This is a genomic window from Mycobacterium sp. IS-1496 (assembly GCF_001499995.1).
Lineage (GTDB): Bacteria > Actinomycetota > Actinomycetes > Mycobacteriales > Mycobacteriaceae > Mycobacterium.
This window is the reverse complement of the sequence record NZ_LQIU01000056.1, coordinates 55,830-166,777: the sequence shown is the minus strand read 5'-3', so window position 1 is coordinate 166,777 and position 110,948 is coordinate 55,830. Positions and strand designations below refer to the sequence as shown.

General features: G+C 69.8%; 119 protein-coding genes, 4 tRNA genes and 2 pseudogenes (2 of these 125 cut by a window edge). 61 read left to right on the top strand and 64 right to left on the bottom strand.

Features of this window, described 5'->3' with window-relative positions; translation table 11 throughout:
• Both secD and yajC read right to left on the bottom strand, forming a co-directional pair.
• A protein-coding gene (gene secD, locus AU195_RS22405; protein WP_059161208.1) for a protein translocase subunit SecD crosses the window boundary here: on the bottom strand, positions 1 to 1,072 show its 5' portion. The gene continues 752 nt to the left of window position 1, outside the view; 1,072 of the gene's 1,824 nt are visible here — the first part of the coding sequence; its start codon is at positions 1,070 to 1,072; its stop codon lies beyond the left edge, outside the window.
• An 88-nt stretch (positions 1,073 to 1,160) separates the two neighbouring features.
• On the bottom strand, positions 1,161 to 1,514 hold the full coding sequence (gene yajC / locus AU195_RS22400) for a preprotein translocase subunit YajC (protein WP_059161207.1): 354 nt from the start codon (positions 1,512 to 1,514) through the stop codon (positions 1,161 to 1,163).
• A 301-nt stretch (positions 1,515 to 1,815) separates the two neighbouring features.
• Between yajC and gabT the strand changes: the two genes are divergently transcribed.
• Complete coding sequence (gene gabT / locus AU195_RS22395) at positions 1,816 to 3,156, top strand: 4-aminobutyrate--2-oxoglutarate transaminase (protein ID WP_059161206.1); 1,341 nt, start codon at positions 1,816 to 1,818, stop codon at positions 3,154 to 3,156.
• 17 nt (positions 3,157 to 3,173) lie between these two features.
• Positions 3,174 to 4,607: a gamma-aminobutyraldehyde dehydrogenase gene (locus AU195_RS22390; protein ID WP_059161205.1), complete on the top strand. Its 1,434-nt coding sequence runs from the start codon at positions 3,174 to 3,176 to the stop codon at positions 4,605 to 4,607.
• Between the two features lie 65 nt (positions 4,608 to 4,672).
• Here AU195_RS22390 and AU195_RS22385 read toward each other — a convergent pair whose 3' ends face one another.
• The 7 genes from AU195_RS22385 to AU195_RS26295 form a co-directional block, all read right to left on the bottom strand.
• Positions 4,673 to 5,455: a hypothetical protein gene (locus AU195_RS22385; RefSeq protein WP_059161204.1), complete on the bottom strand. Its 783-nt coding sequence runs from the start codon at positions 5,453 to 5,455 to the stop codon at positions 4,673 to 4,675.
• A 128-nt stretch (positions 5,456 to 5,583) separates the two neighbouring features.
• Positions 5,584 to 6,222, bottom strand: coding sequence for a hypothetical protein (locus tag AU195_RS22380; protein ID WP_059161203.1), 639 nt, complete (start codon positions 6,220 to 6,222; stop codon positions 5,584 to 5,586).
• 13 nt (positions 6,223 to 6,235) lie between these two features.
• Positions 6,236 to 7,309, bottom strand: coding sequence for a Holliday junction branch migration DNA helicase RuvB (gene ruvB / locus AU195_RS22375; protein WP_059161202.1), 1,074 nt, complete (start codon positions 7,307 to 7,309; stop codon positions 6,236 to 6,238).
• A 37-nt stretch (positions 7,310 to 7,346) separates the two neighbouring features.
• A complete protein-coding gene (gene ruvA, locus AU195_RS22370) occupies positions 7,347 to 7,940 on the bottom strand; it encodes a Holliday junction branch migration protein RuvA (protein ID WP_059161201.1) in 594 nt (197 codons plus the stop codon).
• Positions 7,937 to 8,491, bottom strand: a complete 555-nt coding sequence (ruvC, locus tag AU195_RS22365) for a crossover junction endodeoxyribonuclease RuvC (protein WP_157531223.1) — start codon at positions 8,489 to 8,491, stop codon at positions 7,937 to 7,939. Before ruvC ends, ruvA begins: the two co-directional genes overlap by 4 nt.
• 75 nt (positions 8,492 to 8,566) lie before the next feature.
• Positions 8,567 to 8,917: a hypothetical protein gene (locus AU195_RS26300; RefSeq protein ID WP_286149452.1), complete on the bottom strand. Its 351-nt coding sequence runs from the start codon at positions 8,915 to 8,917 to the stop codon at positions 8,567 to 8,569.
• Positions 8,918 to 8,919: 2 nt separating this feature from the next.
• Entirely contained in the window at positions 8,920 to 9,225 is a 306-nt protein-coding gene (locus AU195_RS26295) for a hypothetical protein (RefSeq protein ID WP_286149451.1), read from the bottom strand.
• A 127-nt stretch (positions 9,226 to 9,352) separates the two neighbouring features.
• Between AU195_RS26295 and AU195_RS22355 the strand changes: the two genes are divergently transcribed.
• Positions 9,353 to 10,543: a mechanosensitive ion channel family protein gene (locus tag AU195_RS22355; RefSeq protein WP_059161246.1), complete on the top strand. Its 1,191-nt coding sequence runs from the start codon at positions 9,353 to 9,355 to the stop codon at positions 10,541 to 10,543.
• 3 nt (positions 10,544 to 10,546) lie between these two features.
• On the opposite strand, the pseudogene AU195_RS22350 reads toward AU195_RS22355, so the two are convergent.
• Positions 10,547 to 11,215: pseudogene (locus AU195_RS22350) on the bottom strand (acetamidase/formamidase family protein); the annotation flags it as partial.
• 340 nt (positions 11,216 to 11,555) lie between these two features.
• Between AU195_RS22350 and AU195_RS22345 the strand changes: the two are divergent.
• Positions 11,556 to 12,656 (top strand): polyprenyl synthetase family protein, encoded by a 1,101-nt coding sequence (locus AU195_RS22345; RefSeq protein WP_286149450.1) that lies wholly within the window; start codon positions 11,556 to 11,558, stop codon positions 12,654 to 12,656.
• Between the two features lie 13 nt (positions 12,657 to 12,669).
• Here the strand turns inward: AU195_RS22345 and AU195_RS22340 are convergent, their stop codons facing one another.
• The 12 genes from AU195_RS22340 to AU195_RS22285 form a co-directional block, all read right to left on the bottom strand.
• Positions 12,670 to 13,422, bottom strand: coding sequence for a YebC/PmpR family DNA-binding transcriptional regulator (locus AU195_RS22340; protein ID WP_059161199.1), 753 nt, complete (start codon positions 13,420 to 13,422; stop codon positions 12,670 to 12,672).
• An 86-nt stretch (positions 13,423 to 13,508) separates the two neighbouring features.
• Complete coding sequence (pdxT, locus tag AU195_RS22335; RefSeq protein ID WP_059161198.1) at positions 13,509 to 14,132, bottom strand: pyridoxal 5'-phosphate synthase glutaminase subunit PdxT; 624 nt, start codon at positions 14,130 to 14,132, stop codon at positions 13,509 to 13,511.
• Positions 14,129 to 14,974: an acyl-CoA thioesterase II gene (gene tesB / locus AU195_RS22330; protein ID WP_059161197.1), complete on the bottom strand. Its 846-nt coding sequence runs from the start codon at positions 14,972 to 14,974 to the stop codon at positions 14,129 to 14,131. The genes pdxT and tesB overlap by 4 nt, the downstream gene beginning before the upstream one ends.
• A 10-nt stretch (positions 14,975 to 14,984) precedes the next feature.
• On the bottom strand, positions 14,985 to 15,938 hold the full coding sequence (pdxS, locus tag AU195_RS22325) for a pyridoxal 5'-phosphate synthase lyase subunit PdxS (protein WP_059161196.1): 954 nt from the start codon (positions 15,936 to 15,938) through the stop codon (positions 14,985 to 14,987).
• 60 nt (positions 15,939 to 15,998) lie between these two features.
• Positions 15,999 to 17,012, bottom strand: a complete 1,014-nt coding sequence (locus tag AU195_RS22320) for an NUDIX hydrolase (protein WP_059161195.1) — start codon at positions 17,010 to 17,012, stop codon at positions 15,999 to 16,001.
• Positions 17,009 to 18,133: a glycosyltransferase family 4 protein gene (locus tag AU195_RS22315; RefSeq protein ID WP_059161194.1), complete on the bottom strand. Its 1,125-nt coding sequence runs from the start codon at positions 18,131 to 18,133 to the stop codon at positions 17,009 to 17,011. Before AU195_RS22315 ends, AU195_RS22320 begins: the two co-directional genes overlap by 4 nt.
• Before the next feature lie 2 nt (positions 18,134 to 18,135).
• Complete coding sequence (locus AU195_RS22310) at positions 18,136 to 19,059, bottom strand: phosphatidylinositol mannoside acyltransferase (RefSeq protein WP_059161193.1); 924 nt, start codon at positions 19,057 to 19,059, stop codon at positions 18,136 to 18,138.
• Complete coding sequence (gene pgsA, locus AU195_RS22305) at positions 19,056 to 19,724, bottom strand: phosphatidylinositol phosphate synthase (protein WP_059161192.1); 669 nt, start codon at positions 19,722 to 19,724, stop codon at positions 19,056 to 19,058. Before pgsA ends, AU195_RS22310 begins: the two co-directional genes overlap by 4 nt.
• Positions 19,721 to 20,317, bottom strand: a complete 597-nt coding sequence (locus AU195_RS22300; protein ID WP_059161245.1) for an ATP adenylyltransferase — start codon at positions 20,315 to 20,317, stop codon at positions 19,721 to 19,723. Before AU195_RS22300 ends, pgsA begins: the two co-directional genes overlap by 4 nt.
• Positions 20,318 to 20,382: 65 nt before the next feature.
• Entirely contained in the window at positions 20,383 to 22,437 is a 2,055-nt protein-coding gene (gene thrS, locus AU195_RS22295) for a threonine--tRNA ligase (RefSeq protein ID WP_059161191.1), read from the bottom strand.
• Positions 22,438 to 22,514: 77 nt separating this feature from the next.
• Entirely contained in the window at positions 22,515 to 22,970 is a 456-nt protein-coding gene (locus AU195_RS22290; protein WP_082703165.1) for a TIGR02611 family protein, read from the bottom strand.
• A complete protein-coding gene (locus AU195_RS22285) occupies positions 22,967 to 23,593 on the bottom strand; it encodes a PaaI family thioesterase (RefSeq protein ID WP_059161190.1) in 627 nt (208 codons plus the stop codon). The genes AU195_RS22290 and AU195_RS22285 overlap by 4 nt, the downstream gene beginning before the upstream one ends.
• A 42-nt stretch (positions 23,594 to 23,635) precedes the next feature.
• Here AU195_RS22285 and AU195_RS22280 point away from each other — a divergent pair, with 42 nt between their 5' ends.
• Positions 23,636 to 24,133 (top strand): DUF1990 domain-containing protein, encoded by a 498-nt coding sequence (locus AU195_RS22280; RefSeq protein WP_059161189.1) that lies wholly within the window; start codon positions 23,636 to 23,638, stop codon positions 24,131 to 24,133.
• On the opposite strand, the gene AU195_RS22275 is transcribed toward AU195_RS22280, so the two are convergent.
• Complete coding sequence (locus AU195_RS22275; protein WP_059161188.1) at positions 24,086 to 25,189, bottom strand: hypothetical protein; 1,104 nt, start codon at positions 25,187 to 25,189, stop codon at positions 24,086 to 24,088. The genes AU195_RS22280 and AU195_RS22275 overlap by 48 nt on opposite strands.
• 62 nt (positions 25,190 to 25,251) lie before the next feature.
• Between AU195_RS22275 and AU195_RS22270 the strand changes: the two genes are divergently transcribed.
• The 4 genes from AU195_RS22270 (at position 25,252) to AU195_RS22255 (ending at position 28,767) form a co-directional block, all read left to right on the top strand.
• Positions 25,252 to 25,965 (top strand): GAF and ANTAR domain-containing protein, encoded by a 714-nt coding sequence (locus AU195_RS22270; RefSeq protein WP_172800681.1) that lies wholly within the window; start codon positions 25,252 to 25,254, stop codon positions 25,963 to 25,965.
• Between the two features lie 73 nt (positions 25,966 to 26,038).
• On the top strand, positions 26,039 to 26,440 hold the full coding sequence (locus AU195_RS22265) for a phage holin family protein (RefSeq protein WP_059161186.1): 402 nt from the start codon (positions 26,039 to 26,041) through the stop codon (positions 26,438 to 26,440).
• Positions 26,437 to 26,766 carry a DUF3618 domain-containing protein gene (locus tag AU195_RS22260; protein WP_059161185.1) on the top strand — a complete coding sequence of 110 codons (330 nt, stop codon included), beginning with the start codon at positions 26,437 to 26,439 and terminating at the stop codon, positions 26,764 to 26,766. Before AU195_RS22265 ends, AU195_RS22260 begins: the two co-directional genes overlap by 4 nt.
• Before the next feature lie 270 nt (positions 26,767 to 27,036).
• Complete coding sequence (locus AU195_RS22255) at positions 27,037 to 28,767, top strand: ICP22 family protein (protein ID WP_286149449.1); 1,731 nt, start codon at positions 27,037 to 27,039, stop codon at positions 28,765 to 28,767.
• A gap of 38 nt (positions 28,768 to 28,805) precedes the next feature.
• On the opposite strand, the gene AU195_RS22250 is transcribed toward AU195_RS22255, so the two are convergent.
• Positions 28,806 to 30,059, bottom strand: coding sequence for a glycosyltransferase family 87 protein (locus AU195_RS22250; RefSeq protein ID WP_059161183.1), 1,254 nt, complete (start codon positions 30,057 to 30,059; stop codon positions 28,806 to 28,808).
• Between the two features lie 70 nt (positions 30,060 to 30,129).
• Positions 30,130 to 30,204: transfer RNA gene (locus AU195_RS22245), tRNA-Val, on the bottom strand.
• 252 nt (positions 30,205 to 30,456) lie between these two features.
• Here AU195_RS22245 and AU195_RS22240 point away from each other — a divergent pair.
• The 4 genes from AU195_RS22240 (at position 30,457) to AU195_RS22225 (ending at position 31,157) form a co-directional block, all read left to right on the top strand.
• A tRNA-Gly gene (locus AU195_RS22240) sits at positions 30,457 to 30,529 on the top strand.
• Positions 30,530 to 30,555: 26 nt separating this feature from the next.
• Positions 30,556 to 30,626, top strand: a tRNA-Cys gene (locus AU195_RS22235).
• Between the two features lie 16 nt (positions 30,627 to 30,642).
• Positions 30,643 to 30,717: transfer RNA gene (locus tag AU195_RS22230), tRNA-Val, on the top strand.
• Positions 30,718 to 30,848: 131 nt separating this feature from the next.
• Positions 30,849 to 31,157, top strand: coding sequence for a hypothetical protein (locus AU195_RS22225; protein ID WP_059161182.1), 309 nt, complete (start codon positions 30,849 to 30,851; stop codon positions 31,155 to 31,157).
• Between the two features lie 402 nt (positions 31,158 to 31,559).
• Here AU195_RS22225 and AU195_RS25435 read toward each other — a convergent pair whose 3' ends face one another.
• Positions 31,560 to 31,811 carry a ribosome modulation factor gene (locus tag AU195_RS25435; protein ID WP_082703167.1) on the bottom strand — a complete coding sequence of 84 codons (252 nt, stop codon included), beginning with the start codon at positions 31,809 to 31,811 and terminating at the stop codon, positions 31,560 to 31,562.
• 198 nt (positions 31,812 to 32,009) lie between these two features.
• Between AU195_RS25435 and AU195_RS25815 the strand changes: the two genes are divergently transcribed.
• Positions 32,010 to 32,156, top strand: coding sequence for a hypothetical protein (locus tag AU195_RS25815; RefSeq protein WP_157531222.1), 147 nt, complete (start codon positions 32,010 to 32,012; stop codon positions 32,154 to 32,156).
• Between the two features lie 60 nt (positions 32,157 to 32,216).
• On the opposite strand, the gene AU195_RS22220 is transcribed toward AU195_RS25815, so the two are convergent.
• Entirely contained in the window at positions 32,217 to 32,594 is a 378-nt protein-coding gene (locus AU195_RS22220; RefSeq protein WP_059161181.1) for a hypothetical protein, read from the bottom strand.
• A 229-nt stretch (positions 32,595 to 32,823) separates the two neighbouring features.
• Positions 32,824 to 33,219 (bottom strand): helix-turn-helix transcriptional regulator, encoded by a 396-nt coding sequence (locus AU195_RS22215; protein ID WP_059161180.1) that lies wholly within the window; start codon positions 33,217 to 33,219, stop codon positions 32,824 to 32,826.
• Between the two features lie 74 nt (positions 33,220 to 33,293).
• On the opposite strand from AU195_RS22215, the gene AU195_RS22210 reads away from it, so the two are divergent.
• From AU195_RS22210 to AU195_RS22185, 6 genes are all read left to right on the top strand, one after another.
• On the top strand, positions 33,294 to 33,770 hold the full coding sequence (locus AU195_RS22210) for an SRPBCC family protein (protein WP_059161179.1): 477 nt from the start codon (positions 33,294 to 33,296) through the stop codon (positions 33,768 to 33,770).
• Positions 33,771 to 33,828: 58 nt separating this feature from the next.
• On the top strand, positions 33,829 to 34,545 hold the full coding sequence (locus tag AU195_RS22205) for a Clp protease N-terminal domain-containing protein (protein ID WP_059161178.1): 717 nt from the start codon (positions 33,829 to 33,831) through the stop codon (positions 34,543 to 34,545).
• 41 nt (positions 34,546 to 34,586) lie between these two features.
• The gene (locus tag AU195_RS22200; protein WP_059161177.1) at positions 34,587 to 35,063 is read left to right on the top strand and encodes an RNA polymerase sigma factor; all 477 of its coding nucleotides are present in this window, start codon (positions 34,587 to 34,589) and stop codon (positions 35,061 to 35,063) included.
• Complete coding sequence (locus AU195_RS22195) at positions 35,060 to 35,650, top strand: methylated-DNA--[protein]-cysteine S-methyltransferase (RefSeq protein WP_059161176.1); 591 nt, start codon at positions 35,060 to 35,062, stop codon at positions 35,648 to 35,650. Before AU195_RS22200 ends, AU195_RS22195 begins: the two co-directional genes overlap by 4 nt.
• 67 nt (positions 35,651 to 35,717) lie before the next feature.
• Complete coding sequence (locus tag AU195_RS22190; RefSeq protein ID WP_059161175.1) at positions 35,718 to 36,206, top strand: hypothetical protein; 489 nt, start codon at positions 35,718 to 35,720, stop codon at positions 36,204 to 36,206.
• Positions 36,194 to 36,742: a GNAT family N-acetyltransferase gene (locus AU195_RS22185; protein WP_059161174.1), complete on the top strand. Its 549-nt coding sequence runs from the start codon at positions 36,194 to 36,196 to the stop codon at positions 36,740 to 36,742. Before AU195_RS22190 ends, AU195_RS22185 begins: the two co-directional genes overlap by 13 nt.
• A gap of 13 nt (positions 36,743 to 36,755) precedes the next feature.
• Here the strand turns inward: AU195_RS22185 and zapE are convergent.
• A pseudogene (gene zapE, locus AU195_RS22180) lies at positions 36,756 to 37,839 on the bottom strand (cell division protein ZapE).
• Between zapE and AU195_RS22175 the strand changes: the two are divergent.
• The 4 genes from AU195_RS22175 to msrB are packed head-to-tail and all read left to right on the top strand — an operon-like array spanning position 37,838 to position 41,957.
• Positions 37,838 to 38,611 (top strand): pyrimidine reductase family protein, encoded by a 774-nt coding sequence (locus AU195_RS22175; RefSeq protein WP_059161172.1) that lies wholly within the window; start codon positions 37,838 to 37,840, stop codon positions 38,609 to 38,611. The pseudogene zapE and the gene AU195_RS22175 overlap by 2 nt on opposite strands.
• A 22-nt stretch (positions 38,612 to 38,633) precedes the next feature.
• On the top strand, positions 38,634 to 40,196 hold the full coding sequence (locus tag AU195_RS22170; RefSeq protein WP_059161243.1) for an alpha/beta hydrolase: 1,563 nt from the start codon (positions 38,634 to 38,636) through the stop codon (positions 40,194 to 40,196).
• Positions 40,197 to 40,217: 21 nt separating this feature from the next.
• Positions 40,218 to 41,534 (top strand): arabinofuranan 3-O-arabinosyltransferase, encoded by a 1,317-nt coding sequence (aftC, locus tag AU195_RS22165; protein WP_059161171.1) that lies wholly within the window; start codon positions 40,218 to 40,220, stop codon positions 41,532 to 41,534.
• 12 nt (positions 41,535 to 41,546) lie between these two features.
• Entirely contained in the window at positions 41,547 to 41,957 is a 411-nt protein-coding gene (gene msrB, locus AU195_RS22160) for a peptide-methionine (R)-S-oxide reductase MsrB (RefSeq protein WP_059161170.1), read from the top strand.
• On the opposite strand, the gene AU195_RS22155 is transcribed toward msrB, so the two are convergent.
• The 4 genes from AU195_RS22155 to hemE all read right to left on the bottom strand — a co-directional run bounded on the left by AU195_RS22155 (position 41,917) and on the right by hemE (position 47,515).
• Positions 41,917 to 44,247: a putative bifunctional diguanylate cyclase/phosphodiesterase gene (locus AU195_RS22155; protein ID WP_059161169.1), complete on the bottom strand. Its 2,331-nt coding sequence runs from the start codon at positions 44,245 to 44,247 to the stop codon at positions 41,917 to 41,919. The two genes, msrB and AU195_RS22155, sit on opposite strands and share 41 nt — an antisense overlap.
• A 141-nt stretch (positions 44,248 to 44,388) precedes the next feature.
• A complete protein-coding gene (hemQ, locus tag AU195_RS22150) occupies positions 44,389 to 45,093 on the bottom strand; it encodes a hydrogen peroxide-dependent heme synthase (protein WP_059097187.1) in 705 nt (234 codons plus the stop codon).
• A gap of 5 nt (positions 45,094 to 45,098) precedes the next feature.
• The gene (locus tag AU195_RS22145) at positions 45,099 to 46,454 is read right to left on the bottom strand and encodes a protoporphyrinogen oxidase (RefSeq protein WP_059161168.1); all 1,356 of its coding nucleotides are present in this window, start codon (positions 46,452 to 46,454) and stop codon (positions 45,099 to 45,101) included.
• Positions 46,451 to 47,515, bottom strand: coding sequence for a uroporphyrinogen decarboxylase (hemE, locus tag AU195_RS22140; protein ID WP_059161167.1), 1,065 nt, complete (start codon positions 47,513 to 47,515; stop codon positions 46,451 to 46,453). Before hemE ends, AU195_RS22145 begins: the two co-directional genes overlap by 4 nt.
• A 73-nt stretch (positions 47,516 to 47,588) precedes the next feature.
• On the opposite strand from hemE, the gene AU195_RS22135 reads away from it, so the two are divergent.
• Genes AU195_RS22135 through AU195_RS22125 form a run of 3 tightly spaced genes read left to right on the top strand, consistent with a single transcriptional unit; the run spans position 47,589 to position 51,242 of the window.
• Positions 47,589 to 48,209, top strand: a complete 621-nt coding sequence (locus AU195_RS22135) for a DUF3000 domain-containing protein (RefSeq protein ID WP_172800685.1) — start codon at positions 47,589 to 47,591, stop codon at positions 48,207 to 48,209.
• Position 48,210: 1 nt separating this feature from the next.
• Positions 48,211 to 49,488 (top strand): HRDC domain-containing protein, encoded by a 1,278-nt coding sequence (locus AU195_RS22130; protein WP_059161166.1) that lies wholly within the window; start codon positions 48,211 to 48,213, stop codon positions 49,486 to 49,488.
• A gap of 44 nt (positions 49,489 to 49,532) precedes the next feature.
• Positions 49,533 to 51,242 carry an alkaline phosphatase D family protein gene (locus AU195_RS22125; RefSeq protein WP_059161165.1) on the top strand — a complete coding sequence of 570 codons (1,710 nt, stop codon included), beginning with the start codon at positions 49,533 to 49,535 and terminating at the stop codon, positions 51,240 to 51,242.
• On the opposite strand, the gene dxs is transcribed toward AU195_RS22125, so the two are convergent.
• Entirely contained in the window at positions 51,223 to 53,136 is a 1,914-nt protein-coding gene (gene dxs, locus AU195_RS22120) for a 1-deoxy-D-xylulose-5-phosphate synthase (RefSeq protein ID WP_059161164.1), read from the bottom strand. The two genes, AU195_RS22125 and dxs, sit on opposite strands and share 20 nt — an antisense overlap.
• 28 nt (positions 53,137 to 53,164) lie before the next feature.
• On the bottom strand, positions 53,165 to 54,490 hold the full coding sequence (nhaA, locus tag AU195_RS22115) for a Na+/H+ antiporter NhaA (RefSeq protein ID WP_059161163.1): 1,326 nt from the start codon (positions 54,488 to 54,490) through the stop codon (positions 53,165 to 53,167).
• Between the two features lie 217 nt (positions 54,491 to 54,707).
• Between nhaA and AU195_RS22110 the strand changes: the two genes are divergently transcribed.
• Positions 54,708 to 55,952, top strand: coding sequence for a polysaccharide pyruvyl transferase family protein (locus tag AU195_RS22110; protein WP_059161162.1), 1,245 nt, complete (start codon positions 54,708 to 54,710; stop codon positions 55,950 to 55,952).
• 37 nt (positions 55,953 to 55,989) lie between these two features.
• On the opposite strand, the gene AU195_RS22105 is transcribed toward AU195_RS22110, so the two are convergent.
• Genes AU195_RS22105 through AU195_RS22095 form a run of 3 tightly spaced genes read right to left on the bottom strand, consistent with a single transcriptional unit; the run spans position 55,990 to position 59,752 of the window.
• Positions 55,990 to 56,547: a hypothetical protein gene (locus AU195_RS22105; RefSeq protein ID WP_059161161.1), complete on the bottom strand. Its 558-nt coding sequence runs from the start codon at positions 56,545 to 56,547 to the stop codon at positions 55,990 to 55,992.
• On the bottom strand, positions 56,544 to 57,758 hold the full coding sequence (locus AU195_RS22100; protein ID WP_059161160.1) for a class I SAM-dependent RNA methyltransferase: 1,215 nt from the start codon (positions 57,756 to 57,758) through the stop codon (positions 56,544 to 56,546). Before AU195_RS22100 ends, AU195_RS22105 begins: the two co-directional genes overlap by 4 nt.
• Positions 57,755 to 59,752: an APC family permease gene (locus tag AU195_RS22095; RefSeq protein ID WP_059161242.1), complete on the bottom strand. Its 1,998-nt coding sequence runs from the start codon at positions 59,750 to 59,752 to the stop codon at positions 57,755 to 57,757. The genes AU195_RS22100 and AU195_RS22095 overlap by 4 nt, the downstream gene beginning before the upstream one ends.
• Positions 59,753 to 59,849: 97 nt before the next feature.
• On the opposite strand from AU195_RS22095, the gene AU195_RS22090 reads away from it, so the two are divergent.
• Positions 59,850 to 60,518 (top strand): potassium channel family protein, encoded by a 669-nt coding sequence (locus AU195_RS22090; RefSeq protein ID WP_172800679.1) that lies wholly within the window; start codon positions 59,850 to 59,852, stop codon positions 60,516 to 60,518.
• Complete coding sequence (locus AU195_RS22085) at positions 60,515 to 61,183, top strand: potassium channel family protein (RefSeq protein WP_059161159.1); 669 nt, start codon at positions 60,515 to 60,517, stop codon at positions 61,181 to 61,183. The genes AU195_RS22090 and AU195_RS22085 overlap by 4 nt, the downstream gene beginning before the upstream one ends.
• A 3-nt stretch (positions 61,184 to 61,186) precedes the next feature.
• Here the strand turns inward: AU195_RS22085 and AU195_RS22080 are convergent, their stop codons facing one another.
• Entirely contained in the window at positions 61,187 to 61,879 is a 693-nt protein-coding gene (locus AU195_RS22080; protein WP_059161158.1) for a DUF3159 domain-containing protein, read from the bottom strand.
• Positions 61,876 to 62,247: an OB-fold nucleic acid binding domain-containing protein gene (locus AU195_RS22075; RefSeq protein ID WP_059097201.1), complete on the bottom strand. Its 372-nt coding sequence runs from the start codon at positions 62,245 to 62,247 to the stop codon at positions 61,876 to 61,878. The genes AU195_RS22080 and AU195_RS22075 overlap by 4 nt, the downstream gene beginning before the upstream one ends.
• Before the next feature lie 148 nt (positions 62,248 to 62,395).
• Between AU195_RS22075 and AU195_RS22070 the strand changes: the two genes are divergently transcribed.
• Entirely contained in the window at positions 62,396 to 63,106 is a 711-nt protein-coding gene (locus AU195_RS22070; protein ID WP_059161157.1) for an alpha/beta fold hydrolase, read from the top strand.
• 10 nt (positions 63,107 to 63,116) lie between these two features.
• Here the strand turns inward: AU195_RS22070 and AU195_RS22065 are convergent, their stop codons facing one another.
• From AU195_RS22065 to dut, 4 genes are read right to left on the bottom strand one after another with little or no spacing between them, the layout of a single operon-like run.
• Positions 63,117 to 63,626 carry a putative immunity protein gene (locus AU195_RS22065; RefSeq protein WP_059161156.1) on the bottom strand — a complete coding sequence of 170 codons (510 nt, stop codon included), beginning with the start codon at positions 63,624 to 63,626 and terminating at the stop codon, positions 63,117 to 63,119.
• Positions 63,623 to 64,153 (bottom strand): putative immunity protein, encoded by a 531-nt coding sequence (locus AU195_RS22060; protein WP_059161240.1) that lies wholly within the window; start codon positions 64,151 to 64,153, stop codon positions 63,623 to 63,625. Before AU195_RS22060 ends, AU195_RS22065 begins: the two co-directional genes overlap by 4 nt.
• Positions 64,154 to 64,183: 30 nt before the next feature.
• Positions 64,184 to 64,936 (bottom strand): DUF3710 domain-containing protein, encoded by a 753-nt coding sequence (locus AU195_RS22055; RefSeq protein WP_059161155.1) that lies wholly within the window; start codon positions 64,934 to 64,936, stop codon positions 64,184 to 64,186.
• Entirely contained in the window at positions 64,936 to 65,400 is a 465-nt protein-coding gene (gene dut, locus AU195_RS22050; protein ID WP_059161154.1) for a dUTP diphosphatase, read from the bottom strand. The genes AU195_RS22055 and dut overlap by 1 nt, the downstream gene beginning before the upstream one ends.
• A gap of 25 nt (positions 65,401 to 65,425) precedes the next feature.
• On the opposite strand from dut, the gene AU195_RS22045 reads away from it, so the two are divergent.
• Positions 65,426 to 65,905 (top strand): DUF3093 domain-containing protein, encoded by a 480-nt coding sequence (locus tag AU195_RS22045; protein WP_059161153.1) that lies wholly within the window; start codon positions 65,426 to 65,428, stop codon positions 65,903 to 65,905.
• Positions 65,906 to 65,909: 4 nt separating this feature from the next.
• Here the strand turns inward: AU195_RS22045 and AU195_RS22040 are convergent, their stop codons facing one another.
• Entirely contained in the window at positions 65,910 to 66,212 is a 303-nt protein-coding gene (locus AU195_RS22040; RefSeq protein WP_059092940.1) for a DUF4193 domain-containing protein, read from the bottom strand.
• 176 nt (positions 66,213 to 66,388) lie between these two features.
• On the opposite strand from AU195_RS22040, the gene cei reads away from it, so the two are divergent.
• Positions 66,389 to 67,045 carry an envelope integrity protein Cei gene (gene cei, locus AU195_RS22035; protein ID WP_059161152.1) on the top strand — a complete coding sequence of 219 codons (657 nt, stop codon included), beginning with the start codon at positions 66,389 to 66,391 and terminating at the stop codon, positions 67,043 to 67,045.
• A gap of 4 nt (positions 67,046 to 67,049) precedes the next feature.
• On the opposite strand, the gene AU195_RS22030 is transcribed toward cei, so the two are convergent.
• Positions 67,050 to 67,895 (bottom strand): inositol monophosphatase family protein, encoded by an 846-nt coding sequence (locus AU195_RS22030; RefSeq protein WP_059161151.1) that lies wholly within the window; start codon positions 67,893 to 67,895, stop codon positions 67,050 to 67,052.
• A gap of 126 nt (positions 67,896 to 68,021) precedes the next feature.
• Between AU195_RS22030 and ppgK the strand changes: the two genes are divergently transcribed.
• From ppgK to AU195_RS22010, 4 genes are all read left to right on the top strand, one after another.
• Positions 68,022 to 68,831, top strand: coding sequence for a polyphosphate--glucose phosphotransferase (ppgK, locus tag AU195_RS22025; protein WP_059161150.1), 810 nt, complete (start codon positions 68,022 to 68,024; stop codon positions 68,829 to 68,831).
• Positions 68,832 to 69,056: 225 nt separating this feature from the next.
• Positions 69,057 to 70,556: an RNA polymerase sigma factor gene (locus AU195_RS22020; RefSeq protein WP_059161239.1), complete on the top strand. Its 1,500-nt coding sequence runs from the start codon at positions 69,057 to 69,059 to the stop codon at positions 70,554 to 70,556.
• Positions 70,557 to 70,558: 2 nt separating this feature from the next.
• On the top strand, positions 70,559 to 71,650 hold the full coding sequence (locus tag AU195_RS22015) for a methyltransferase (RefSeq protein WP_059161149.1): 1,092 nt from the start codon (positions 70,559 to 70,561) through the stop codon (positions 71,648 to 71,650).
• Positions 71,650 to 72,018, top strand: a complete 369-nt coding sequence (locus AU195_RS22010; RefSeq protein WP_059161148.1) for a RidA family protein — start codon at positions 71,650 to 71,652, stop codon at positions 72,016 to 72,018. Before AU195_RS22015 ends, AU195_RS22010 begins: the two co-directional genes overlap by 1 nt.
• Here the strand turns inward: AU195_RS22010 and AU195_RS22005 are convergent.
• The gene (locus tag AU195_RS22005; RefSeq protein WP_059161147.1) at positions 72,006 to 72,383 is read right to left on the bottom strand and encodes a DUF952 domain-containing protein; all 378 of its coding nucleotides are present in this window, start codon (positions 72,381 to 72,383) and stop codon (positions 72,006 to 72,008) included. The genes AU195_RS22010 and AU195_RS22005 overlap by 13 nt on opposite strands.
• A gap of 154 nt (positions 72,384 to 72,537) precedes the next feature.
• Between AU195_RS22005 and AU195_RS25430 the strand changes: the two genes are divergently transcribed.
• Together AU195_RS25430 and AU195_RS21995 are read left to right on the top strand one after the other, a co-directional pair.
• Positions 72,538 to 72,729: a DUF7455 domain-containing protein gene (locus AU195_RS25430; RefSeq protein ID WP_011559579.1), complete on the top strand. Its 192-nt coding sequence runs from the start codon at positions 72,538 to 72,540 to the stop codon at positions 72,727 to 72,729.
• Positions 72,730 to 72,806: 77 nt separating this feature from the next.
• On the top strand, positions 72,807 to 73,781 hold the full coding sequence (locus AU195_RS21995) for a YihY/virulence factor BrkB family protein (RefSeq protein ID WP_059161146.1): 975 nt from the start codon (positions 72,807 to 72,809) through the stop codon (positions 73,779 to 73,781).
• Here AU195_RS21995 and AU195_RS21990 read toward each other — a convergent pair.
• Positions 73,771 to 74,007, bottom strand: a complete 237-nt coding sequence (locus tag AU195_RS21990) for a DUF3039 domain-containing protein (protein WP_059097213.1) — start codon at positions 74,005 to 74,007, stop codon at positions 73,771 to 73,773. The two genes, AU195_RS21995 and AU195_RS21990, sit on opposite strands and share 11 nt — an antisense overlap.
• Positions 74,008 to 74,066: 59 nt before the next feature.
• On the opposite strand from AU195_RS21990, the gene AU195_RS21985 reads away from it, so the two are divergent.
• The 3 genes from AU195_RS21985 (at position 74,067) to AU195_RS21975 (ending at position 76,444) form a co-directional block, all read left to right on the top strand.
• Positions 74,067 to 74,483 carry a DUF3099 domain-containing protein gene (locus tag AU195_RS21985; RefSeq protein ID WP_059161237.1) on the top strand — a complete coding sequence of 139 codons (417 nt, stop codon included), beginning with the start codon at positions 74,067 to 74,069 and terminating at the stop codon, positions 74,481 to 74,483.
• A gap of 117 nt (positions 74,484 to 74,600) precedes the next feature.
• Positions 74,601 to 75,590 carry a sigma-70 family RNA polymerase sigma factor gene (locus tag AU195_RS21980; RefSeq protein ID WP_286149448.1) on the top strand — a complete coding sequence of 330 codons (990 nt, stop codon included), beginning with the start codon at positions 74,601 to 74,603 and terminating at the stop codon, positions 75,588 to 75,590.
• Between the two features lie 161 nt (positions 75,591 to 75,751).
• Positions 75,752 to 76,444 carry an iron-dependent transcriptional repressor DtxR gene (locus tag AU195_RS21975; RefSeq protein ID WP_059161144.1) on the top strand — a complete coding sequence of 231 codons (693 nt, stop codon included), beginning with the start codon at positions 75,752 to 75,754 and terminating at the stop codon, positions 76,442 to 76,444.
• On the opposite strand, the gene AU195_RS21970 is transcribed toward AU195_RS21975, so the two are convergent.
• Together AU195_RS21970 and AU195_RS21965 are read right to left on the bottom strand one after the other, a co-directional pair.
• Positions 76,441 to 77,487, bottom strand: a complete 1,047-nt coding sequence (locus AU195_RS21970; protein WP_059161143.1) for a DUF4192 domain-containing protein — start codon at positions 77,485 to 77,487, stop codon at positions 76,441 to 76,443. The genes AU195_RS21975 and AU195_RS21970 overlap by 4 nt on opposite strands.
• A gap of 96 nt (positions 77,488 to 77,583) precedes the next feature.
• Positions 77,584 to 78,279 carry a DUF5642 family protein gene (locus AU195_RS21965; RefSeq protein WP_059161142.1) on the bottom strand — a complete coding sequence of 232 codons (696 nt, stop codon included), beginning with the start codon at positions 78,277 to 78,279 and terminating at the stop codon, positions 77,584 to 77,586.
• A 295-nt stretch (positions 78,280 to 78,574) separates the two neighbouring features.
• Here AU195_RS21965 and AU195_RS21960 point away from each other — a divergent pair, with 295 nt between their 5' ends.
• From AU195_RS21960 to AU195_RS21950, 3 genes are read left to right on the top strand one after another with little or no spacing between them, the layout of a single operon-like run.
• A complete protein-coding gene (locus AU195_RS21960; RefSeq protein ID WP_059161141.1) occupies positions 78,575 to 79,579 on the top strand; it encodes a proteasome assembly chaperone family protein in 1,005 nt (334 codons plus the stop codon).
• Between the two features lie 48 nt (positions 79,580 to 79,627).
• Positions 79,628 to 80,650 carry an alpha/beta fold hydrolase gene (locus AU195_RS21955; protein ID WP_059161140.1) on the top strand — a complete coding sequence of 341 codons (1,023 nt, stop codon included), beginning with the start codon at positions 79,628 to 79,630 and terminating at the stop codon, positions 80,648 to 80,650.
• Between the two features lie 34 nt (positions 80,651 to 80,684).
• Positions 80,685 to 81,371: a PhzF family phenazine biosynthesis protein gene (locus AU195_RS21950; RefSeq protein WP_059161139.1), complete on the top strand. Its 687-nt coding sequence runs from the start codon at positions 80,685 to 80,687 to the stop codon at positions 81,369 to 81,371.
• 7 nt (positions 81,372 to 81,378) lie between these two features.
• Here the strand turns inward: AU195_RS21950 and nrdR are convergent, their stop codons facing one another.
• Both nrdR and AU195_RS21940 read right to left on the bottom strand, forming a co-directional pair.
• The gene (nrdR, locus tag AU195_RS21945; protein WP_011559568.1) at positions 81,379 to 81,843 is read right to left on the bottom strand and encodes a transcriptional regulator NrdR; all 465 of its coding nucleotides are present in this window, start codon (positions 81,841 to 81,843) and stop codon (positions 81,379 to 81,381) included.
• Positions 81,844 to 82,004: 161 nt separating this feature from the next.
• Complete coding sequence (locus AU195_RS21940) at positions 82,005 to 82,451, bottom strand: LysM peptidoglycan-binding domain-containing protein (protein ID WP_059161138.1); 447 nt, start codon at positions 82,449 to 82,451, stop codon at positions 82,005 to 82,007.
• Positions 82,452 to 82,798: 347 nt separating this feature from the next.
• On the opposite strand from AU195_RS21940, the gene AU195_RS21935 reads away from it, so the two are divergent.
• Together AU195_RS21935 and lexA are read left to right on the top strand one after the other, a co-directional pair.
• Positions 82,799 to 84,208, top strand: coding sequence for an IS110 family RNA-guided transposase (locus AU195_RS21935; RefSeq protein WP_286149447.1), 1,410 nt, complete (start codon positions 82,799 to 82,801; stop codon positions 84,206 to 84,208).
• Between the two features lie 122 nt (positions 84,209 to 84,330).
• A complete protein-coding gene (gene lexA / locus AU195_RS21930) occupies positions 84,331 to 85,023 on the top strand; it encodes a transcriptional repressor LexA (RefSeq protein ID WP_059161137.1) in 693 nt (230 codons plus the stop codon).
• A 7-nt stretch (positions 85,024 to 85,030) separates the two neighbouring features.
• On the opposite strand, the gene AU195_RS21925 is transcribed toward lexA, so the two are convergent.
• Positions 85,031 to 87,136 (bottom strand): LGFP repeat-containing protein, encoded by a 2,106-nt coding sequence (locus tag AU195_RS21925; RefSeq protein WP_059161136.1) that lies wholly within the window; start codon positions 87,134 to 87,136, stop codon positions 85,031 to 85,033.
• Between the two features lie 139 nt (positions 87,137 to 87,275).
• Here AU195_RS21925 and AU195_RS21920 point away from each other — a divergent pair, with 139 nt between their 5' ends.
• Complete coding sequence (locus tag AU195_RS21920; RefSeq protein ID WP_059161135.1) at positions 87,276 to 89,564, top strand: molybdopterin-dependent oxidoreductase; 2,289 nt, start codon at positions 87,276 to 87,278, stop codon at positions 89,562 to 89,564.
• Between the two features lie 37 nt (positions 89,565 to 89,601).
• Here AU195_RS21920 and AU195_RS21915 read toward each other — a convergent pair whose 3' ends face one another.
• The 6 genes from AU195_RS21915 to AU195_RS21890 all read right to left on the bottom strand — a co-directional run bounded on the left by AU195_RS21915 (position 89,602) and on the right by AU195_RS21890 (position 95,981).
• Entirely contained in the window at positions 89,602 to 90,930 is a 1,329-nt protein-coding gene (locus tag AU195_RS21915; RefSeq protein WP_059161134.1) for a DEAD/DEAH box helicase, read from the bottom strand.
• A gap of 203 nt (positions 90,931 to 91,133) precedes the next feature.
• Entirely contained in the window at positions 91,134 to 92,561 is a 1,428-nt protein-coding gene (gene hflX, locus AU195_RS21910) for a GTPase HflX (protein WP_059161133.1), read from the bottom strand.
• 45 nt (positions 92,562 to 92,606) lie between these two features.
• Entirely contained in the window at positions 92,607 to 93,488 is an 882-nt protein-coding gene (gene dapF, locus AU195_RS21905) for a diaminopimelate epimerase (protein ID WP_059161132.1), read from the bottom strand.
• A 4-nt stretch (positions 93,489 to 93,492) separates the two neighbouring features.
• The gene (gene miaA, locus AU195_RS21900) at positions 93,493 to 94,410 is read right to left on the bottom strand and encodes a tRNA (adenosine(37)-N6)-dimethylallyltransferase MiaA (protein WP_059161131.1); all 918 of its coding nucleotides are present in this window, start codon (positions 94,408 to 94,410) and stop codon (positions 93,493 to 93,495) included.
• Positions 94,407 to 95,093, bottom strand: a complete 687-nt coding sequence (locus AU195_RS21895; protein ID WP_059161130.1) for a class III extradiol ring-cleavage dioxygenase family protein — start codon at positions 95,091 to 95,093, stop codon at positions 94,407 to 94,409. The genes miaA and AU195_RS21895 overlap by 4 nt, the downstream gene beginning before the upstream one ends.
• A 9-nt stretch (positions 95,094 to 95,102) precedes the next feature.
• Positions 95,103 to 95,981: a DMT family transporter gene (locus tag AU195_RS21890; protein WP_059161129.1), complete on the bottom strand. Its 879-nt coding sequence runs from the start codon at positions 95,979 to 95,981 to the stop codon at positions 95,103 to 95,105.
• A gap of 207 nt (positions 95,982 to 96,188) precedes the next feature.
• On the opposite strand from AU195_RS21890, the gene AU195_RS21885 reads away from it, so the two are divergent.
• On the top strand, positions 96,189 to 97,562 hold the full coding sequence (locus AU195_RS21885; protein ID WP_059161128.1) for a DUF349 domain-containing protein: 1,374 nt from the start codon (positions 96,189 to 96,191) through the stop codon (positions 97,560 to 97,562).
• Between the two features lie 16 nt (positions 97,563 to 97,578).
• Here AU195_RS21885 and AU195_RS21880 read toward each other — a convergent pair whose 3' ends face one another.
• Both AU195_RS21880 and miaB read right to left on the bottom strand, forming a co-directional pair.
• The gene (locus AU195_RS21880; protein ID WP_059161127.1) at positions 97,579 to 98,205 is read right to left on the bottom strand and encodes an Rv2732c family membrane protein; all 627 of its coding nucleotides are present in this window, start codon (positions 98,203 to 98,205) and stop codon (positions 97,579 to 97,581) included.
• Positions 98,193 to 99,758, bottom strand: a complete 1,566-nt coding sequence (gene miaB / locus AU195_RS21875) for a tRNA (N6-isopentenyl adenosine(37)-C2)-methylthiotransferase MiaB (RefSeq protein WP_059161126.1) — start codon at positions 99,756 to 99,758, stop codon at positions 98,193 to 98,195. Before miaB ends, AU195_RS21880 begins: the two co-directional genes overlap by 13 nt.
• 133 nt (positions 99,759 to 99,891) lie before the next feature.
• Here miaB and AU195_RS21870 point away from each other — a divergent pair, with 133 nt between their 5' ends.
• From AU195_RS21870 to AU195_RS21845, 6 genes are all read left to right on the top strand, one after another.
• A complete protein-coding gene (locus tag AU195_RS21870; RefSeq protein ID WP_059161236.1) occupies positions 99,892 to 100,620 on the top strand; it encodes an amino acid ABC transporter ATP-binding protein in 729 nt (242 codons plus the stop codon).
• Positions 100,621 to 100,645: 25 nt separating this feature from the next.
• Complete coding sequence (locus AU195_RS21865; protein WP_059161125.1) at positions 100,646 to 101,476, top strand: glutamate ABC transporter substrate-binding protein; 831 nt, start codon at positions 100,646 to 100,648, stop codon at positions 101,474 to 101,476.
• A 21-nt stretch (positions 101,477 to 101,497) separates the two neighbouring features.
• Positions 101,498 to 102,178 (top strand): amino acid ABC transporter permease, encoded by a 681-nt coding sequence (locus AU195_RS21860; protein ID WP_059161124.1) that lies wholly within the window; start codon positions 101,498 to 101,500, stop codon positions 102,176 to 102,178.
• Between the two features lie 19 nt (positions 102,179 to 102,197).
• Positions 102,198 to 103,076, top strand: coding sequence for an amino acid ABC transporter permease (locus AU195_RS21855; protein ID WP_059161123.1), 879 nt, complete (start codon positions 102,198 to 102,200; stop codon positions 103,074 to 103,076).
• Between the two features lie 77 nt (positions 103,077 to 103,153).
• On the top strand, positions 103,154 to 103,564 hold the full coding sequence (locus AU195_RS21850; RefSeq protein ID WP_059161122.1) for a DUF1622 domain-containing protein: 411 nt from the start codon (positions 103,154 to 103,156) through the stop codon (positions 103,562 to 103,564).
• On the top strand, positions 103,561 to 103,821 hold the full coding sequence (locus tag AU195_RS21845) for a hypothetical protein (RefSeq protein ID WP_059161121.1): 261 nt from the start codon (positions 103,561 to 103,563) through the stop codon (positions 103,819 to 103,821). The genes AU195_RS21850 and AU195_RS21845 overlap by 4 nt, the downstream gene beginning before the upstream one ends.
• A gap of 5 nt (positions 103,822 to 103,826) precedes the next feature.
• Here the strand turns inward: AU195_RS21845 and AU195_RS21840 are convergent, their stop codons facing one another.
• A complete protein-coding gene (locus AU195_RS21840; protein ID WP_059161120.1) occupies positions 103,827 to 104,444 on the bottom strand; it encodes a TIGR03086 family metal-binding protein in 618 nt (205 codons plus the stop codon).
• A gap of 51 nt (positions 104,445 to 104,495) precedes the next feature.
• Between AU195_RS21840 and AU195_RS21835 the strand changes: the two genes are divergently transcribed.
• Positions 104,496 to 104,921: a MarR family winged helix-turn-helix transcriptional regulator gene (locus tag AU195_RS21835; protein WP_059161119.1), complete on the top strand. Its 426-nt coding sequence runs from the start codon at positions 104,496 to 104,498 to the stop codon at positions 104,919 to 104,921.
• 3 nt (positions 104,922 to 104,924) lie between these two features.
• On the opposite strand, the gene recX is transcribed toward AU195_RS21835, so the two are convergent.
• Both recX and recA read right to left on the bottom strand, forming a co-directional pair.
• Positions 104,925 to 105,485, bottom strand: a complete 561-nt coding sequence (recX, locus tag AU195_RS21830) for a recombination regulator RecX (RefSeq protein ID WP_059161118.1) — start codon at positions 105,483 to 105,485, stop codon at positions 104,925 to 104,927.
• On the bottom strand, positions 105,454 to 106,497 hold the full coding sequence (recA, locus tag AU195_RS21825) for a recombinase RecA (protein WP_059097384.1): 1,044 nt from the start codon (positions 106,495 to 106,497) through the stop codon (positions 105,454 to 105,456). The genes recX and recA overlap by 32 nt, the downstream gene beginning before the upstream one ends.
• A gap of 260 nt (positions 106,498 to 106,757) precedes the next feature.
• Here recA and AU195_RS21820 point away from each other — a divergent pair, with 260 nt between their 5' ends.
• The 5 genes from AU195_RS21820 to AU195_RS21800 all read left to right on the top strand — a co-directional run.
• On the top strand, positions 106,758 to 107,087 hold the full coding sequence (locus AU195_RS21820) for a hydrogenase maturation nickel metallochaperone HypA/HybF (protein WP_059161235.1): 330 nt from the start codon (positions 106,758 to 106,760) through the stop codon (positions 107,085 to 107,087).
• A 2-nt stretch (positions 107,088 to 107,089) separates the two neighbouring features.
• The gene (gene hypB / locus AU195_RS21815) at positions 107,090 to 107,866 is read left to right on the top strand and encodes a hydrogenase nickel incorporation protein HypB (protein ID WP_059161117.1); all 777 of its coding nucleotides are present in this window, start codon (positions 107,090 to 107,092) and stop codon (positions 107,864 to 107,866) included.
• 119 nt (positions 107,867 to 107,985) lie between these two features.
• Positions 107,986 to 109,041: an NADH-quinone oxidoreductase subunit B family protein gene (locus tag AU195_RS21810; protein ID WP_059097386.1), complete on the top strand. Its 1,056-nt coding sequence runs from the start codon at positions 107,986 to 107,988 to the stop codon at positions 109,039 to 109,041.
• A gap of 82 nt (positions 109,042 to 109,123) precedes the next feature.
• The gene (locus AU195_RS21805; RefSeq protein ID WP_059161116.1) at positions 109,124 to 110,920 is read left to right on the top strand and encodes a nickel-dependent hydrogenase large subunit; all 1,797 of its coding nucleotides are present in this window, start codon (positions 109,124 to 109,126) and stop codon (positions 110,918 to 110,920) included.
• A gap of 3 nt (positions 110,921 to 110,923) precedes the next feature.
• A protein-coding gene (locus tag AU195_RS21800) for a NifU family protein (RefSeq protein ID WP_059161115.1) crosses the window boundary here: on the top strand, positions 110,924 to 110,948 show its beginning. The gene runs 857 nt beyond the window's last position; only the first 25 of its 882 coding nucleotides appear in the window; the start codon lies at positions 110,924 to 110,926; its stop codon lies beyond the right edge, outside the window.

The window sequence follows — 110,948 nt, the reverse complement described above, 5'->3', positions numbered from 1 at the left end:
TGACCACGCGGGAGTCCAGCGTGAACGCGGTCTGGGTGCCGACGTTGGCGGCGGTGAAATCCGCCCAGACCTTGGCCGCGTCGTCCTTGAACTCCAGGTCGACGACGTATTCGCCGCGCTGGTTGTCCAGCCCCGATGACGCGTTGGCGATCTGCTCACCGTTGATGATGGATTTGTTCAGCAGGTAGACCGTCTGCCCGTCGGTCGAGCAGGTGATCAGCGGCAGGTTGGGGTCGTCGTTGCCGGCGAGCACGTCGTCCTCACCGCACCGGGTCGCCTGGAACTGCAGCGCGAGCAACTGGATGGACGGGTCGGTGCTCTGCCGCAACTGCTTCTCGTCGGCGATGCGCTGGGCGAGGTCGGCGCGCTCGTCGGGGACACCCGGCGCCTGGGACGGCGCGGGTGCGGCCGGCCCCCCCGGTGCGGGCGGCGCCGGGGCCGGCGCCGGGGTGGGTTCGGTGGGCGACGGGGCCGGCTGCTGCGGGTAGGGCCGGGGCTGCGGCGCCGGTGGCGTGTTGGCGGGCGGGGCTTCGCCTGCCGGCGCCGGAGCCGGAGGCGGCGCCTGGCCGGGCTGCGGGGCGAGGCCGGGCAGGCCCGGGAGACCGGGCGCCGCCGGCGGCGCCGGTTGCGGCTGGCCGGGCTGGGCGGGTTGCTCGCCGCCCTGCTGGCCGCCCCGGGCCGCGGCCGGCTGCGCCTGCATCGCGTGCACGACCGGCCGGATGTAGAGCCGTGCCGTCTGACCCAGGTTGCGGGCCTCGTTGCCGTCGTTGCCGGGAACGGTGATGACCAGGTTGTCGCCGTCGACGACGACCTCCGAGCCCGACACCCCCAGCCCGTCGACGCGCGCGCTGATGATCTGCTGTGCCTGGGCCAGCGATTCCCGGGTCGGCGGGGAGCCGTCGGGAGTCCGGGCGGTCAGGGTGACGCGGGTACCGCCCTGCAGGTCGATTCCCAGCTTCGGGTCCGCCTTCTTGTCACCGGTCAGGAAGACCAGGAGGAAGGCACCGACCAGAAGTACCAGGAAGAGCGACAGGTAGCGGGCAGGATGTACCGGCGCCGAAGACGATGCCACGTTGCTTGGGTCCCCTCGGAGTTCAGTTCGTCAGCACCGCAAAGGGTACGTGCGGCCGCTGAGGGCTTGGCTGTCAGTCTCCCCGTGATCAGTCGCGCTTGGACCGGTCGGGATCGGACGCCGCGTCGGCGACGGGGCTGTCGAACACCTCGGTGGCCGCCGAATCGTCGGTGTCGAGTTCGTCGGCGGGGTCGATGCGGTCCCGGACCGCGAGCTTCATCCAGGTGGTGACGACGCCGGGCGCGATCTCCAGGTGGACGTCGTCGTCGGTGATGCCGGTGATGGTGCCCTGCAGACCGGAGGTGGTGTGGATACGGTCGCCGACCTGGAGTGAATTGTGCAGGTCGATGGTCGCCTGCATGGCCTTCTTCTGGCGGCGTGAGGCGAAGAACATGAACGCGCCCATGATGATGAGCAGGGGTAGGAATACGACCAGATCCATGGCAGCAGGCGTCTTTCGTTTCGAGGTATTCGCGGTCACGGCGCCCTTGATCCCCCCCCGGAAAACAGGCGCCTCGTAGTTGACCAGTGTGCCATTGTCCGGCCCGGAACCCGGATGCCCGGTCGCGTGCGACCACTTCCACGGGCCCGATTCCACGGAAATCGCACAAATGGCGCGCGCTTGCTGCGTAATCCATAGTCCGGCCCTTCCGTGACGGTCGTTTCCCGCCGCACACCACCGCGTCGCCGACTAGGCTCGGGCGTGCCCGGATCGCCGCCCGATGTGACGCAGGAGTCTTGACGTGAGCACCCTCGAGCAGAGCCGCCACCTCGCCACGGCCATCCCCGGCCCGAAGTCGCAGCAGCTCATCGACCGCAAGGCCGCCGCCGTCTCGCGCGGTGTCGGCACCACGATGCCGGTGTACGCGGCGCGTGCGCAGGGCGGGATCGTCGAGGACGTCGACGGCAACCGGCTGATCGATCTGGGCTCGGGCATCGCGGTCACCACGGTCGGCAACGCGGCGCCCCGGGTCGTCGAGGCGGTCGCCGCGCAGGCCGGACACTTCACCCACACCTGTTTCATGGTCACGCCGTACGAGGGTTACGTCGCCGTCGCCGAGGCGCTCAACCGGCTCACCCCCGGTGACGGCGAGAAACGCTCGGCGCTGTTCAACTCCGGGTCGGAGGCCGTCGAGAACGCGGTCAAGATCGCGCGGTCGTACACGCACAAGTCGGCCGTGGTGTCCTTCGACCACGCCTATCACGGCCGCACCAACCTGACGATGGCGCTGACCGCTAAGGTGATGCCCTACAAGCACGGGTTCGGACCGTTCGCCCCCGAGATCTACCGCGCTCCGCTGTCGTATCCGTTCCGCGACGCCGAATTCGGCAAGGAGTTGGCCACCGACGGCGAACTGGCCGCCCGCCGGGCGATCGACGTGATCGACAAGCAGGTCGGCGCAGGCAACCTGGCCGCGGTGATCATCGAACCGATCCAGGGCGAGGGCGGCTTCATCGTCCCCGCCGAGGGGTTCCTGCCGACGCTGCTCGACTGGTGCCGGCGCAATGACGTGGTGTTCATCGCCGACGAGGTGCAGACAGGATTCGCCCGCACCGGCCGCATGTTCGCCTGCGAGCACGAAGGCATCGAGCCCGACCTGATCGTCACGGCCAAGGGCATCGCCGACGGCATGCCGTTGTCGGCGGTGACGGGCCGAGCCGAGATCATGGACTCCCCGCACGTCTCGGGCCTCGGCGGCACCTACGGCGGCAACCCGGTCGCGTGCGCGGCGGCGCTGGCCACCATCGAGACCATCGAATCGGAGAACCTCGTCGACCGCGCGGCGGCGATCGAGGTGCTGATGAAGGACCGGTTGGGCCGGCTGCAGGCCGAGGACGACCGCATCGGCGACGTCCGCGGACGCGGCGCCATGATCGCGGTCGAACTGGTCGAGCCCGGCACCACCGCACCGGACGCCGCGCTGGCCAAGGCGCTGGCGGCCGGTGCGCACGCCGCCGGAGTGATCGTGCTGACGTGCGGCACCTACGGAAACGTGCTGCGCTTCCTCCCGCCGCTGGCCATCAGCGACGAACTGCTCGTCGAGGGGCTCGACGTCGTGGCCCTCCTCCTCCGCGACCTCTGACAGACAAGGAGAACTGCATGACCACGGTCAAGAACTTCATCGACGGCCAACTGGTCGACTCCGTCTCCGGCGCCACGATGCCGCTGGTGGACCCGTCGAGCGGCGAGGAGTACGGCACCGCACCGGTGTCCAACGAACAGGACATCGACAACGCCTACGCCGCGGCGTCGAAGGCGTTCAAGGACTGGAAGCGGACCACACCGGCCCAGCGGCAGAAGGCGCTGCTCGACTTCGCCGACGAGGTGGAGAAGGCCGCCGACGATCTTGTCGCCGCCGAGGGCCGCAACACCGGTAAGCCCAACCACGTCACCATGGCCGAGGAGATCCCGCCCATGGTCGACCAGATCCGGTTCTTCGCCGGCGCGGCGCGCGTGCTGGAGGGTAAGTCCGCGGGCGAGTACATGGAGAACCACACGTCGTGGATCCGCCGCGAACCGGTCGGTGTCATCGGGCAGGTGGCCCCGTGGAACTACCCGATGATGATGGCGATCTGGAAGATCTGCCCAGCGATCGCCGCGGGCAACACCGTCGTCATCAAACCCAGTGACACCACCCCGGTGACCACGGTGATGCTGGCCGAACTGGCGGCCAGGCATCTGCCGCCCGGGGTGCTCAACGTCGTCACCGGTGACCGCGTGACCGGCGCCGGCCTGGTCGCCCACCCGACGCCGGAGATGGTGGCGATCACCGGCTCGGTCGCCGCGGGCCGGGCTGTCGCGGTCAGCGCCGGCGGGCACCTCAAGCGCACCCACCTCGAACTCGGGGGCAAGGCGCCGGTGATCGTGTTCGACGACGCCGACATCGCCGCGGCCGCCGAGGGCATCGCGACGGCGGGTTACTTCAACGCCGGACAGGACTGCACGGCTGCCACCCGGGTGCTCGCACCGGCGCGGATCGCCTCCGACCTCACCGACGCGCTGGCCGAGCAGGCGAAGGCGGCGACGACGACGTTCGGCAAGCCGGCCGACGACGAGGACGCCTGGGTGCCGCCGGTGAACAACGTCAACCAGCTCGACCGGGTGCTGGGCTTCTTCGACGACGTGCCGTCGCACGCGAAGGTCGCCGTCGGCGGAAACCGCCAGGGCGACAAGGGTTTCTACATCGAACCCACGGTGGTGGGCGGACTGCTGCAGGACGACCGGATGATCCAGCAGGAGATCTTCGGCCCGGTCATCACCGTGCAGAGCTTCTCCGACGAGGACGAGGCGATCGCCTGGGCCAACGGCGTCGAGTACGGGCTGGCCTCGTCGGTGTGGACGAAGGACGTGTCACGGGCACTGCGGGTGTCGGCGGCGCTGGACTTCGGATGCGTGTGGATCAACACCCACATCCCGCTGGTCGCGGAGATGCCGCACGGCGGCTTCAAATCGTCCGGACACGGTAAGGACCTGTCGATGTACGGGCTGGAGGACTACACCCGCGTCAAGCACGTGATGGCCTACATCGGCTGAGCAGCAGAGATCCCGGTCGTCACCCCTCGGGTCTCCCGACGACCGGGACCTCTCATCGACTGCTGCTAGTGGTGGGCCATCGGCCGGTTCCGCCCGCCGCGGATCCGATCGAGCAGTCCGCGCTTGCGCTGGCCGGTAGCAGGTCCGGCCGCCCCGGCGGGCGCAGCGCCCGCAGGTGCGGCCATCGGTTGCGGCCCGGTCTGCGTCACCGGCTGGGGACCGGTCTGCGCCACCGGCTGCGGACCGGTGTGTGCGACCGGAGCGCCGGCCACCGGTTGGGGCCCGGTGTGGGTCGCAGTGGTGCGGTCGTGGTCCGCCAGGGTGCGGTCACGGTCGGTGAGGGGGCGCTGCGCGTACTCCACGTCGCGGACGCTGCGGACCGACAGCCGTCCGAGCGCGAGCGCACCGAGGAAGACGATCAGGGCGCCGAGGCCGTAGAAGTAGGTGAGTTCGAGCCACACCCGCTTGGTGTCGGTCCCGGCCACCGGAGTGCCGGCGCTGCCGAGGCCCAGCGGCCCGGCCAGCGCACGCCCGACGACGAACCACGCGCCGGCGGCGACGGCGAGCCACGCTCCGAGCGACGCGGTCGCGCGGTTGCGCGACGTCAACATGAGCAGGCCGCCCACCACGGTCACGGCACCGGGCAGCACTTCCAGCCACCCTCTGGCATTCGTCCACGTCCACGGCTGATCCGGGGTGAACGCGAAATCGAAGTTCGGCCCGACGAACGGAATGAGCGCACCCCACAGGCCGAGCAGGATGAGCAGGAATCCACTGATAGCGCCGCGGCTACGGGGAATCCTCATGCGGCCGCCGCGCGGCTTGTCCGGACGCTCGGATCCGATCATTGTTGCCTCCTCTGTCGTGCGCACCGGGTACCCGAGGGCGGCCCCGCGTAATCGCGGCCGCGCTCGCACGTGGCGGCTGCGGTGATCGTCACGTACGCCACCGACCTGCAGCTGCTGGGCTGCTCGGGTCAGGCGACCACGCTCTCCACGCGGACGACCGGCGGGATGGCGAGCATGAGCAGGCCGGTCAGGCCGATCCAGGCGACCATGCTGTAGGCGCCCGGCAGCCCGACCCAGGTGTGCAGCAGCGGGAGGATTCCGAGCACGGCCAGCCCCGCCGACCACCTGGGCAGGACGCCGGTGCGCCACACGACATAGGCGGTCGCGAAAACCAGTGCGGCCGAACCGATGTGACTGTAGTGGTAGAGCCACACCGCCAGCGTCAGGAACGGTGGCGCGTGGTCGATCAGCGTGACGTCGGACGACCGGGCGATCGCCGCCGGGACGGCCACCTCGGCCGCCAGCCCGGCGGCGGTCAGCGCGATGAACATCGTGCCGCCGACGACCGCCGTGTACACCGCGCCGGTCGGGCCGGCCGCCGACCGCAACAGCGACAGCAGCACCCCGAGGAACGCCAGGCCGAACAGCAGGTGCAGCAGCGGCACGGTGCCGTTGGCTGTGACGAAGGACGCCGCGTCGGCGAAGTAGGCGCTCGCCTGGTCAGGGGTCCTCGGCCGCTCCGGCGAGCCGGCGAGGTAGGCGGGAATCGCGGCGCCTGCGCTGATCAGACCGCACACGCCGCCGATCCGGATGGTGCCGCTGCCCATGTCTGGTCCCCTCTCAGTCGAACAGTCCGGCCTGGCCCAGTCCGGTGACGCCGCTGGGCGGGGTCAGGCCGAGGTGCGTCCAGGCCGACGCGGTGGCGACGCGGCCACGCGGGGTGCGCGCGATCATCCCCGCACGCACCAGGAACGGTTCGCACACCTCCTCGACCGTGGTGGCCTCCTCCCCGACCGCGACCGCCAGCGTCGAGACACCGACCGGTCCGCCGCCGAAGCTGCGGGTCAACGCCGACAGCACCGCACGGTCGAGCCGGTCGAGCCCCAGTTCGTCGACGTCGTAGACCTCCAGTGCGGCCTTGGCGATGTCGCGGGTGATGACGCCGTCGGCCCGCACCTCGGCGTAGTCGCGCACCCGGCGCAGCAGCCGGTTGGCGATGCGGGGCGTGCCACGCGAGCGCCGGGCGATCTCCGCGCCCGCCTCGGCACCGAGGTGGATCCCGAGGATGCCCGCCGACCGGGCCAGCACCCGTTCGAGTTCGGCCGGCTCGTAGAAGTCCATGTGCGCGGTGAAGCCGAACCGGTCGCGCAGCGGGCCGGTCAGCGCACCCGACCGGGTGGTGGCGCCCACCAGGGTGAAGGGCGCGACCTCGAGCGGGATCGACGTGGCGCCAGGACCTTTGCCGACGACGACGTCGACCCGGAAGTCCTCCATCGCGAGGTAGAGCATCTCCTCGGCGGGCCGGGCGATCCGGTGGATCTCGTCGATGAACAGCACGTCACCCTCGACGAGGTTCGACAGCATCGCCGCCAGATCCCCGGCGCGTTCGAGCGCCGGACCCGAGGTCACCCGCAGCGACGACGAGAGTTCGGCGGCGATGATCATCGCCAGCGACGTCTTACCCAGACCCGGCGGACCGGACAGCAGGATGTGGTCGGGGGTGCCGCCGCGGTTCTTGGCGCCCTCGAGCACCAGCTGCAGCTGTTCACGCACGCGTGGCTGGCCGATGAATTCCCCCAGCGACCGGGGCCGCAGGCTGGCGTCGATGTCGCCCTCGCCGACGGTCAGTGCGGGTGAGACGTCACGGTCGTCGGCTTCGGGTTCTTCGGCGCCGGACTCGTCGAATCTGCCCATATCAGGTCTGCTCTTCGCGCAAGCGGCTCATCGCTGGCTACTTCTTCCCGAGCATCGACAGCGCCGCGCGCAGCGCACTCGACGTGGTGGCGTCCGGATCGGCGGCGAGCACCTTGTCGCACGCCTCCTCGGCCTGTTTGGCCGGGAACCCGAGGCCGACGAGGGCTTCGACGACCGGGCCGCGCACGGCGTGGCCGCCGACCGCGCTCGCCACCGCGCCGGTGCCCGTCACCGGGCCGATCTTGTCGCGCAGTTCGAGCACCATCCGCTCGGCGCCGCGCTTGCCGATGCCGGGCACACGGGTCAACGCGGTGATGTCGCCGTCGGCCAGCGCCTGGCGCAGGGCCGGGGCGTCGTAGACGGCCAGCGTCGCCAACGCGATCTTCGGGCCCACACCGGACACCCCCAGCAGTGTGCCGAACAGGTCGCGGGACTCGCCGTCGGCGAACCCGTACAGCGTCATCGAGTCCTCGCGCACGATCATCGCGGTGACGAGGCGCGACTCCGCGCCGCGGCGCAGCGTGGCCAGCGTCGACGGGGTGGCCATCACCTTGTAGCCGACACCGGCGGCCTCGATCACCGCGTGGTCGAGCGCGATGTCGATGACCTCACCGCGCACCGAGGCGATCATCTCGCCGCCTTGAGCTTGGCCCGGTACGTGCGGCGCTGTTCGGCGGCCAGCTTCTCCGCGGCGGCCATCCGGGCGATCATGGGGGCGCGCCAGCAGTGGCAGATCGCCAGCGCCAATGCGTCGGCGGCGTCCGCCGGCGTGGGCTTCGCCTGCAGCGCAAGGATTCTCGTCACCATTTCGGTCACCTGAGCTTTGTCGGCGCGACCGTTGCCGGTGACCGCGGCCTTCACCTCGCTGGGCGTGTGGAAGTGCACGTCGATCTCACGTCTGGCGGCGGCCAGCGCGATCACCCCACCGGCCTGCGCCGTACCCATCGCGGTGGAGGCGTTGTGGTTGGAGAACACCCGCTCGATCGCGATGACGTCGGGCCGGTGGGTGTCCATCCAGTGCTCGACCGTGTCGCTGATGAGGAGCAGCCTGCGGTGCAGTTGCTCGTCGGAGGGGGTCCGCACCACGTCGACGTCGAGCGCGATGACCTGGCGACCGCGCCCGCTCTCGATGACCGAGAGCCCGCAACGCGTCAACCCGGGATCGACTCCCATCACCCGCACGGCAAGCCCCTTCGTGAGAACACGTGTTCGACAACCCTAGCGGGCCTCCCGCGCGGGCACCGGCAGACACACCGCTCAGGTGTACGGACGCAGATCTTGCGGCGGTGCGCCCGGCGCGGGCACCACCCCGGCGACGCGGATGCCGTCGACGATCTCGGCGATCCGCCGCCCCGAGGCGCGCCACCCCTTGATCCTCTCCTCCGCGACGTCCTCGCCCTCACGGGTGACCACGACCTTCCACGGCACCCCGCACAGCTTTCCCAGCGCCCAGAACGGCCACGCCAGCACCAACGGCAGCGCGATCACGAACAGCAGCAGGCCGAACCAGTCGTTGCCCCAGTTGAGCATGTCCAGGCGGTCGAGCAGCGGCATCCAGCGTCGGCGCACGCGCCACCGCGCCCCGTTCGCGTCCTTGAGTTCCGGCACGGTCAGATCACGAACCGTCCGGACCGGGCGCCCTGTGAGATCTCCCACGCCAGTTCGGCGATGCGCCCTCCGGACCGCCGCCACCCGCGGACGAGTTCGCGACTCGCCTCCTCGCCGTCGCGTTCGACGATGATCGTCCACCGCGCGCCCAGCCACTTGGTCGCGAGCCAGAACGGCCAGAGCACCAGGAATGGCAGTGCCAGCAGGAGTCCGAACAGATCGAGGGTGAGATCGAACACGCCGGGGAACGGCCACCACTGTCGGTGCACCGACCACGCCGTCCCGTTCGGATCCGTGACCGCAGCCATGGCGTCATCTTGTCCGATCCGAGTCGATCCGTGCGACATATGAGTGCGCGGTCATATGACGCGTCGCGCCGACGCCGCTACCGTCGGGACGGTCCGTCGAACCCGAGCTGTGGAGCAGATGCCCCCGATGCCCGAAGAGACCGAACTCCGATCCGCCACCGATCTCGCCGTCACCCTCAGCTGGGTGGCCGGCGCCGTCGTCGCCGCCTACCTGCTGGGCATCGTGCTCACCTGGGTGTTGTCGCGGGTGGCACGCCGAAGCCACATCGTCAAGGACGTCGAGGTGTGCACGCGGCTGCCGATCCGGGCCATCCTGATGGTGGTGGCGGCGACGATCGCGGTGCAGCGCACCGCCGATCCGGCGACGGCCTGGCGCGGCTGGGTGGACCACGCCCTGGTCATCGCGCTCATCGCGACGGTCACGTGGCTGGTGACCGGGCTGGTGAATGTCGCCGAGCGCCAGGTCATCTCACGCTTCGGCGGCGGTGACGCCGGGTTGACCGACGCCGACCGGCACCGCAGGAGGGTGCGCACCCAGGTGACGGTGCTGCGACGGCTGGCGGTCGCGATCGTCGTCGTCCTCGGGTCCGCCGCGATCCTCATGACGTTCCCGGCGTTCAGCGACATCGGCACCACGCTGTTCGCCTCGGCCGGTGTGTTGTCGGTGGTCGCGGGCCTGGCCGCGCAGACCTCGCTGGGATCGGTGTTCGCCGGGCTGCAGATCGCGTTCTCCGACGCCATCCGCGTCGGCGACGTGGTGGTGCTCGAAGAGGAGTGGGGGCGTATCGAGGAGATCACCCTGACCTACGTGGTGGTCCGGGTCTGGGATGAACGCCGCCTGGTCCTGCCGTGCACCTACTTCACCACCACCCCGTTCCAGAACTGGACGCGCAGCGCCACCGAGATCATGGGCACCGTCGAGTTGGACGTCGACTTCTCCGTGCCCTTCGACGACATGCGCGCCGAGTTGGACCGCCTGCTGGCACAAAGCGACCAGTGGGACGGCCGCAGCGGCGTCCTGCAGGTCACCGATGCGGTCGGCGGGTTCGTGCGGGTGCGGGTCCTGGTCAGCGCCCCCGACGCGAGCGCGCTGTGGGATCTGCAGTGCGCGGTGCGCGAGGGGCTGGTCGACTGGATCCGGCGCACCCACGGCACCGCGCCGCGGTACCGGCTGGAGACCAGCCGGCCGGCGCCGCGGCGCGACGACACCACCGGTGGCGAGACCCGACGGGTGGGCTCGGCGGTGTTCTCCGGCAGCCCGGAGGCCGACGCCCGCGCCCGCGACTTCGCGGAGTCCAACGGGCACGGCCGCGACTGAACGTCAGAACGACGAGTGCGGCGCCCCGATCCCCGGGTCGATCTTCACCGGCCCCGCCGCCGACGGCGTCACCGGGAAGTCGAAGATGGCTGTCGGGATGTACACCGTCGCACAGGCATTCGGGATGTCGACCACACCGGACAGCCGGCCCTCGATCGGTGCGGCGCCCAGCAGCAGGTAGGCCTGCTCGGGGCTGTAACCGAACTTGGTGAGGTAGTCGATCGCGTGCAGGCAGGCCCGCTGGTAGGCCAGATGCGAGTCCAGGTAACGCTGTTCGCCGTCGAGGGTGACCGACGTGCCCGAGAACGCCAGCCACTCCGAGTACTGCGGATCGGTGTTGCCGGGCATGAAGATCGCGTTCTCGCTGACGCCGTAGGTCTCCATACCGCCGGGGATCACGTCGACGCGCAGATCGATGAACCCGCCCATCTCGATGGCGCCGCAGAAGGTGATCTCACCGTCGCCCTGGGAGAAGTGAAGGTCGCCGACCGACAGGTTCGCACCGTCGACGAACACCGGGTAGAAGATGCGGCTGCCCTTGGTGAGGTTCTTGATGTCCTGGTTGCCGCCGTTCTCGCGCGGCGGCGCGGTGCGCGCCGCCTCGGCGGCGGCGTCGGTGAATGCGTCGCCGGTGAGGCTGCCGAGGATCGCGTCCCGGGGCTCCGGCGACAGTCCGTAGATCCCGTACATCGCCACGATCGGCGAGATGAACGCGAACGCGAATGCGAACGCCGACCACAGTGAGAACTCGCGCCTCAATTCGGTTGGCGCCGAGCCTGTTTGCGCACTGGACGTCATCTGGTCGCCCTTTCGCTGCCCGAAGGACACGCAAGTATGGGCATGACGCGGGCGGCCCGGCATGCCGGACGGCGAAGTGTGGTTTGGGCGCACAGTCACCGGGCATGTGACTGTAGGTGTCTACAGGGTTGCCCGGTCACCCGTCGCCGGCGCCGCCGGCGCCGGACGCCGCCCATAGACTCGCGGCGCCGCCTTATCAGGAAATGAGGATGTCGTGCCCGACACCGACCAGACCGAGTTCCTCGCGGCCCTCGAGGACTGCCTGCACACCGTCGTCCGCGACAGGGTCGCCGAACCGCTGCAGGCGATCGACGAGGGTCTGAGCTCCGTCGCGACACTCTGCGGGTCCGCGGTGCAGTCCGGCGGCAAACGCCTGCGCCCCCGGTTCGCCTACTGGGCGTGGCGGGTGGGCGCCCCGGCCGACGCGGCGCCGCAACCGCTGGTGCTGCTCGCCACCGCGCTGGAGCTGCTGCACGCGGCGATCCTGGTCCACGACGACGTGATCGACGCCTCCGAGGTGCGCCGCGGACAGCCGTCGGTGCGCGCGGCGCTGGCCGACCGGCACTGCACCGATGGGGGGTCGGGTGACGCCAAGGCGTTCGGTGACCACATGGCCCTGCTGATCGGGGATCTGCTGTGGTCGGCGGCCCACGACACGTTCGACGACGCCGTGGCGGGTCTGCCCGAGCGCGCCGCGCGCCGCACGACGCGGGCGTTCCGGACGATGCGGGTGGAGGTGCTGGCCGGTCAGTTGCTGGAGCTTCGGGCACAGGCCGCACGCGACTACCACGCCGACACGGCGGAGAAGATCCTGCGCTACAAGACCAGCGCGTACACCGTCGAGCGCCCGGTCGAACTCGGCCTGGAGCTGGCCGGATCAGCCTCGCCGGGCACGGCCGAGATGCTGCGCGAGTACGCCGGCGCCGTCGGCCAGGCGTTCCAGCTGCGCGACGATCTCGCCGACTTGTTCGGCACGTCCGAGACGCTCGGCAAGCAGACCGGGGACGACATCCGGGCGGGCAAACCCACCGAACTGCTCGGCGCCGCGCTCGAACTGGCGACCGGGCCGCAGGTGGACGCGCTGACCGAGATCGTCGGCGACCCGAGCGCCGATCAGGCCAGGATCGCCGAGGTGCAGCGGATCGTGCTGCGGTGCGGGGCGGCGGACCGGGTGCGACGGCGGATCGCCGATCTGGTCACCACCGCGCACCGCACGATCGCCGATCTGTCGGCCTCGGCGGACGTGACGGCGCTCGCCGGGTTGTCCGAGATGCTCGCCGAATGCACCGAGCTGTCGTTCCTGCCGACGGCCTGAGCGTCGAGGCGGCCTACCCCTCGAGCTGGGCGAGGATCTCGTCGGGGATGTCGGCGTTGGTGTACACGTCCTGCACGTCGTCGCTGTCCTCGAGCGCGTCGACGAGCTTCATCACCTTGCGGGCGCCCTCGGCGTCGAGCGGCACGGTGACCGACGGCTGGAAGCTGGCGTCGGCGGAGTCGTAGTCGATACCGGCGTCCTGCAGCGCGGTGCGCACGGCGACGAGGTCGGTCGGTTCGGAGATGACCTCGAAGCTGTCGCCGAGGTCGTTGACCTCCTCGGCGCCCGCCTCGAGCACCGCCATCAGCACGTCGTCCTCGGAGAGCCCGTTCTTGTCCAGCGTCACCACACCCTTGCGGGAGAACAGGTAGGACACCGAACCGGGGTCGGCCATGTTGCCGCCGTTGCGGGTCATGGCGACGCGCACCTCACCCGCGGCGCGGTTGCGATTGTCGGTGAGGCATTCGATAAGCACGGCGACCCCGTTGGGCCCGTAGCCCTCGTAGGTGATGGTCTGCCAGTCGGCGCCACCGGCCTCTTCGCCGGCACCACGCTTGCGGGCCCGCTCGATGTTGTCGTTGGGGACCGAGCTCTTCTTGGCCTTCTGGATGGCGTCGTACAGCGTCGGGTTACCGCCCGGATCACCGCCGCCGGTACGGGCCGCCACCTCGATGTTCTTGATCAGCTTGGCGAAGTTCTTACCCCTGCGGGCATCGATGATCGCCTTCTTGTGCTTCGTGGTCGCCCACTTGGAATGGCCGCTCATCAGGTGTGAACCTCTCTCCAGTCACGATCTCGCCTGACGAGTCTACGTGGACCGTTGAGCCGACCCGCCGCAGACGTGAGGCGCACTCACTCCCCGGTGACCATGTCGACGAACAGCTTGTGCACGCGCCGGTCCCCCGTCACCTCCGGGTGGAAGGACGTCGCGAGCATGCGGCCCTGCCGGACGGCGACGATGTGCCCGTCGGCACGGCCCAGCACCTCGACATCGGCGCCGATGCGCTCCACCCACGGCGCCCGGATGAACACGGCGTGCACCGGAGAGTCCAGCCCCTCGAACGGGATGTCCCCCTCGAAGGAGTCGACCTGACGCCCGAAAGCGTTGCGCCGCACCGACATGTCGATACCCTTCAACGGGGTGGCCTCCCGCCCGGCGGCCCCGGCGTCGAGGATCTCACTGGCCAGCAGGATCATCCCGGCGCACGAACCGTAGGCCGGCATCCCCTCGGCGAGCCGGGCCCGCAGCGGTTCGAGCAGTTCGAATTCGCGCAGCAGGTGACTCATCGCCGTCGACTCCCCACCGGGGATCACCAGCGCGTCGACGGCCTCGAGTTCGGCCAGCCGGCGCACGGTGACCGCCTCGGCGCCCGCCTCGGTCAGCGCGGCGAGGTGCTCACGGGTGTCGCCCTGCAAAGCGAGCACCCCGACGACGGAGCGAGGCTTGCCCGAGCGAGCATCCGGCACAGGTGTCATGCCCGGCCCGGCGTGAAGTCACGCGGGTAGCGGGTCAACCCTTCCTGCATGACGGCCGCGACCATCTCGCCGTACTGGTTGAACAGCTTGCCCTGGGTCAGTGCCCGCCCGCCGCAGGCCGACGGCGACGACTGGTCGTAGAGCAGCCATTCGTCGGCGCGGAACGGGCGCATGAACCACATCGCGTGGTCGAGCGAGGCGATGTTGAGGTACTTGCGCTCGTCGGGGTGGTTGACCTGGGCCGACCCCAGCAGCGTCAGGTCCGACAGGTAGGCCAGCGCGCAGATGTGCAGCACCGGATCGTCGGGCAGCGGGTCGTGGTGGCGGAACCACACCTGCTGCTGGGACGCCTTACCGGGGATCTGGGGCACCTGGTCGCGGGGCACGATGCGGACGTCCCACTCCGCGAACTGCGCGAAACCGGCGTCGTCGAACGCCTTTCCGGACCGGAACCCGGGCAGGTCGTCGGGCGGTGGCGCCGCGGGCATCGCGTCCTGGTGCTCGATGCCGCTCTGGTCGGTCTGGAACGACGCGGACATCGAGAAGATCGTCTCGCCGTGCTGGATGGCGCTCACCCGGCGGGTGCAGAACGAGCCGCCGTCCCGGATGCGCTCGACGATGTAGACCGACGGTGCGCGGGCATCTCCCGGCCGCAGGAAATAGCCGTGCAGCGAGTGCACCTGGAACTTCGGGTCGACCGTGCGCACTGCGGACACCAGCGACTGGCCGGCCACGTGACCGCCGAACGTGCGCTGCAGGAAGCCCGACTCCGGGCTGAAGACCGCACCGCGGTAGATGTTGATCTCGAGTTGTTCGAGGTCGAGGATCTGCTCGATCGCCATTGTGTCGCTATTACCAGCCGCGCTCGGCGAGCCGGTGCGGCTGGGCGATGTCCTCCACGTTGATGCCGACCATGGCTTCACCCAACCCGCGCGACACCTTGGCCAGCACGTCGGGGTCGTCGTAGAACGTCGTCGCCTTGACGATCGCCGCGGCCCGCTCGGCGGGGTTGCCGGACTTGAAGATTCCCGATCCGACGAACACGCCCTCGGCGCCGAGCTGCATCATCATCGCCGCGTCGGCGGGAGTCGCGATGCCACCGGCGGTGAACAGCGTCACCGGCAGCTTGCCGGCCCGGGCCACCTCGGCGACCAGGTCGTACGGCGCCTGCAGTTCCTTGGCCGCGACGTACAGCTCGTCTTCGGACAGCGAGGTCAGCCGGCGGATCTCGCCGCCGATCTTGCGCATGTGGGTGGTGGCGTTCGACACGTCACCGGTGCCGGCCTCACCCTTGGAGCGGATCATCGCCGCACCCTCGGTGATGCGGCGCAGCGCCTCGCCCAGGTTGGTCGCACCGCACACGAACGGGACGGTGAACTTCCACTTGTCGATGTGGTGGGTGTAGTCGGCGGGGGTCAGCACCTCGGATTCGTCGACGTAGTCCACGCCGAGGCTCTGCAGGATCTGGGCCTCGACGAAGTGTCCGATGCGCGCCTTGGCCATCACGGGAATCGTGACCGCGTCGATGATGCCCTCGATCATGTCGGGGTCGCTCATCCGCGACACCCCGCCCTGGGCGCGGATGTCGGCGGGCACCCGCTCGAGCGCCATCACCGCGACGGCGCCCGCACCTTCGGCGATGCGCGCCTGCTCGGGGGTGACGACGTCCATGATCACGCCGCCCTTGAGCATCTCGGCCATACCGCGCTTCACCCGGGCGGTGCCCGTCTGATGAGCCGAGCCGTTCTGCGTGGCGGCGCCGTTGCTCCGGTCGTCACGCTGCTGCCCTTCGAAACCCACTGTCATCTCCTCCGAATCGCTACTGATCCAGTGTAGTAGCGGCATCAAATCCATTGGATCCGCAATTCAGCGGATCGTCTCCACAGGTCCCGGCGGCGTCGGCCCGTCGGCCAGCTCGTTGGCCCGGACCAGCAGCGCACCCAACTGCTGCGGGTAAACGGTCTCTCCGTCGGCGACCAATTCGTCGATCATTGTCGCATCACACCAGCGGTGCCCGTGAATCGTGCGTCGCTCCAGGGCCGTATGACCACCGAGGGACGGCTCGAACCGTCGGGTGCGGCACACGAAGAACATCTCCTGGCTGCGCAGCACCGATCCGTCGAACTCGAAGACCGCGTCCCGGCGCCACACCGGGCCGATCAGCCGGTCCTGGTCCACCCGCAGACCGGTCTCCTCGGCGACCTCCCGCGCGGCGGCCTGCGCGAGCGTCTCCCCCGCCTCCACCGCCCCGCCGACCGTGAACCACCACCGCGGGGCGTCGGCCAGCGAGGGATCCGACCCGCAGAACAGCAGCACCGCCCCCGACTCGTCGAGCAGCACGACCCGGGCCGAGACACGGCGGCTCAGCGGTTCGATGTCGCGCGAGGAGACCTCGGCGATCTCGAAGTAGGTCGGCAACGCCGCGGTGCCGCCCAGCCGCAGCAGCCGCACCGGTGTGCGTTCGCGCAGCGCGAGGGTGTCGCGCACCGCGTCGTTGTGGAACCGGCGGGCCAGCAGCACCCTGGCCTCGGCGTCGGCGAGTTCGGCCACCAGCGCGACCGGCAGCGATGCCGGATCGACCAGCGCCAACGCCGCCGACAGCTCGTTCTCGGCGGCCTCCCGGGCACTGCGCGGCGCCCGTTCGGCGACGTCGGCGAGTGCGGCCAGCCGTTTACCCTGCGGCCCCCCGGCGTAGGCGTCGACGGCGACCGCGCGGGCCACCACCGCCCGCCGGGCCAGTGCGCCGTCGAGTGCCTGCCAGCTCAGGTCGTAGCGCACGTGCAGCCGGTCGAGCCGGTGCGCGGTCTGGTAAGCCCACGCGCCGACGAGCAGGACGATCACCAGCAGGATCGCCAGCGCGACGATCACGACCCACGTCACGGCGCGACCTGCACCTTCACTCCCGCCCCGGCGACGGTCTCGTAGACCCGCATGATCTGGGCGGCCACCACCGACCAGTCGTAGCGGCCGACAGCTTCGGATGCGGCGGCGACGTAGCGCCCGCGCGCCTCGTCGTCCCCGAGCACCTCGATGAGCCCGGCGGCCAGCGCCTCGGCGTCGTCGACGGTGACCAGCCGGCCCGCCGTGCCGTCGCGCAGCACCCGCCGGAACGCGTCGAGATCGCTGGCCACGACCGCGGTTCCGGCGGCCATCGCCTCCACGAGCACGATGCCGAAACTCTCCCCGCCGGTGTTGGGCGCGCAGTACACGTCGGCGCTGCGCATCGCCGACGCCTTGACCGCGTCGTCGACCTGTCCCATGAAGCACAGGTGTGACGCCAGCGGGCCGGCCTGCTGCCGCAGCTCGTCCTCGTCCCCGCGGCCGACGATGAGGATCTCCACGTCCGGGTACCGCGCCACCACGGCGGGCAGCGCCCCCAGCAGTACGGCCATCCCCTTGCGCGGCTCGTCGTACCGGCCCAGGAACAGCACCGTGCGCCCCGGCCGCGGATAACCGTCGAGGCGGGGCGCGTCGGCGAAGAACGCGACGTCGACGCCGTTGGGGATCTCGACCGCGTCGGAACCCAGCGCCTCCATCTGCCAACGCCGCGCCAGGTCCGACACGGCGATGCGACCGACGATCTTCTCGTGGTACGGGCGCAGGATGCCCTGAAACACCGACAGCGTCAGCGATTTCGTGGTCGAGGTGTGGAAGGTCGCGACGATCGGACCCTGCGCGGCCTGCAACGCCAGCATCGACAGGCTCGGCGCGTTCGGCTCGTGCAGATGCAGCACGTCGAATTCGCCCTGCGCGAGCCACTTCTTGACCAGGCGGTGCGTGGCGGGGCCGAACCGCAGCCGGGCCACCGACCCGTTGTAGGGAATGGGCACCGCGCGCCCGCCCGAGACCACGTAGTCGGGCAGGTCGACGTGCGGTGAGGACGGCGCCAGCACGCTCACCTCGTGGCCGCGTTCGCGCATCACCTCCGCCAACTGCAGCACATGGGACTGCACCCCGCCCGGCACGTCGAACGAGTACGGGCACACCATGCCGATGCGCATCGTCAACCGGCCCCGGCCAGCCGGGCGCGGCGCGCGTCGGAGAGGTCGGCGATCCACTGCGGCTGCATCATGTGCCAGTCCTCGGGATGTTCGGCGATGTTGACCGCGAACCGGTCGGCCAGCGCCTGCGTGACCACCCCGACGTCCCCACTCGCGGTGTCCAGCGGTGCGAAGACCCGCATCCCCCAGCCGTCGCCGTCGAACCAGCAGTGCACCGGCAGCAGCGCCGCACCCGTCTCGCAGGCCAGCTTGGCCGGGCCGGCGGGCATGCGGGTCGGTTCGCCGAAGAAGTCGACCCCCACTCCCTGGCGGGTCAGATCGCGCTCGGCCATCAGGCACACCACCCGGTTGGCGCGCAACCGCTCCCGCAGCAGCTCGTAGGGCGGGCGCTCACCGCCGGACAGCGGGATGACCTCGAAGCCGAGGCTCTCGCGGTAGGCGACGAACCGATTGAACAGCGACTCCGGGCGCAACCGTTCGGCCACCGTGGTGAACGTGCCGTGGTTCTGGACCAGCCAGACCCCGGCCATGTCCCAGTTTCCGCTGTGCGGCAGCGCGATCACGGCGCCGCGGCCCGCGTCGAGAGCGTCCCAGACGTGGCCGATACCGTCGACGGACAGTTCGCGTCCCAGTCTGCGGTGGTCCATCGTCGGCAGCCGGAACGCTTCGCGCCAGTAGCGGGCGTAGGAGGCCAGCGACGCGCGCATCAGCTCGTCGGGCACGTCGGCCGGTGCGGCGCCGATGACCCGGGCGAGGTTCTTACGCAGCTGCCCGGGGCCGCCGTTGCGGGCCGAGTACCACGCTCCGGCGTCGAATGCGTTGCGCGCCACGACTTCCGGCACGGCCCGCACCACCCGCCAGCCGGCGGCGTACCCCCAGTCCGTCAGGTGGTCGGTGCCGGGCAACCAGCCGCCGAGTGCGGTCACTGGTCGTCCGCCGCCGGCTTCTCTTCACCCTTGGGCTCGAGCTTGTCCATCGCGCCCGGTGAGGTGCGCACGGTGTGCAGCCGCTGCAGCACCGTGACCACGCTGGCCACGGCCAGGATCCACATGGCCACGTGGATGAGCCACGGGATGTGCAGGAACCACACCCCGGACAGGCCGGTGCCGGTCAGCACGATCACCAGCCGTTCGGGGCGTTCGATGAAGCCGCCGTCGCCGCGCAGCCCGCTGGCCTCCGCCCGGGCCTTGATGTAGGAGATGACCTGCGAGGTGATCAGGCAGATCAGCGTGGCCACCACCAGCGCCGGACTGTCCATGCCGAAGGCCGCCCACCACAGCAGACCCGCGAAGATCGCGCCGTCGGCGATCCGGTCGCAGGCCGCGTCGAGGACGGCTCCGAACCTCGTGCCCCCGCCCCGTTCGCGGGCCATGGTGCCGTCGAGCATGTCCGCCAGCACGAACACGGCCACCGCGAAGGCGCCCCACCACAGCTGCCCGATCGGGAACAGCGTCAGCGCGGCCAACACCGTGCCCGCGGTGCCCAGGATCGTGATGCTGTCGGGGGTGAAGCCCACCCGCAGGGCCGCTCTGGCCACGGGGCGCGCCAGTTTGGCGTAGGCGGCCCGGGTCATCAGGTAGACGTTGCTCACTGTTCCAAACCCCCGTCGCTGCGCTCCTGTTTCGCCCACTCGGTGGCGAGCAGTTCGCGCGTCTCACGCAACAGCTGCGGGATCACCTTGGACCCGCCGATGATCGTGATGAAGTTGGCGTCCCCGCCCCACCGCGGCACGACGTGCATGTGCAGATGTTCGGCGAGCGAGCCGCCGGCCGAATGCCCGAGGTTGAGCCCGACGTTGAAGCCGTGCGGACGCGACACCGCCTTGATGACGCGGATCGCCTGCTGTGTGTAGGACATCAGCTCGGCGCTCTCGGCGACGGTGAGGTCCTCGAGTTCCGATACCCGCCGGTACGGCACGACCATCAGGTGACCGGGATTGTAGGGGTACAGGTTGAGCACCGCGTAGACCTGCTCACCGCGGGCCACGACCAGTCCGTCCTCGTCGGCCATGTTGGGGATGTCGGTGAACGGCTGCGACGACTGCGACGAGTCCGAACCCTTCTTCATGGGCGACTCGGCGATGTAGCTCATGCGGTGTGGCGTCCACAGCCGCTGCAGGTTGTCGGGGTCGCCCACACCGTGATCGATGATCGTCCGCTCTTCGCGCAAGCGCTCATCGCCGATCGTCCGCTCTTCGCGCAAGCGCTCATCGCCGATCGTCCGGTCGTCCGGTTCGGTCACGTCGCCGTTCACGTTCCGGCGCCCGCCTTCACCAGTTCGGCGGTGGGGACGGCGTTGCGCCGCTCGGCGATCCAGCTCACGATCGCCTCGACCGCCTCGTCGCGCGGCACCCCGTTGATCTGGGTGCGGTCACCGAAGCGGAAGCTCACCGCGCCCGCGTCGACGTCCTTGTCGCCGGCGAGGAGCATGAACGGCACCCGCTGGTTGGTGTGGTTGACGATCTTCTTGGCCATCCGGTCGTCGCTGCTGTCGACCTCGATGCGCACACCGCGCGAACGCAGTTGCGCGGCAACCTCTTCCAGGTACGGAACGTGTGCGTCGGCGACCGGGATGCCGACCGCCTGCACCGGCGCCAGCCACGCCGGGAACGCCCCGGCGTAATGCTCGGTGAGCACGCCGAAGAACCGCTCGATCGACCCGAACAGCGCGCGGTGGATGAGCACCGGCCGCTGCCGGCTGCCGTCGGCGGCGGTGTACTCCAGCTCGAACCGCTCCGGCATGTTGAAGTCCAGCTGGATCGTCGACATCTGCCAGTTGCGTCCCAGCGCGTCCTTGACCTGCACGGAGATCTTCGGCCCGTAGAACGCGGCGCCGCCCGGATCGGGCACCAGGTCCAGTCCGGAGGACTCGGCCACCTCGCGCAGCGTCTCGGTGGCCTCGTCCCAGATCTCGTCGGAGCCGACGTACTTGTCCGGATCCTTGGTCGACAGTTCCAGGTAGTACTCGTCGAGGCCGTAGTCGGCCAGCAGGTCGAGCACGAACTGCAGCAGCGAGGTCAGCTCGTCGCGCATCTGCTCGCGGGTGGCGTAGATGTGCGCGTCGTCCTGCGTCATACCGCGCACCCGGGTCAGACCGTGCACCACACCGGACTTCTCGTAGCGGTACACCGACCCGAACTCGAAGAGCCGCAACGGGAGTTCGCGGTACGAGCGTCCCCGCGAGCGGTAGATCAGGTGGTGCATCGGGCAGTTCATCGGCTTGAGGTAGTAGTTCTGCCCGGGTTTGCGCACCGCGCCGTCCGCGTCGAACTCCGCGTCGATGTGCATCGCCGGGAACATCCCGTCGGCGTACCACTCGAGGTGCCCGGAGGTGACGTAGAGCTGCTCCTTGGTGATGTGCGGGGTGTTGACGAACTCGTAACCGGCCTCGAGGTGCTTGGCTCGCGAATAGTCCTCGAGTTCCTTGCGGACGATGCCGCCCTTGGGGTGGAAGACCGGCAGACCGGACCCGAGTTCGTCCGGAAAGCTGAACAGGTCGAGTTCGACACCGAGCTTGCGGTGGTCGCGGCGCTGCGCCTCCTCGATGAGCTCGAGGTGACGGTCGAGCGCCTCCTGCGACTCCCAGGCCGTCCCGTAGATGCGCTGCAGGCTGGCGTTGGCCTGATCGCCGCGCCAGTAGGCCGCCGAACTGCGGGTCAGCTTGAACGCCGGGATGTATTTGGTCGTCGGGATGTGGGGGCCGCGGCACAGGTCACCCCAGACCCGTTCGCGCGTGCGGGGATTGAGGTTGTCGTACGCGGTCAGCTCGTCACCGCCGACCTCCATCACCTCCGGGTCGCCCGACTTGTCGTCGACCAGTTCGAGTTTGTACGGCTCGCCGGAGAGCTCCTCGCGCGCGACGTCCTTGGACTCGTAGACCCGCCGGGAGAACAGCTGGCCGTCCTTGACGATCTGGCGCATCTTCTTCTCGAGCGCCTCGAGGTCCTCGGGCGTGAACGCCTGCGGGACGTCGAAGTCGTAGTAGAAGCCGTCGGTGATCGGCGGACCGATGCCCAGTTTCGCCTCGGGGAAGAGGTTCTGCACCGCCTGCGCCAGGACGTGCGCCGCGGAATGGCGGATCACACTGCGGCCGTCCTCGGTGTCGGCGGCGACCGGGACGACCTCGACGTCGGTGTCGGGCGCCCACGCCAGGTCGCGCAGCCTGCCCTCGGCGTCGCGCACCACCACGATCGCGTCGGGCGCACCGCGGCCCGGCAGCCCCGCGTCACGCACCGCCGCCCCGGCGGTCGTCCCGGCAGCGACCCGGATCGGGGCTGCGGGGGCTGGGCTGGCGGCGGCGCTCATCGGTGACTCTTTCCGGTGGGTCGGGGACGGTCGATCGCGACCATGCTATCGGTGCGACCGGCAGTTCCTTGAGCGTGCTACGACGATCCGGAGCCCAACCCGAACGGACTGTTCAGCCACTCGTGCTCGATGCCGAAGATCCGGGCGACCCAGTCCACGGCGCCGAGCAGCCACAGCGTCGTGAACACGACGAGCGCGGTGAGCAGGCCGCCGAGGACCTGGATGATCGCGTGCTGGCCGTGGAACCAGTCCATCACCCGGTCGTAACGTTCCCGGGCATAGCCCAGTAGGCGTTTGGCCCAGTCGAACTCGGTGGCCAGGATGCCCAGGCCGATGAACACGATCGCCCAGCCCGGTCCCGGGTAGGGAATCGCCAGGACGCCGAGCCCCAGCACCACGAGGCCGATCACGCCGACGGCGACGCGGTAGAAGAACTCGACCCGCGGCCGGCGGCGCAGCCCGTCACGCCAGCTCTTCCAGCTGTCCTTGATCCGCGACCAGCGCGACGGGTCCTCGGTGTCGTTCTCGGTCACGGCTGCCCCGGGTTGAGTCGGACGAACAATGCCTCGGCGTCGGCGAGCAAGGTGTCGCCGTCGAGAAGCCGGCCTTCGACGAAGATCTTGCGCCCCTCGATCCGGTCGATGCCGGCTTCGACGCGCAACGTCTTCTCCACCGGCGCGATGGTGCGGTAGTTCACGTGCAGGAAGGCGGTGCGTTGGAACCGGCTCTGGGTGAGTTTGTAGGTGGTGTAGCCGAGCACCGAGTCGAACAGCAGGGCCACCGCGCCGCCGTGCGCGGCCCCGTTGCGGCCCAGGTGGTAGCGGCGGAAGGTGGCCTCCCCGGCGATCCGGCCGTCGTCGGTCTTGGCCAGGAACATCGGCACCTGCAGGATGTTGCCGCGGTTGGGCAGGTCCAGCCGCCGCCCAGAGGGCGACGTCCACTCGTCGGCGCGGTACGGCTCGAGAAGACCGGTGACCTTCTCGATCAGCCCGGCCGCCTCGGTGACCACCTCATCGGGTGCGTCGGCCGCGCGGGCGAGGTCCTGCAGCTCCCGGACCGCCTCGACGAACCTGCCGTAGTCGGGTCCGCCGCGGGTGGTCGGTTCCGGAGGGTTGAATCCGCCCCCGTTTCGCGCCTGAGTCGATTCACTCGCCACACCGCTCACCGTATTGGGCGCCCGCGGTGAGAGGGTGACGGGGTGAAGCTGAGCGACCTCGCCGATCTCCCGTTGACCTACCCCGAAGTCGGCGCGACGGCCGGGCCGATGCCGCCCGGCTACCACCACGTGCGCCGGTCCTCGGTGATCGGATCCGGCCGGGCCCGCTTCGACGAGGCCGCCGACGCGGTGATGCGCTGGGGCATGCTGCGCGGCGCCGGGCTGCGCGTCAGGCCCACGACCGACGTCGCCCGGGTGGGTTCGGAGGTGATCGTCGGCCTGGGCCCGGTGAAGGTCCCGTGCCGCGTCGTCTACGTCGTCGCCGAACCCGACCGCCGAGGCTTCGCCTACGGCACACTGCCCGGTCACGCCGAGACCGGCGAGGAGTTGTTCGCCGTGCGGATCGACCCCGCGACCGACCGGGTGTACGCCGAGGTGGCGGCCTTCTCCCGGCACGGGACGTGGTGGAGCCGGCTCGCGGGGCCCGTCACCTCAGTGCTGCAGCGCGTGGTCACCCGGCGGTACCTGCGGGCGCTGTGAGACCTCGCCGGCGGTACGCCGTACCGCCACGTCGATCTGGTAGGTCAGCACCGCCAGCGTGAACAGCCCGACCGACATGCTGAGCAGCGCGGCGAAGCCCTCGGTCGCGAAGTCGACGAATGCGTTGAGGAAGGTGAACAGCAGCGCGGCGTTCCGCAGCCAGCGCAGCGGCCACAGCCCTGTCGTGCGGCGGCGGGCGATCATCGCAGGCACCGCGATCACCGAGGTCACCGCGGCGTTGACGAGCAGGATCACCGACGCAGGGTTCATCCCGTCCAGGCGCAGCGTGATGTTGTCGTCCTGGTAGAAGAAGCCGCCCAGGAAGACACCCAGCAGCCCGAAGAACAGGCCGCTGATCGCGCTGACCACCAGGAGCCAGCCGACCACCGGCACCCAGCGCGGACTGCGGAAGAAGCCGGGGATCAGCCGCGGCGCCCACTGCTGCAGGCGGTGGAGCCGGTCGCTGGAGGTCTCCGCCGACATCAGCAGGGCGCGCACGGACCCGACCGCGGTGGGCTCCGCCCCCGCCTGTTCGGCCTGCACCAGCAGGGCCAGCCCCAGCTCCCGGCGCCGGTCGGCCAGCCCGCGCGCGACGCCGTCCGCGGCGATCACCGCCGCCGAGGTCAGCGACTCCCTCGCGGTCAGCGGGCGGAAGTCACGAACGACCCGCGCGCCCACGAGGATCAGCACGACCAGGATGTACATGATCTCGGCGGCCGGCCCGTAGAAGTAGTCGTTGTCCTTGGTGACGAATTTGCCGACCTCGTCGAGGAACAGGCCGAAGCCGACGCCGCCCATGACGACGGCGGCCAGCCGCGCACCCACCCCGATCAGCAGCCAGCCGGTCAGCAGCGCGAGCATCATCAGCGCGCCACCCCACAGGGCGTGGGCGATGTGGAGATTGCCACCGCCGACCTGCGGATAACCGGTCAGCTCGAGGTAGAGGCGGGTGAGCAGGATGGTGGCGATCGCGATGAGCACGAACGCTTCCGCAGACCCGGACCCGGTGGCGTCACGGGTCACCACTCCGCGGTGGTGTGAACGGGTTCTGTTCATGCATCCTCCGGCGTTTGGAGCGCGTAGCCTTAAGCAACTTATCGGAGGAAGATGATCGGAATATGCTGGTGAACGAACCTGCCGACGTCGAGGGAGTGCACCGGCGGATCGCCGAACTCGTGCAGCAACTGCACGGCAGGACCGACGCCGATGCCGACACGGTGCTCGCCGAACTCGTCGAACACGCCGCGGCCGAGATCCCGGGTGCCGACTACGCCGGTGTGACCATCACGCGCAATGCGAAGAAGATCGAGACCCCGGCGGCCACGCACAAGTGGCCGATCGTGCTCGACGAGGTCCAGGAGCGCCACCGCGAAGGACCGTGCCTGACCGCGGCCTGGGAGGAACGCGTCGTCCACGTCCGCGACCTGGAGCACGATGACCGCTTCCCCCGGTACCGGCGAGATGCGCTGGAACGGACCCCGATCCGGTCGATCATGGCGTTCCAGCTGTTCATCGCCGACGAGACGATGGGCGCGATCAACGTTTACGCCGAGAGACCCGACGCGTTCGGCCCGGAGTCGCGCGACATCGGGCTGATCTTCGCCGCCCACTCCTCGGTGGCCTGGAACTCCGCGCGCCGCGACGAACAGTTCCACCAGGCGCTGGCCAGCCGCGACATCATCGGACAGGCCAAGGGCATGATCATGGAGCGCTACAGCGTCGACGCGGTGCAGGCATTCGCGCTGCTGAGAAAGCTCTCCCAGGACTCCAACGTCCCGTTGATCCAGATCGCCACGGATCTGACGACGAAAGCCACGACGTCGGGGATCTGACCCCGCGGGGTTTGCATCCGCCCAGCCCGGGGCACCACATCCTCACACAGTCAAGTCAGAGGGTTGGTGTGGGATGAGTCTCGAATCGAAGCCGGGCGCCGACGCGTCGCTCGGCGAACTGATGAGCCAACTGTCCGCCCAGACGTCGCGGCTGGTGCGCGACGAGTTGCGGTTGGCACAGAAGGAGTTCCAGGAGTCGGCGAAGCACGCCGGTATCGGTGCCGGATTGCTCAGCGTGGCTGGGCTTTTCGCCTTCCTGGGGCTGGCGACGGTGATCGCCGCGGCGGTGGCGGCACTGTCGCTGGTGTTGCCCGTCTGGGCGGCGGCGCTGATCGTCGCGCTGGTGTTGTTCGTCATCGCCGGGATCGCAGCCCTGGTCAGCAAGAAGCAGGCCGACGAAGTGACCCCCGCCGCACCCCGAACCGTCGAAACGGTGAAGGCCGACATCCAAGAGGTAAAGGACCGAGCGTCATGACCGCACCCGACCGCCCCGAACCCGGCCCCGACGCCGGAGTCGAAGACATCGAGGCCGACATCGAGGCCACCCGGCAGGAACTCGGCGAGACGGTCGAGGCGCTGTCGGCCAAGCTCGACGTCAAACAGCAGGCGAGGGACAAGGTCGACGAGACGAAGCAACGCTTCGCCGACAAGGCGCACACGGCCCAGCACGTCGTCACCGAGAAGGCGCACGCGGCACAACACGTCGTTACCGACAACCCGCAGAAATCGCTCCCCGTCGCCGCCGTCGTCGTCGCCGTGGTGGTGGCGCTGGGCGTCGTCGTGTGGCGCAGGCGCCGCTGAGCGCGCACGCCCGGACACAACCCGGCAGCGGGCCGTGAAACGGCCCCGAAATCAATTTGCTCGACTTTCAACGAATTACTTCTTTATCAGGTTCCTTTAAGGTACGTTTCTCATCATCCGACGTGGTCGGGGGGACGATTCCTAATTGATGAGGGGGCCAAGATGTCGGGCAACAGCGCTGAATCCTGTGAATTCGAGTTTGCGCGCGGCGGGGCGGTCGAAAGCCGCCCGCGCCGATCCGGCGGTCGACATCGACGTGCGAAAGCCGCAATGCCTGCGGTCGCCGTCGACATGACCCCCGGCGTGCACCTCTCGCGCGCCGCCGCCGCGCCAGCAAACTCCACACCGCGTCGAGCGCGGCGCCGTCGCGGATCGCTGCGCCCCGCCATCACCGGTGGTCTCGCCGTCCTCGGCGCGACCGCGCTGGTCGGGACGTTCGTCACGCCGGCCCCCGCCGAGGCCCGCACCACCGCGTACGCGGTGAGCGCGCCGACGCCGACGCCCCTTCTGGCGGCTCTGGCGCTGCCCTTCGATCCGCTGGAACTCGAAGCCGCAGCGAGGACCGTGATCGATTTCGACTTCGACGGCGTATTCCGATTCAACAGCGAGTTCGTGAACCTGCTGGCCCGGTTGGGAGCCAGCCTGCGTGTCGATCTGGACCTCGACCTCGACGCCGAGGAGATCGCCGCGTCCTTCGCGGAATTGATCAACGCGATCGCGTACGACGTCAACGGCGCGATCGGCGCCGTCAACGGTGCCGTCGACCTGGGTGCCGCTCTGGTGTCGGAGATCGCGCTGGCTGCCGCGACCGCCGCTGTCGACGGGGTGGACGCGGTCACCGGCGCGTTGGTGAGCCTGCTGGCAGCGATCACGCCGGAAGGCGACGTGGCCGCCGACTTGTCGGCCGCCATCGGTGTGGCCATCGAGAATATCGGCGACCTGATCTCGACCGGATTCCTCGGCGCGGGTGCGGCGGTCACCTGGAAGGCCACCCTGGACGACCTGCTGGTCGACCTGGTGGCGACCGGCGGGATCGCGCTGACCAACGGTGTGGCAGGCAGCCTGGTCGCCCTGCTGGGCGGCACGCCCGACCTGCCGGACATCGACGGCGACGATGTGGTGCTGGCGCTCGGCGAGCTGGCGGAGCTCTTCGCCGACGGCATCAACGGTGGGCTGCTCACCGCCGGCGAAGCGGTGGAACTGGGCGTCACGGTGATCGGCGATCTCGCGACGGCGCTGGCCGAGGCCGGCGTGGGCCTGCGGGCCGACATCACCGGTGCGCTGTTGGGTGCGCTGGGGGCGCCCGAAGCCGTCGTCGATCTCGTCGCCGACCTCTCCGTGGGGATCGACGCCGGGATCCGCGGTCTCGGTGAGGCGATCGCCTGGAAGTTCACACTCGATGACGTGCTGGTCGACGTCGGTGTCGCGGGCGGGGTCTCGCTGGTCAACGGGTTGACCGCAGCCCTGTTCGGAGGGGTCGGCCTTCCGGTGCCCGACCTGCCGGATGTCGACTTCGCCGCGTCGGTGCGGGCGCTGGTCAACCACTTCGCCGTCGCTCTGGGGATCGAACTGGACCTCGAAGGCGACGTCGACGTCGAGGTCCCCCCGAACGAGGACGAGGGCGGGGTCGAACTGCTCTCGGACGGCTTCGACGCGCAGCGAGTGGGTCTCATCGACGACGGGACGGACTCCGGGTCCCTGCCTGCCGACGACGAGCAGGAACCGGCCGACGAGGGCGACGACGGCCTGCCGCCGGCCGACGATTCGGCGGGCGAGTCGGGCGAGTCGGGCGACCTCGATCCGGATGGGACCGAAGGCCTCGACGATGTCGAGCAGTTGCCGGAAGACGACGGCACCGGTGAGGTGCCGGAGGAGTCCGGTGACGAATCGGAGGACGTTGACGGGGATGCCGACGACGCCGGTGCCGCGGAGGGCGAGACGGGCGGCGAGACCGGTGCGGAGACGGGTGCCGATCCGGGCGGTGACTCCCCGACCGAGTGATCACTCGGTGATGTGCGTGCCCTGACGTCGGATCGAACTCATGCAGACCGCTTTTCGGGTTTCTTCTGCATGAGTTCGATCTGGCCGTTCTTGACGGGATTGGTTCGGCGCGCGGCGATCACTGCGGCGATCAGCAGCGCCACACCGGTGATCGCCTGCGCGTTGCCGACGACTTGACGGAAGACGGCCTCGACACCCGCGACGTCAGGACCCGGCAGGACGATGTGCGGGCCGGCCACGAAGACGATGCCGGCCGCCACCAGGAGCGGCCGCCAGCGGCGGTGCTGCGGGGCGACCATCAGCGGTACGAGAAGCACGGCGTACACCCAGTGGTGGGTGACCGCCAACGGCGCGGCGAGCAGGGCGGCCAGTGCGACGACGGCGGTGGCCACCACGGGCATCCCGGACCGGGTGAACCGATGGCCCGCGTAGACGGCCGCCGCGATGACCGCGGTGACACCGACCAGCCAGAGGATCTCTTTGGTCGTGCCCGCCGCACCCCACCGGGTGATCAGACCGGTGAGTGCCTGATTGCGGCTGAACTCGTGACCACCCGCGCGGTCGGTGCGGAAGAATTCGGTCGCCCAGAAGTAGAGCGACTCCTGGGAACGTGCGAGGAATCCGATGAGGACCGTCGCGCCGAACGCGATGAGCGCCCGGGCCGCACCCGCGAAGTCTCGCCGGAGGAGCAGGACGAGACCGAAGGCCGCCGGGGTGATCTTGATTCCGGCCGCGATGCCGATGCCGACCCCGCGCAGTCTGCGCGGCAGCACACCCAGGCAGTCGGCGATGACCAGCGCCATCAGCACGATGTTCACCTGACCGAACTCGAAGTTCGACCTCACCGGCTCGAGGATCAGCGCCGGTCCGAGCAGGGCCAGGGCGACCAGGTTCGACGGCCGGACCCGCAGCCGGACGAGGACCGTGCGCAGGATCCACCACAGCAGGACCAGGTTGAGCGCACTCCACCCGATCTGCAGCGCGGTCTGCGGCACAGCCGCCATCGGGGCGAACAGGATCGCCGCGAACGGCGGGTAGATGAACCGGAACCCCGAGGCGCTCGGGAACTGCTCGGAATACAACGGCAGGTTCGCGGTGATGGCGTAGCCGGCGTCCCGGAAGACCGACAGGTCAAGAAGCTTTCCGGTCGCGGCCTGGACGACGTAGCGGGCAATCATGCCCACGGCGAGCAATGAGCCGACCAGCCACAAGCCTCGGATCCACGGTCGCCGACTGCGCGCCGGGGCGTGGACATCGTCCTCGGCGACCTGGTCAACCGAGGGGCCGTTCACGAAGCGAACGGTACCCAATACGTGCGGTGGAGAATCCGGTCTCACGCGACTGCTTGGTTGAAGGAGGTGGTGGTGGTCCCGGCTGGTTTCGAACCAGCGACCTTCCGCGTGTGAGGCGGACGCTCTCCCACTGAGCTACGAGACCGGGTGGGATCGGCCTCACCGAGTGGGCCGAACGACGTCGAAGACTAGCACGCGCTCGCGGTGGGGACGGAATCCGCTGGTCATCTTCGACCCCGTTCACCGACCTCCACACAAGGGTCGTGAACGCCCGCCGGGTGACGACCGTGGTGGGGAATTCGGCGTCGGGACCGGTGCGGCCTAAGGGATTTGTGTGGCCAGGCATGTGTGCACTATCGTTCTGCATCGCGACGGACGACGATCTCGCCCGTGGCACGCGGATGTAGCGCAGTTGGTAGCGCATCACCTTGCCAAGGTGAGGGTCGCGGGTTCGAATCCCGTCATCCGCTCGAGGTGCAGAAGCATCAACCCCAGCGGTGGAGTGGCCGAGTGGTGAGGCAACGGCCTGCAAAGCCGTGCACACGGGTTCGATTCCCGTCTCCACCTCCGATGTGAGATCCCGGCGCGATTAGCTCAGCGGGAGAGCGCTTCCCTGACACGGAAGAGGTCACTGGTTCAATCCCAGTATCGCGCACCACTTTCGACCGGCGCTAATTAGTATTTCGCCGCCTCCATGGGGCTATATAGGGGCTATCCGATATGCGCGCAGCGGGCACATTGGCGCAATCGTCCCGACAACGCAATGGAGCGAAGTACCCTCCTCGCACTATGAGGGCAGAACTGCTTGCAGCGGTTGCGGTGTTCGCCGCGCTGCCGATCGCCAGCACGGGTGTCGCCTCGGCGAATGAGTACTCATGCGCCCACGCTGCTGCGTCGAACGGCTACGTCGACGAGAACAAATTTCTCTGGCAGGTTGAAAAAGACTGCACCGTCGCATACGGGATCGCCCATCCAGGCGGCCTAAGTACTCAAGCTGAGGCCGTGGCCGCTGTAGCCGCCGCCGAGCAATATCTGCGTTCCCTTGGATACGACGCCGCGACGGTCGAGCAAATGGATATAGCCGGACACGGCGTGTAAATCATCGCGTTAGTGTCGGTGCCTGCCTCTAACGTTCCCCCTGGTGATCGTCGAGCGCGTGACGCGGGTAGCGCTGACCCGGCGCTCCGAGCCAACCCGCAGCGACCACACGTCCTACCCGGGCACCGACCTGTGGCGCGTCGAATGGACGGAACTGCGGACGGGAAACGGCACGATCTGCGGCAGTCCCACACAACGAGGCCGCAGCACGCCGCGACATCGACGGCCTGCTGCACATGCGGACCCCCACCAAGAGCGTCTACACCGAGCACGCCGGTACCGTCGCGAGGGGCTGCCAATGTATGAACAGAGTCGCAGCAAGCGTTGGCTCGGAGTGCTTCGAGAGTCAGTGGCGATACTCAAGGCGGCCGAAGAACCGTTGGGCAGTCCCTTTCCCTGGGATCACCCGCGCAATAGTCCATGGCTGTTCCAGATTCTGGGTCCGCGCCGGTCGTTGCGACTTCTTTTCGCTGCGGCCTGGGCTTCCAGATATCGCGCCCTCGCCGGTGAAGTGTCGACCCGGACGCGCAGCATCCGCATGTAGCCGCGCATCCAACATTTCGCCAACACCAACGACTTTCCGGCGTACGGGTTGACGTCGCCCGGCTCGGCCAGCGAGCCCTCGTACAGCGCCCGCATCGCCTCCATACGCATCGTCACCCGGCAAGCATGCAATCACGCGGACCGGAGTAGCGGTTCCCCCGCCGTACCACGGCCGGGTCACATCGCGGCATCGGCTCGTCGACACCTGTTTCATCGCCCGATAGCCGGGAATGCGGACTGTCGAGGTCTCGCGGGGTTCAGCAGCGAAGCCCGGTGAGACCGCCCTCCGACCGCGAATCCAAGGGACCCATGAGCATCTCTGACGACTGGAAGATGACCGACAAGCCCTGCGGGCGCTGCGGCGCCCCACTCGCCGAACAGACGGGCCCGGGAGGCGATCAGGCGGCCGTACGGACGCGCTGCACCAACGACGCGTGCCCGGAGAGCCGGCGGTAGCCCGCCCCCAGACAACAGAAAACGCCGCTGCGCGGATGCGCAGCGGCGTTTCTCGTCGGGTCACCAACCGGCGATGCCCGGCCCGTTGCGGGCCGGCCCCATCCGGATGTAGGTGCCGATACCGCCGGTGATCGGGGGCACGGCGCGAATGCTGTCCTTCACCTCGCCACCGGAGGGCGCCAGCGGCGCACCCTTGCGAGAGCGGCGCACATCCGAGGGTCCGGCGTTCGCGACACCCTTGCCGCTCGTGCGGACGCCGCCCTCGGCCGCCGGGTTGGCGTCGAATACCGGGTTCGGCTTACCGCCGATGTCCACCACGTCGGCGTTCGCGCTGCCCGCGCCGAACGCGAGAACGGCCCCCGCCAGCGCGAGCGCACCCGCCCCGACGACGGCCAGTTTCGTGGTCTTGCGTCCGAGAGCATCGACACGTCCCACCATCGGCCTCCCTTTCCTCCGGCGGGATTCACATCCCGATCTTGATCGTTGCGTTGGCAACAATATCAGCGACGGGCCGTCGCGTAGGGACTGTCGTGACAAGATCATGCGGCGTTACAGCGGACGAAAAGGCATACCGGCGCATCGCGCCGATTAGCCACAGATGTTCTGCCACGCCATCTTTCGCCGGCGGCACCCGAAGACGCCCGCTCGTCGCTTTGCGATTCCTGCGTTATGCGCCGTAGCGCGCACGGTCACGGGACTGATGAGTGGTTCGCAGTGTCGCGCTCGGTTGGGTGCCGTACATACGCCGGTACGCGACGCTGAAACGGCCCGCGTGCGAGAAGCCCCACCGGCCGGCGATCGAGTTGACGGTGTCGACCGCCGGGTCGGCGGCTTGAAGATCACGGTGCGCGAGGTCGAGGCGGACGCGTCGGAGGTATTCGAGCGGCGTCACTCCCAGGTGCCTGCGGTACATGTACTGCACCGCGCGCGGGGTGAGGTTCGCCGCTGCCGCGATCTCCGCAAGCCCGATGTCACTGTCGGCGTTTTCGTGGATGAACGCTACCGAGCGTCGCAGACCGGGCGGGCGATGGCCGCCGGTCGGCAGTTCGTGAAGGTTCGTCATGGTAATTCGCGTACCCCCCGGCAAACCCCGAGAAACCCGACCACGGGTATGGCGCTGCTGACACGATCGTCGTCATGACCGAACGCATCGAAGTCCAGCGCCTCATCCCAGCCCCGCCGGAGGCGATCTTCAATGTGCTCTGCGACCCGCAGGGACATGTGGCGATCGACTCGTCGGGGATGCTCCAGGGCGCGGACGGACGGCCGGTCTCGGAGGTCGGCGACACCTTCGTCGTCCACATGGACCGCGAGGCGCTCAACGACTTCCCGATGGGCAAATACGAGGTGACGGTGGAAATCCGGGAGTTCGAGCCGAACCGGCGCATCGCCTGGGCCATCCTCGGGCAGATCCGCCCGCAGATCGGGCACGTCTACGGCTACATCCTGGAACCCGCCGCCGACGGCACCGTCGTGACGTCGTTCTACGACTGGTCACAGATCGACGACAAGTGGCGTGAGGCGGGCATCTTCCCGGTCATCTCCGAAGCCGCGCTGCGCGCCACCCTGGGCATCCTCGACCGCGTGGTCCGGCGCGGATACGTCCGCAGCTAAGAAGTGAGGCGTCAACCAACGGTTGACGACCCACGCCGCGTCAACCTACAGTTGACGCATGGCCGATCCCATCGCTCACCCCGTCCGCCTCGACGACCTCATCGAGGCCATCAAGACCGTGCACGACGAACCGCTCGAACAACTCACCGACGCGGTCCTGGCCGCGGAGGCCCTCGGCGAGGTCGCCGACCACCTGATCGGACACTTCGTCGACCAGGCCCGGCGGTCCGGCGCGTCGTGGACCGACATCGGCAAGTGCATGGGCGTGACCAAACAGGCCGCGCAGAAACGGTTCGTCCCGAAGGCGGACACCGAACCCCTCGATCCGAACCAGGGGTTCGCCCGCTTCACCCCCCGGGCGCGCGCCGCGGTGGTGCACGCCCAGAACGCCGCCCGCGACGCGCGCCACCCCGAGATCACGCCCGACCATCTGCTGCTCGGCATGCTCGTCGACACGGACTCACTGGGAGTCGCGTTGCTCACCGCGCAGGACCTGACGCCGGAGGACGTCCGCGCCGCCGTGGCCCTGACGCCGTCGAGCGACGGTCCGGCCCTCGACCTCGTCCCCTTCAGCGGTCCCGCCAAGAAGGCGCTCGAACTGACCTTCCGCGAGGCACTGCGGCTCGGACACAACTACATCGGCACCGAACATCTGCTGCTGGCGCTGCTCGAGTCCGAGGACCCCGACGGACCCCTGCACCGACTCGGCGTCGACCGGCAGCGCGTGCAGACCGATCTCATCGGCCTGCTCGACTCGATCGCCGAGAAGGGCTGATCTCACATCCCGCCGCGCCGCGGCGTCTACAGGATGTGAGGATGCGACCGTTCGAGGACGTGGTGGCCGAACACGGAGCCACCGTGTTGCGGGTGTGCCGCGCCGTCGTCGGACCCGTCGACGCCGAGGACGCCTGGTCGGAGACCTTCCTGTCCGCGCTGCGCGCCTACCCGGACCTACCGGCAGGCGCCAACGTCGAAGCGTGGTTGGTGACGATCGCGCACCGGCGCGCCCTGGACGTCGGCCGCGCCAACTCCCGCCGGGCCGTGCCGACCGACACCCTCCCCGACCGGCCGTCCGGCCACGGCGACCCCGCGGACCGGCATCCCGACCTGTGGGCCGCGCTCGCATCGCTGCCCGCCAAGCAACGCCAGGCCGTCGCCTACCGCCACATCGCCGGCCTGCCGTTCGCCGAGATCGCCGGACTGCTCGGCAACTCTCCCGACGCCGCCCGCCGTGCCTGCGCCGACGGCCTGCGGACGCTGCGCTCGATCTACCGCGAGGAGGCCCTCCGATGACCGCCGACATGTTCGCCGCCCCAACCGACGACGCGACCTTGGCCCGGCTGCACACCACGCTGAGCGCCGACGCCGAGACCGCGGGCCTCCTTGACGTCGCCTACCGGACCGTCGACAGCCCGGTCGGCACGCTGCTGCTGGCCGCCACCCCCGCCGGCCTGGTACGCGTGGCCTACGACGTCGAGGACCACACCGCGGTGCTGGGCGTCCTCGCGGCCAGGATCAGCCCGCGCATCCTGCGGGCGCCGCAGCGGCTCGACACCGTGGCGCGCCAGCTCGACGAGTACTTCGCCAAGCGGCGCACCACCTTCGATGTGCCGGTGGACCTGCGCCTCGCCGACGGATTCCGCCGCTCCGTCGTCGAACAGCTGCGCTCCATCGGCTACGGTCACCGCGCCAGTTATGCGGCGGTGGCCGCCGCCGTCGGCAACCCGAAGGCGGTGCGCGCCGTCGGCAGCGCGTGCGCGCACAATCCGCTGCCGGTGGTGATCCCCTGCCACCGGGTGGTCCGCTCGGACGGCACGACCGGCCAGTACGTCGGCGGGGCGGCCGCCAAGGCGGCGCTGCTGCGGCTGGAGGCCTGCTGACCCCGGATCGACTGTGGCGCCCCTGCGGGGTGTGCCATCATGCGATGCACACCTAGGGAGGGAAACCATGCGCCGGCTTCTGATGCTGCTGACCGCCCTGATCGTCGTGGCCGGGCTGACCGCGGCGCCCGCCGTCGCGGTGGGATCGCCCATCGGCCGCATCGGCCAACCACTTCGGGTGGACTTCAAGGGCCTGGTCGCCGACGTGACCGTCCTCAGCGTCGAACCGTCGCCGATCCCGCCCGGCTTCGGTTATCCGCCGCGGCCGCCGCGCAACCAGGTGTGGCGCGCCAACGTCGTGGTCCAGCCGATCAGGGTGCCGGTGCCCTACGCGATGGCCATCACGTTCCAGTTCCGCGGCGTCACCCCCACCGGCGACGCGTACGAACCCCGTAACACCGACGCACCCGACGCCCTGCAGGCCGCGCTGACCAACGCCCCGGCCGGATCGACGGTCAGCGGTGGCGTGTGGTGGGACTGCTACCGGGATCTGGTGTCCAACGTCGTGCTGATCGACAAGATCACCGGCGAGCACCTCGCGCAGTGGAACCTGTAGACCCGCAGGTCTCCCCGGCCACCCGCGCCGACCTTCCCGAACTCGCCGACGTCGCCGCCCGCACCTTCCCGCTGGCGTGTCCACCGTCGGTGACCGCGCAGAACATCGCGGCGTTCGTCGCCGAGAACCTCTCGCAGCACCGGTTCTCCGAGTACCTCACCGATCCGGACCGCGTCGTGCTGGCCGCCCGCGAGGGTGGCCGAATGGTGGGCTACGCCATGCTGATTCGCGGTGTGCCCGACGACGAGGACGTGCAGCGGGCCGTGACCCCGCGCCCGGCGATCGAAGTGTCGAAGATGTACGTCCTGCCCGACAGCCACGGCTCCGGCGCGTCCTCGGCGCTGATGACCGAGGCGCTCGCCTTGGCCCGCCGAACCGGGTACCGCTGCGTGTGGCTGGGCGTGAACCAGGAGAACCGGCGCGCGCAACGGTTCTACGCCAAACACGGTTTCGCCGTCACGGGCACGAAGACGTTCCGCCTCGGCGCGGGTGTCGAGAACGACTTCGTGATGGTGTGCCCGCTCGGGAACGCCTGAGCCGCCGTGACGCCTAGGCCTCCCGCGCCTCCTGTCCGGCCGCGGTCAGCGCCAGCAGCCGCGACGTCGCCCGCAGGTACTTCTTGCGGAACCCGCCGGCGAGCATCTCCTCGCTGAAGATGGTGTCCAGCTTCGACCCCGACGCCACCACGGGGATGCCCGCGTCGTAGAGCCGGTCGGTCAGCGACACCAGGCGCAGCGCGACGCTCTGATCGTCGAGCGGGTGCACCCCGGTGATGAACACCTGCGTGACGCCCTCGATCAACGACAGGTACCGCGACGGATGCATGGTCGCCAGGTGCGCGCACAGCGCATCGAAGTCGTCGAGGGTCGCCCCCGCGGTGCCCTCGGCCCGTTCGGTGACCTCCGCGTCGGTGGGCGGCTCCGGCGCAGGCGGCAGGTCGCGGTGCCGGTAGTCGGGACCCTCGATCCGCACGGTGGTGAAGATCGAGGCGAGCGTGTGGATCTCGCGCAGGAAGTCCTGCGCGGCGAACCGGCCCTCTCCCAGCTGCTCAGGCAGGGTGTTCGACGTCGCCGCGATCGACACGCCCCGCTCGACGAGCTGTGACAGCAGCCGGGAGATCAGCGTCGTGTTGCCCGGGTCGTCGAGTTCGAACTCGTCGATGCACACCACGACGTAGTGGCTGAGCAGTTCCACGCTCTCGACGAACCCGAACACCCCGGCCAGCTGGGTCAGCTCTCCGAACGTCGCGAACGCCTTCGGTTCGGGCAGCTCGTAGTACGACGAGGCGAGCAGGTGGGTCTTGCCCACCCCGAACCCGCCGTCGAGGTAGACCCCGACACCCGGCAACACCTCGCGCTTGCCGAACAACTTCTTCTTGCCCGCGCGCCGTGTCACCGCATCGGCGCAGAACGCCCGGCACGCTTCGACCGCCGCGGCCTGCGACGGTTCAGCCGGATCGGGACGGTAGTTGTCGAAGCTGACGTGAGTGAACGTCGGCGGCGGCACCAACTGGGCGACGAGGCGTTCCGGGGTGACGCTGGGGTGCCGGTCGACGAGATGGTCCGGTTGATTCGGCGCACCACTGGACCCAGGCATGCGAAGCAGCGTAGCGACGTGCTGCAATCGTTCCCATGCCCGAGTCCGCGGCTGGGACGCAGTTCACAGTGCTGGGACCTGTCGAGGCGGTCGGCGACGACCGGCTCGGCGACTTCTACGCCTACCCCGACGACCTGCAGCGCTGCTGGGTGCGCGGCAACATGATCGCCAGCGTGGACGGCGGCGCCACGGTCGCGGGCAGGTCCGCAGGCCTCGGGGCAGCCGGCGACCGGGCGCTGTTCGCCAGGATGCGCCAAGCCGCCGACGTGATCGTCGTCGGCGCCGCCACGGTGCGCACGGAGGACTACTCCGGCGCCCACCTCGGCGCCGCCGCGCGCCAGGACCGCGCGGCCCGCGGCCAGAGCGAGATCCCGCCCGTCGCGGTGCTCACCCGCTCGGCCGACCTGGACCGCGACGCCAAGTTCTTCCACCGCACCGACGTGGCGCCGATCCTGCTCACCAGCGCGCGCACGGCCGTCGCGGCGCGCGAACGGTTCGCCGGCCTCGCCGAGGTCGTCGACGCCTCGGGTCCCGAACCCGACTCGGTCGACCCGGCCACCGCACTCGAGATCCTCGCCCGGCGGGGGTTGTTGCGTGTGCTCACCGAAGGCGGCCCCGGCGTGCTCGGCCTGTTCACCGCCGCCGACCTGCTCGACGAACTGTGCGTCACGATCGCGCCGGTGCTCGTCGGCGGTGAGGCGCAGCGGATCGTGACCGGCCCGGGTCAGGTCCGCACGCCGCTGCGCCGCAGCCACGTGCTCACCGACGACGACGGCTATCTGTACTGCCGGTACGTCCGGAGCCGGTGACCCCCTCGCTACTGTGGTCAGCATGCGTCGGCACCCCCTGCTGCTCCGGGCCGTGAGCCTGTCGACGGTTGCGCTGGTGCTGGCCGGCTGCGCGCCCGGCCTGGCGGCCAATCCCCGGTTCGCCACCGACGACGGCGCGCGGCCGCAGGGTCAACCCGAGACCACCCAGCAGCAGGCCGGGCCGCCCCCGGTCGAGGTGCCCAAGAACGACCTGTCCTGGCGGGAGTGCACCGACGAGGTGTTCGGCGACGCGGCCGTCGACCCGGTGCCCGGGGTGACGCTGGACTGCGCCACCTACGACGCCGACCTCGACCCGATCGACGGCGCGACCGGCACGGTCACCATCGGTGTCGTACGGGCCACCTCGGCGCGCACGCCGGCCGACGCCGGCCCGGTGGTCATGACGACCGGCTCCGACCTGCCGTCCTCGGTGCAGCTGCCGGTGTGGCTGTCGCGCTCGCAGGCCCTGCTCGACAAGCACCCGATCGTCGCCGTCGACCGTCGCGGTATCGGGATGTCCGGGGCTTTGGAGTGCCGCGACCTGTACGACCGTCAGGAGATGATCGAGCAGGCCCAGTTCGCCTACGGCGACGATCCGGTCGCCAACCTCGGCGCCATCACGATGACGGCGACGACCAGCTGCACCGACACCATCGCCCCCGGCGACTCGGCCTACGACAACGCCCACGCCGCCGAGGACCTCGAGCGGTTGCGCAGCACCTGGGACGTGCCCGCGCTGGCTCTGCTCGGGATCGGCAACGGCGCACAGGTGGCGCTGGCCTACGCCGGATCGCACCCCAACAAGGTGGCCCGATTGGCGCTCGACTCGCCGCTGCCGCTGGCGATCGGCGCCGAGGCCGCCGCCGAACAGCGCGTCAAGGGTGAGCAGGCCGCGCTCGACGCGTGGGCCGCCCAGTGTGTGGCCGTCGGCTGCCCGGCGGCCCCCGACCCGAAGGGTGTCGTCGACGGGCTGCTGTCGGCGGCGCGGTCGGGTGACGGACCGGGCGGGGCGTCGGTGGCCGCGGTGGCCGAGGCGATCAGCACCGCGTTGGCGTTCCCGAAGGGCGACGGGGTCGCGTCGACCAACGATCTCGGCGCGGCGCTCGCCGGCGCTCGCTCCGGCGACACCGCCCGGCTCACCGCGCTGATCGCCGACGCCGAGGGGTTGCGCCAGACCGACGGTCAGTTCGTCAACTCCTGCAGCGATGCGCTGAACCGCCCGACGCCCGACCGGGTGCGCGAATTGGTGGTCGCCTGGGGTAAGCAGTATCCGCAGTTCGGCGTCGTCGGCGCGCTCGACCTGGTCACCTGCCTCAACTGGCCGAGCGGATCGGCCCCGGCCGAACCCAAGGACCTGCCGGTGCCGGTGTTGCTGCTCGGGGTCCAGAACGACCCCATCGTGGGCAACGAGGGCGTCGCCGCGGTTGCCGCGACGATCCTCAACGCGGGCGCCTCCAACAAGCGCGTCATGTGGCAGGGCATCGGCCACGGGGCGAGCGTCTACTCCCCGTGCGCGCTGGCACCGCTGGTGGGCTACGTCGACAACGGTGCCCCGCCCGCGACCGACACGTACTGTCCGGCCTGACGTCTCGGCGGCGCGCCGCCGGTGTACGGTTCGCTCGTGGCGGCAGCAGACTCTCTTCGCACCGGCCTCGTGAACACCTTCCGGCCCCGCACCTCGCCTCCCGACGTGGCGACGGTCCTGCGCAACGTGTTGTGGCCGTTGGCGATCATGACGGTGATCCACCGCACGTACGTCCTGGCGACCAACGGCTACATCACCGACGACTTCGGGCCGGTCTACCGCGCGGTGTCGAACCTGCGCCTGGGGCTGGACATCTACAACGAGCACTTCGACCACGTCGACCCGCACTACCTCTACCCGCCGGGTGGAACCCTGCTGCTGGCGCCGTTCGGCTTCGTGCCGGAGTTCGCGGCGCGCAACTGGTACTTCACGCTCAACAGCCTCGCCACCCTCGTCGCCGCGTACTTCCTGCTGCGGCTGTTCAACTACACGCTGGCCTCGGTGGCGGCGCCGGCGCTGGTGCTTGCGATGTACTGCACCGAATCGGTCACCAACACACTTGTTTTCACCAACATCAACGGCTTCATGCTGCTGGCCGAGGTGCTGTTCTTCCGCTGGCTGCTCGACGGTAGGCGGGGCCACGAGTGGTGGGCCGGGGTGGCGATCGGACTGGCGCTGGTGGTCAAACCGTCACTGGCGCCGCTGCTGTTGCTGCCGCTGCTCAACCGCCAGTGGCGGCCGCTGGTCACCGCCGCTGCGGTGCCACTGGTGTTCAACCTCGCCGCCTGGCCGCTGATGACCGACCCGATGAACTTCGTCACCCGCACGCTGCCCTACATCATGGGCACCCGGGACTACTTCAACAGCTCGATCGAGGGCAACGGCATCTACTACGGCCTGCCGCCCCTGCTGATCATCGCGCTCCGAATCCTGTTCCTGGCGCTCACGATCGGCAGCCTGGTGCTGCTGTACCGCTTCTACCGCACCCGTGATCCGCGCTTCTGGCTGCTGACGTCCTCAGGTGTACTGCTGACCGCGTCGTTCCTGGTGCTGTCGCTGGGCCAGGCCTACTACTCGATGATGTTGTTCCCGTTCCTGATGACGGTCGTGCTGCCCAACTCGGTGCTGCGCAACTGGCCGGCGTGGCTGGCGGTGTACGGCTTCATGACGATGGACAAGTGGCTGATGTGGCGGTGGCCCACCACCGGCCGGTTCCTCGAATACATGAAGGTGACCTACGGCTGGTCGCTGATGCTCGTGGTGGTGTTCGCCGTGCTGTACTTCCGCTACCTCGACGCCAAGGCCGACGGCCGCCTCGACCGGGGTATCGACCCGCCGTGGCTCACCGACCCCGTCGACGGTGCGCCGCAGGTCAAGCGGGCCGCGCCGACGGCGTAGTAGCTTGGGGACATGACTGCTCCGAAGGTGCAACTGACCGACGACGAGTGGCGCCGCAAGCTCAGCCCCGAGGAATTCGCGGTCCTGCGCCGGGCCGGCACCGAGCGGCCGTTCACCGGTGAGTACACCGACACCAAGACCGAGGGCGTCTACCAGTGCCGGGCCTGCGGCGCCGAACTCTTCCGCAGCACCGAGAAGTTCGAATCCCATTGCGGCTGGCCCTCTTTCTTCGACCCCGCCGATTCCGAGGCGGTCATCCTGCGGTCCGACGACTCACTCGGGATGCGCCGGGTCGAAGTGGTGTGCGCGAACTGCCACAGCCACCTGGGCCACGTGTTCGAAGGCGAGGGTTACCCGACGCCGACCGACCAGCGGTACTGCATCAACTCCATCTCACTGCGACTGGTGCCGGCGGGCGAATAGTCTCCGTGCGCAGCAGCGCGGCGGTGCCGGCCCGGCTCAACGGCGGGCTGTAGAAGAAGCCCTGGGCCACGTCGCAACGGTAGGCGCGAAGGCGCTCGGCGGTTTCCGCGTTTTCGACGCCCTCGGCCACCGTCGTCAGCCCGAGCGTCTGCGCCAGGTTGACCACCGCGCGGACCACCTCGCCGGCTCTCGGGTCCCAGATGACCGGGCCGATGAACCGGCGGTCGAGCTTGACCTCGTCGATCGGCAGTTCCCGCAGATAGCTCAGGGCCGAATATCCGCTGCCGAAGTCGTCGATGGCGACCCGGACGCCGTGGCTGCGCAGTTCGCGCAGCACCGCGCAGGTTCGTTTGACGTCGGGCAGGATCAGGTCCTCGGTGATCTCGACGGTCAGTGCGGCAGGCGGCAGCCCACGGGCGTCGAGTGCCGAGGCGATCCTGTCCGGCAGGTCGGTGTCGGCGATGGTCGCCGCGAACAGGTTGACCGCGACCGGCACGGGTGTGCCGCCGGCCGCCCAGTCCGCGGCGTCGTCGAGCGCCTTGTCGACCACCAGGTCGGTGAGCGCTCCCATCAGTCCGTGGCTGCGCACCATCGGGAGGAAGTCGCTGGGGGCAAGCGTGCCCCGGACGGGGTGGGGCCACCGCACCAACGCCTCCAGGCCCGCGAGTTCCGAGGTCGCGAGGTGGTACTGCGGCTGGTAGACCACGCTCAACTCGAGGCGGTCGATGGCCTGGCGCAGTTCGCCGAGCATCTGGACCGCCGCCACACCTCGGCCTCGCACACCGGCGTCGGGCACCCGCACCAGCCCCGGCTGCTCCGGGTACACCAGCGTCATCTCGGGGCTGTACACGTGCACGCCGTCGGTGCGGGACCGCTTGGCGGCGTACATCGCCGCGTCGGCCCGTTTGAACAGTTGCTCCCCCGACGGGTCGGGGTCGTCGTCCGGTGCGGCGACGGCCAGGCCGACGCTGGGCCGCATCAGGAGACTCTCACCGTCGACGCTGAACGGCGTGTCGAAGGATTCGACGACGCGGTGGGCGATCTCGAGGGAGTGGTCCACCCGGTCCTCGATGAGGACGGCGAACTCGTCGCCCCCGACCCGCGCCACCGTGTCACCGGGCCGGACGCACGCGAGGAGGCGGTTGGCGACCTGGACGAGCATGTCGTTGCCCGCGGAGTGGCCGAGGCTGTCGTTGACCACCTTGAAGTCGTTGAGGTCCAGTGAGAGCACCGCGACGGCACGCGGGTCGCGCTCCCGCAACTGCATGGCATGGGCCAGCCGGTCGTTGAACAGCGCGAGATTCGCCAGACCCGTCAGGGGATCGCGCAGCGCCAGGTCGGCGACCATCCGCATGAGCCTGCGGTTCTCCCAGGAGGCGAGGAACTGGCGCAGGCAGATGGCGACGATCACGACGATCACGATGGCCCGCAGGACACCGTCCAGGACGACCACCGTCGCGACGGTGCCCCCGACCAGCAGCGGCAGGTAGGGCAACCACAGCGAGATGCTGGTGGGCACCGGCGGGACGGCGTCCGGAGTGGGCGGCACGCCCCGGCTGAGCAGCGCGGCGGCGCCGAAGAGCACCGTCCCGGCCACCCAGCCGACGTCGATGGGGAAGACGGCGGCGTACGTGCCCTGCGTGGTCAGCCAGGCGAAGGCGATGTCGGACAGGGTGAGCAGAGCGGCGGACGTGGTGAGCAGGATCAACGGCAGCCGCCGCCACGGACCGGCGCGGACCAGGACGAACCCGGCGACAGCGAGCACCACCACGTCGAGAAGCGGGTACGCCAGCGCCAGGCTGACCGCCACCTTGTCCTCGCGGAAGCTCTCGTACACATTGCGCAGCACCAGCACCCAGGCGAGCAGCAGGAGCGACAACGCGAAGATCAGCCCGTCGAGCAGCAGGCGCACCCGGGAGTGCCCCGCGGTCCTGCTGGGCCACTGCATGAGCGCCAGACAGCTGAAGATCGGGCAGAGGATGAAGCCGATGTCCGCGGGCGAAGGGAACGCCGTGCGGCCCAGCACCAGATCCTGATAGCCGAAGACGATCTCGCCGGCGGTCCAGCCGCCGAAGGCGATGGCGAAGCAGATCCAGACGTTACGGAACCGTCCGGTCGAGGCGCGGGCGGCCAGCACGGCGCACACCACCGCATACCCGGCGAATACCGCCACGCCGATGTTGTCGGCCGCCTTCGCACCCGGGAGCCCGCCGACCAGCCAGATCGTCAGCAGCACCGCGCCGACGCCGGACGCGGCGATGACGGTCGCTTCCCGAGGCCTGGCCCGCACGCTGGGCAATCGCGCCCCCACACTGCTCGACGTAGTGCGCCGGATCCCCCCGACCCGTGGCGCACGTGAGCCGAGGCTAGCAAGCCGGGCCGGCGGCCGTCGAAGCTAATTGCTAAAGCAATCACCTGCTGCGGCGACGTCTCAGGGCAGGCGGGTGACCAGCTCCTCGACACCGACCCGCGGGCCCGTGAAGAACGGGGTCTCCTCGCGGACGTGGCGCCGTGCGTCGGTGGCCCGCAGATCCCGCATCAGGTCCACGATGCGGTGCAGTTCCGGCGCCTCGAAGGCGAGAATCCACTCGTAGTCACCCAGCGCGAACGCCGGCACCGTGTTGGCGCGGACGTCCTTGTACCCGCGCGCGGCCATCCCGTGCTCGGACAGCATCCGACGGCGCTCGTCGTCGGGCAGCAGGTACCACTCCAGCGACCGGACGAACGGGTACACGCAGATGTAGTTGCCCGGCTCCTCGCCCGCGAGGAAGGCCGGGATGTGGCTCTTGTTGAACTCCGCGGGACGGTGCAGCGCGACGTTGCTCCAGACCGGTGTGCTGGCCCGGCCCAGCGCGGTGGCGCGGCGGAAGTCCGAGTAGGTGGCCTGCAACGCCTCGACGTTGTCGGCATGGGTCCAGATCATGAAGTCGGCGTCGGCCCGCATCCCCGCGATGTCGTAGAGCCCACGGACCACGACACCGCGTTCCTCCTGCTGTTTGAGGAAGGTGGCGGTCTCGTCGACGATCGCCGCGCGCGCCTGCTCGTCGTACCCGAGCTCCCCCGGACGGACCGAGAACACCGAGAACATGAGATAGCGGATGGTGGAGTTGAGCGCGTCGAAGTCGAGCTTGGCCATGGCTCCTATCGTGCCACGCCCGAGGTGGCCAGCGACGCCACCGCCCGGTTCGCCGACGCGACGCAGGCGGGCACCCCGATGCCGTCCAGATAGCCGCCGGCCACCGCGACGCCCTGCGGCAGACCGGCCCGCAGTTCGGCGATGAGGCCGGCGTGGCCGGGACCGTACTGCGGCATCGCGTCGATCCAGCGTTGCACCAGCGCGTCGACGGGTTCGGTGTCGATGCCGAACACGGTCGCCAGGTCGGCCGCGGCCCACCCCAGCAGATCGTCGTCTCCGGTGCTGCGCGCGAGATCGTCGCCGAACCGGCCGTAGGACAGCCGCAGGAGTTCGGCGTTGCCGCGCCTGCCCCATTTACGCGACGACAGCGTGATCGCCTTCGCCCGGAGTCGCTCGCCCGTCGCGACCAGCACGCCGGACTGCTGCGGCAGCGGTGTGCCACCGGGCAGCGCCAGCGCGACCACCGCGGCCGAGGCCACCGGTATCCGTCGCGCGGCGGCCGCGGTGCGCGGGGCGAAGTGTTCGACCAGCCGCGGCAGCCGCGGGGCGGGCACCGCCAGCACCACCGCATCGGCCGGCCAGCGGTTGCCCTCGTCGTCGACGACGTCGACGCCCCGGCCCACCGGCTCGACCCGTTCCACGCCCACCTGGGCCCAGTGGATGCCGCCCTGGTGACGCAGTGCGTCGAGCAGGACCGCGTACCCGCCGTCGACCGCTCCGAAGACCGATCCCGGCGCCGGCGGCGGAAGCGCCTCACGCACGGCCTCGGTGAGGTTCCGCGCGCCGCGGTCCAGCGCCGCGGCCAGGGTCGGGGCGGCCGCGCGCAGGCCGATCGACGCGGCCGATCCGGCGTAGACGCCGCCCAGCAGCGGATCGACCGACCGGGCCACCACCTGCTCGCCGAACCGGTCGGCCACCAGTTCGCCCACGCCCGGGTCGGCGCCCGGACGCCAGCGCAGCGGCCGCATGGGTTCGTCGGTGATCCGGGCGATCGTCGCATCGTCGACCAGCCCGGCCATCGACAACGCCCCGGACGGGATGCCCTGCAGGGTGTGCTCGGGCATCGGGTGCAGCCTCGCCTGGCTGAAGATGAGCGGCCGCGCACCGGTGGTGCCGATCTGACGGTCCGCCAGCCCCAGTTCGGCGAGCAGCGCCGGTATCTCGGGCCGCCGCGCCACGAAGGCCTCGGCGCCGACGTCGAGCACCTGCCCGCCGACGCGTTCGGTGCGCAACACGCCGCCGAGGCGGTCCGCCGGGTCGAACACGGTGATCGTCGCGTGCGGCCCAGCGGTCACCCGCAGCCGGTAGGCCGCCGCCAGACCCGAGATCCCGCCCCCGACAACGCAGTACGTCGCGCTCACAACGAATGCACCAGCTCCACCGTGGCCGTCACGATCTCCGGGTCCGTCGCGGGCAGCACGCCGTGACCGAGGTTGAACACGTGCCCCGCCGCGCCGGCGTCCACCGCGCGTCGGCCGTCCTCGACCACCGCCCGCACCGCGGGCTCGACCACCGACCAGCCGGCCAGCAGCACCACGGGATCGAGGTTGCCCTGCAGCGCGCTGCCCCGTTCGACCCGGCCCGCGGCGTCGGTCAGCGAGGTGCGCCAGTCCACGCCCACCACACCGGGGGTCCCGGCTGCGGCGACGGCCTCGGACATGGCCCCGAGCAGTTCGGCGGTGCCCACACCGAAGTGCGTCATCGGCACCCCGGCCGGCGCGAGCGCCTGAAACACGCGGGTGCTGTGCGGCAGCACGTAGGCCCGGTAGTCGGCCAGCGACAGCGTGCCCGCCCACGAGTCGAACACCTGCAGGGCGTCGACGCCGGCGTCGACCTGCGCCTGCAGGAAGGCGATCGTCACGTCGGTGAGCGCCGACATCAGGGCGTGCCAGGTGTCGGGCGCACCGAGCATCATCGCCTTGGTGTGCTCGTGGTGCTTGCTCGGACCGCCCTCCACCAGGTAGGAGGCCAGCGTGAAGGGGGCACCGGCGAAGCCGATCAGCGGGACGTCGCCGAGCGCCGCGGTGAGCATCCGCACCGCCTGTTCGACGGGTTCGACCGTCTGCCGCTCGAGAGGCCTGATCGCGGCGACGTCGGCGGCGGTCCGCACGGGATGGTCGATCACCGGTCCCACGTCCGGCACGATGTCGAGCGCGATGCCCGAGGCCCGTAGCGGGACGACGATGTCGGAGAACAGGATCGCGGCGTCGACGCCGTGCCTGCGCACCGGCTGCAGCGTGATCTCGGTGATCAACTCGGCGTCGAAGCAGGCCTGCATCATGGTGTTGCGTGCCCGTAGCGCCCGGTACTCGGGCAGTGACCGCCCCGCCTGCCGCATGAACCACACCGGCACCCGGGCGGGTTTGCGGCCGCGGGCGGCGGCGAGATAGGGCGAGTCGGGCAGTTCACGGCGGGTGTTCATCGCCCCCAATGCTGCCACGACCGACAACCGCCCGCGGCTGCCCGGATCACCATCAGGAGTCGATTCGGCGCGCCTGCGTGCAGGCGGGGCGGAATGGTCTAGCGTCACCCGCGTGACCACCGCCGAACCGGCTCAGTTCCGTGCTGCGGTGGCGGCGATGAATGCCACCACCGTACGGCCGGAGATCGAGCTGGGGCCGATCCGCCCACCACAGCGGCTGGCGCCCTACAGCTACGCACTGGGCGCCGAGATCCGGCATCCCGAGACCGCGATCGTGCCCGAACGCTCCGAAGGTGACGCCTTCGGCCGACTGATCCTGCTCCACGACCCCGAAGGCGCCGAGGCGTGGGATGGCACCATGCGTCTGGTGGCCTACATCCAGGCGGACCTCGACTCCAGCGAGGCGGTCGACCCGCTGCTGCCCGAGGTGGCCTGGAGCTGGCTGGTCGAGGCGCTGGACTCCAGGTCCGAGCAGGTCACCGCGCTGGGCGGCACGGTCACCGCCACCACGTCGGTCCGGTACGGCGACATCTCCGGTCCTCCTCGCGCGCACCAGCTGGAACTGCGGGCGTCGTGGACCGCGATCACGCTGGACCTCGGCCCGCATGTGGAGGCTTTCTGCGAGGTGCTCGAGCACGCCGCGGGGCTGCCTCCCACCGGGGTGACCGACCTCAGTTCCCGCACCCGCGCGTGAGATGAGCGAGACGCCGAACACGGACCTCGACGGCCCCGATCAGCAGGACGCCGGCACCGATGCGGCGGCCACCCCGCTGCTCACCCCGGCCGACGGGGTGCCCGACCTCGCGGTGTCCACCGACGAGATCCTCGCCGCCGCCGAACTGCTCGCCGGGGGGCACGGCCCGTTCGCGATCGACGCCGAGCGCGCGTCGGGTTTCCGGTACTCCAACCGGGCCTACCTGGTGCAAATCCGGCGCGAGGGTGCGGGCACGGTGCTGATCGACCCGGTCAACCACGGCGAGGATCCGACCATGGTGATGGCCCCGGTCGCCGACGTCCTCGACACCGACGAGTGGGTGCTGCATGCCGCCGATCAGGATCTGCCGTGCCTGGCCGAACTGGGCATGCGGCCGCCGAAGCTCTACGACACCGAACTGGCCGGCCGGCTGGCCGGCCTCGCCCGCGTGAACCTCGCGACGATGGTCTCCGAACTGCTCGGGCTGCAGTTGATGAAGGGTCACGGCGCCGCCGACTGGTCCAAGCGTCCGCTGCCCGACGAGTGGCTCAACTACGCCGCGCTCGACGTGGAAGTGCTGCTGGAACTGCGCGACGCGGTCGGCGCGGTACTCGACGACCAGGGTAAGACCGACTGGGCCGCACAGGAATTCGAGCATCTCCGTACCTACGAGGCGACGCCCACCCGCCGCGACCGGTGGCGCCGCACCTCCGGTATCCACAAGGTGCGCAACCCGCGCGCACTGGCGGCCGTGCGGGAGTTGTGGACGACGCGCGACCACATCGCCCGCAGACGCGACATCGCCCCGGGCCGCATCCTGCCCGACGCCGCGATCATCAGCGCCGCCACCGCCGACCCGGACAGCGTCGAGAAGCTGACCGCGCTGCCGGTGTTCGGCGGCGCCCGGCAGCGTCGCAGCGCGCAGATCTGGCTCGACGCGCTCGACCGGGCGCGCCACAACCCCGATCCGCCCGACACGGCCGAACCCACCAACGGGCCGCCCCCGCCGTCGCGGTGGGCACGCCGCAAACCCGAGGCGGCCGCGCGCCTGGAAGCCGCCCGCGCCGGCCTGTCCGCGCTGTCGGAGCGGGTCTCGGTGCCGTCGGAGAACCTCGTCACCCCGGATGTGGTGCGCCGGCTGTGCTGGGACTGGCAGCCGGTCAGCGACATCGCCGTCGCGGTCGAGGAGTTCCTGGTGGCGGCGGCGGTGCGCCCCTGGCAACGGGACCTGGTGGTGCCGGTGCTGACCGCGGCGCTCGCCCCCGGCACCGCCGAGTGACCCGATCGCGTTTGAGTGATTGACGAACCGGGAACCGCCGAGGGGTGAGTACCACCGGAACGCCGACCGACTCCCCCGGCACCTCTGCGGAGCTGCTTCTCGGGCCCGCCCTGCGACACGTCGGCGAGACCACGGCGGTGGTCTGGGTGCAGACCGACTGCCCGGCGACGGTCACCGTACTCGGTTGCAGCACAAGGACTTTCCAAGTGCAAGAACACCATTACGCACTGGTCACCGTCACCGGCCTGGCACCGGATTCGGCAACCGAGTATCAGGTGCACATCGACGGCGAACTGGCGTGGCCGCTCCCGGACAGTCCGTTCCCGCCCAGCGTCATCCGCACCCGCGGACCGGTGAGCACCGAGCGGTTGCGCGCGGTGTTCGGTTCCTGCCGGTACCCCAAGACCGGTGTCGAGGAGATCGACGAGAAACTGGGCGCGGACGCGCTCGACCGGTATGCGGACCGGATGGCGAGACTGCCGGTCAGTGAATGGCCGGATCTGCTGATCCTGCTCGGCGATCAGGTCTACGCCGACGAACTCACCCCCGAGGCCCGCAGGCATCTGACGGGGCGGCGCCGGCGGCGGGCCAAACACGGACAGCGCCCGCCCGACGAGGTGGTCAGCTTCGGCGAGTACGAGGGCCTCTACCGGCATTCGTGGTCGGACCCGGAGATCCGCTGGATCATGTCCACGGTCCCGACGGCGATGATCTTCGACGATCACGACATCCGCGACGACTGGAACACCTCCGCGGCCTGGCGCGCCGAGATCAGCGCCGAACCGTGGTGGCGTGACCGCATCCGGGCCGGCCTGGCCTCCTACTGGGTGTACCAGCACATGGGCAACCTCAGCCCGGCCGAACTGGAGGCCGACGAGGACTACCAGAAGATGAGCCGCGTCGACGGCGACGTGTGGCCCGTCCTGGTCGAGATGGCCGACCGCGCCGACGCCGAAGTGGACGCCAACAAGGGCGTACGGTTCAGCTACCGGTGGGACTTCGGGCGCAACCGCTTCATCATGATGGACTCGCGCAACGGCCGGATCCTCGACTCCGGCGAGCGGATGATGATCGGCGAACGGGAGTTCACCTGGCTGGAGGACCAGGCCGCCGACGGGATCGAGCAGGTCGACCACCTGGTGCTCGGATCCTCGGTGCCGTGGCTGATGCCACCGGCGCTGTCCGATCTGCAGACCGTCAACGAGATCTCCGCCGATCGCCCGGGCTGGCGCGGCGTCCCCGCCGAGAAGATCCGCCAGGGCGCCGATCTCGAGCACTGGCCGGCCTTCATGAAGTCGTTCCTGCGGTTGACCACGATGATCCGCCGGGCGGCGACGCATCCGGACGGTCCGGCGACGGTCACGGTGCTCTCCGGCGACGTGCACCACAGCTACGCCGCGAAGGCCGCCCTCACCGGCGTCGGCGACGATGCGGCCACCGTCCACCAGTTGGTGTGTTCACCGGTGCACAACTATGTGCCGTCGTATGTGAAGCCGGCGTTCAGGCTCGGCTGGTCGCGGCGACTCGCCCCGGTCATGCGGCGGTGGGCCAGGCGGCACGGATCGCCGGAGCTGACGGTCAACTGGACCAACACTGCCGGGCCGCTCTTCGGGAACACCATTGCGACACTGGCGCTCTCGGGCCGTCAGGCCGAGGTGCTCTTCGAACAGCCCGACTCATCGACCGAACTCCGCGAGGTCGCCCGCGTCCCGCTCGGGGGACGCAGGCCGACCGTCAGTCCAGTCGCTCGCTGACTTCCGCGTCGGCCGGCGTGGCGCCGAGGGCGGCCACCCAACCGGTGATCTGCCGGGAGATGTTGCGGTCGGTCAGACCCACGTCGGCGAGAACCTCACCGCGCGAGGCGTGGTCGTAGAACCGCTGCGGCAGTCCCATGTCGCGGCACGGCACGTCGACCTCGGCGTGGCGCAGCGCTGCCGACACCGCTGAGCCGATCCCGCCGTGCAGGCCGTTGTCCTCGACAGTGACCACCAGCTTGTGAGCGGCGGCCAACTCGGTGAGCACGGCCGGCACGGGAAGCACCCAGCGCGGGTCGACGACGGTGACACCGATGCCCTGCTTGCGCAGGCGTTCGGCCACGGTGAGCGCCATCGAGGCGAACGGGCCGATCGCCACGAGCAGCACGTCGTCGGACAGGCCGTCGGCGGGCTCGGCCAGCACGTCGACCACGCTATGTCGACGCAGCGCCGGAATGTCCTCGCCCACATCACCTTTGGGGAACCGGATCGCGGTGGGGCCGTCGTTGACGTCGAGCGCCTCGCCGAGTTCCTCACGCAGCCGCGCGCCGTCGCGGGGGGCGGCCACCCGCATCCCCGGCACGATGCCCAGCACCGACAGATCCCACATGCCGTTGTGGCTGGCCCCGTCCGGGCCGGTGACCCCGGAGCGGTCCAGCACCAGTGTGACCGGCAGCTTGTGCAGGGCGACGTCCATCATCAGCTGATCGAAGGCGCGGTTGAGGAACGTCGAGTAGATGGCCACCACGGGGTGCAGGCCGCCCATCGCCAGGCCCGCCGCGGACGTCATCGCGTGCTGTTCGGCGATGCCGACGTCGAAGAAGCGGTCCGGGAACCGATCACGGAATGCGGACAGGCCGGTGGGGCCGGGCATGGCGGCGGTGATCGCGACGACGTCGCGCCGTTTGGCGCCGTAGTCGATGAGCGCCTCGGAGAACGACGACGTCCACCCCGGCGCGGCGACCTTCGTCGCTCGGCCGGTCGCGACGTCGATGACGCCGCACGCATGCATCTGCTCGGCCTCGTCGTTCTCCGCGGGGGCGTAACCCATGCCCTTGCGGGTGACGACGTGCACGATGACCGGGGCGTTGAAGCCGCGGGCGTGGCGCAGCGCCGACTCGACGGCGTGCTCGTCGTGGCCGTCGATGGGACCGACGTACTTGAGGCCGAGGTCGGTGAACATCACCTGCGGCGACAGGGCGTCCTTGATGCCCGCCTTCACGCTGTGCATGCACTGGTAGCAGAACTCACCGATCACCGGCAGCCCGCGAACGGCCTTGCGGCCTTCCTCGAGGACGCGTTCGTACCCGGGCTGCAGGCGCAGCGCGGCCAGGTGGTCGGCGAACCCGCCGATGGTGGGCGCGTAACTGCGGCCGTTGTCGTTGACGACGATCACCACGGGGCGGCGGGCGGCGGCGATGTTGTTCAACGCCTCCCAGCACATGCCGCCGGTCAGGGCGCCGTCACCGACGACCGCGACCACATGACGGTTGCGGTGCCCGGTCAGCTCGAAGGCCTTGGCCAGCCCGTCGGCGTAGGACAGCGCGGCGCTGGCGTGGCTGGACTCGACCCAGTCGTGCTCGCTCTCGCTGCGCGACGGATAGCCCGACAGGCCGTCCTTCTTCCGCAGCGTGTCGAACTCGTGGGAGCGTCCGGTCAGCATCTTGTGCACGTAGGCCTGATGGCCCGTGTCGAAGATGAGCGGATCGTGCGGCGAGTCGAAGACCCGGTGCAGGGCGAGCGTCAGTTCGACCACGCCGAGGTTCGGGCCCAGATGCCCGCCGGTGGCAGCAACCTTGTGGATGAGGAACTGGCGAATCTCCCCGGCCAATTCGCTGAGCTGAGACTGCGAAAGGTGCTGCAGATCGGCGGGACCGCGGATCTGTTCAAGCATTCCGTCAGTCTACGCACGGCCTCCGGCGTCAGTCGCGTCGAGACTGGTACACGTCGGGCACTCCGTCACGGTCCAGATCGAGCGTCTCCTGCTCGTATATTGCCCGGTAGTGGCGGTTGCGAGCCCTCAGCAGCACCGCGGCGAGCAACGCCGCGACCACGGATCCGGTGAGCACCCCCACCTTCACAAAATCGTCACGATCCGACCCCAGACCGTAGGCGAGGTCGCCGATGAGCAGCGACACCGTGAAACCGATCCCGGCCAGGATGGAAATTCCCAGGACGTCGATCCAGCGCAGCGCGGAGTCGAGATTGGCGCGGGTGACCGCCGTCAGCACCCGGGTGGTGAGGTAGATGCCGACGGGCTTGCCCACCACCAGGCCCAGGATGATCCCGAGCGTGATCGGATCGCTCAACGCCGTGGTCAGCCCGCTCAGCCCGCCGAGGGCGACGCCGGCGGCGAAGAAGGCGAACACCGGTACCGCGAAACCCGCCGACACCGGGCGCAGACGGTGTTCGAAGTGCTCGGCCAGCCCCGGCCCGGCATCGGGGCCGCCCGCGGCCGCGCTGCGCACGACCGGGACGGTGAACCCGAGCAGGACACCCGCGACGGTGGCGTGCACGCCCGATTCGTGCATCAGCACCCAGGTGGCCACGCCGAGAGGCATCAGCAGCCACCAGGCCCGGAACCGCCGCTGCACACAGAACCCGAACAGCGCGAGCGGAACGAGCGACAGACCGAGCGCTGTGAGATTGATCTCCTCGGTGTAGAAGATTGCGATGACGGACACCGCGAGCAGATCGTCGACGACCGCGAGAGTCAGCAGGAAGGTGCGCAGCGCGGCGGGCAGATGGGTGGAGATCACCGCCAGCACCGCGACGGCGAACGCGATGTCGGTGGCCGTGGGGATGGCCCAACCGCGGGTGGCGCCGTCGCCCACGTGGGCCGTGACGGCCACGAAGATCAGCGCGGGCACCACCATGCCGCCGACCGCCGCGGCCATCGGCAGCGCCGCCCGGGCCGGGTCGCGCAGATCGCCCGCGACGAACTCGCGTTTGAGTTCGAGACCCACCACGAGGAAGAAGATCGCCAACAGCCCGTCGGCCGCCCACGTGCCCAGCGTCAGGGTCAGGTGGAGGCCGAACGGCTCGGCCCCGATCTCGAGGTCGCGCAACGCGAAATAGGACTCCGCCCACGGGGAGTTGGCCCACACCAGAGCGACGGCCGATGCCACCAGCAGCACCGCTCCGCCGACGGTCTCCTTGCGCAGGATCGCGGCGATCCGCGTCGTCTCCGACCAGGATCCCCGGGACAGCACCGAGCGTCGGGCTTGCGGGACGGGCTTGTTCGTCAAATCGGCCTCACCAATGGTCAAGGTTCATCACATCGCCGCCGACCAGACTTCCCGGCACACCGGATCCGATCCTATTCGACTGTGGCCCCCGTGTGCCCACCCCGGGCGGCCGCTGTCGGTAGGTTTGACGGCGGAGTGCCGGGAAGTCGGTCGGCATCGCGATCCGTACTCACCCCAATGCGGTTGAGCAGGTCGATTCGCCGACGGAAGGTGTGTCATGAGTCTGGTTCGGTCGACCGGCACCGGGGCGGCGCCCGCTCCCCCGCGCGGCGAACTCATCTATCTGGTCGCGCCCGCGGGGAATCCGAATTACGGCGACGACTTCATCGTGCGCGCCTGGCTCAGCCATCTGGCGACCCACCGCCCGGACGCCGACGTGGTGGTCGACTGCCACACTCCCGGGCAGGCCTCGGTGCTGCTGCGGCGGTGGCATCCGCGGGCCACCTTCGTCGACACCGTCTGGCGAATCTGCTTCGAGACCATGAACCTCGCGACCGACGCGGCCGTCACGATGGCCGGCGACGTGGTCGGTGATCCCGGACGGATGCCGAGGATCGCGTCGGGAATCGAACTGCTCGCCCGCGCGGACACGGTGCATCTGGTCGGCGGCGGTTACGTCAACACCGTGTGGCCACACCACCTCGCGCTGCTCGCCTCCGCCACGGCCGCCGTCGCACTGTCCGGGGGACGCGCGGTGGCCACCGGACAGGGTCTGCTCCCGGTCGGCGACTCGTCACGACTGTCGCTGTTGCGCCAGTTGTGTGCGGAGTTCGCGTTGTTCGACGTGCGCGACCGGCCGTCCCACGACGCCATCGGCGCGGCATCGCTGTCGGAGACGGGTGACGACGCCTGGCTGGGTCTCGGCGACGACGGGGTCTACGACCGCACGTCCGCCGCCGCCGACCGGCCCTACGTCTTCTGCATGCAGTCCGATCTGATGGACGACTTCGCCGGCGGGGCGGGAATCGACGGGCTCGCCGAAACGGTGCGCCGACTGGTCGAGCGATGGGATATCCGTGGCGACGAGGTGGCGTTCGTCGAGGGCATTCCCGGCGCGGACCGAGTGGTGTTCGACCGGGTCGGACATCTGCTTCCCGGTGCGCAGTTCGTGCCGTTCACCGACGTCTGGAACCGCGGACTCCCCGCCCGATCGGGCCAGATCTGGGTGAGCACCCGTTTCCACCACCACCTGGTGGCGGGTGCGGCCGGCGCGAGCGGCCTGGCGCTGTGCGGCCGCAGCGACTACTACCCCGTCAAGCACCGGTCCCTCGTCGATGCCGGAAGCCCGTGGCACACCACCGATGACTACGACCTGCCTGCGGATCCCGTGGGCACGGGCGGATTCACCGCGCAGACGGTCGCGACACTGCGGAGCAGGAAACGGGCGCTGGCGACCGATCTGTATCCGGCGACGCCGGCGCGTCGAACCCACCGGACGCTACGACGATTGCTGGGAACCTGACCCGGCCGGAGCCGCGAACTCGTCACACCCGACCTCGTCACCGTCGTGCGAGCGTCGCATTCGACCAAAGCGCCGCCGACGCGTGTCCCATCAGCAGCTTGGCGTAGAACACCGGCCCGAACCACGGTGCGGTGCGCGACGGTCCCAGCCCGGCGTCGAGCGCCACCCCGGCGGCCGTCAATGCCACGCCCAGCGGCTGCCGCAACCCCGTCGCCCGCCGAAGCACCCATGTCGCCGCGAGCAGGTAGCCGTAGTCGGCCAGGGCCCAGCGCCACCGCCTGCGGCCGCCGCCGTCGATCCAGGCCAGCACCAGCGGATGCACGTGGGCGAGCGCGAACCGCAGATGGTCGGCGTCGGTCTGGCCCGGCCGCTCGTACCAGCGCGCGCACGCCACGGTGTTGTTGGCCCACGCGCCGCCCCACAGGTCGACGGCCGCCACCACCAGAAGGGTGCGTTTCGCCGCGTCGAGCCGGTCGCCGGCGAGCCGGGGTGCCAGGCATCCGCCGAGCGCGGCGACGCCGAGGATCGTCGCCGTACCCGCCGGTGTGGTCTCCTCACCGACGAACTCGAGCCACGCCGAGCGCAGAGCGGTCACCGGGTCAGCACCGCCACGCATTCGACGTGGTGGGTGAGCGGGAACGAGTCGAACACCCGCACCTCCTCGACCGTGTATCCGGCGCGCAGGTACAAGCCGACATCGCGCGCGAAAGACGCTGCCTCACATCCGATGTGGATGATGCGCGGCACCCCTGCGGCACTGACCGCGTCGATGATCTCGCGTCCGGCGCCCGCGCGCGGCTGATCGAGCACCGCCACGTCGGCGGCGCCGCGCTCCGCCGCGAGTGCCCGGCGCACCGAATCGGTGACCACCGACACCTGGGGCAGGTCGGCCAGCGCAGCGCGCGCCGACCGGCCCGCCGCCCGCGACGTGTCCACGGTCAGCACCCGGCCGCCGTCGCCCACCTGGCCGGCCAGCGCCGCGGCGAAAACCCCTGCGCCACCGTAGAGATCCCACGCCGTCTGCCCGGGACTCAATGCCGCCCACTGCGCGACGAGCTCGCTGTAGCGGCGCGCGGCGTCGCGGTGGGCCTGCCAGAACGCGGTCACCGGCACCCGCCACACTCGTTCGCCCACGCGCTGGGTGGCCTCGTAGGTTCCCGACACCACCGTCGTCGGCGCGCCGCGTCCCGCGCGCGGCCCGCTCGCCACGATGTGGCGGGCGCCGTCGTCGTCGAGGGCGACGTGGACGTGCGCACCCGGCGGGAACCGCAGCAGGTGCACGTCGTCGAGAAGTTCCGGCGGCAGCTGCGCGCACCGCAGATCGGTGACCAGTTCGGCGCTGTGGTACCGGTGGAACCCCGGTGCGCCGTCGGGGCCGGTGTCCAGCCGGACCCTGGTGCGCCACTGCGTCGCGGCGCCGTCGCCGATCGCCTCGGCGCTCGCCTGGTCCTCGTCACACCACTGGTATCCGCCCAGCCGGGCCAGCTGGTTGGCCACCACGGTGCCTTTGAGCCGTCGCGCGCCCTCCGGCGTGACGAACGCCAGATCGCAGCAGCCGGCCCCGTCGACACCGGCGATCGGGCACAGCGACGGAATCCGGTCGGGCGAGGGTTCCATCACCTCGACGACGTCGGCATGCCAGTAGGACCCGCGGTCGGACTGCACCCGGACCCGCACGGTCTCTCCCGGCAGGGCATGCCGGACGAACACCACCCGGCCGTCGTGCCGCGCGACGCAGCTGCCGCCGTTGGCGGGAGCGCCGGCCACGAGGACGAGTTCGGTTGTCGCGCCGTCGGATCCGCTCACTCCAGGAATCCCCTTCGGGCATCTCCCGGCGCGGACTGCGGCTGCAGGGTCTTCAGCCGTTCGGACGAGCTCAGCTGCCACGGAACCGACGTCACCATAACGTTGGGCATGAACAGCAGCCTGCCCTTGAGCCGCAGCGCACTCTGGTTGTGCAACAGCTGTTCCCACCAGTGTCCGACGACGTACTCGGGGATGAACACGGTGACCACCGTGCGCGGCGACTCCTTGGTCACCCGCTTGACGTAGTCGAGCACCGGGCGGGTGATCTCGCGGTAGGGGGAGGCGATCACCTTCAGCGGCACGGTGACGTCGCTGTCCTCCCACTGGTGTACCAGCGCGCGGGTCTCCGCATCGTCGACACTGACGGTGATGGCCTCGAGCACGTCGGGTCGGGTGGCCCTGGCGTACGCCAACGCGCGCAGGGTCGGCAGATGCAGTTTGGACACCAGGATGATCGCGTGGTTGCGGCTGGGCAGCACGATGTCCCCGCCCTCGGCGGCCTCCTGCTCCTCGAGTTCCCGCGACACCGTGTCGTAATGCCTGCGGATCGACTTCATCAGCACGAACAGACCCACCATCGCCAGGATCGCGATCCACGCGCCGGTCACGAACTTCGTCACCACGACGATGACCAACACCGATCCGGTGCAGGTCAGCCCGATGCCGTTGATGACCCGCGACCGGACCATCCTGGCGCGCACCGCCGGATCGGTCTCGGTGCGCAGCAGCCTGGTCCAGTGCCGCACCATGCCGATCTGGCTCAGTGTGAACGAGACGAACACCCCGACGATGTAGAGCTGGATCAACGCCGTCACCTGCGCCTGGAAGGCGATGACGAACGCGCTGGCGGCGAGCGCCAGGAACAGGATGCCGTTGGAGAACGCCAGCCGGTCACCGCGGGTGTGCAGCTGCCGGGGCAGGTAACGGTCCTGAGCGAGAATCGAACCCAGCACCGGGAAACCGTTGAACGCCGTGTTGGCGGCCAACACCAGGATGAGCGCGGTGACGCCCGCGATCAGGTACAGGCCCACGGGGAAATCGTGGAAGACGGCGTCGGCGAGTTGGGCGATCAGTGTCTTCTGCTCGTAGCCTGCCGGAGCGCCGATCAACTGCTCCGCGGGGTGTTCGGCGATCTTCGCGCCCGTCTCCTTGGCCAACAGGATGATGCCCATGAACAGCGTCACCGCGATCACCCCGAGGAGCAGCAGAGTGGTTGCCGCGTTGCGGGACTTGGGCTTCCGGAACGCCGGCACTCCATTGCTGATGGCTTCCACACCCGTCAGCGCCGCACAGCCGGACGAGAACGCCCGGGCGACCAGGAACACCAGGGCGAACCCGAGCACGTCACCGTGTTCGGTGGCCACCGCGAAGTCGGCCGACTCCGCCCGCAGGGGTTCGTCGAGGACGTGGATCTGGAACAGCCCCCAGGCCAGCATGATCGCGATTCCGACCATGAACGCGTAGGTCGGTATCGCGAAGGCGGTGCCCGATTCCCTGATGCCGCGCAGGTTGATCGACGCGAGCAACAGGATCGCCGCCACCGCGAACAGCACCTTGTGCTGGGCGATGAACGGCACCGCCGACCCGATGTTGGACATCGCCGAGGACATCGACACCGCCACCGTCAGGACGTAGTCGACCAGCAGCGCGCTGGCCACCGTCAGCCCGGCGGTGCCGCCCAGGTTGGTCGTCACGACCTCGTAGTCACCGCCGCCCGACGGATAGGCGTGCACGTTCTGCCGGTAGCTCGCGATCACGATGAGCATCACGCCGGCCACCGCGAGGCCGATCCACGGCGCCATCGTGACCGCGCTCATCCCGGCGATCGAGAGCACCAGGAAGATCTCCTCCGGGGCGTACGCGGTCGAGGACAGCGCGTCGGAGGCGAAGACCGGCAGCGCGACCCGCTTGGGCAGCAGCGTGTGAGACAGCCGGTCGGAGCGGAACGGCCGCCCGAGAACCAGCCGCCGCGCCGCGGTAGAAAGCTTGGACACGAGGTCCAAGGGTATGCCCAGTGACGCAGGGCTGTAGCGTTCCGGTTGCGGAGTTTCGCCACTGTCCTGGCAGCGGCTGAGCCGAAAGGAACCGCACGTGCATGTAGTGGTGATGGGATGCGGTCGGGTGGGGGCCTCCCTGTCCGACAGCCTGTCGCGGATCGGTCACGACGTGGCCGTCATCGACCGGGACCCCACCGCCTTCCACCGGCTCAGTCCCGAGTTCGCGGGCGAGCGGGTGCTGGGCATGGGCTTCGACCGGGACGTGCTGTTGCGCGCCGGCATCGAGGATGCGAGCGCGTTCGCCGCGGTGTCCTCGGGCGACAACTCCAACATCATCTCGGCGCGGGTCGCCCGGGAGACGTTCGGCGTGGAACGCGTGGTGGCCCGCATCTACGACGCGAAACGCGCCGCGGTGTACGAACGCCTCGGGATTCCCACCGTCGCCACGGTGCCGTGGACCACCGACCGACTGCTCAACGTGCTGACCCGGGAGACCGAGACCACCAAGTGGCGCGACCCGTCGGGCAACGTCGGGGTGGCCGAGCTTCCGCTGCACGAGGATTGGGCGGGCCACCGCGTGACGCAACTGGAGACGGCGACCGGAGGCCGGGTGGCGTTCCTCATCCGCTTCGGCAGCGGCGTGCTGCCCGACCCCAAGACCGTCATCCAGGCCGGCGATCAGGTGTACATCGCCGCCGTGGCCGGCCACATCGCCGAGGCGATGGCGATCAGCGCGCTTCCGCCCGGTGAGGACGAGTCGTGAAGGTCGCCATCGCCGGGGCCGGCGCCGTCGGCCGGTCCATCGCCAGGGAACTCCTCGAGAGCAACCACGAGGTGACCCTGCTCGAACGCAACCCCGACCACATCGACGTCGACGCCATTCCCGCCGCGCACTGGCGGCTCGGCGACGCCTGTGAGATCTCCGTGCTGGAGTCGGTCCACCTCGAGGAATTCGACGTGGTGATCGGCGCCACCGGCGACGACAAGGTCAATGTGGTGGTGAGCCTGCTGGCCAAGACCGAGTTCGGGGTGTCGCGGGTGGTCGCCCGGGTCAACGACCCGCGCAACGAGTGGCTGTTCGACGAGAACTGGGGCGTCGACGTCGCGGTGTCGACACCGCGGATGCTGGCGTCACTGGTCGAGGAGGCGGTCGCCGTGGGTGATCTGGTGCGGCTCATGGAGTTTCGCAAGGGGCAGGCCAACCTCGTCGAGATCACGCTGCCCGATGACACGCCGTGGGGCGGTAAACCCGTCAAACGCCTCGAACTGCCCCGGGATTCGGCGCTCGTCACGATCCTTCGCGGTGCGCGGGTCATCGTCCCTGAGGCCGACGAACCGCTCGAAGGCGGCGACGAGTTGCTGTTCGTCGCGTCCGCCGAGGTCGAGGACGAGCTGAGCCGCCTGCTGCTCAACAAGGGGCAACGCTGAGGGTCACTCGGTCCGGGTGTCAGCGGTGGGGTGTTCCTGCGGCGGCACGGGGGCGTGCAGGGCCCGCTGGGCGCTGCGGATCGCGAAGTAGGTCACCAGGGCGGCGAGGGCGGTCAACGGCCAGCCCATCGCGATCCGCGCGACACCCAGCCACCCCGTCTGATCGGCGTCGTAGAGGTGGTGCTGGACGACGAAGCGGGACAGGAACACCGCCACCCAGGTCGCCGTGGCGACGTCGAAAGCCCGCACCGCCGTGCGGATTCCGCGCCAGTCGTCGCTGTGGCCGTTGATCCAGCCCCAGATGTAGCCGACGACGGGACGCCGGATCACCACCGACAGCGCGAAGACGCTCGCCCAGAACAGCGACATCCAGATCCCCAGCAGGAAGTACCCCTTGGACTCGCCGACCAGGTAGGCGATGAGCGCGCTGAAGCCCACGCCGATGAACCCGGAGATGGCGGGCTGCACGGTGTCCCGGCGCACGAGACGCCACACCAGGATCAGCGCCGCGACGCCGAGCGCGGCCGCGATCGCGGGGACCAGGCCCGCGACGGAGGAGACGGGTACGAAGACGACGATGGGCAGCGAGGAGTAGATCAGGCCGCTGACCCCGCCCATCTGGGCGAGGATCGCCTGCGCGCCGGTCGGCCTGTCCGGTTCGGCGGCCTCGTCGGATCCGGTGACCGGGTCGCTCACTTCTGGATTTCGTAGTGCGGGTTGTAGATCGCCTTCGTCCCGTTCTCGAGTTTGCCGACCCGGCCGTGCACCCGCAGGGTACGGCCGGATTCGATCCCGGCGATCCGCCGCTGTCCGAGCCACACCAGCATCACCGAATCGGTGCCGTCGAACAGTTCGGCGCGGACACCGCCCGCACAGCCCTTGGAGTTCGTCTCCACGCTGCGCAGCGTGCCGACCATCGTGACTTCCTGCCCGCGCTGACAGTCGATCGCCTTCTGGGCGCCGGTGTGCGCGGCTTCGTCGCTGAGCTCCTCGACGTCGAGTTGCTCCGGGTCCTCCGTCAGACGTCGGGTGAGCCGACGCAGATACCCTTCGGCCGTAGCCATGGCCTCTCCTGACCTTTCGCAGATCCACCGTGGACCCGCACTCAATCCAACGCCACGGTAGACCCGTTGGTTCCCTTATGCCATGCGGGGTTGACCGCTCCGCGCGGTTCTAACCGTGCCTGATCCGCGGGCAGTGCACGATCGTGTGATGACGGTCGATCTGCGCGGTGTGACGACGGTGCTGCTGCCCGGAACCGGGTCCGACGACGACTACGCCTACCGGGCGTTCTCCCCCGCCCTGCACGAGGCCGGCGCGGTCGTCGTGACCCCGCCGCCGCAGCCCCACCGGCTGGTCGAGGGGTACCGCGACGCACTCGACGAGGCCGCCGCCGCGGGTCCGGTGGCGGTCGGCGGCGTGTCGATCGGTGCGGCGGTCGCCCTCGAATGGGCGCTGTCCCATCCCGGCGCCGCGGTCGCCGTGCTGGCGGCGCTGCCCGCGTGGACCGGTTCGCCGGTGACGGCGCCCGCCGCGATGATGGCGCGGTACTCGGCGCACACATTGCGTCGCGACGGGCTGGTGGCGGCGACGTCGCAGATGCGCGCGTCGAGCCCACGCTGGCTCGGTGAGGAGCTGACCCGATCCTGGGTGGCGCAGTGGCCGGCACTGCCGGACGCGATGGACGAGGCCGCCGGCTACATCGCGCCGACGTGCGCGCAATTGGAGGCGCTCGCGGCGCCGATGGGCGTGGCCGCGGCGACCGACGATCCCGTGCACCCGCTCGAGGTCGGGATGGAGTGGGTGTCCGCCGCGCCGTGCGCGGCGCTGCGCACGGTCACCCTCGACGAGATGGGCGCAGAACCCGCCGTGCTCGGTGTCGCCTGCCTGGCGGCCCTCGCGGAGGCCTGCGACCGCCCGTAGCCGCCCCGCTTCAGTCGGAGAACGCGAACCAGCAGATGCTGTTGCGCCGGGCCTGGTCGTCGAGGACGAGTTCGCGGACCTGATCGGGAAGGCGCGCCCGCTGCCAGTCGCGTTCGGCGCGGCCGGCGCGGCGATCGTCGGGATGCGCGCTCCGCACGGCTTTGATCGCGTATGCCGCGGCGCCGAGGTCGTGTTCGGCGACGTGTCCGACGCACGCGGCCTGTCCGGCTGCGTAGGCGGCGAAGCGAGCCGCACCCTCGAGGGGCCGGGCCGCACCCATGGCGTGTCCACCCTGCGCGCGTGCCCGCATCATCGGCAGATCGCCTCGCGCCCACGCCCTGGCGGCCTCCACCGCGCGCCGCGGCCGCGGATCGTCGGGCCGCTCCGCCTCGAAGTGACCGAGCACGTGCTCGGCACAGTCGGCGGCCCACAGGGCGAGCAGCCGGTGGTGGTCGTCGGTCAGCGTGCCGCCGCGGCGCACGGTCACCAGGCGGAGGTCGCGGACCTGGGGCAGGATCACGACTCGGCCCGGTCGCGGAGGCGACGGTCCAGCTCGTGCACCAGCAGGCCGACCCCAGTCGTGCCGGCGTCGATCCGCGGGTAGCGGCACAGGACCGCGATGAGCAGGGGCGTCGCGAGGTCGGCGAGGTGTCCGGCCGGGTCGTCCGCGCACGGCGCCTCATCGGGGCAGAGCTCGAAGACGCGCAGCGTGTGCGCGGAGGCGCGCAGGATGTGGTTGACCTGAACCGCGTCCGCCAGCGGATGCAGGTATGCCGACGCGGCGGCATCACCCGCGGCCATCGCCGCATGAAAGGCAACCGGCGACGCCGAGTCCTTCGCAGCGCGGTGCGCCGCGGTCGCCGTCACCCGCTGGGCCCGTGATCGTCGGTCGCCCCCGGCGAAGGCGGCAGCGGCGTCGAGCGCGGCGCGCGGCCTGTCGTCCTCGGGTCGGTGCGTTTCGAAGAATGGCAGCACCTGCACCGCCGAGCTGACGGCGAAGCCGGTCACCGCCCTCAGCTCGGCCATGGTCAGGTCGAAGTCGGGCATACGCGTGTCGGACGCCTTGCCCCGCAACACCTAGCCGCCGGTGATGGTGCGCAACTGCTGCATCGCCGAACCCTGGGCGCTGCGCCGTGCCGCGGGCTGCGGTGGCGGAGGGGGCGGCGCCTGCTGCTGCTCGGGCTGCTGGCCCTGCTGCGCGGCGGCGGCGGCCCGCAGCTGGGCGGCCATCGGCTCGGGCAGCTGCACCGCCAGCGGCGTGCGCACCGGCAGTGGGGTGTCGCCACGCCGAACGACGGTGTCGCGCAGGGCTTCCCGTGCCTCGGCGGTGAGGGCGTCGATGCTCTCGGCGACCCCGTTGACGACACAGCGGATCATCCAGCGGTAGCCGTCGACGCCGATGAACCGGACCATGCCGGTCGCCGTGCCGACCACCTCGCGGCCCCACGGACCGTCCTGGATGCTCACCGAGGCGCCGTCTCGGCGCAGCGAGTCGGCCAGCTCGCCGGCCACCTCACGCCACAACCCCGCGGATTTCGGCGCCGCGTAGGCGGCGATGGTGAAGCGGCCGTTGGGTGTGACCACCCACACCGCGCTCGGCACGCCGGCCTCGTTGAGCTCGACCTGCACCTGGCCGGCGGCGGGCATCGGCACCAGTACCGAACCCAGGTCCAGCCGGCCCTGCACGGCCACCTCGGGATCGTCGAAGTCGTCGATGTCGAACGGACCGTCGAGGTCCTCTTCGCCCGTCGGTTCGACGACGGGTCCGGCGGTCGGCTCCGGGGCCGGCTCACCGATCTTGTCGCTGCTCTTGCGTTTTCCGAATGCCATCACAAACTCGCATGTCCGCCGGAGGATCCGTGGCCGCCTTCGCCACGGGTGGTCTCTGCCAGCCCGGCTTCGTCGAACGACGTCACCTCGACCAGCTCAGGTAGTTCCACCCGCTGCACCAGCAGCTGGGCGATGCGGTCCCCGCGCCGGATGACGATCGGCGCGTGCGGATCGAGGTTGATCAGCGACACCTTGATCTCCCCTCGATAGCCGGCGTCGATCGTCCCCGGGCTGTTGACGATCGAAAGCCCCACGCGCGCAGCCAAACCCGACCGCGGATGAACCAGGCCCACCATGCCGTGCGGAATCGCCACGGCGATCCCCGTCGGCACCAGCTCCCGCTGCCCCGGGGCCAGTTCGACGTCGCGGGCGCTGAAGAGGTCGACGCCCGCGTCACCGTCGTGGGCCCTGACGGGCATCGGTAGCTCGCGGTCCAGACGCAGGACCGCCAGAGAGGTGGACACGACGTCACAGATTACTCTGAGGCGCGTGTCCGACACGCGCGCAACCACCCAAACGGTGCGCTACCGCGAACGGCTCTCGGTGCCGTGGTGGTGGTGGCTGCCCGGGCTCGGGCTGGCGGCACTGATCGCCTACGAGGTCAATCTGGGTGTCGAAGCCCTGCCGGACTGGGTGCCGTACGCGGTGCTGCTCCCGGTGGCCGCCGTCATCCTGACGTGGTTCGGCCGTGCCGAGATCCGCGTGGTCGCCGGCCCTGAGGGCGACACCGAACTGTGGGTCGCCGACGCACACCTGCCGGTCAGCGTCGTGGCGAAATCGGCGGAAGTGCCCAAGACGGCGAAGAGCGCGGCGCTCGGGCGCCAACTCGACCCGGCCGCCTACGTCGTGCACCGGGCCTGGGTGGGCCCGATGGTGCTGCTGGTCCTCGACGATCCCGAGGACCCCACGCCCTACTGGCTGGTGAGCACCCGCCACCCCGAACGGGTGCTGTCCGCGCTGGGCCGCTGAGGCCTCAGGCCGCGCAGTCCGAGCAGATCATCATGCCGTTCTTCTCGCTGGCGAGACGGCTGCGGTGGTGTACCAGGAAGCAGCTCGAGCAGGTGAACTCGTCGGCCTGCTTCGGGATCACCCGGACGGAGAGTTCCTCCCCGGACAGGTCCGCGCCGGGCAGCTCGAAATTCTCGGCGGTCTCCGACTCGTCGACGTCGACGACCGCCGACTGCGCCTCGTTGCGCCGGGCCTTCAGTTCTTCGAGCGAGTCTTCGGAGACATCGTCGGTTTCGGTACGCCGTGGGGCGTCGTAGTCGGTAGCCATCGTCTTGTCCCCTCCGGTGAGCCTTGCAGCAGTGCTTTGTACCAGCGTCGAACGCATTCCCCAAACGATTCGTGCCCGTTACCACCCCGAGACTGGTGTGATTTACATCACATTGTGTCGGCCTTGGTCAGCCGACCGCAAGTGACCAGCGGCGCGGGGGGCTCTACAGTGCATGGGTGGTCTCGAGCATCACCGAAGGCACCGCGTTCGACAGGCACGGTCGCCCCTTCCGCCGGCGTAACTACGTGCCCGGCCTCCTCACGATCGGCGCACTCGCGGTCGTCGCGTTGGTGGTGTGGGTGATGGCCCTGAACCAGCCGACAGCCGTGCGCGAGGCCGCGGTCTGCAACCCGCCGCCACCGGCACCGGCCACCGAGCCGCCGCCGCCGGTGCTCGGTAAGCAGGTGGCACGCACCGACATGATCGACGTCACCCCGGCGAAACTGGCCGACACCAGGATCCGGGTGCTCAACGCCAGCGGTATGGGCGGTCAGGCCGGTGAGATCGCGGGCGAACTGCGCGATCTGGGGTTCGCGCAGCCGGAGGCGGCCAACGACCCGATCTACGTGACCGCGCGCCTGCAGTGTCAGGGTCAGATCCGGTTCGGCCCGTCCGGCCGCGCCGCGGCCGCCGCGGTGTGGCTGGTGGCGCCGTGCACCGAACTGTTCGAAGACGAGCGGCCCGACCCCACCGTCGATCTGGCCATCGGGACCGACTTCGCCGAACTGACCGCCAGCGACGACATCGACGCGGTGCTGGCGAGCCTGCGCCCGGACGCCACCGCCCCGGCAGATCCCGAACTGCTCAAGCGGATCCACACCGGCACCTGCTGAGAGGTCAGGGCCGCACCCCGGCGCTGCGCAGCGCATCGTCGAACTCGCCCGCGATCCCGGGGGCGGCGGCGACGACCAGCCCCGCCCCGCCGACCGCGCCTGCGGGTGTGGGCAGCGACACCGTCGCCCCGGCCTCGGCGGCGACCAGGGCCCCGGCCGCCCAGTCCCAGACGTTGACGCCGTCCTCGTAGTAGGCGTCCAGCTGTCCGGCCGCGACCATGCACAGATCCAGCGCGCACGAACCGATCCGGCGCACGTCGCGCACGCGGGGCATCAGGTCGACGAGCAGTTCGGCCTGCCTGCGCCGGCGTTCGGGGGCGTAGGCGAACCCGGTGCCCATCAGCGCCATCGCGAGCCGCTCGGGCGCGTTGCAACGCAACGGGCGCACCGTGCCGTGGCGACGCAGCTGCGCCCCCTGTCCGCGCGCGGCGCTGTACACCGCGCCGGCGGCGACGTCGGCGACCGCACCGGCCACCGACTCGCCGTCCCGCTGGACGGCGACCGACACCGCGTACGCCTCGATGCCGTAGACGAAGTTGACCGTGCCGTCGATCGGGTCGAGCACCCACGTCAGCTGACCGGCGCCCGCGTCAGCGGCACCGCCCTCCTCCTCGCCGAGGATGTGGTCGCCGGGCCGGTACTCGGCGAGGCGGTCCCGCAGCAGACGTTCGGTCTCGGTGTCGACGACCGTCACCGGATCGGTCGGTGTGCTCTTGGCGGCCACCGCACCCGCGAGGGCGCCACCGGAGTCGGCGCCGAACACCTCGCCGCGCCGGGTCCGCACGAATGCGGCTGCCTCCGCGGCCAACTGCTCGGCCACCTCACGCAACACCACCGGATCGTCGTCCATCCCGACATCGCATCACGTCGGCGCGCAATTGTCTCCGCCGGTTGCCCCGACCGCAGCCCGCGCCCCTCGCGTTGCCACTAGGGTGTTGGGACGCGTACCGCCGGGCCGCCACTGTGAGGAGCGCTGATGACCGCCACCGATTCGCCCGTCGCAGATCCGGACGCCGCCGGCGGGGACGTGCGCCGCGGATTCGGCATCGACGTCGGGGGCAGTGGGGTCAAGGGCGGGGTCGTCGACCTGGGCACCGGTCAGCTGATCGGCGAGCGGTTCAAACTGCCCACCCCGCAGCCCGCCACGCCCGACGCCGTCGCGAAGACCATCGCCGCCGTGGTCAAGGAATTCGGCTGGACCGGCAGGCTGGGCGTGACCTACCCGGGCGTGGTCACCAGCGGTGTCGTGCACACCGCGGCGAACGTCGACAAGTCATGGCTGGGCGTCAACGCCCAGGAGATCTACAGCGCCGCCCTCGACGGGCAGCAGGTGACGGTGCTCAACGACGCGGTCGCGGCGGGGCTCGCCGAGGAGCGGTTCGGCGCGGGCCGCGACAACACCGGCGTCATCGTGTTGCTGACCTTCGGCACCGGAATCGGCTCGGCGGTCATCCACAACGGCATCCTGCTGCCCAACACCGAGTTCGGTCACCTCGAGGTGGGCGGCAAGGAGGCCGAGCACCGCGCCGCGTCGTCGGTCAAGGAGCGCAAGGGCTGGACTTACGAGCGCTGGACCCAGGAGGTCACCAGGGTGCTCGTGGCGATCGAGAACGCGATCTGGCCCGATCTGTTCATCGCCGGCGGCGGGATCAGCCGCAAGGCCGACAAATGGGTGCCGCTGCTGCAGAACCGCACACCGGTCGTGGCCGCCGCGCTGCAGAACTCCGCCGGAATCGTCGGCGCGGCGATGGCCGCTGAGGTGGACGTCACAGCTACCAACCGGTAACCACGTCGTCGCGGCTCGCCCGGGGCGCCGATTTCGCCGCTCGGCACGGCGTCGCCCCACAGTGTCGTTACAATGGACGTCGGCGGCCGCCAACCGAATAGCGGCAGATATCCGAGTTGAGATCACGCCGACATTCGACATAGCCGACATTTCGGGTTGGTGCCTGCTCCCCACATCCGTTGGGGTCTTGGTGCCCACCGGGAGAGTAAGACCGAAAGGGTGTACGTGGCAGCGACAAAGGCAAGCCCGGCAACCGATGAGCCGGTGAAGCGCACCGCTACCAAGACCCCCGCGAAGAAGACCGCCGCGGCGAAGGCCCCGGCGGCCAAGGCAGCGAACGGGACCGCACCGGCCAAACGGGCCGCCAAGGGCACCGCGACGAAGACCCGCGGCCCGGCGAAGAAGGACGGCACCGCCACCCGCGGTCGCGGCAAGAAGTCCACCGCGCCCGAGGCCGGCGCGGCCGACGCCCTCGCCGCCGACGACGATCTCGACAGCACAGACACCCTCGACGCCGAACCGGACATCGACGTCGACGACGCCGATCTGGACCTCGAGGATCTCGACACCGACGAGGACTCGGCCGACGACTCGGACGACTCCGAGGACGAGAGTGAGGGGGCCGAGGCCGCCGGCGCCGAGGTCAAGGCCGACCCGAAGGGCGGAGCGGTGCCCGCCGCGCCCGCCACCGAGGACGAGGAGATCGCCGAGCCGTCCGAGAAGGACAAGGCCTCCGGCGACTTCGTCTGGGACGAGGAGGAGTCCGAGGCGCTGCGGCAGGCCCGCAAGGACGCCGAGCTCACCGCCTCTGCCGACTCGGTACGCGCCTACCTCAAGCAGATCGGCAAGGTGGCGCTGCTCAACGCCGAGGAGGAGGTCGAACTCGCCAAGCGGATCGAGGCCGGCCTGTTCGCGACGCAGAAGCTGGCCGAGCTCGCCGAGAAGGGCGAGAAGCTGCCGGTGCAGCAGCGCCGCGACATGCAATGGATCTGCCGCGACGGCGACCGCGCCAAGAATCACCTGCTCGAGGCGAACCTGCGTCTGGTGGTGTCGCTGGCCAAGCGCTACACCGGCCGCGGGATGGCGTTCCTGGACCTCATCCAGGAGGGCAACCTCGGTCTGATCCGCGCGGTCGAGAAGTTCGACTACACCAAGGGCTACAAGTTCTCCACCTACGCCACGTGGTGGATCCGTCAGGCCATCACGCGCGCCATGGCCGACCAGGCCCGCACCATCCGCATCCCGGTGCACATGGTCGAGGTCATCAACAAGCTGGGCCGCATCCAGCGCGAGCTGCTCCAGGACCTGGGTCGCGAACCCACGCCCGAGGAGCTCGCCAAGGAGATGGACATCACGCCGGAGAAGGTGCTGGAGATCCAGCAGTACGCGCGTGAGCCGATCTCGCTGGACCAGACGATCGGTGACGAGGGCGACAGCCAGCTCGGCGACTTCATCGAGGACTCCGAGGCCGTCGTGGCGGTCGACGCCGTCTCCTTCACGCTGCTGCAGGATCAGCTGCAGTCGGTGCTGGAGACGCTGTCGGAGCGCGAAGCCGGCGTCGTGCGGTTGCGCTTCGGTCTGACCGACGGCCAGCCGCGCACCCTCGACGAGATCGGCCAGGTCTACGGCGTCACGCGCGAGCGGATCCGTCAGATCGAGTCGAAGACGATGAGCAAGCTCCGGCACCCCAGCCGGTCCCAGGTGCTGCGCGACTACCTCGACTGACCGTGCCGAGACCTCCGAGGGTTCCGCCCCAGCGGGTGGTGCGCGCGATCGACCGCGTCCGCGCCGGGCTGCAGCGTCTGCACCGCACGACCGCGCCGGGCAACATCGCCCTGCTCGAACTGGCGACCGGCGCCTGGACCACCGCCGCGCTGTACACGGCCGCCAGGCTCGGGATCGCCGACCAGTTGGCGGCCGGGCCGAAACACTCCAACGACGTCGCTGCCCGCATCGGCGCGAGTCCGGACGGGGTGCACCGGCTCATGAGGGCGCTGACCAGCCGCGGTGTGCTCACCCAGCACGCTGACGGTTCGTTCGCGCTGACCCGGGTCGGCGATGCGCTGCGTTCGGACACCGAGGGTTCGCTGCGCGACATGGTGCTGTTCCTCGGCCACCCGATCCGCTGGGCGGACTGGGGCAACCTCGAACACTCCGTGCGCACCGGCAAGACCGCGTTCGCCGAACTGCACGGCAGCCCGTTCTTCGATTACCTCGCGACGGACCCGGAGTTCGCCGGGGTGTTCAACAGGGCGATGACGGCGTCCAGCGGTCTGAGCGACGAGGTGGCGCTGGGCGCCTACGACTTCTCGCGGTTCAGGCTGATCGTCGACGTCGGCGGCGGGCACGGCTCGGTGCTGGGCACCGTCCTGCGCAGTGCCCCCGAGGCCCGCGGGGTGCTCTACGACCTGCCCGCGGTGGTGGCCGACGCCGGCCCGACGCTGGCGGCCGCCGGGGTGGCCGACCGCGTCTCGGTCACCGGAGGATCGTTCATGGACTCGGTGCCCGACGGCGGCGACGTGTACGTGATGAAGAACATCATCCACGACTGGTCCGATGACGACGCGGTGACGATCCTGCGCAACATTCGCACGGCCATGGCGCCCGGCGGCAGGCTGGTACTGCTCGAGATGGTGTTGCCCGAACGCGCCAACGCGTTCATCGGCCTGATGCTCGACCTCGAGATGCTGGTCACCGCGGGCGGCCGGGAACGGACCCGCGGCGAGTACGCGAATCTCTTGGCACGCACCGGTTTTCGTCTCACCCGAGTCATCGACACCGTGACTCCCCTGTCGATCGTCGAAGCCGAGCCGGTCTGATGCCGGGCGACCGGACCCACATCGGATCCGGTACGGAGTTCGAAGCGCTGGTGGGGTATTCGCGCGCGGTGCGGGTCGGCGACCACGTCGCGGTGGCCGGCACCACCGGCGCGGGCGGCGATGTCGTCGCGCAGACCCGAGATGCGTTGCGCCGCATCGAATCCGCACTCGCCCAAGCCGGGGCATCCCTGGCGGACGTGGTCCGGACCCGGATCTACGTCACGGACATCTCATGCTGGCGGGAGGTGGGCGCCGTGCACGCGGAGGTGTTCGGGGCCGTGCGTCCGGTGGCGACGATGGTCGAGGTGTCGGCGCTGATCGCCCCTGACCTCTACGTCGAGATCGAGGCCGACGCTCACGTCAGCTGATCGAGCGGGGCGAACGTGCCGTCGGGCCCCGGCCGGTAGGGCGTGACATCTGTCACGGCCCCGGCGGGCAGCGGACCGTACAGGTGCGGGAACACCATCGCCTCGGGATCCGTTGGAAGACCGGGCTCCCAACGCACCGGGTCGGTCAGCCGGTCCGGGTCGATGTGGAGCAGCACCAGATCGGTCCGGCCGGCGAAGAGTCGGTTGGCCGGGAGGTGCACCTGCTGGGGTGTCGACAGATGCACGAAGCCGACACTCCCGAGCGAGTCCGGCCGGTGTTCGCCTTCGGCTGAAATCGCCTGCCATTCGCCCGCACTGCACAAGTGCACGAGGACAGGTGGTTTCGGGGTCGAATGTGGGTACATACGTCTAGCCTGCCTCGCCGGCAACCCGGGTTGGCGTGAGACACGACACACCGGTGAACCCCTAGGGAACAAGGCCGGAACTGAATACGTCTGACAGAGTGGAGATACGCGTGAGGGTGAACCGCCCGATCGCAGAGAAGGAAACGGAGGAGCCATGACCGCAACTCTGACCAGCCCCGAACTCACGCGGGCTGATCGCTGCGATCGCTGCGGTGCCGCGGCGCGCGTACGCGCGAAGCTGCCCTCCGGCGCGGAATTGCTGTTCTGCCAGCACCATGCCAACGAGCACGAGGCGAAGCTCGTCGAGCTCGCAGCGGTTCTCGAAGTGAGCCCTGTCGAGGCGTAAGTCCGGACCACGGCCCACCAACACGGCCTCAGCCATTGTGGGTGTAATCACCCGTCGTCAGTAATGCTGGTCTGGTCATGACAGACCAGCCCCCGCCGACAACAACGACCCGCCACCACGTTCGCCGCACCCTCATTCGCACCCTGTCGAAGAGCTGGGACGACTCGATCTTCTCGGAGTCGGCCCAGGCGGCGTTCTGGTGTGCGCTGTCGTTGCCCCCGCTGCTGCTGGGGATGCTCGGCAGCCTGGCCTACATCGCGCCGCTCTTCGGTCCCGATGTCCTCCCGACGATCGAGAACCAGCTGATCAGCACCGCCGACAGCTTCTTCTCGTCCAACGTCGTCAACGAGATCATCGAGCCGACGGTGCGCGACATCGTCAAGGGAGCCCGCGGCGAGGTGGTGTCGCTGGGCTTCGTCATCTCACTGTGGGCCGGGTCGTCGGCGATCTCGGCGTTCGTCGACTCGATCGTCGAGGCCCATGATCAGACTCCCCTGCGGCATCCGGTCCGGCAGCGCTTCTACGCGCTGGGCCTCTACGTGGTGATGCTGCTGTTCGCGATCGGCGCCGCTCCCCTGCTCGCGCTGGGCCCCCGCAAGGTCGCGGAGTTCATCCCCGACGACTGGGACGCCGTGCTGCGGTTCGGCTACTGGCCGACGTTGTTCATCGGCCTGATGATCGCGGTCAACATCCTCTACCGGGTGTCGCTGCCGAAACCGCTTCCGTCACACCGCCTGATCCTCGGCTCGATCCTGGCCACGGTGGTGTTCCTGGTCACCACCCTCGGGCTGCGCGTGTACCTCGGATGGATCACCAGCACCGGCTACACCTACGGCGCGCTGGCGACACCGATCGCGTTCCTGCTGTTCGCCTTCTTCCTCGGCTTCGCCATCATGGTCGGTGCGGAACTCAACGCCGCGGTCGAGGAACAGTGGCCGGCGCCGACCACCCATGCCCGCCGGATGAGGGGCTGGCTGGAGGAACGCGCCGCATCCGACCGGCCCACCGCGCCCGCCGCTCCGGTCACACCCGACGAGCCCGCTACTTCTTGAGCGACTCGTAGATCCGCTTGCAGTCCGGGCACACCGGCGAACCGGGCTTGGCCGACTTCGTCACCGGGAACACCTCACCGCACAGCGCGACGACGTGGGTTCCCATCACCGCGCTCTCGGCGATCTTGTCCTTCTTGACGTAGTGGAAGTACTTCGGGGTGTCGCTGTCGGTCCCGTCGTCGAGACGTTCGTCGGTGTCCGTGCGCTCGATCGTCTGCGTCTGCATACACACATTGTGCCCGGCAAGTATTCGGTAAGAAATGCGACGGGCGCGGCGGGTGGGTGGTGTGGAACAGTGGAGGTATGAAACACGGCTCCGAGCTGAGTTTCGACGATGAGGGTCGGCCGGTACTGATCACTCGTGCCGCGCCCGCGTACGAGGAGCAGCATCGTGCCCGCGTCCGCAAATACCTCACGCTGATGTCGTTCCGCATCCCCGCCCTCATCCTCGCCGCGGTCGCCTACAGCGTCTGGGAGAACGGCCTCATCTCGCTGGGCATCGTGGTCCTGTCGATCCCGCTGCCGTGGATGGCCGTCCTGATCGCCAACGACCGGCCGCCGCGGCGCGCCGAGGAACCCCGCCGCTTCGACAACAGGCGGATTCCGTTGTTCCCCACCGCGGAACGGCCCGCGCTCGACCAACCCACCCGGACCGCACCGCAACCGGACGTCGCGGGTGACGACCCCGACGTCGGCCGCTGACGGGTCCGACCGGCCATTCTCAGCACTTTCTCAGGCCTTCCGCGAGAAACCGCTGATCAACACGTGTGAAGCACGCGATACCCGGGAACTACTGACGGCACTTGAACGTTGAAGCTCATGACAGACCGAGCTGATCAGGAGGCCGTCATGGCAAATGCCACCACAAGCCGCGTCGATGGCGATCTGGACGCCCAGAGCCCAGCCGCCGACCTCGTGCGCGTGTATCTCAACGGCATCGGCAAAACGGCCCTGCTGAACGCCGCCGACGAAGTAGAGCTGGCCAAGCGCATCGAGGCCGGGCTGTACGCCCAGCACGTGTTGAACACCAAGAAGCGGCTCGGCGAGAGCCGCAAGCGCGACCTGGCCGCGGTCGTCCGCGACGGCGAGGCCGCCCGACGTCACCTGCTCGAGGCCAACCTGCGCCTCGTGGTGTCGCTGGCCAAGCGGTACACCGGCCGGGGCATGCCGCTGCTGGACCTCATCCAGGAGGGCAACCTCGGGTTGATCCGCGCCATGGAGAAGTTCGACTACACCAAGGGCTTCAAGTTCTCGACGTATGCGACGTGGTGGATCCGTCAGGCCATCACCCGCGGCATGGCCGACCAGAGCCGCACCATCCGGCTCCCGGTCCACCTGGTCGAGCAGGTCAACAAGCTCGCCCGGATCAAGCGCGAGATGCACCAGAACCTCGGCCGCGAAGCCACCGACGAGGAACTCGCCGAGGAGTCCGGCATCCCCGCGGAGAAGATCGCCGATCTGCTGGAGCACAGCCGCGACCCGGTGAGTCTCGACATGCCGGTCGGCAGTGACGAAGAGGCCCCGCTGGGTGACTTCATCGAGGACGCCGAGGCGATGTCGGCCGAGAACGCGGTGATCTCGGAGCTCCTGCACACCGACATCCGGCACGTGCTGGCCACGCTCGACGAGCGTGAGCAGCAGGTCATCCGGCTGCGGTTCGGTCTCGACGACGGGCAACCGCGCACGCTCGACCAGATCGGCAAGCTCTTCGGACTGTCCCGCGAGCGGGTCCGCCAGATCGAGCGCGAAGTGATGGCCAAGCTGCGCAACGGCGAGCGGGCCGACCGGCTGCGCTCCTACGCGAGCTGACCCGACACACCCCGAACGACCAGCGTGCCCGCCGGCTCACCCCGGCGGGCACGTTGTCGTCAACCCCACAGCCGACCGCGTGTGTCGTCACCGATGAAGACCGCAGATGAGGCGGCTCAACCGGTAGACTCGACGCGACAGAGGGTCTTGAGAGGCGCCGAATGAACGACTTGGTCGACACCACTGAGATGTACCTGCGCACCATTTACGACCTCGAGGAAGAGGGCGTGGTGCCGCTGCGCGCGCGCATCGCCGAGCGCCTCGACCAGAGCGGTCCGACGGTCAGCCAGACCGTGTCGCGCATGGAGCGCGACGGACTGCTCCAGGTCGCCGGGGACCGGCATCTCGAACTCACCGAGAAGGGCCGCGCACTCGCCATCGCCGTGATGCGCAAGCACCGGCTCGCCGAGCGGCTGCTGGTCGACGTGATCGGCCTGCCGTGGGAGGAAGTCCACGCCGAGGCCTGCCGCTGGGAGCACGTGATGAGCGAGGACGTCGAGCGGCGCCTCGTGCAGGTGCTCGACAACCCCACCACCTCCCCCTTCGGCAACCCCATCCCCGGGCTGTCCGAACTCGGACTCGACCCGTTGTCGCGGGCGGACGCCGGCAATCTCGTGCGGCTGACCGAGCTGCCGGCCGGCATGCCGGTCGCGGTCGTGGTCCGCCAGCTCACCGAGCACGTTCAGGGCGACGCCGAACTCATCGCGCGTCTCAAGGACGCCGGTGTGGTGCCCAATGCGCGCGTCACCGTCGAGTCCGCCGACCACGGTGGAGTCAACATCGTCATCCCCGGCCACGAACAGGTCGAGTTGCCGCACCACATGGCCCACGCCGTCAAGGTCGAGAAGGTCTAACCCGCGCGACGGCGATTCCGCTGACGCGGCGGCAACCGCACGCCCAACTGCTCGGCCAGCCGGTAGCCGGTGACCGCGAGTTCGCGGATCCGTTCCGGGCGCAACCCCGACTGCAGCGCTTGATCGAGCATGCCCGCCATCCGGTGGACGGGGTCGAGCCGCAGCGCGGCGTCCAGCGACACACCGGCCAGGGGCCCGTCACCCCGCGCGTAGGCGGAGAACGCCAGCAGCACCAGCGCCTCGGTGCGCCACGGCGTGGGCAGGATGCGCGCCAGCGACACCCACAGCGCCTCGACCCGGTCGGCGTCCTCCCCCACCGCGAGCGCGAACAGGGTGTCCCGCACCCGCACGTCACGCAGCGCGCGGCCCACCCGGGCGGCCACCTCGTCGGACAACACACCGCCGTCGGCGACGTGGGCTGCCGCCGCCCGCGCTTCGTCGATCGCCGCACCGGCCTGCCTGGCGGACATCTCGGCCGGGCCCTGGGAGTCCGCGGCGATCACGTCGGCCAGTTCCGCGCTGCGCACCGGGTCGGCGGCGACCACCGCCTGCAGTTCGGCCCGGCCGGTGTAAAGCCTGCGGCCGTCGAGCACCGCCGCCACCGCCAGCGGCGACGCCGAAGGATCCTCGATCACGCCGCCGCGGCCGCAACCGTCGGCGCAGTGCCAGCGTCCGCCGGTGGCGACGCGGTCGACCACGTGCGCGCCGAGCAGCGTGATGTCCCAGGACGCCAGCTGTTCGGCCAGCAGGTCGGCGAGTTCCCGGTAGTCGTCGTTGCAGGGGTGGCAGCCGGCCCCGTGCTCGTCGACGATCACGGCGACCGCGCCGTCGGGCCGGCCGGCCGCCGCCACCTCGGCGAGGTGGGCGATCTGTTCGTCCATGTCGTCGTCCAGGTCGATCCGGAGGACACACCCGAGGTCACCGCGGTCCACGGTCACCAGCACGAGGGACATCTCGGGCACGAAGCCCAGGACGGCGGGCACGGCGGCGATCAGCGTGCCGGGACGGTCGAGTTCGAAGTCGGGGGTATGCGATGTCGTCATGCCTCGAACAGTGGCCGCCCCTGCCGTCAGTCCGGCCGCGGCGGGCGCTGCGCCGGCCTCATCTGTGGATGAACACGCCGCTGGGGAGAGCGGCCGTCACGGGGCGGCGCGTCGCAGTGTCAGCAGCGCGTCGGTGAACAGGGTGTCGAGCGCGGACGTGTCAGGTGGGGTGTCGGGATCGTTGTTCAGCCACGCGACCGTCAGCCACACCTCGTTGACCTGGGCACTCAACGCCAGCACCCGCACCGGCGGCTCGGTGGACCGCACGATAGTGGCCTCGGTCGCCAGCGAGTCGTCGGCATCCACCGGCGGCGGGGGCAGCAGCACGGTGTCCACGGTGCTGACCACCTCCCCCGCGGTGGCGGTCACCGACGCGCAGCGGGCGAGCTGGTCGCGCCGGCTCGAGAGCGCGGCGTCGGCGCGGGTGAGGATCACGGTGAGCGCGGCACCGGTCGACGGGTCGACGCCCTGTGCGGCCACCGTCCGCCGCGGATCCGGTCCGACGCGAGGCGGTGCGCATCCGGCCGGCTCCACGGCGGCGCCGGTCGGCACACCGTCGACGGCGGCGACGGCCTCGCCGGTGGCCTGCGGGTCGAGGATCGCCGCCTGGTAGGCCGGCGGGAAGCGGGACGGATCGATGAGCGCCTCGGCGAGGACGACGGGCCTCGCGTCGGCGTCCAGCGAGGGCGTGCCGTCGGTCATGCGCACGCATCCGCACATCACCGCACACGCGAGCACCACCGCACCCGTGGCGCCGAGACCCCGCACGAGCACGCCGTCCATCGCGGTCATCGTCTCACCGCCCTGCCACCGGCGGAGTCAGGCGCACCGGGCGGGTACGCAAGGTCACCGCGCCCGACGCGCGGAGCACGCCGCGGCCAGGGCGTCGAGCCGCTTCCCGCGCCTGACAGCAACGCCGGTTCAGCACACACCGATCCGGGCATCCTGCGTGGAATGCGGTATCACCCGTACCGTGTTGCCCCGGGTGCCGGTACCCGCGGCAGCGGGCGCCGCAAAATGCGCGACACTTATGGTCACGGCGCGACGTTGTAGAGGCGTTGACACCGCGGCGAGGAGGCGAACCGAGATGGCAGACCATCCAGACATCCCAGAGCAGCAGTACCAACCCGAGCAGACCGGCATGTACGAGCTGGAGTTCCCCGCTCCACAGCTGTCCGCGGCCGACGGACGCGGACCGGTGTTGCTCCATGCGCTGGAAGGGTTCTCGGACGCGGGTCACGTGGTCCGGCTGACCACCGCGCACCTCAAGAACAGCCTCGACACCGAACTGGTCGCGTCGTTCGCCATCGACGAACTCCTCGACTACCGCTCGCGGCGGCCGCTGATGACGTTCAAGGCCGACCACTTCTCGGGCTACGAGGAGCCCGAACTGAACCTCTACGCCATGCACGACAGCGTCGGCACCCCGTTCCTGCTCCTGGCGGGCATGGAGCCCGACCTGCGCTGGGAGCGCTTCATCACCGCAGTTCGTCTGCTGGCCGAACAGCTCGGTGTCCGCCAGACCATCGGGCTGGGCTCGATCCCGATGGCGGTGCCGCACACCCGGCCGGTGACGATGACCGCGCACTCGAACAACAAGGAACTGATCGCCGAGCACACCCCGTGGGTCGGCGAGGTGCAGGTGCCGGCCAGCGTGTCCAACCTGCTCGAGTTCCGGATGGCCCAGCACGGCCACGAGGTGGTCGGCTACACCGTGTACGTGCCGCACTACCTGTCCCAGACGGCATATCCGCCTGCCGCCGAGGCGTTGCTCGCCGAGGTCGCCAAGACGGCGGCGCTTCACATCCCGCTGGCCGCGCTCGGAGAGGCCGGCGCGGAGGTCTACACCAAGATCAACGAGCAGGTCGAGGCCAGCGTCGAAGTTGCTCAGGTGGTGACGGCACTGGAGCGCCAGTACGATGCGTTCGTCGCCGCTCAGGAGAATCGTTCGCTGCTCGCGCACGACGAAGACCTGCCCAGCGGTGACGAACTCGGCGCCGAGTTCGAACGGTTCCTCGCGCAGCAGACCGGCGAGAAGGACAAAGAAGACCGGTACCGGGACGGCTTCTCCGACGGCGAGGAGCGTAGCTGAGCACACCGCACGCCGGAGCACTCCCGGCCCGATGACGAGGTTGGCGCCATGACTGACCGAACACCCAACCTCCGCCCGGTCCGCGATGTCACGCCGACGCTGCACTACCGCACCATCCACGGGTACCGCCGGGCGTTCCGGATCGCCGGCGACGGCCCGGCGATCCTGCTCATTCACGGCATCGGCGACAACTCCACGACGTGGAGCACCGTGCAGACGACACTTGCGCAGCGCTTCACGGTGATCGCGCCGGATCTGCTCGGGCACGGCAGATCGGACAAACCCCGCGCGGACTATTCGGTGGCCGCCTACGCCAACGGCATGCGGGATCTGCTCAGCGTGCTCGGCATCGACCGGGTGACGGTGATCGGCCATTCGCTGGGCGGCGGGGTGGCGATGCAGTTCGCCTACCAGTTCCCTCAATTCGTCGACCGCCTCATCCTCGTCGGCGCCGGTGGGGTGACCAAGGACGTCAACATCGCGCTGCGCGTGGCCTCGCTGCCGATGGGAACCGAAGCGCTCGCGCTGCTGCGGCTGCCGCTGGTGTTGCCGGCGCTGCAGGTTGCCGGGCACGTCGCGGGCAGCGTTCTGGGCACCACCAAGATGGGCCGCGACCTTGCCGAGATGATGCGGATCCTCGCCGATCTGCCCGAACCGACGGCGTCGTCGGCGTTCGCCAGGACCCTGCGCGCGGTGGTCGACTGGCGTGGTCAGGTGGTCACGATGCTCGACCGCTGCTATCTGACCGAATCCGTTCCGGTGCAGCTCATCTGGGGTACCCACGATTCGGTGATCCCGGTCAGCCATGCCCGGTTGGCGCACGCGGCGATGCCCGGGTCGCGGCTGGAGGTCTTCGAGGGCGCCGGGCACTTCCCGTTCCACGACGATCCGGACCGGTTCGTCGAAACCGTGGAGCGGTTCATCGATTCGACCGAGCCGGCGACCCATGACCAGGAACTGCTGCGTCAGTTGTTGCGCGCCGGACTGAGCGAATCGGCGATCAGCGGATCCGTGGACACCCGCGTCGCGGTGCTCGACGCGATGGGCAGCGACGAGCGCAGCGCAACCTGAACGCCCCGCGCCGACGAACACGTAGCATCGGCCCATGGCCATCGATGTCCAGGTGTTGCGGGTCTTCACCGACGCCGACGGGAACCACGGCAACCCCGTCGGCGTCGTCGACGCGGCCACCGTCGACCCCGCCGACCGGCAGCGTATCGCCCGCGAACTCGGTTACAGCGAAACGATTTTCGTCGACATCCCGCAGGCCGGTGCGACGACCGCGCACATCAGGATCTTCACCCCCGCCACCGAGTTGCCCTTCGCCGGGCATCCGACCGTCGGTGCGGCGTGGTGGCTGCGGGAGAACGGCCTGCCGGCGCGCACCCTGCAGGTGCCGGCCGGCATCGTGCAGGTCGGTTACGACAACGACCTCACCGTGGTCAGGGCCCGGTCCGACTGGGCGCCCGAGTTCGCGATCCACGACCTGGGCTCGACCGACGCACTGGCCGCCGCGGACCCCGGAGACTATTCCGACGACGCCCACCACTACCTGTGGACGTGGACCGATCGCGAGGCCGGACACATCCGCGCTCGCATGTTCGCCCCGGATCTCGGTGTGCCCGAGGACGAGGCGACCGGCGCGGCGGCGGTGCGCATCACCGACTACCTCAGCCGCGACCTGACGATCGTGCAGGGGAAGGGTTCGGTGATCCACACCGTGTGGAGTCCCGACGGATGGGTGAGCATCGCCGGCCGGGTCGTCGCCGACAGCGGGCGCCGCCTCGAATGATCCGCGATCAGCCCGAGCGCGTGACGTCCTGGTGCGCGCGCAGGGCTTCGATCTCGCGCTCGAAATCGGCTGCGGACTCGAAGGATCGATACACCGAGGCGAAGCGCAGGTAGGCGACCTCGTCGAGATCACGCAGCGGGCCGAGGATCGCGAGGCCGACCTCGTGGCTGGGGACCTCGGGCGAACCGGTCGCCCGGACCGCGTCCTCGACCTGCTGGGCGAGCAGGTTGAGGGCGTCGTCATCGACCTGGCGGCCCTGGCACGCCCGGCGCACGCCCTTGATGACCTTCTCGCGGCTGAAGGGTTCCGTCACACCGCTGCGCTTGACGACGGCGAGCACCGCGGTCTCCACCGTGGTGAACCGCCTGCCGCACTCCGGACAGGACCGGCGGCGCCGGATCGCCTGGCCTTCGTCGGTCTCACGGGAGTCGACGACGCGAGAATCGGGATGACGACAGAACGGACAGTGCATCACCGCTCCTTCGCCAGACCGCCGGGTACGCCCTTCGAACCCTTGCGAGCCTACCCGGGTGCCATCACCGCCGCCGAGGGCGCGGGCCGGTGGCCACCCCACGTCCGGCGCGGTGAGCAGCGCCGGTGCCCCGCACCACGATTCACTGTCCACGACGCACGTCAGCCGACAGGGGCGATGAGCGTCTGCCCGGCATCGATCGCCGCCGAATCCAGCTGGTTGAGCTCTCGGATCCGCTCGACCACCGCACCGACCGGGGCGTCGGGGGCGACGCGCTGCGCGACCTGGTGCAGGCTCTCGCCGGTCTGCACCTGCACCACCGCCAGTTCAGCGGGCACCGAGGCCTGCTGACCCGCCACGCCGCCCAGGTTCGCCACCAGGCCCAGCCAGACCGTGATCCCTGCCGCCACGAGGGCGAGCAGCACGGTCGTCGCAGGCGTGATGGGGCGGCGGCGATGCGAGGCGCGCGACACCAGCACCGCATTGCCCCGGTGGCGGAGCGCCGCACCGGCGGGCCGCCCCGCATGCGGCCGCCGGACATCGGTGGTGCGACGCACCCCGCGCGCGGCCGGATGCTGCTGGATCTGCCTCACTTCGAGGATCGTCATGTGGGTGCCCTTCCCTGTGGATGTTCGCCTGTGTGTTCGAATGTAGTCGATCACGTGTTCGATTAATAGAACGTGTGATCGAACTGTTGCAGACGATAAATCAGGGGTCCGACATTTAGCCTTGGTCTGAGTCCACGGGCTGGTCCGAGGGTCCGACTGGGACACATGGTGATCCCTGAGATTTGAGCGGCCTCTCGTGGACGTTGGTGTCTGGTCGTGCGGTGTCCTTGTTCGGGAACTTGGAGCCAGCCGGTGGGCGTGGACTCCTGCTTAGAGAATGTCTGGGCCGTGGCCGCGGTGGTCAGTCACCTGGTGATCTGAAAGAGCCAGTGGCAGGAGGGTTTGCAGTGGCATTGACGTTGGGGATCGACGTCGCGGTCCGGACTGCGCATCAGGCGACGCTGTCCCGTGACGGCAAGACACTGTGGCGGGGCCGTAAGTTCTTGACCCGCCCGGAGGAGCTGGAGCGGGTGTGGGCCGATGTGGGTGTTGAGGATCCCGCTGAGCTGACGGTGGTCCTCGAGCCCACCAGAAACGCGTGGATCGTGATCGCCGAGTGGTTTCGCCGACGCGGCGCCAGGGTGGTGATGGTGCCGACCACGCAGTCGGCCGACCTGCGCAAGTACTACTCCAAGCACGCCAAGAACGACCGGATCGACTCCGAACTGTTGGCCCGACTGCCGCTGCTGCACCCGGAAGGATTGCGTTTCTACACCGGCCAAGGCCCAGCGGATCCCTTGCGGCGGCTGACCAAGCAGCGCTCCACGATGGTCAAGCGCCGCACCGCGGTCTATGCCCGTCTCGATGCTCTCATTGAGCTGCTGGGACCGGCCTGGTATGCGGTGCTGGGCTCCAATTACGGCAACGCCGCGCTGGAATTTTTGGCCCGTTATGCCGATCCACGCACGGTGATCCGCCTCGGCCAGGGCAGGCTGGCCAGGTTCCTCATCGCCCGCTCACGTGGCCATTGGCGTGACGAGCATGCCGCTAGCCTGATCGCCGCGGCAAGAGAAACCCTGGCTCTGTGGGATGTGGACGGTGCCGAGGGGATGGACTTCGCCGAACTGGCTGCCGATATCGCCCACGAGGCCGAACAAGCGCTGTTTTTGACACGCCAGATCAAAGAGATCGATGAGCGGCTCGCCAACCTCTACGCCGATGCCGACCCGCAGGGCATCGTCGCCTCCGCACCTGGTGTGGGCGCTACCGTCAGCGCGGTCATCGCCGGCCGAATCGGTGACCCGCACCGTTTCACCTCCCTCTCGGCGATCCGCGCCTACACCGGACTCGTCCCGAAAGTCAGCCAATCAGGAGTGATCAAGACCGAGTCGTCGATCACCAAGGCCGGCGACCCGCTGCTACGCGAAATGCTCTACACCGCTGCAGATCAAGCACGCAAAGTCGATCCCCAATTTGCCGCGAAGTACCAGCGTCTGATGGCCGGCGACCGCCACCACGACTCGGCGATCTGCCACCTTGCCACCATGTTGATCACCCGCATCGCCACCTGCATGCGCGCCGGACAGACCTACCAACTACGCGATGTCGACGGCACAGCCATCACCGAGTCCGAAGGTCGCGCCATCGTCAAACAGCGCTACCAACTCGACCCCGGCGCCGCGATCACGTCCGCCACAAACTCATGCGCGAGCGGCGCAAAAAGGCGGGCCAGGAGTCACAGGAGTCGCCAAGCGCTCCAACATCCGGGCCCGCCAACAACCACCCTACGAGCCAGCACGTCGCTTGACATCCCTTAGGAACTCAAGTCCGTCCGAGCGGCGATCCGGGCGGCATACGGCGACGATCCCGCCCCCACGTCGCGCGACACGCGTCGAACACATGTTTGATCATCGGGCTCCGGGCGACTAGATTCGGCCCCATGAGCGACGACAGCAGCGAGACCCGGACCGGCGGGCGCCGCGGCGCAGACGCCGGCCTGACCGAACGACAGCGCACCATCCTCGAGGTCATCCGCGCCTCGGTGACCAGCCGCGGCTACCCCCCGAGCATCCGGGAGATCGGCGACGCCGTCGGCCTCACGTCGACGTCCTCGGTGGCGCACCAACTGCGCACGCTCGAGCGCAAGGGCTACCTGCGGCGTGACCCCAACCGGCCCCGCGCCGTCGACGTCCGCCTCTCCGACGAGCAGGCGACGCCGGTGGTCACCACCGATGTCGCGGGCAGCGACGCGCTACCGGAGCCGACGTTCGTGCCGGTGCTCGGCAGAATCGCCGCCGGCGGGCCGATCCTGGCGGAGGAAGCGGTCGAGGACGTGTTCCCCCTGCCGCGCGAACTCGTCGGCGAGGGGTCGCTGTTCCTGCTCAAGGTGGTGGGCGAATCGATGGTCGACGCCGCGATCTGCGACGGCGACTGGGTGGTCGTCCGGCAGCAGGCGGTCGCCGACAACGGTGACATCGTCGCGGCCATGATCGACGGCGAAGCCACCGTGAAGACCTTCAAACGCAGCCGCGGCCAGGTGTGGCTGATGCCGCACAACCCCGCTTTCGAACCGATTCCGGGCAACGACGCCGCCGTGCTGGGCAAGGTCGTGACCGTCATCCGCAAGATCTGACGGCTGCTCAGTCGCCGCGGACGAACCCGTTGGTGCGCGCGAATTCCTCGCTGGCGAAGAAGATCTCGGCGACCGCATCGTCGTAGCCGGGGCTGGACGGTGCCCAGTACAAGCCCGTCTTGGTGTCCGCCTTCACCGGGTAACCCGGCGGCGGAGAGCCCGAGCCCTCGCCGGCCAACTGGATGGCCGTGCGGCCGGGGGTCGGCTCCTCGATGTCGATCGCCGCGTGCCTACCGCTGGGCGCGTCGTCCACGAAGGGCGCCATGAACGCAGCGGGCATCGCCGGTTCCTCGTCCGCCCAACCCTTGTCTTCCGACGCCTCGTCGACACGCGCGGCGTCGGCCGGCTCCTGTGTGGCCGGACCGCCCACACCCGACTCGGTGAGCGCGGGGGCGGGCAGGGAGGGTTCCTCGAGTGCGGACTGGGCCCGCGCCTCGTCGGTCACCGGCGCTTCGATGCGCGTCGGCGCGGTGTCGATCGAGTCGGGATCGTCCTGTCCACCGAAGAGACCGTCCGGGCCCGGGGCGAAAGACCGCTCCGCCGGAACCGCCTCGTCGCCCGAATCGTCAGGCGGGTTCCACGGACCTGTCGATGCGGCCGGTCCGCCGTAATCGCCGGCATACCGGCCGCGCTCGTCGTCGCCGCCGTCGGCCGCGCCACCGCGGTCGCCCGCCCGGTAACGCGCGGCGTCGGCGAAGATGTCCCCCTCGTCACGGAAGTGGTCGTCGCGGAAGTGGTCGTCGCGGTCGCCCCGGCGGCGTCTCCACAGCACGGCGCCGGTCACCAGCCCGACCACGAGCAGCACCGGGATCAGCGCCAGCAGCCACCACCAGTTCCACCGCCAGCTCAACCACTTGCCGTCGTCCTCGGCCGCGGAGGACTGCGGCTGCGCGGGAGACTTCGGCGCCTCCTCACCCGGCACCTCGAGGCCGGCCAGTCGCGCCGCGAGATTCGCCGGCTCGGTGCTGAACCTGCCGGTCGACCGGTCGTAGGACAGCACACCGTCGCTGAACCGCTGGGTGACGACATCGCCGTTCTCGGTCTGATCGGCCGTGGGTGCGCCCAGCGGCCCCTTCGCCCCGTCGAGCTTCGACCATCCCGCGTTCATGGCGCCCCGCACGATCACGGCACCGTAGTCGGGGGTCCAGAAGATGACCGGCTTGTCCTCCGCCGCGAAGGTGCTGATGCGGCTGTTCGAGCCCAGCCCGCCGTCGGCTTCGCTGTTCGTCGGGAAGCCCAGGTCGCCCTCCGGCCCGCCCACACTCTCGTACTTCTCGAGAACCTGACCGGTGACGACGTTCGCCCCGGTCTGCGGCGTGTAGAAGATCTTGCCGCCGGCGTAGTTCTGACCGACCCCGTCGTCGCCGATCTTGTACTGGGACCCGTCCTTGGCGCCCAGCGGGCCCAGCGCGCCGCCGGCCGCGCGCCGTGCCGCCGCGATCGCCGATGTGGCGTCCTGCGGGATCGGCAGGTCCTTGAGCTGACCGGCGAGCTCGGGCGGAACCGTGGTGAACGTCTTGTCCTTGCGGTTCCACGACAGCTGCCCGCCGGTGAACCTCTGGGAGGCCACGTCGCCGCGGTACACCTCGTCCTCGGCGGGCACCCCCAGCACACCCGCCGATCCGCCGAGCCGATCCCACGCGGCGTTGATCGCCCCGCGCACGACGCGGGCGCCGGTCGCCGGTGTCCAGAAGATCACCGGCTTGTCCGCTGCGGAGAAGGTGGCGTTGCGGCTGTCCGGGCCGACCCGCCCCGGCCCCTCGTCGATCGTCGGAAAGCCGAGGTCACTGTCGGCGGGCCCGCCGAGCGACTCGTACTTCTCGAGGACCGCGCCCTGCATCCAGTGCGCGCCGGTGGCCGGGGTGAAGAACATCTTGCCCGCCGCGAAGTTCTGGCCGAATCCGTCGCCGACGGGGTAGACACGGCCCTCACGCACGCCGAGCGGACCGGTGGGGCCACCACTGCCGTCGTAAGCCGCGGTGATGGCGTCGTTGGCCTCGGTCGCGGGATCCGCCGTCGCCAGGGGCGCCGAGAACAGACCCGCCGCCGCCACCGCCAGACCGATCGTCACGCGCGCCAGCGCCGTGTGCAGCAGGGGTCGCCGCCCGCTCATCGAACCTCCCGTTTTCGGCGCGAAAGTGACTCGAAAGTATCGCGCCAGCCAATCTTGTGACAGCCGACGTCCATTTCGCGCGCACGACAGGCGATTCTCGGCAAGATACTTGCGAATCGGGGGACCTAGACTTTCCGCCATGCCCACCCGACCGAGCAGCCTCACCCATTGGGGAGGCTTCTCCGCCGAGGTCGCGTCCGGTGACATCGCCTCCGTCGCCCCACTGCCCGGAGACCAGGACCCCTCTCCCCTGCTGGGCAATCTGCCCGGATCGGTGCGGCACCGCTCCCGCATCGCGGGTCCGGCGGTCCGGCGCGGCTGGCTCGACGACGGTCCCGGCCCCAGCAGGCGCCGCGGTGCCGACGAATTCGTCGCGGTGTCGTGGGATGAGCTGACCGAACTGCTCGCGGCCGAACTGCGCCGGGTGGTCGACACGCACGGCAACGAGGCGATCTACGGCGGTTCCTACGGGTGGGCCAGCGCCGGACGGTTTCACCACGCCCAGAGCCAGGTGCACCGCTTCCTCAAACTGCTTGGCGGCTATACCTTTTCGCGCCACTCCTACAGCCTGGGCGCAACCGGCGTGATCATGCCCCGCGTGGTCGGCACCCACGACGACCTGTTCAAGCGCTCCACCGACTGGGACGTCATCGCCGGCCACACCGATCTGCTGGTGTGCTTCGGCGGGCTGGCGATGAAGAACACGGGAACCAATCACGGTGGCACGACGGCACACCCGGCCCGTGACGCGCTGCGCAGGTTCCGCGAACGCGGCGGCCGCATCGTGTCGTTCTCACCGCTGCGCGACGACGTGGACGGTGAGTGTGAATGGCACGCACCGGTACCGGGCACCGATGTGGCGATCATGCTGGCGATGGCCCACGTGCTGGCCACCGAGGGGCTCGCCGACCGCGGCTTCCTCGCGACGCACTGCGTCGGCTACGAGCGATTCGAGCGCTACCTGCTCGGCGTCGACGACGGTGTCGCGAAGACCCCGGGCTGGGCGGCGGCGATCTGCGGTCTGCCGGCCGACGAGATCGCCGCACTGGCACGGCGGATGGCCGCGCAGCGCACCATCGTCACCGTCAGTTGGTCACTGCAGCGGGTCCGGCACGGGGAGCAGGCGCCGTGGATGGGTTTGACGCTCGCGGCGATGCTGGGTCAGATCGGTCTTCCCGGAGGCGGTTTCGGGCACGGCTACGGGTCGATGAACGAGCCGGGTCTGCCGCCGCTGCGGTGCGGTCTGCCCCGGCTGCCGCAGGGCGTCAACCCGGTGCGCACGTTCATCCCGGTCGCCGCGGTCAGCGATATGCTGCTGCACCCCGGTGAGATGTTCGACTACAACGGGATGCGGCTGACCTACCCCGACATCCGCTGCGTGTACTGGGCCGGCGGCAACCCGTTCCACCACCATCAGAACCTTCCCCGGTTGCGGCGGGCGCTGGCCCGCGTGGAGACCGTCGTGGTGCACGACCCGTACTGGACCGCGATGGCCAGGCACGCCGACATCGTGGTGCCGTCCACCACCGCCTTCGAGCGCGACGACTACTCGGGGTCGAAGAACGACCCCGTGCTGATGGCGATGCCGAAACTGGTCGAACCGTATGCGGACAGCCGCGACGACTACGACACATTCGCCGCGCTGGCCGACCGCCTCGGCTTCGGCGAGCAGTTCACCGAGGGGCGCACCGCCCGTCAGTGGCTCGCCCATCTCTACGAGAAGTGGTCGGCCGGGCTCGATTTCGCGGTGCCGACCTTCGAGGAGTTCTGGCGCGACGGCAGCCTCCGGCTACCCGTCGAACCGGGTCTGACGCTACTCGGCGACTTCCGCGCCGACCCCGTGGCGCACCGACTGGGCACCCCGAGCGGCCGCATCGAGATCTTCTCCTCCGACATCGCCGGGTTCGGTTACGCCGACTGCGTCGGACATCCCGCGTGGTTCGAACCCACCGAATGGCTCGGCGGCGAACGTGCCGCCACCTATCCGTTGCATCTGATCGCCAACCAGCCGGCCACCCGGTTACACGGCCAACTCGATGGTGGCGCCACCAGCCAGGCGGCGAAAGTTCAAGGGCGCGAGGCGATCCGGATGCACCCCGGAGACGCCGCCGATCGCGGTGTGGCCGACGGCGATGTGGTGCGGGTGTTCAACGACCGCGGCGCCTGCCTGGCCGGTGTGGTGCTCGACGACCGCGTCCGGCGCGACGTCGTACACCTGCCGACCGGCGCCTGGTTCGATCCGGCCGACCCCGGAGACTACGACGCGATGTGCGTGCACGGGAACCCCAACGTGCTCACCGACGACGTCGGCACCTCGTCGCTGGCGCGCGGCAGCACCGGCGCCCACGTGCTGGTGCAGGTGGAGAAGTTCACCGGTACACCGCCGCCGGTGCGGGCACACGAACCGCCGGTGATCCGGCGACGGTGAACACCGCCCCGGCGGGGCGGTGTCCGGCCTCGGCTCGCTAGCGGGCGGCTTGCGGCCGCCGGCGCGGGCCGCGCGAGCGCGCACCGTCGCCCTGAGGCCGTCCCTGCCGCTCTCCGTGGCCCTGCGGCTTGGAACGCCTGCGGGGACGGTCGGAGGCGCCGCGGGGCTGCTCCACAGCCTTCGGGGCAGGCGCGCGATACGGCGCGACCTCGCCCACCAGTGCGGTGACCGACGGCGAATCGGCTCCGACCTGCTGGGGTGCGACGTTGATGCCGGCGCGCCGCAACAGCGCGGCGGTGTCCCGCCGCTCCTCGGGCAGCACGACGGTGACGACGTCGCCCGCGCTCCCGGCGCGCGCGGTGCGGCCCGAGCGGTGCAGATAGGCCTTGTGCTCGACGGGAGGGTCGACGTGCACCACGAGCTCGACCTCGTCGACGTGCACACCACGGGCCGCGATGTCGGTGGCGACCAGCACCTTGGCGTCTCCCGTCGAGAACGCGGCGAGGTTGCGCTCACGGGCGTTCTGGGACAGGTTGCCGTGCAGGTCGACCGAGGGCACGCCGGCCTCGGTGAGCTGACGGGCCAGCTTGCGGGCCTGATGCTTGGTGCGCATGAACAGGATTCGGCGTCCGGTGCCCGCGGCGAGCGTGTGGACCAGCGCCTTCTTCTCGTGCGCACCGGCCACGTGGAACACGTGGTGGGTCATCGCCGGCGGCGGCGCGTTGACCTCGTCGACCGAATGGGTGACGGGCTCGCGGAGAAAGCGGCGCACCAGCTTGTCGACGCCGTTGTCCAGGGTCGCCGAGAACAACAGCCGCTGACCGCCCGCGGGCGTGGCGGCCAGGATGCGGGTGACGCCGGGCAGGAAGCCGAGGTCGGCCATGTGGTCGGCCTCGTCGAGCACGGTGATCTCCACGCTGTCCAGCGAGATGATCCGTTGGCGCATCAGATCTTCGAGCCGCCCGGGGCAGGCGACGACGATGTCGACACCGGACCGCAGCGCCGCGGCCTGCGGGTTCTGCGAGACACCACCGAAAATGGTGGCGACCTTCAGATCGTATGCGGCGGCGAGAGGTTCGAGGACCGCGGTGATCTGGGTGGCCAGCTCACGCGTCGGCGCGAGCACCAGGCCGGACGGGCGCGCCGACCGCCGCTTGGCGTCGGCGAGGCGGCTCACCAGCGGCAGGGAGAACGCCAGCGTCTTGCCGCTGCCGGTCTTGCCGCGGCCGAGCACGTCACGGCCGGCCAGGCTGTCGGGCAACGTCGCGGCCTGGATCGGGAACGGGCTGTCGATGCCGCGGTTCTCGAGAACGCGGCGCAGCGGTCCCCGCACACCGAGGTCGGCGAAGGATTGTGCAGTCGTCATGCAGGTGTGTGCCTTTCAGGGCAGTGTCGCGCACCCCGCGCAGCGCCGTTGCGCGGCACAGGTGATGGGTGCACAAGTGGCGAGATTGCCGGTCGGCAACATCGATCGCCGCGAGAAGAGCTTGAGCCGGACGCGATGGTAAGCGTTCCACGACGAGCCGTCGTCGGTTTCGGTGACGTCGGCGTTGAGGACAGTCTAGCGCATCAGAACGTCGCGAAGTCCCGCAGGCCCGCCGCGAGCGCCACCGGCACCCGCGCCTTGACCCGTGTCCCGTCCGTGGTGTGCTCGGTGGCGTCGATGCGCCCCTCGCTGTGCACCCGGGCGACGAGATCGCCGCGGTCGTAGGGGATCGTCACGTCGACGGTGACGTCGGTGGACTCGACCAGCTCCGACATCCGGGCCGAAAGCCGGTCCAGGCCTTGGCCGGTACGCGCCGAGACGAACACCGCGTCGGGCAGCGCACCGCGCAGATGCGCCAGCGAGAGCCCGTCGGCCGCGTCGATCTTGTTGACCACCAACAGTTCTGGGGCGGGCTTCGCGTTCTGTTCGGCGACCACCTCGTTGATCACCTCGCGGACCGCGCTGATCTGCGCCAGGGGGTTGGCATCCGAGCCGTCGACGACGTGGACGAGCAGATCGGCGTCGGCGACCTCTTCGAGCGTCGAGCGGAACGCCTCGACCAACTGCGTCGGCAGGTGTCGCACGAAACCGACGGTGTCGGTGAGGACGAACGGCCGGCCGTCGTCGAATTCGCCTCGGCGGGTGGTCGGTTCGAGCGTCGCGAACAGCGCGTTCTCGACCAGCACCCCTGCGCCGGTGAGCGCGTTGAGCAGACTGGACTTCCCGGCGTTGGTGTAGCCGACGATCGCGACCGAGGGCACCTCGGTGCGGCGCCGCCCACTGCGCTGGGTGTCGCGGATCTTCTTCATGTCCTTGATCTCGCGGCGCAACTTGGACATCCGCTCGCGGATGCGGCGGCGGTCGGTCTCGATCTTCGTCTCACCGGGACCGCGCGTGCCGACACCGCCACCGGCGCCGCCGGCCCGACCGCCGGCCTGCCGCGACATCGATTCACCCCAACCGCGCAGCCGGGGCAGCATGTACTCCATCTGCGCCAGCGACACCTGGGCCTTGCCTTCACGGCTGGTGGCGTGCTGGGCGAAGATGTCGAGTATCAGGGCGGTGCGGTCGATCACCTTGACCTTGACGATCCTCTCCAGCGCGGTCAGCTGCGCAGGGCTGAGCTCACCGTCGCAGATCACCGTGTCGGCGCCGGTCGCGAGCACGATCTCGCGCAGTTCGGCGGCCTTGCCCGAGCCGATGTAGGTCGACGCGTCGGGTTTGTCGCGACGCTGGACGACGCCTTCGAGCACCTCGGAGCCCGCGGTCTCGGCGAGCGCGGCGAGTTCGGCGAGGCCGGCTTCGGCGTCGGCTGCGCTGCCGTCGGTCCACACACCGACCAGCACGACGCGTTCGAGCCGCAGCTGGCGGTATTCGACCTCGGAGATGTCGGCCAGCTCGGTGGACAGCCCGGCGACGCGGCGCAGCGCGGAGCGGTCCTCGAGCGCCAGTTCGCCGGCGCTCGGCGTGTCGCCGGATACGTTCTGGAGTGGTGATTCGGGAAACGTCATGAGCGAATCAAGGTTCGCACGGAGATCACTTTTCATGCACCCCAATTAACGCTGATGAGATTGCCACCATTCCCCGGCGAGTTCGCCGGTGGCCACCAATTCCGACGGTCCGCGCAGGAAACTCGTGGTCTCGGTGACCGACACCGTGACCACGCCGCCGGGTATGCGGACATCCAGCGTGCCAAGCGTGTCGCCGGCCTGCGCCAACGCCGCGACAGCGGCGGCGACTGTCCCGGTACCGCATGAGCGCGTCTCGCCGACACCGCGTTCGTGTACCCGCATCGACACCGCTCCATCGCGTACCGCGGTGAGGACTTCGACGTTGACGCCGTCGGGGAACTGGGCGCGGTCGAACTCCACCGGGGCGGCCACGTCGAGCGCCGCGAGTTCCCCGTCGGTGAGCGTCGCGTCGACGCAGGCCAGGTGCGGGTTGCCGACGTCGACCCCCAGCCCGGTGAAGCGGCGCCCGCCGACGACGGCCGACCCGGTGCCGAGCAGGTTGACCTTGCCCATCTCGACGGTCACCTCGGCCCGCCAGCCGTGCGCCGGGTCGTAGTCGTGCAGGACGACGGGCCGCGGCCCGGCCAGCGATCCGACCACGAACTCGTCGCGCGATTCCAGGTCGGTCGCCCGCAGATAGTGCGCGAACACCCGCACGCCGTTACCGCACATCTGGGCGATCGACCCGTCCGCGTTGCGGTAGTCCATGTACCAGTCGCGGGCGTCGACCCCCTCGGGCAGTCGCTCGAATACGCCCGCGGACATGGCCGCCCCCGCGGTGGTGACCCGCAGCACGCCGTCGGCACCGAGCCCGCGGCGCCGGTCACACAGTGCGGAGACGACGGCAGGCGTCAGCGCCAGCCGGGCGTCGAGGTCCGGCAGCAGCACGAAGTCGTTCTGCGTCCCGTGACCCTTGGCGAACTGCACCCGCTCAGGATACGGCGCGCCATGCCCGCAGCGTGCGGTCGACGTTGTCCGGTGACGCGCCGTCGAGCCAGCACACGCGGTGGTCGCGCCGGAACCACGAACGCTGCCTGCGCACGTAGCGGCGGGTGCCGACGAACGTCGGTTCGCGCGCGGCCGATCCGTCGCCGCCGGCGTCGAGGTCGGCGAGCACCTGGGCATAGCCCAGCGCCCGCGACGCCGTCACACCGTCGCGCAGGCCGCGCCGCAGCAGGCCTGTCACCTCGGCGACCAGCCCCTCGGCGAACATCGTGTCGGTGCGCTCGGCCAGCCGGTCATCGAGAACCGCTGTCGCCCAGTCCAATCCGACGATCGCCGTATCCCACCGCGGCGTGCCGATGGTGGGCGCCGACGCCGCGAACGGCTGACCGGTGAGTTGCACCACCTCGAGCGCGCGCACGATGCGGCGGCCGTCGGTGGGCAGGATCGACGCCGCGGCTTCCGGGTCCACCTTCGCCAGTTCACCGTGCAACGCCGCGACCCCGACCTCGGCGAGGCGCTCCTCCCATCTGGCGCGCACGGCGGGGTCGGTGGCGGGGAACGCCCAGTCGTCGAGCAGCGCCTGGACGTACATCATCGATCCGCCGACGATGATCGGCAGCGCACCGCGGGCGGCGATGGCCTCGACGTCACGCGCGGCGTCGGCCTGGTAGCGCGCCACCGACGCGGTCTCGGTGACGTCGAGGACGTCGAGTTGGTGGTGTGGGACGCCGCGGCGCTGCGCGACCGGCAGCTTCGCGGTGCCGATGTCCATGCCGCGGTAGAGCTGCATGGCGTCGGCGTTGACGATCTCGACGCCGAGCTCGCCGCTGAGCCGTTCGGCCACGTCCAGGGCCAGTGCCGATTTACCCGTCCCGGTCGGCCCGATGATCGCCAGCGGCCTCATGGCGTCCAGCGGCCGGCGAAGTAGCCGACCCCGTACGGGGCGCCCCGGTAGTACTCCTCGGCCGACCGGGGCGCGGGTCCGGTCAGCCCCGCCAGCACCTGGTAGGCGACCCGACCGACGACCGAGCCGGGCAGCCGGCTCAGCGCCGCGGTGTCGCCGGCGGCCAGTGCTTCGTCGAGCGCCGCCTGGACGGGCACGGCGTCGGGGTCGTATCCGCCGGGAGCGGGCGGGGTGAGGGTGTGGCAGCCGTCGGCGACGACCAGCACCCCGATCTCACCGTCGGCGTCGTCGACGAGGGCGCGCAGCTCCCGGCCCCGCGCCATCGCGGTGTCGGCGTCGAGGTCACCGGGATAGACGCGGGCCTCCGCCGCGGCGTGCGGGGCGTATCGCCCCCGGGCCCACCCGGCGATCAGCGCGCACAGGGGCAGGTCGACGGGCGCGGTGGCGCCGTCAGGCGACAGCGTCACCGGCACGTCGACGCCGTAGCCGGCGAAGGTGCCCGCCGTGGGCGGGGTGAGCACCGCGTCGGCGGAGCCGGCACCGATCGCGACCCAGCGGTCGGGCAGTCCCCGGACAGCCCGCGCCACCGCCGCGCGCAGTTCGGACAGTTCGCCGGCCGCTCCGCCGGCCAGTTCGGGCACCATCACCGGAGCGGACGGCACGATGGCGATCGCGGTGAGCACGCCACCAAACTAGTGTGCGAGCGAGGCCTGGGCCTCGGCGCCGGCCGCTTCGCCGCGGGCCAGCGCGGCGGTGGCCAGCACCATCACCGCGGCCGCGACGCTCAACGTCGTCCATCCGGCCTCACCGGGGCGCATCGTCTCCCCCAGCACCACCACGCCGAGCACCGATCCGACCACCGGTTCGGCCACGGTCATCGTCGGCAGCGACGCGGTCAGCGCACCGGACCGGAACGAGGCCTGCTGCCACGCCGTCCCGGCGACGGCGACGGCCGCCAGCGCGTAGAGCTCGGGCATCTGCAGCACTGCCCACAGACCGTCGTCGAGCCGGTCGACGACACCCTTGGTCAGCACGGCGAAGACGCCCCACAGCGCACCGGAGACCAGCGCCAGCAGCACTGCACTGGGGGTGCCCGACCAGATCCGGGCCCCGACGACGCAGAGCAGCAGCGCCGGGACCAGCACCGCGATCACGACGGCCCAGGTCTCCCAGGAGGCCCGGGCCTGTCCGGCGGTCGGGTTGCCGACGGTCACGATCACCGCCACCGCACCGGCCAGCAGCGCCGCCCAGAGCCACTCCCACCGCGTCACCCGCCGGCCGGTCAGGCGGGCGTTGATCGGCAGCGCGAACAGCAGCGACGTCACCAGCAGCGCCTGCACCAACAGCACCGATCCCAGCCCGAGCGCGGCGGCCTGCAGGCCGAACCCCACGGCGGCGACGGTGCTGCCCAGCCACCACTGCCGGTCGCGCAACAGCCGCAGGAACAGCTCGAGGTGCCCGACCGCCTCGTCGGTCACCTCGTGCGCCGAGCGCTGGTGGATGACATCGCCGATCGCGATGAACAGCGCGGCGCCCAGCGCCAGCAGCGCGGCGATATCCGCCCTGGCCATCGCATCTCCTCGTGGTGGTAGCGGGCATGAGCGTGCCCGGATGGCGGGCCGTCCTGCAAACCGGCGCGCCGAAGGTGTGCGCACACCCACGGCCGACCTGTTTGAATAGCCTTCGACAGCCAGCGATACCGATCCGGATGACAGGCAGGGGCGCCGCGTTGCGCGGCAGTGCGCGGTCCACCGCGCGGAGGGTGCGAGGAACGAGACATGACGACCAGCGAGCCGGGTGCGACCTCGGAGGCGAACGACGAGGCGACGCCGCGTCCGGTACCGGGGCCGCCGCGGCCCTCACCCCGACCGGGGCCGCCGCGGCCGGTTCCCCGACCGGGCCGGCCGACGCCGGTGCCCGCGGTGGCGGCGCCGCCGGCCAGCGATCCGCACCGCTTCGGCCGGGTCGATCCCGACGGCACCGTGTGGCTGATCACCGGATCGGGTGAGCGCGTCATCGGTTCGTGGCAGGCCGGTGAGCCCGAGGCGGCCTACGCCCACTTCGGGCGCCGGTTCGACGATCTGCAGACCGAGGTCGTCCTGCTCGAGCAGCGCCTGGTCACCCATGCCGGCGATGCCCGCAAGATCAAATCCGCCGCCGCCACTCTGGCCGAGAGCCTTCCGGAGGCCCATGTCCTGGGGGACGTGGACTCGCTGGCGGCGCGACTGACCGCGATCGTCGAGCACGCCGACGAGGAGGCCCAAGCCGAGCGGGCCCGCCGCGACGAGCAGCGTGCCGCGCAGCTGGCGCGCAAAGAGGCGCTGGCCGCCGAGGCCGAGGACATCGCCGCGAACTCCACGCAGTGGAAGACCGCAGGCGACCGGCTGCGGGAGATCCTCGACGAGTGGCGCACGATCACGGGCCTGGACCGCAAGACCGACGACGCGCTGTGGAAGCGCTATTCGGCCGCCCGCGAGACGTTCAACCGGCGGCGCGGTTCGCACTTCGCCGAACTCGACCGGGGCCGTGCGGGCGCTCGGCAGGCCAAGGAGGCGTTGTGCGAACGCGCCGAGGAACTGTCCGGGTCCCGGGAGTGGGGGGCGACGAGCGCCGCGTTCCGTGACCTGCTGGCGGAGTGGAAGGCCGCGGGCCGGGCCGCCAAGGATGTCGACGACGCGCTGTGGCAGCGGTTCAAGGCCGCCCAGGACGTGTTCTTCTCCGCCCGCAACGCCGCGACCGCGGAACGGGACGCGGAGTTCAAGGCGAACGCCGCCGCCAAGGAGGCGCTGCTCGCCCAGGCCGAGCAGATCGACACCTCCAACCCGGACGCCGCCCGCGCGGCGTTCCGCGCGATCGGCGACAAGTGGGACGCCATCGGCAAGGTGCCCCGCGAGCGGGGCGCGGAATTCGAGCGACGCCTGCGCGCGGTGGAGAAGAAGGTCCGCGACGCCGCGTCGTCGAACTGGACCGATCCGGAGGCGCAGGCCCGCGCCGATCAGTTCCGGGTGCGCGCCGAGCAGTACGAGCGCCAGGCGCAGAAGGCCGAGGCCGCGGGCCGGACCAAGGACGCCGAACAGGCCCGCGCGAATGCCCAGCAGTGGCGCCAGTGGGCCGACGCCGCGGTCGAGGCGCTGAGCAAGCGGCGCACCTGACCCGGCCCGGTGCGGGTCAGCCGGCCGGGTTGTCCGGATCGTCGCGGCGGTCCCGGCCGGAGTCGCCGAAGTCGCCGAAGTCGAGGAAACCCTTGCCCTGGTTCTCCCTGGCGCGGCGGCGACGCTCCTCCTCGGCGGCCAACTGCACCGCGGTGCGGGTCCACACCACCCGCGCCCAGTGGAACGTGAGCACGATCACCGCCAGCCAGCCGAGCACCAGGCCGATGCCGGGCCCCGGATACGGTTCGGCCGCGGTCTGCCGCGACCACACCGCGAGCATGCCGAGCGCGCTGGCCACCGCCGAACCGGCCAGCGCCACCCAGGCGATCGCCCAGCGCCGGGTGAGCAGCGCAAGGATGGAAAACCCGACGGAGAACACGATCGCCAGCACGGCGAACACCCGCGAGGGCAGCGAGATCCCCGCACTGGCGGCGGCGTCGGTGCCGGCCAGTACGTCGAAGCCCCTGGCGCCGCCGGCGTGCGGCAGCACGAACGACAGCAGCACGACGAACACCAGGACGGCGACCACCAGGGCGCGCGCACCCGGGTCGAACTCCCCCGCCACCCGGCGTTCGACGTCCTCGATGTCGCCCTTGTACGAGTCGAATTCGTCGGGCCCGTCCGGGCCGCTCATCGCGCACATCCCGTCGCCGCCGGGGCGGGTGCGGGTGCGCCGATGCCCGGAAGGCCCAGCCCGACCCCGGTGCGGGGCCGCAGGCCCGCGGCGTGCGCGTCGCCGGCGCGGGTGCGTCGGTGGGACAGCAGGGCGCCGTCGGCGATCAGGTGGTGCGGCGCCGCGCCGGTCACCGTGGTGGTGACAACGTCACCGGGCCGGATATCCACATCGCCGGGTGCGAAGTGCACGAGCCTGCCGTCGCGGGCGCGCCCGGACATGCGGGCGGTGGCCGCATCCTTGCGGCCCTCGCCGGTGGCCACGAGCAGTTCGAGTGTGCGGCCGACCTGGGCCAGATTCTCCTCGAGCGAGATCTTCTCCTGCAGCTCGATCAGCCGCTGATACCGTTCGCTCACAACGGCTTTCGGGACTTGTCCGGGCATGTCGGCGGCGGGCGTCCCGGGTCGCTTGGAGTACTGGAACGTGAAGGCGCTGGAGAACCGCGAGGCGGCCACCACGTCGAGGGTGGCTTGGAAGTCCTCCTCGGTCTCGCCGGGGAAGCCGACGATCAGGTCGGTCGTGATCGCCGCGTCGGGGATCGCCGCCCGGACCCGGTCGATGATCCCCAGGTACTTCTCCGCGCGGTAGGACCGGCGCATGGCGCGCAGGATCCGGTCGGATCCGGATTGCAGCGGCATGTGCAGTGCGGGGCAGACATTCGGTGTCTCGGCCATCGCCTCGATCACGTCGTCGGTGAACTCGGCCGGATGCGGTGAGGTGAATCGCACGCGTTCGAGCCCGTCGATCCGCCCGCACGCGCGCAGCAGTTCGGCGAACGCGCCGCGGTTGCGGGGGATCTCCGACCACATCGCCGGGTCCTCGCGCAGGCGCTCGTCCGAAGCGAACGACACGCCGTAGGCGTTGACGTTCTGACCCAGCAGCGTGACCTCGAGCACACCCTGGTCGACGAGGGTCTGGATCTCGGCGAGGACGTCGCCCGGACGGCGGTCGACCTCCTTGCCGCGCAACGACGGGACGATGCAGAACGTGCAGGTGTTGTTGCAGCCCACCGAGATCGACACCCACCCCGCGTATGCCGATTCGCGTGCGGCGGGCAGCGTCGACGGGAATTCCTCTAGGGCCTCGGCGATCTCGACCTGCGCGGTGCGGTTGTGGCGGGCCCGTTCGAGCAGCGCAGGCAATGCGCCGATGTTGTGGGTGCCGAAGACGACGTCCACCCACGGGGCGCGACGCAGCACGGCGTCGCGGTCCTTCTGGGCGAGGCAACCGCCGACGGCGATCTGCATCTGCGGTTCGGACTGTTTACGCGGCGCGAGGTGGGACAGGTTGCCGTACAGCTTGTTGTCGGCGTTCTCGCGCACGGCACAGGTGTTGAAGACCACCACGTCGGCGTCGGCCCCGTCCGCGGCGCGCCGGTATCCCGCGGCCTCCAGCAGACCGGCCAGCCGCTCGGAGTCGTGCACGTTCATCTGACAGCCGTAGGTGCGGACCTGAAAGGTGCGCGCCACCGGCGGCAGCGCGCTCGCCGCCTGCTGCGTCACCGTCGAAGTCACGGGCCCCATGGTACGGGGGCCGGATTGATCAGTTCCGGGCACAGCAGGCGTTCCGTGGGTAAGGTCAGCACCCATGGAAACGGCCGGACACCCCACCGGGCCTGATGCGCGGTCGGTCGATCCGGAGCGTCGGGCGGTGCCGATGATCTCGATGCAGGGGGTCAACAAGCACTTCGGCGATCTGCACGTCCTCAAGGACATCAACCTCACCGTTGAGCGGGGGCAGGTCGTGGTCGTGCTCGGGCCCTCGGGCTCCGGCAAATCCACGCTGTGCCGAACGATCAACCGGCTCGAGACCATCGATTCCGGCACCATCGCGATCGACGGTGACGTCCTGCCCGAGGAGGGCCGCAAACTCGCGCAGCTGCGGTCCGACGTCGGCATGGTGTTTCAGTCGTTCAACCTGTTCGCGCACAAGACGATCGTCGACAACGTCACGCTGGCGCCGATGAAGGTGCGCGGGCTCGGCAAGGACGCGGCGCGCGAGGCCGCGATGGCGCTGCTCGAGCGGGTCGGGGTCGCCAATCAGGCCGACAAGTACCCCGCACAGTTGTCGGGCGGCCAACAGCAACGCGTCGCGATCGCCCGCTCGCTCGCGATGAACCCCAAGGTGATGCTCTTCGACGAGCCGACCAGCGCGCTCGACCCCGAGATGATCAACGAGGTGCTGGCCGTGATGGCGTCGCTGGCGGGTGAGGGCATGACCATGCTGGTGGTGACCCACGAGATGGGCTTCGCCCGCCGCGCCTCCGACCGCGTCGTGTTCATGTCCGACGGGGCGATCGTCGAGGACGCCGAACCGGCCCAGTTCTTCGACCACCCGCAGACCGACCGCGCCAAGGACTTCCTCGGCAAGATCCTCCATCACTAAACGCTCGGCGAAAGGAAACTCACCCATGCCGTCCTTCTCGATGATGTCTCGCAGGCGCGTCACGGCCGCCCTGGCGCTGGCCGTCGCCGTGCCGTTCGCGGCCACCGCCTGCGGAGGTGGTGGCGGCGGTGACGAGAACACCATCGTCATCGGCACGAAGTTCGACCAGCCGGGCCTGGGCCTGCGCAACCCCGACGGCTCGATGAGCGGCTTCGACGTCGACGTCGCCACCTACGTGGCGGGCGAACTGGGCTACACCCCCGAGCAGATCGAGTGGAAGGAGTCGCCGTCCGGACAGCGTGAGACGTTGATCCAGAACGGCCAGGTCGACTACATCGTCGCCACGTACTCGATCACCGACTCCCGCAAGGAGAAGGTGGACTTCGCCGGACCGTACCTGGTCACCGGCCAGAGCCTGCTGGTGCGTGAGGACAATACCGACATCACCGGCGCCGCGTCGCTGCAGAACAACAAGCGACTGTGCTCGGTGTCGGGTTCGACTCCCGCGCAGAAGATCAAGGACGAGTACCCGGGTGTGCAGCTGCAGCAGTACGACACCTACTCGGCGTGCATCGAGGCGCTGAAGAACGGCGCCATCGATGCGGTCACCACCGACGAGGTGATCCTGGCCGGATACGCCGCGCAGACCCCGGGCGCGTTCAAGATCGTCGGCGACACGTTCTCCGAGGAGCGCTACGGCATCGGGCTGAAGAAGGACGACGCCGAGATGCGCGCCAAGATCAACGACGCGATCGAGAAGATGGAGTCCAGCGGCGCCTGGAAGGAAGCCTTCGACAAGAACCTCGGCCCGGCGGGCATCACGGCGCCCGCCCCGCCGCAGGTCGACCGCTACTGAGCCGGGGGTCTGGCTCCGGCCGTGGAGATATTCACCGAGTACCGCGCAGAGATCTTCGAGGCGTTCTGGACGACGGTCCAGCTGACGGTCTACTCCGCGGTCGGAGCGCTCATCCTGGGCACGGTGCTGGCCGCGATGCGGCTGTCGCCGGTGCCGATGCTGGCCTGGCTCGGCACCGCCTACGTCAACGTCGTCCGCAACACGCCGTTGACGCTGATCATCCTGTTCTGTTCGTTCGGGGTGTCCCAGACCCTCGGCATCACGCTGGTCGACCCGCAGTCGAGCACGTCGATCGAGGACAGCAATTTCCGGTTGGCAGTGCTCGGGTTGACCGTCTACACCGCGTCGTTCGTGTGCGAGACGGTGCGCTCGGGGGTCAACACGGTGCCGCTCGGCCAGGCCGAGGCGGCTCGCTCACTCGGCCTGACGTTCGGGCAGAACCTGCGAATGATCCTGCTGCCACAGGCTTTCCGCGCGGTGATCATTCCGCTGGGCTCGGTGCTGATCGCGCTGACGAAGAACACCACGATCGCCTCGGCGATCGGCGTGGCCGAGGCCGCCCTGCTGATGAAGGAGATGATCGAGAACACCGCGGCGCTGCTCGTGGTCGGGTCGATCTTCGCCTTGGGGTTCATCATCCTGACGTTGCCGCTCGGCCTGCTGTTCGGTTGGCTCGGCAAGCGCATGGCGGTGGCCCGGTGATGAGCAGGGTGGTGATCCCATGAGCGGCACCGTCCTGTTCGACGCGCCGGGACCGCGCGCCCGGCGACGCAACATGGTCGTCACCGTCATCACGTTGGCGGTCACCGCGCTGATCGGCTGGATCGTGTACTCGCGACTCGAGTCGAAAGGACAGCTCACCGCCGCCAAGTGGGAGCCGTTCCTGACGTCGAACCTGTGGACCACCTACGTGCTGCCCGGCGTGCAGGGCACGTTGACGGCGGCCGCGGTGTCGATCGTGCTGGCGCTGATCCTGGGGTTCGGGCTCGGCGTGGGCCGACTGTCGGTGATCACCCCGGTCCGCTGGGTCTGCGCGGTGATCGTGGAGTTCTTCCGGGCCGTCCCGGTGCTGATCATGATGATCTTCGCGTACTTCCTGTACGCGTTCTACGACGTCTTCCCCTCCAAACACCTCGCGCTGGCCGGCGTCATCACCGGCCTGACGCTCTACAACGGTGCGGTCATCGCCGAGATCGTCCGGGCCGGGGTGCACGCGCTGCCCCGCGGCCAGGCCGAGGCGGCCTCGGCGCTGGGACTGCGCTGGGGGCAGACCATGCGCTCGATCCTGCTGCCGCAGGCCATCACCTCCATGTTGCCGGTGCTGGTCTCCCAGCTCGTGGTGGTGCTCAAGGACACCGCGATCGGCTACCAGATCACGTTCGTCGAGATGGTGCGCCAGGGCACGGTCGTCGGATCGTCCTACGGCAACTACATTCCCGCCCTCATCGTCATCGCCGTGCTGATGATCAGCGTCAACTTCGCCCTGTCCGCCCTGGCGACCAGGCTGGAACGCCGGATGCGGCGATCCCGGCGCGGACCCGCGCCGCTGGACACCGAGGCCGTCGAGCAGGAGGGTGCGCCGGGCGCGAAAGCCGTGTAGCGCACGCTCGCCGCCGTGCCGCAGCGGATCTCGCGTCATCGCCCCCTGTTTCGGCCGCGCCGCGGGACACTGATCGCGTGATCGAGACGCTGTCCGCGCTGGACCTGCTGCCCGAGTCGACGTTGCGCAGCGTCGTCGATGTCATGGTCCGCCTCGTGGAGGCGTGCGGTGCCGTGGTGATCGTGATCGGCGCGCTGGTGGCGATCGTGAAGTTCGCGGTGACGCTGGCACGCCGCGACATCGCCGAGTTCTCCTCGGTCCGGCTGACATTGGGCCGGTTCCTCGCGCTCGGTCTGGAATTCCAGCTCGCGAGCGACGTGCTGCGCACCGCGATCTCCCCGTCGTTCGAGGAGATCGCCAAGCTCGCGGCCATCGCGACCATCCGCACAGCGCTCAACTACTTCCTGGCGCGCGAGATCGCCGAGGAGCAGCGCGCCGTCGAGGCTGCCATGGCGAAGCGGTCGGCACCAGGGGCGGCTGCGCCATGACTCTCGCGGCCGACCTGTCATGGCTCATCGCCGCCGCGGCGATCGTTCTGGGCATCGCCTGCCTGGTGGTGTTCCGACGACCCGCCCTCGCCCTGCACGTGCTGCTCGATCTACTCCTTGCCGCCGGCCTCGTGCGGTTGAGCGCCGACGCGGGATGGCCGGTGATCGCCGTGACCGCCGCGGTCGTGGCACTGCGCCGCGTCGTCGCCCGGAGCCTGCTGGACGCGCGTGCACCGCGGCGCGCCGACGTCCGCTGAAGGGCTCATGGCCGCCAGTCCGGGGACCGGCCGAGGTGCCGCAGGATCCTGTCGAGTTCACCGCCGCCCGACTCCGATGGGGCAAGCGCCTGCGCGAACGGCGAGTTGTCCGCGTTGCGCATCTCGCCGTCGGGTACGGCGAAGGCGATCGGTGCCGCCGCGTCCACCACGTCGGCCGGGATGTCGAACCGCAATCCCAGTGCGCGCGCGACGTCCCAGCCGTGGACGACATAGTCGACGAAGTGGAACTGCATCGCCACCGACCCGGGAAACGCGGCATCGGGACCGAATTCGGGCAGCGTGAAAGGGTTTTCGAGCACTCCGTCTGCGGCGAAGGCGGCCAGCAGGTCCTCGGCGGCGGCCGAATAGGCGTCTGCGGGCCGTGCGCGCACCGCGTCGGCGACCGTGGCGGGATCCCACACCGTGTGGTCGGCGCCGCGGCCACGCGCGGCGGCCGCGAAACCGCGGTGCTGCACGGTCATGTGCACGAGCAGGTCGCCGAGATTCCACCCCGCGCAGGGCGTCGCCCGGGCCAGGTCGTCCGGGGTGACCTGCGCGACCAGGCCCACAGAGGTCTCGACAGCGATGCGGTGGTACGGACGCACGTCAGTATTTGTAAGCATACGCCTACAATATGCGTTCACCTATCATTTGGCAACGCCTAGAATCGTTCCATGACGTCGCGGCCCACGCGTCCCGATCTCGCGGCGATGCTCGCTCCCCTGCTTCGCGATCTGGCCGCCGCCGAGTTACCGGTCCTGAAGAAGCACGGCCTGACGATGTGGGGTTACACCGTTCTGGTGGCGCTGGACCGCTCACCGATGCGCACGCAGGCCGCACTGGCCGAGGCGATCAACGCGGACAAGACGCGCATCATCCGGACTCTCGACGAGCTGCAGAACCAGGGCTACATCGAACGTCACCCCGCGCCCGACGATCGCCGGGTTCGGCTGCTGGCCATCACCGACACGGGCCGCACCGTGAAAGATGCTGCGCAGGAGGAGATTCAGCGCGGCGAGCAGCGCTGGCTGTCGAGACTGCCGGCTCGGGACCGCACGACGTTCCTACGCCTGTTGCAGCAGCTCACCGGCGACGACTGACGGTCAGACCCGCCGGCGCTCCCGTTCGCCGGCCAGTTCGACGGTGACCACGTCGAGCGCCATCGACTGGCTGTAGCCGCGGCGGGCCAGCATGCCGGCCAGCCGCCGCTTCACCTTCAGATCCGAACCCGGTTCGTCGTCGAGTTTCTCGCGGCGCAGCCGGTCGCGGACGAGTTGCTCGGCCCGGTCGCGTTCGGCACCGGCGTCGATGTCGGCGAGCGACGAGCTGATCACCTCGTCGTCGACCCCCTTGCGGCGCAGCTCGGCGGCCAACGCGCGCTTGCCTTTTCCGGCGTAGAGGTGTCGCGACCGCACCCACTGCTCGGCGAAGTCCTCGTCGTCGACGAGCCCGACCTCCGCCAACCGGCCGAGCACCCGTGCCACGACGGGTTCGGCGTAGCCGCGCTGAGTCAGCTTGCCGGCCAACTCCGCCCTGGTGCGGGCCCGCGCGGTGAGCAGGCGCAGACAGTACGCGTGCGCCTGCTCCTCGCGGCTCGGCTCGTCGCCGTCGGGATCCGCGGCGGGGTCGGACTCAGAAGTCGACGGGTGCGGGAAGGACGTCATCAGCGGTCACCACGGCACCGATGTTGAGCTTCTCTTTGATCTTCTTCTCGATCTCGTTGGCCACATCGGCGTTCTCCAGCAGGAACTTGCGGGCGTTCTCCTTCCCCTGGCCCAACTGCTCCCCCTCGTAGGTGAACCAGGACCCGGACTTGCGGATGAAGCCGTGTTCCACGCCCATGTCGATGAGCGAGCCCTCCTTGCTGATGCCCTTGCCGTAGAGGATGTCGAACTCGGCCTGCTTGAACGGCGGGGAGACCTTGTTCTTGACGATCTTGACCCGGGTGCGGTTGCCCACCGCGTCGGTACCGTCCTTGAGCGTCTCGATACGGCGGACGTCCATGCGGACCGAGGCGTAGAACTTCAGCGCCTTGCCGCCCGTTGTGGTCTCGGGCGAGCCGAACATCACGCCGATCTTCTCGCGGAGCTGGTTGATGAAGATCGCGGTGGTGCCCGAATTGCTCAGCGCACCGGTGATCTTGCGCAGCGCCTGGCTCATCAGCCGGGCCTGCAGACCGACGTGGCTGTCGCCCATCTCGCCCTCGATCTCGGCACGCGGCACCAGTGCGGCGACCGAGTCGATGACCAGGATGTCCAGCGCACCGGAGCGGATCAGCATGTCGGCGATCTCGAGGGCCTGCTCGCCGGTGTCGGGCTGGGAGACCAGCAGCGAGTCGGTGTCCACCCCGAGTTTCTTGGCGTAGTCGGGATCCAGCGCGTGCTCGGCGTCGATGAACGCCGCGATGCCGCCGGCGGCCTGGGCGTTGGCCACGGCGTGCAACGCGACAGTGGTCTTACCCGAGGACTCCGGACCGTAGATCTCGATGACGCGCCCGCGCGGCAGGCCGCCGATGCCCAGCGCCACGTCCAGGGCGATGGAGCCGGTCGGGATGACCGAGATCGGCGCGCGGACCTCGTCGCCGAGCCGCATCACCGAGCCTTTACCGTGACTCTTCTCGATCTGCGCGAGCGCCAGCTCGAGGGCCTTCTCGCGATCGGGTGCCTGCGGTGCCATGTCTGTCTCCATCCTCGTGATGTTCGGTGACCGGTGTCGATCAGTTGGCCGTGACGCTAGAGGGACCCACCGACAAGTCGGCGGAAGCAGTCACCCAGCCGTCGAACACCACCCACCATAGACGAACACCTGTTCGACTCAAGTTGACACGCCGATGGATGACCGGACCGATCGGCGATTCCGTCCGCTCCGCCCGGTACCGGCCTATCGTGAGGACACCGGCCTCCTGGCTGGACGGCACAGCAATGCACGGCACAGCGATGCACGAGATGGCGATCACCCAGAGCATTGTCGACGCGGTCTGCGACCACGCCGCCGGCCGCCGCGTGCACAGTGTGCGGCTCGAGGTCGGAGCGCTGTGCGCGGTAGTGCCCGCCGCGATGCAGTTCTGTTTCGAGCTCGCCACCGAGGGCACCGCCGCCGACGGCGCCCGCCTGGACCTGGACGTGCGGCCCGGGCTGGCACGGTGCCGGACCTGCGACGCCGACTTCGAACTGACCGATCTGATCCTGTTGTGCCCGTGCGGAAGCGCCGACGTCGACGTGCGCGCCGGACGCGAACTGCGAATCCTCTCGATGGAAGTGAGCTGACCATGTGCGCGACCTGCGGCTGCGGCGACGACCACGCCCACGACCACACCCCCGGCCACGACCACCCCCCCGGCCACACCCATCCGCACACCCACGACCACCCGCATACCGAGACCGTGACGCTGGAGCAGAAGGTGCTCGCCCGCAACGACGACCTCGCCGCGCAGAATCGCCGCTGGCTCGCCGAGCGCGACATCCTCGCGCTCAACCTCACCAGCTCGCCGGGGGCGGGCAAGACCACCCTGCTCGAACGGACCATCCGCGACCTCGGTGGACACCGGCCCATCGCCGTGATCGAGGGTGACCAGGAGACGGCACTCGACGCCGAGCGCATCCGCGCGGCAGGCGCGAGGGCGGTCCAGGTCAACACCGGCGCCGGTTGCCACCTCGACGCGATGATGGTGCGGCGCGCGCTCGAGGAACTCGACCCCGCCCCCGGCACACTGCTGTTCATCGAAAACGTCGGCAACCTCGTCTGCCCCGCGCTGTTCGACCTCGGCGAACACAGCAAGGTCGTGATCATCTCCGTGACCGAGGGCACCGACAAACCCCTGAAGTACCCCCACATGTTTGCCGCCGCCGGGCTGGTCCTCGTCAACAAGACCGACCTTCTGCCGTACGTGGACTTCGACCTCGACGCGTGCACCCGCCACGCCCGCTCGCTGAACCCGGGCGTCGGCGTGTTGCCGGTCTCCGCGACGACGGGCGAGGGCGCCGGGCAGTGGTACGCCTGGATCGACCTCTCGGCAAACCCGTCCCGCGATCGGGTCATGTCGTGACGACCGTTGACAGAACCAAGCCGCCGGAGTAGACCCAGAACTTAGCGCCGCGCAAGTGGGCCGAGGGTCGACTCCGGCGGCGCAGGGGTCGCCAGCCCCGGCCCCGGAAAGCTGTGGCGATGCCTACTGAGGCAGCAGTCAAAGCGGAAGAGGCGCTGATCCACGTTCTGTGGATCAATGCCGGATTGAGTTGCGACGGTGATTCTGTGGCGCTGACTGCCGCCACCCAGCCCAGTATCGAGGAGATCGCGCTCGGCGCCCTCCCCGGACTGCCCAAGATCGCCGTTCACTGGCCCCTGATCGATTTCGAATGCGGACCGAACGGGGGCGCCGACGACTTCCTCGAATGGTTCTTCAAAGCGGACAGAGGCGAATTGGAACCGTTCGTGTTGGTCGTCGAGGGATCGATCCCGAACGAGGCGATCAAGAGCGAGGGATACTGGTGCGGGTTCGGCAACAACCCGGCCACCGGTCAACCGATGACCACCAGCGAGTGGCTCGACCGGTTGACGCCCAAGGCGACCGCCGTGGTCGCGGTGGGCACCTGCGCGACCTACGGCGGCATCCACGCGATGGCGGGTAACCCGACCGGAGCCATGGGTGTGCCCGACTACCTCGGCTGGGACTGGAAGAGCAAGGCAGGCATACCGATCGTCTGCGTACCGGGGTGCCCGATACATCCGGACAACCTGGCGGAGACACTCACCTATCTGCTCTACATGGCCACCGATCAGGCACCGATGATCCCGTTGGACGATGCGCTTCGACCGCAGTGGCTGTTCGGTCAGTCTGTACACGAGGGGTGTGACCGCGCCGGGTACTACGAGCAGGGTGACTTCGCCACCGAATATGGGTCACCCAAATGCATTGTGAAACTGGGTTGTTGGGGTCCCGTTGTGAAATGCAACGTGCCCAAGCGTGGGTGGATCAACGGTATCGGGGGATGTCCCAACGTGGGCGGCATCTGCATCGGGTGCACCATGCCCGGCTTCCCGGACAAGTTCATGCCGTTCATGGACGAGCCACCGGGCGGGAAGGTCTCGACCACCGCATCCACCCTGTACGGGTCGGTCATCCGCAGCCTGCGTCACGTCACCGGTCGCACCGTCGACAAAGAGCCGAAGTGGCGCCACCCCGGCGCCGAACTCGAAACGGGCGCCACGCGCACCTGGTAGGTGCGCGCCGCCCGCGCCCGTGTCGCCGACACCGGATGACGGTGCTCGGCGCACGGGTCGCACAGCACGAGAGAAGAATTCGATGACCACGACTATCCCCGACCCGTCGCATGTCAAGCGGGAACCCGGCCAGCTGGTGGAGATGGCCTGGGACCCCATCACCCGCATCGTCGGCAGCCTCGGCATTTACACCAAGGTCGACTTCGACAACCGCGAAGTCGTGGAGTGCCACAGCACCTCGTCGATCTTCCGCGGCTACTCCATCTTCATGAAGGGCAAGGACCCCCGCGACGCCCACTTCATCACCAGCCGCATCTGCGGTATCTGCGGTGACAACCACGCCACCTGCTCGTGCTACACGCAGAACATGGCCTACGGGGTGCAACCGCCGCACCTGGCGGAGTGGCTGGTCAACCTCGGCGAGGCCGCGGAATACATGTTCGACCACAACATCTTCCAGGAGAATCTCGTCGGCGTCGACTTCTGCGAGAAGATGGTCGCCGAGACGAACCCGTCGGTGCTGGCGAAGGCCGAGAACACCGCCGCACCGCACGCCGACATGCACGGTCACCGCACGATCGCCGACATCATGCGCGCGCTCAACCCGTTCACCGGCGAGTTCTACCGGGAGGCGCTGCAGGTCAGCCGGTGGACGCGAGAGATGTTCTGCCTCATGGAGGGTCGCCACGTCCACCCGTCGACCCTGTACCCCGGGGGGATCGGCACCACGGCGACCGTGCAGCTGATGACCGACTACATGACCCGGCTGATGCGCTATGTGGAGTTCATGAAGAAGGTCGTGCCGATGCACGACGACCTGTTCGACTTCTTCTACGAGGCGTTGCCCGGATACGACCAGGTGGGCCTGCGCCGCACGCTGCTCGGCTGCTGGGGATCGTTCCAGGATCCCGAGCACTGCAACTTCAGCTATAAGGACATGGAGGACTGGGGACGCAAGATGTTCGTCACCCCCGGCGTCGTGGTCGACGGCAAACTCGTCACCACATCGCTGGTGGACATCAACCTCGGTATCCGAATCCTGTTGGGACACAGTTACTACGATGACTGGACCGATCAGGAGATGTTCGTCAAGACCGATCCGCTCGGCAACCCCGTCGACCGGCGGCACCCGTGGAACCAGCACACGAACCCCAAACCGCAGAAGCGTGACTTCGACGAGAACTACAGCTGGGTGATGTCACCGCGCTGGTTCGACGGCACCGACCACCTCGCGCTCGACACCGGCGGCGGGCCGCTGGCCCGCTTGTGGTCGACGGCGCTGGCCAACCTCGTCGACATCGGGTACGTGAAGTCGACCGGTCACAGTGTCCAGATCAATCTGCCGAAGACCGCGTTGAAGGGTCCCGTCGAGCTGGAGTGGAAGATCCCGCAGTACGGCAGCAACACGCTGGAACGCAACCGGGCCCGCACGTACTTCCAGGCCTATGCGGCGGCGTGTGCGCTGCACTTCGCCGAGAAGGCGCTGACGGAGATCCGCGCCGGCCGCACCAAGACGTGGGAACGTTTCGAGGTGCCGGACGAAGGCATCGGCTGCGGGTTCACCGAGGCGGTGCGCGGGGTGCTCAGCCACCACATGGTCATCCGCGACGGCAAGATCGCGAACTACCACCCGTATCCGCCGACGCCGTGGAACGCCAACCCGCGCGACAGCTACGGCACGCCGGGCCCGTACGAGGACGCAGTCCAGGGGCAACCGATCTTCGAGGAGAACGGCCGCGAGAAGTTCAAGGGCATCGACATCATGCGGACGGTGCGCAGCTTCGACCCGTGTCTGCCCTGCGGGGTGCACATGTATCTCGGCGGCGGGAAGTCGCTGGATCTGCTGCACTCCCCCACCCAGTCCGTCACCGGGGAATAGGGTATGAGCTCGCCGAGCGAGCGCGACG

Coding starts and splice junctions, on each gene's coding strand:
- yajC (WP_059161207.1), bottom strand. CDS start 1,514: ATGGATCTGGTCGTATTCCTACCCCTGCTCATCATCATGGGCGCGTTC.
- AU195_RS22390 (WP_059161205.1), top strand. CDS start 3,174: ATGACCACGGTCAAGAACTTCATCGACGGCCAACTGGTCGACTCCGTC.
- AU195_RS22385 (WP_059161204.1), bottom strand. CDS start 5,455: ATGATCGGATCCGAGCGTCCGGACAAGCCGCGCGGCGGCCGCATGAGG.
- AU195_RS22380 (WP_059161203.1), bottom strand. CDS start 6,222: ATGGGCAGCGGCACCATCCGGATCGGCGGCGTGTGCGGTCTGATCAGC.
- ruvB (WP_059161202.1), bottom strand. CDS start 7,309: ATGGGCAGATTCGACGAGTCCGGCGCCGAAGAACCCGAAGCCGACGAC.
- ruvA (WP_059161201.1), bottom strand. CDS start 7,940: ATGATCGCCTCGGTGCGCGGTGAGGTCATCGACATCGCGCTCGACCAC.
- AU195_RS26295 (WP_286149451.1), bottom strand. CDS start 9,225: ATGGCTGCGGTCACGGATCCGAACGGGACGGCGTGGTCGGTGCACCGA.
- AU195_RS22355 (WP_059161246.1), top strand. CDS start 9,353: ATGCCCGAAGAGACCGAACTCCGATCCGCCACCGATCTCGCCGTCACC.
- AU195_RS22340 (WP_059161199.1), bottom strand. CDS start 13,422: ATGAGCGGCCATTCCAAGTGGGCGACCACGAAGCACAAGAAGGCGATC.
- pdxT (WP_059161198.1), bottom strand. CDS start 14,132: ATGACACCTGTGCCGGATGCTCGCTCGGGCAAGCCTCGCTCCGTCGTC.
- tesB (WP_059161197.1), bottom strand. CDS start 14,974: ATGGCGATCGAGCAGATCCTCGACCTCGAACAACTCGAGATCAACATC.
- pdxS (WP_059161196.1), bottom strand. CDS start 15,938: ATGACAGTGGGTTTCGAAGGGCAGCAGCGTGACGACCGGAGCAACGGC.
- AU195_RS22315 (WP_059161194.1), bottom strand. CDS start 18,133: ATGCGCATCGGCATGGTGTGCCCGTACTCGTTCGACGTGCCGGGCGGG.
- thrS (WP_059161191.1), bottom strand. CDS start 22,437: ATGAGCGCCGCCGCCAGCCCAGCCCCCGCAGCCCCGATCCGGGTCGCT.
- AU195_RS22275 (WP_059161188.1), bottom strand. CDS start 25,189: ATGAACAGAACCCGTTCACACCACCGCGGAGTGGTGACCCGTGACGCC.
- AU195_RS22270 (WP_172800681.1), top strand. CDS start 25,252: ATGCTGGTGAACGAACCTGCCGACGTCGAGGGAGTGCACCGGCGGATC.
- AU195_RS22265 (WP_059161186.1), top strand. CDS start 26,039: ATGAGTCTCGAATCGAAGCCGGGCGCCGACGCGTCGCTCGGCGAACTG.
- AU195_RS22260 (WP_059161185.1), top strand. CDS start 26,437: ATGACCGCACCCGACCGCCCCGAACCCGGCCCCGACGCCGGAGTCGAA.
- AU195_RS22255 (WP_286149449.1), top strand. CDS start 27,037: ATGCCTGCGGTCGCCGTCGACATGACCCCCGGCGTGCACCTCTCGCGC.
- AU195_RS22225 (WP_059161182.1), top strand. CDS start 30,849: ATGAGGGCAGAACTGCTTGCAGCGGTTGCGGTGTTCGCCGCGCTGCCG.
- AU195_RS25435 (WP_082703167.1), bottom strand. CDS start 31,811: ATGCGTATGGAGGCGATGCGGGCGCTGTACGAGGGCTCGCTGGCCGAG.
- AU195_RS25815 (WP_157531222.1), top strand. CDS start 32,010: ATGAGCATCTCTGACGACTGGAAGATGACCGACAAGCCCTGCGGGCGC.
- AU195_RS22220 (WP_059161181.1), bottom strand. CDS start 32,594: ATGGTGGGACGTGTCGATGCTCTCGGACGCAAGACCACGAAACTGGCC.
- AU195_RS22215 (WP_059161180.1), bottom strand. CDS start 33,219: ATGACGAACCTTCACGAACTGCCGACCGGCGGCCATCGCCCGCCCGGT.
- AU195_RS22210 (WP_059161179.1), top strand. CDS start 33,294: ATGACCGAACGCATCGAAGTCCAGCGCCTCATCCCAGCCCCGCCGGAG.
- AU195_RS22205 (WP_059161178.1), top strand. CDS start 33,829: ATGGCCGATCCCATCGCTCACCCCGTCCGCCTCGACGACCTCATCGAG.
- AU195_RS22200 (WP_059161177.1), top strand. CDS start 34,587: ATGCGACCGTTCGAGGACGTGGTGGCCGAACACGGAGCCACCGTGTTG.
- AU195_RS22195 (WP_059161176.1), top strand. CDS start 35,060: ATGACCGCCGACATGTTCGCCGCCCCAACCGACGACGCGACCTTGGCC.
- AU195_RS22190 (WP_059161175.1), top strand. CDS start 35,718: ATGCGCCGGCTTCTGATGCTGCTGACCGCCCTGATCGTCGTGGCCGGG.
- AU195_RS22175 (WP_059161172.1), top strand. CDS start 37,838: ATGCCCGAGTCCGCGGCTGGGACGCAGTTCACAGTGCTGGGACCTGTC.
- AU195_RS22170 (WP_059161243.1), top strand. CDS start 38,634: ATGCGTCGGCACCCCCTGCTGCTCCGGGCCGTGAGCCTGTCGACGGTT.
- msrB (WP_059161170.1), top strand. CDS start 41,547: ATGACTGCTCCGAAGGTGCAACTGACCGACGACGAGTGGCGCCGCAAG.
- hemQ (WP_059097187.1), bottom strand. CDS start 45,093: ATGGCCAAGCTCGACTTCGACGCGCTCAACTCCACCATCCGCTATCTC.
- hemE (WP_059161167.1), bottom strand. CDS start 47,515: ATGAACACCCGCCGTGAACTGCCCGACTCGCCCTATCTCGCCGCCGCC.
- AU195_RS22130 (WP_059161166.1), top strand. CDS start 48,211: ATGAGCGAGACGCCGAACACGGACCTCGACGGCCCCGATCAGCAGGAC.
- dxs (WP_059161164.1), bottom strand. CDS start 53,136: ATGCTTGAACAGATCCGCGGTCCCGCCGATCTGCAGCACCTTTCGCAG.
- AU195_RS22110 (WP_059161162.1), top strand. CDS start 54,708: ATGAGTCTGGTTCGGTCGACCGGCACCGGGGCGGCGCCCGCTCCCCCG.
- AU195_RS22075 (WP_059097201.1), bottom strand. CDS start 62,247: ATGGCTACGGCCGAAGGGTATCTGCGTCGGCTCACCCGACGTCTGACG.
- AU195_RS22070 (WP_059161157.1), top strand. CDS start 62,396: ATGACGGTCGATCTGCGCGGTGTGACGACGGTGCTGCTGCCCGGAACC.
- AU195_RS22060 (WP_059161240.1), bottom strand. CDS start 64,153: ATGCCCGACTTCGACCTGACCATGGCCGAGCTGAGGGCGGTGACCGGC.
- AU195_RS22055 (WP_059161155.1), bottom strand. CDS start 64,936: ATGGCATTCGGAAAACGCAAGAGCAGCGACAAGATCGGTGAGCCGGCC.
- AU195_RS22040 (WP_059092940.1), bottom strand. CDS start 66,212: ATGGCTACCGACTACGACGCCCCACGGCGTACCGAAACCGACGATGTC.
- AU195_RS22030 (WP_059161151.1), bottom strand. CDS start 67,895: ATGGACGACGATCCGGTGGTGTTGCGTGAGGTGGCCGAGCAGTTGGCC.
- ppgK (WP_059161150.1), top strand. CDS start 68,022: ATGACCGCCACCGATTCGCCCGTCGCAGATCCGGACGCCGCCGGCGGG.
- AU195_RS22010 (WP_059161148.1), top strand. CDS start 71,650: ATGCCGGGCGACCGGACCCACATCGGATCCGGTACGGAGTTCGAAGCG.
- AU195_RS22005 (WP_059161147.1), bottom strand. CDS start 72,383: ATGTACCCACATTCGACCCCGAAACCACCTGTCCTCGTGCACTTGTGC.
- AU195_RS25430 (WP_011559579.1), top strand. CDS start 72,538: ATGACCGCAACTCTGACCAGCCCCGAACTCACGCGGGCTGATCGCTGC.
- AU195_RS21995 (WP_059161146.1), top strand. CDS start 72,807: ATGACAGACCAGCCCCCGCCGACAACAACGACCCGCCACCACGTTCGC.
- AU195_RS21990 (WP_059097213.1), bottom strand. CDS start 74,007: ATGCAGACGCAGACGATCGAGCGCACGGACACCGACGAACGTCTCGAC.
- AU195_RS21980 (WP_286149448.1), top strand. CDS start 74,601: ATGACAGACCGAGCTGATCAGGAGGCCGTCATGGCAAATGCCACCACA.
- AU195_RS21975 (WP_059161144.1), top strand. CDS start 75,752: ATGAACGACTTGGTCGACACCACTGAGATGTACCTGCGCACCATTTAC.
- AU195_RS21970 (WP_059161143.1), bottom strand. CDS start 77,487: ATGACGACATCGCATACCCCCGACTTCGAACTCGACCGTCCCGGCACG.
- AU195_RS21965 (WP_059161142.1), bottom strand. CDS start 78,279: ATGACCGCGATGGACGGCGTGCTCGTGCGGGGTCTCGGCGCCACGGGT.
- AU195_RS21960 (WP_059161141.1), top strand. CDS start 78,575: ATGGCAGACCATCCAGACATCCCAGAGCAGCAGTACCAACCCGAGCAG.
- AU195_RS21955 (WP_059161140.1), top strand. CDS start 79,628: ATGACTGACCGAACACCCAACCTCCGCCCGGTCCGCGATGTCACGCCG.
- AU195_RS21950 (WP_059161139.1), top strand. CDS start 80,685: ATGGCCATCGATGTCCAGGTGTTGCGGGTCTTCACCGACGCCGACGGG.
- nrdR (WP_011559568.1), bottom strand. CDS start 81,843: ATGCACTGTCCGTTCTGTCGTCATCCCGATTCTCGCGTCGTCGACTCC.
- AU195_RS21940 (WP_059161138.1), bottom strand. CDS start 82,451: ATGACGATCCTCGAAGTGAGGCAGATCCAGCAGCATCCGGCCGCGCGC.
- lexA (WP_059161137.1), top strand. CDS start 84,331: ATGAGCGACGACAGCAGCGAGACCCGGACCGGCGGGCGCCGCGGCGCA.
- AU195_RS21925 (WP_059161136.1), bottom strand. CDS start 87,136: ATGAGCGGGCGGCGACCCCTGCTGCACACGGCGCTGGCGCGCGTGACG.
- AU195_RS21920 (WP_059161135.1), top strand. CDS start 87,276: ATGCCCACCCGACCGAGCAGCCTCACCCATTGGGGAGGCTTCTCCGCC.
- AU195_RS21915 (WP_059161134.1), bottom strand. CDS start 90,930: ATGACGACTGCACAATCCTTCGCCGACCTCGGTGTGCGGGGACCGCTG.
- hflX (WP_059161133.1), bottom strand. CDS start 92,561: ATGACGTTTCCCGAATCACCACTCCAGAACGTATCCGGCGACACGCCG.
- miaA (WP_059161131.1), bottom strand. CDS start 94,410: ATGAGGCCGCTGGCGATCATCGGGCCGACCGGGACGGGTAAATCGGCA.
- AU195_RS21890 (WP_059161129.1), bottom strand. CDS start 95,981: ATGGCCAGGGCGGATATCGCCGCGCTGCTGGCGCTGGGCGCCGCGCTG.
- AU195_RS21885 (WP_059161128.1), top strand. CDS start 96,189: ATGACGACCAGCGAGCCGGGTGCGACCTCGGAGGCGAACGACGAGGCG.
- AU195_RS21880 (WP_059161127.1), bottom strand. CDS start 98,205: ATGTGCGCGATGAGCGGCCCGGACGGGCCCGACGAATTCGACTCGTAC.
- miaB (WP_059161126.1), bottom strand. CDS start 99,758: ATGGGGCCCGTGACTTCGACGGTGACGCAGCAGGCGGCGAGCGCGCTG.
- AU195_RS21870 (WP_059161236.1), top strand. CDS start 99,892: ATGATCTCGATGCAGGGGGTCAACAAGCACTTCGGCGATCTGCACGTC.
- AU195_RS21865 (WP_059161125.1), top strand. CDS start 100,646: ATGCCGTCCTTCTCGATGATGTCTCGCAGGCGCGTCACGGCCGCCCTG.
- AU195_RS21855 (WP_059161123.1), top strand. CDS start 102,198: ATGAGCGGCACCGTCCTGTTCGACGCGCCGGGACCGCGCGCCCGGCGA.
- AU195_RS21845 (WP_059161121.1), top strand. CDS start 103,561: ATGACTCTCGCGGCCGACCTGTCATGGCTCATCGCCGCCGCGGCGATC.
- AU195_RS21840 (WP_059161120.1), bottom strand. CDS start 104,444: ATGCTTACAAATACTGACGTGCGTCCGTACCACCGCATCGCTGTCGAG.
- AU195_RS21835 (WP_059161119.1), top strand. CDS start 104,496: ATGACGTCGCGGCCCACGCGTCCCGATCTCGCGGCGATGCTCGCTCCC.
- recX (WP_059161118.1), bottom strand. CDS start 105,485: ATGACGTCCTTCCCGCACCCGTCGACTTCTGAGTCCGACCCCGCCGCG.
- recA (WP_059097384.1), bottom strand. CDS start 106,497: ATGGCACCGCAGGCACCCGATCGCGAGAAGGCCCTCGAGCTGGCGCTC.
- AU195_RS21820 (WP_059161235.1), top strand. CDS start 106,758: ATGCACGAGATGGCGATCACCCAGAGCATTGTCGACGCGGTCTGCGAC.
- hypB (WP_059161117.1), top strand. CDS start 107,090: ATGTGCGCGACCTGCGGCTGCGGCGACGACCACGCCCACGACCACACC.
- AU195_RS21810 (WP_059097386.1), top strand. CDS start 107,986: ATGCCTACTGAGGCAGCAGTCAAAGCGGAAGAGGCGCTGATCCACGTT.
- AU195_RS21805 (WP_059161116.1), top strand. CDS start 109,124: ATGACCACGACTATCCCCGACCCGTCGCATGTCAAGCGGGAACCCGGC.